Raw genomic sequence first — 115,343 nt, forward strand, 5'->3', positions numbered from 1 at the left:
TCCAATGTTGATTATTCCGCGGAAAACTTGCGGTGACAATTCTTCTTTCGCTTTTTCGCATAACTCTAATATGTTTGTTGCATTTTGTAAGAAGCTTTTCCCTTCGTTCGTTAGTTGAATCCCTCGCCCCAAACGTTCGAATAACTTGACTTGCAATTCTTCCTCAAGCTGGCGAATTTGCCCTGTTATATTGGATTGAGCATAACCTAATTTTAAACCGGCTTTTGTAAAGTTTAATGTTTGGGCGGCAGCACAAAAAATCTGTAGTTGGCGTAATTCCACGGAGATACCTCCTGAGTCATCATTATAAATGATTAATGTCATATAAAATAATCATTTCTAGTAAGAATAATAAAATGATACACTATCAGTAAATGAAAGTCTATAGAGATTTTTAAGGAGTGGTTGGATCTATTCCTTCTAAGCCATCAGGAGCAATTTTAATAAAAGTATGGAGGAAAAAGCATGGCAGAGATTTGCACAGCCAAAGAGGCTGTGTCGCGTATTCGAGATGGAATGTCAATAATGGTTGGCGGTTTTTTGAATGTTGGCACACCAGAGGGACTTGTGCAAGCGTTAGTCGAAAAAGGTGTTATTAAATTGACTTTAATTTCAAATGATACAGGATTTGTTGGTAAAGGAATTGGAAGGCTACAGGACAATCGCCAGCTAGCCAGGGTGTATACATCTTATGTAGGTGGACATCCCGATTATAGTCAATGCATGGAATCGAGCAATGTGGAAGTTGTTTTGACACCCCAAGGGACACTTGCCGAACAAATTCGAGCTGCTGGGGCTGGTCTGGGAGGATTTCTAACTCCTACAGGAGTAGGGACAGTAGCAGCACAAGGTAAAGAAGAAATTATCATTGGTGATAAGGCTTATCTTATGGAATACCCATTATTTGCGGATGTTGCTTTAATAAAAGCGTATCAAGCAGATACAAGCGGGAATTTGGTGTATCGCCGTTGTGCTAAAAATTTTAATCCACTTATGGCGACTGCTGCAAAAATTGTCATCGCGGAAGTGGAGGAGATTCTTCCTGTAGGGAAAATTGATCCTGACTATGTGATGACACCAGGAATTTTTGTAGACTTTTTGGTCAAGGAGGGGAGGTAGCATGACGGAAAAAGAAAGACGTGTTCGAATAGCCAGACGAGTAGCGAAAGAGTTTGCCAATGGTGATGTAGTGAATCTGGGTATCGGGTTACCAACCCTGGTTGCCAACTATTTACCGGAAGATGTTTCAATTGTTTTGCATTCGGAAAATGGTTTTTTGGGTATTGGGTTAGAACCCGAGGAGGGAATGGAAGATAAAGACATTATTAATGCTGGAGGAAAACCAGCAAGTATTTTACCTAATGGCAGTTGTTTTGATAGTGCCATGTCTTTTGCTATTATTCGCGGGGGACATGTGGATACCACTGTATTAGGCGCGTTAGAAGTAGATGAGCAGGGGAATTTAGCAAATTGGATGGTGCCGGGGAAAAAGGTCACTGGAATGGGGGGGGCCATGGATTTAGTAGTAGGTGCAAAAAAAGTGATTATTGCCATGGAACATAGGAATAAAGATGGTTCACCAAAGATTGTTAGGGAATGTACGATGCCTCTTACGGCAAAGGCACAAGTCGATTTGATTGTAACAGATATGGCCGTTATTGCTGTCCGTGCAGACGGACTCTACCTTCGTGAAATAGCAGAAGACACAACTTTAGAAGACGTGATTTCGTCTACGGCAGCGAGATTGATTTTACCGAACAGTAGGATTCTTACTTACTAATAACTAGATTAAGGGCCGTGAGGCAAATGGACTGGCTATTCGTGTATTGGTGGGCTAGGGTGTGGCAACGAGTGAAATAGAATGAAATAGTAAATGAATAAAAGAGAAGGGTGAAGAGTAAGATGAGTCATGTATTTTATCGTAATGTAAATAAAACTTATCTAGAGGTGGACCGTGGAGAAGGGATCTATTTGTATGACAAAGAGGGCAAGAAGTATATTGATGCTTGCTCAGGTGCGGCTGTATCCAACTTAGGTCACGCTCATCCAGGGATTATCGATGCCCTGGTAAAACAGGCTCAGAAAGTGGCTTTTAGTCATTTATCCCGCTGGACATCTACGCCTATACAGGAATTGGCGAACTTGATCGCAGATTTAGCACCTGGTTCCTTGAGTAAGTTATATTTGGTATCTGGTGGTTCGGAAGCGACAGAATCAGCACTAAAGATGGCACGACAGTATTATATGGAGCGAGATGGCAAAACAGGGAAATATCGCATTATTTCTCGTTGGAAGAGTTTTCATGGCAATACCATTGGATCCTTGTCTATGACGGGTGATAAAAGGCGTGGAAAATATACACCACTACTCTTAAATTTTCCTCATATTGCGCCAGCGTATTGCTATCGTTGCCCTTTTGGTAAATGCCAAGAGACTTGTAATGTGGATTGTGCTCTTGATTTGGAACAGACGCTTAAAATGGAAGGAGCGGATCATGTTGCTGCCTTTATTGCAGAATCTGTAGGTGGTGCAGCCTGTGGTGCTATTGTTCCCCATAAGGATTATTTTAAAATCATTCGAGAAATTTGCGATCATTATGATATTTTGTTTATTGCTGATGAAGTAATGGCTGGTTTTGGACGGACGGGCTCTATGTTTAGTATTGAAGATTGGGGAGTTGTACCAGATATGATTTGTGCCGCGAAGGGTATGAGTGCCGGATATTCACCCTTAGGTGCTGTCATTGCAAAAGAAGAAATTTACAATGCTTTTAAGCAAGGTTCAGGCGTATTTGTTCATGGACATACCTATGGTGGAAATCCTTTATCGGCAGCGGTTGCGTTAGCAGTAGTTCAAACTTTGGTAGAAGATAAACTGGTAGATAACTCCCGTATTGTTGGAGAATATTTACTGTCACAATTAAAGGAAAAATTATTGCCATTCTCTTATGTGGGAGATGTGCGGGGTAAGGGATTGATGCTTGGTGTGGAAATTGTAAGGGATAAAGCAACGAAAGAACCTTTCCCCGTTAAAATGGGTATGGCAGAAAAACTAACAAATACATTACTGAAGCATGGGGTAATTGTATATCCTGGTAATGGTAATGCCGATGGAGTAAATGGGGATCAGTTCCTTCTTGCGCCACCGCTGATTATCACGAAAGACCAAGCAGACGAATTAATCGAAGGCATGGTGGCTGGATTTATAGAATTTGATGAAAATATTGGAACAATAAAATAGAGGTGAGTAGAATGGAAAAACTGATTATCACAATCGCACCGACGGGGAATGTACCAACGAAGGACATGAATCCTCATGTTCCTCTGACGCCAGAGGAAATTGCTAAGGATATAATTGCTTGTCATGAAAAGGGGGCTGCTGTAGCTCATATTCATGCCCGGGACAAAGATGGAGTTCCAACTTGTGATGTAAAATATTTTGAGAAAACTGTACGGTTGCTTGATGAGGCGGGATGCCCTATTGTAAAACAAATTTCTACTGGCGCAAGGGGGGGGAAATCAGGGGAGGCGAGAGCAGAAGCCCTAGAGTTAAATCCGCTTTCTGCTAGTTTGTCATCCGGGTCATCTAATTTTCCCACAAGCATTAATGCTAATGAGCCAAAGCTTGTAGAATATCTGGCAAAAACCATGCTTGAAAAAAATATTAAACCAGAAATAGAAGTATTCGATGTAGCAATGATTAACAATGCTGTCCGTTTGCAAAAGGAAGGCTTGATCAAAGGACCTTTACTATTTAATTTCGTATTAGGAGTAAAAGGCTCTTTACCAGCAACCCCAAAAAATTTATTTTTCCTCTTTGAAAGTTTACCGCCCAATGCAGTCTGGAGTGTTTCCATCATTGGGCCCCAGCATGTAAATCTATCCGTTATGGCTATGGCATTAGGAGGCCATGTGCGTGTAGGTATTGAAGATAACGTATATTATCGTAAGGGTATTTTAGCAACAAACGTGGCGTTAGTAGCACGAATTGCTAGCATTGCACAAAGTATGGGAAGAGAAATAGCTACGCCACAAGATGTTAAAAAAATATGGGGGATAGAGTAAAATATAATATAAAAAAGGGTCTGAACTTCAAAATGTGAAGATTCAGGCCTTTTTTTTATTATACAAAGGAAAGTTGTACTGCTATGTCCAATAATTTGATTAAGGGGAAGTAATAGAAATAACTTCTATAGAATATGCAGAATATAAGGTTATAAGATACAGGTAAGAGGAGTGATATATTGTTATCTCAAGGAGTAATAGAAAAAGTGCTGAATGCTGCTGGAGAAACGGGCGGGGATTTTGCCGAGATCTTTGTAGAGGACAAAACCAGTAGTTCGTTAACAATGATTGGTGGTATCTTGGAAAAAGCAGTATCAGGGCGTGATTTTGGCGTAGGTATTCGTATCTTTAAAGGTTGTTTTTCAGTTTATGCCTATACAAATGATGCAAGTGAAGCTAACTTAATCAAGGTTGCTCAGAGCGCGGCGCAAGCAATGAATGGGCAACGACAAAATAGCATAATCGATTTACGTAAAAATATCATAAAAAATGTCCATGAGATAAAAGTAATGCCCAATAGTATCAGCAAAAAACTAAAAATTACTTGGATGCGTAGGGCTCATGAAGGAGCAATGGGCTATGATCCAGTGATTACCCAGACGAACATTTCTTTTTCCGATTATGTACAAAATATATTAATTGCCAATACTGAGGGCACTTATGTAGAGGATATTCGCAGCCGAAATCGTTTGGCAATTAGTGCGATGGCAACATCTGCCTCGGAAAAGGAAACGGGGTTTGTAGGACCTGGCTATTTTGGTGGTTTAGAATATATGGAACAGCTCGATATAGAGGCATATGCCCGCGAAGCTGCTCGCAGTGCTAAGACTATAATTAACGCTGGCTTTGCTCCCTCTGGAAAGTTTCCTGTTGTGATTGGTAATGGATTTGGTGGAGTTCTCTTCCATGAAGCATGTGGTCATGGCTTGGAAGCAACCAGTGTTGCTTATAAGACTTCTGTCTTTGCCGACAAATTAGGACAACTGGTTGCATCCCCCCTTGTCACGGCTTATGACGACGGGACGATACCAAATGCCTGGGGTTCTTTACATATCGATGATGAGGGCATGCCTACAAGGCGAAACCTGCTAATTGAAAATGGAGTTTTAAAGGGTTATCTTATTGATAAGCTCGGTAGCCGTAAAATGTCAATGGCGCCAACAGGGTCTGGACGTCGAGAATCGTACCGTTATGCCCCTACATCTAGAATGAATAATACCTATATTGCAGCAGGGGAATCCACTCCAGAAGAGATTATTCAAAGTACCGAGTTTGGGATCTTTGCAAAATCTATGGGGGGCGGTTCCGTCAATACTGCCACTGGTGATTATAATTTTAACGTACGGGAAGGATATATGATTCGGCAAGGGAAAATTGCCGAGCCGATAAAAGGTGCCACATTAATTGGTAATGGGATGAGTACCTTACAAAAAATCGATCGAGTTGGTAATAACCTAAAACATGAAATTGGCATGTGCGGGGCAAGTAGTGGCACCGTTCCTGTCACAGTAGGCCAACCAATGGTAAGGGTATCGGAGCTAACTGTAGGTGGAAGAAAGGAGGAATAACCGTTGGATATACATAACTTTCAAAAAACATTATTTGAAAAAGGACAGAAAAGTGGCTTTAATGATATGGAGATTTTTTACTCTGCTAAGAAATCCACCACAGTAAAGGTCTTAGAACAAGAGATTAAAGATTATGTGATAACAGAACAAGGTGGTATTTCTTTTCGCGGAATCTATCAAAGCAAGATGGGATATTCCTACACAGAGAAGCTGGATGAAAAATCTGTTGCTTTTTTAATTGAAGAAGCAATAAATAATGCAGGGATCATGGAAAATGATGATCAAGAAGAATTGTTTGCAGGTGCTGATTTTTATGAGAAGCTCAATCAATATTCAGAATCGGTTGCCAACGTTACGCCCCAAGAACTTATTGGGATCGCTTTTGACATGGAAAAGGCAGCATTAACAGCACATTCATTAGTAAAAAAGGTGATACAATGCGCTACAGCAAAAACAGAGGGTGAAACTCTGATTGCCAATACCAAAGGGCTGCATTGTCAATCAAAATATACCCATCTCTCTGCAGGCATTTATCTTATGGCAAGTGATGGACAGCAAACGGCAACTGGTGGGGAATATGACTTTACATGGAGTGATGTCACCAAAATAAATGGTAAAGAAATTGCAGAGAAGGCTGCCCAAGAAGCCGTCGCCAAATTAGGAGCAGATTCTATCACGACAGGAAATTATCCAATTATTTTTCGTTATGATACGGCCACCCAATTGCTGGACTCTTTTATTGGAAATTTTTCTGGTGAAGCAGTAGAAAAGGGGTTTTCACGATTGCAAGGTAAGTTAGGGAAAAAAGTCGCTGGTGATAATATCACAATCCTTGATGATCCTTTACAAGAAGATGTACCTGGTGCAGCAAGTTTTGATGCTGAAGGGTATCCAACAAAAAGACTTGAATTGATTAAAGCAGGTACACTACGAAGTTTTTTGCATAATCGAAAAACAGGAAAAAAGGCGGGAGTTGAGTCTACTGGACATGCAGCAAAAGATGGGTATAGTGGTGTGGTATCGGTAGGACCTCATAATGTATATTTGCAGCCAGGAGAGGCATCCTTTGCTGATCTCATTGAAAAAACAGACAATGGTATTCTCATAGTAGAACTGCAAGGCACGAATGCAGGCATTAATGCTATTTCGGGTGATTTTTCCCTCTCCGCAATTGGCTTTATTATTGAAAACGGCAAATTAGGCCGTCCGATTAATCAGATAACCGTGTCAGGTAATTTCTATGAACTATTAAACAATATAGAAGACATTGCAGATGATTTACAGATTAAAAGTACCGTATCATCTCCATCTATTAAAGTGAAGTCATTAACAGTAGCAGGAAAGTAAAAAAATAAGAATCACTATTTCTCGTAAGATAGATAGTGATTCTTATTTTTTAGCTAAATCTAAGAAGAGACTTTTTCAGTTGCTATTTCAGTAACGGGTTTCTTACCGCTCCAGCGCTGTCCTAGCACATGAACTGCCAGGCCAAGCATAACGAGTAGTGCACCTACACTTTGCATAGCAGAAAGGGATTCACCCAAAAACAGTGCAGAACTACTCATCCCTACTAATGGCACTAAGAGGGCTAGGGGGGAGACAAGAGCTGCCGGATAACGTGATAATAACTTACCCCAGAAACCATAGCCGACTAACGTTGCAAGAAAAGCTAGGTATACCAGTGAACCAATTGTAGTTAGGGTAGGAGATCGGAAGGCGATTAACCAAGCGTCATATCCTTCTAAAAACCACGAAAGTAGCGCTAAGGGTATAATAGCTACGGCACCAGCCCAGACAACCAAGGACAACATAGAAAAAGGTGGAACTCCTTGGGTAGCACGACGCATTATGACATTACCAGTCCCCCAACAGGCAGCCGCCGCCAAGGTCAAACCAAAGCCAGCAAGAGTCATAGTGCCTCCTTGCTGCAGGCCAATAACAGCCATACCACAAGCGGAAAGTATAAGGCCGACTAAGTGATTCCATTGCCACCTTTCACCAATCCAGGTAACCGCTACAAATAAAGTAAAGAAGGCTTGAGATTGTAATACTAAGGAAGCTAATCCAGCGGGCATACCGACCTTCATACCTAAAAAGAGAAAAGCAAACTGTCCTACATTAATCGATAGACCTAAAGCGATGAGCCAAGACCAAGATACAGGTGGTTTTGGCAGGAAAAAAATAGCGGGAATGCAGGCTAAAAGGAATCGTAAAGCGCCCAGTAAAAAAGGAGGTGTTTCCTGCAAGCCTAATTTGATAGCAATGAAATTAAGACCCCAAACAGTAATGACAATCAAGCCAATCATTAAATCTCGTCTTTGCATGAAATACTCCTTCGGTGAAAGATTCTTATTTCTTAACATCAAATTGATGAAAATGTTTTCCAATTGATATTTATATAATATAGCATACCTTTATGAGAAGTGGAATACTGCAGGGAATATATACAGTGTGAGAAATCTTCTGTGCTTATTCCCTAATGCAGTAAAAAAATGCTTGCTTATAAGAAGAAATTGACAATCAACAGTAAGGAGAAGGTATTGCATTGAGAAGAGTAGAAAAACAACAGTAAAAAATTGGAATATATGGAGGGTGAAAAGAATGAGTAAAATTATGATTTCCCCAAGCCGTTATGTCCAGGGAGCTGGAGCCATTCATGAAATTGGGAAACATGTAAAAGTTTTTGGCTCAAAAGCATTACTAATCGGTGGAAAGACTGGTATGGGAACAGTTAAGGTTGCTGTTGAAAGTAGCTTTTCCAGTAGTGAAGTTGGTTTAGTAATAGAACAATTTTGTGGAGAGTGCTCAAAGCGAGAAATTGACCGAATCGTATCGATTGTAAAAGAACAAAACATCAATGTGATTGTAGGTATCGGCGGAGGCAAAGCATTGGATACGGCTAAGGCAGTTGCATATTATGCAAAGCTACCAGTTGTTATTGTTCCGACGATTGCGGCGACGGATGCGCCTTGTAGTGCTTTATCTGTAATTTATACTCCTGACGGTATTTTTGAATCTTATCTTGTATTACCTAAAAATCCAGATATTGTATTAGTTGATACAGCCATTATCGCAAAGGCTCCAGTTCGTCTGCTTGTCTCAGGAATGGGAGATGCATTGGCGACTTGGTTTGAAGCGGATGCCTGTGCCAAAGCCTTTGCGGGAAATTTGCCAGGAGGTTCTTCCACTTCGGCAGCGTTGTGTCTTGCTCGATTATGTTATGACATTCTGATTCAATATGGACTACAGGCTAAGTTAGCTGTAGAAAATGGAGTCGTAACGGAAGCGGTAGAGAAGGTTGTGGAAGCCAATACTCTTCTTAGTGGCATAGGATTTGAAAGTTCAGGATTAGCTGCTGCGCACTCGGTACATAATGGCTTTACAGTGCTAGAAGAAACTCATTCTTATTACCATGGAGAAAAGGTAGCCTTTGGAACAGTGGTACAGATGGTCATGGAAAATCGTTCTCGCGCTGAGTTGGAAGAAGTAATTCATTTCTGTGTGGAACTAGGTTTACCTGTTACTTTGGCCGATCTTGGTATAAAAGTGGTTCGCGAAGAAGACATTATGAGAGTAGCGGAAGCTACTTGTGCTGTAGGGGAAACGATCCACAATCAACCTTTCCCCGTTACGCCGGAGGGCGTTAAAGCTGCTGTTTTGGCTGCCAATGCATTGGGCACATTGCTTGGTGGTAAATAGCAACATAACTGGGTAATTCTTATATAAATGTGACTAAGATGCTAGCTGAGTTTAACTCTACTAGCATCTTAGTCACATTTATTTTATTAACTACATAAATTTTAACGCCTTATTGTGAGCACAATAGCCAGAGGAAATGTATTATGATACAATCCTTATTATGATCTTTACAGGAATATAGGAAAAATGGAATCTGTATTGTATTAATTTTCTATCATGGAGGCCAAGATGAACGACCAAGAAAGGCAAGAAGAAATTCTAAGATTAGAGGAAACCCTCGAAGAAATAAAAAAACAACTTGCGTTAAGCGAGGACAATTGTATAGTGAAACAGTCTGAGCTAAAGGAGACGCTAGAAAACTATTGGGAGAAATGCGGCAGTGATGAAGCGCAGTTGGTTGAAACAGCAAATCGTCAAAGGGCAATCTCTTCCTTGACTCACAGTACTCCTCGTACACTAAGAAAAATGTTGCACTCTCCTTATTTTGGACGTATTGATTTTATTGAAGAAGATGGAAGTGCTACGCCCCAGGAAGAGCAAGTATATGTTGGTATCTCTACTCTAATGAATGAGGAAACTGGTGAATTTCTTATTTATGATTGGCGTGCCCCCGTATCCAGTATGTTTTATGATTTCGGATTAGGTAAGGCTTCCTATGAATGTTCCGAGGGGACTATAGAAGGGAAAATAACCTTAAAACGTCAATATAAAATAACCAACGGTTCTATGCAATATATGTTTAATTCTGATTTAAAAATAGATGATGAAGTTTTACAAGAAATACTGGGTAAAAGTGTTGATGATAAGATGCATACCATCATCAATAGCATTCAGCGTGAACAAAATCAAATCATCCGTGATGCAAACCATCGAGCACTTTTCGTGGAAGGCCCGGCAGGTAGTGGGAAAACTTCTGTAGCCTTACATCGTATTGCTTTCTTGCTCTATCGTGATCGGAATATTCTCAATGAAAAAAATGTCTTAATCCTTTCTCCCAACCACTTATTTAGCGATTATATTTCAAATGTGTTACCGGAAATGGGAGAAGAAAATGTACTGCGCAAGACCTTTTATGACTGTGCCTTAGAATCCATAGCTCAGCTACCTATAAAACTTGAAACTCGCACTTTTCATTTAGAAACCGTATTATCAAATGGGAGCGGCCCAGAACAAGCGTTGCGTGCAGAAAATATCCGTTTTAAATCGTCACGTAATTTTGAACGGATATTGCAGGAGTATATAGAATGGATGCAGTCCAACCTAGTGAATGATTATCCAGCTATTGAGTTCGGCGGGCAAACCATCTTTGCCAAGGAAGAGTGGAAACACTATTACTTGGGAAATCTTGCGAGTATGCCAGTAATTATTCGACTAGAAAAGATAAAACAAGTCATCGAAGACAGAATGCGCCCATTTTTCAAGAAAGTCCGCAAGGAAAAAGAAGCGCAGATCATAGCAAAGGCAGAAGAAGTTGATGAAAATACAATCAAAGCCCTTGCAAGAATAGCTGCTAGGGAAGAATTTAATTCATTTTATGAGAAACTTAATAGATTGACAAAAATAATCCCTTTATCTGAGTATCGGCGGCTATTTAAAGGCAACTGGCTCTTCGCTCGGTCCGAATCCAAGGCTGATTTTCCTAGGGAATGGCAAGCTATTCAAAAACAAACCCTTACTTATATCAACAATGGTATTCTTCCTTACGAAGATATTCCTGGGTTTATATACTTTCAAGGCGCATTGCAAGGTTTTCCTGTAAATCGAGATATAAAGCATTTGATCATCGATGAGGCACAAGATTATACTAGGCAGCAATTCAAAATATTAGTGATTCTCTTTCCTAACTCTACATGGACAGTGGTTGGAGATCCTGCTCAATCTGTGCATCCATTCTTAAATACGGCCAGTTTTAAAGATATGAGCGAAATCATTGGTACGGACAAATCCATTGCCTTTCGGCTGACTCGCAGTTATCGTTCTACGAAAGAGATTCAAGCTTTTTGTCAGGCCATCCTCTCTGATCCAGTAACTGTAGAAGCCATCAATCGTTCAGGAAAATTACCCTCTATCACTCAGATTGAGAAACTTCATGAATTGGTTCCGAATCTAGTTCATACGATAGACAATATACAAAAGGAAGGTTTGCGTTCTATCGCGATTATTTGTAAGAACACCTACCAATCTAGAAAAATCTTTTCTGATCTTAAGGAACAGGTGGATCTTACTCTTGTTATTGACGAAGATGATGCTTTCCATCAAGGAATCGTTGTCATTCCTTCTTATTTGGCCAAAGGGTTAGAATTTGACGCGGTATTGGTTATTAATGTTGATGCTATTAACTACAGTCATAAGGAAGAACGTAATATTCTATATACAATTTGTACACGAACACTCCATCATCTAAGCCTATTTTACTTAGGTAAGCCTTCTCCATTCCTCAGCGAAATGGATGAGAATCTATATGAAATTTTACCAAGTCATAAATAAGAAAAGACTTGGCTTGTGCCAAGTCCTCGGATGCAGGCGGAAGCCTTAGTCGTTCTTACTTGGAATCAAGAAAGTGTTATACTTTCTGATTCCGTAAAAAAGGGGAATCAAATCCCCTTTTTAGAAGTATTGCGAAATTTTCAATTTATGCGATAATTATATAATAACAAAAGGAGGGCTGATTTTGGGTATCTTTTCAAGTTTGTTTTCAAAGAATACAGAAAGCAGTTCAAATGTTCGTAAATGGGTAGCAAGAGAATTAGAGACGATTGATAGGGCGAATCCCGATATTTATGCATTATTTGTAGGACTTATACATAATAGTATTCAGTGTGGTAAACATAATAATCAAAAAGAGGACAAGCAATTACACCAAGTGGCAATACAGTATTTAGGAGATGCAACTATTTTTGAAATTGCTTGTTATACCTACTATCGGGTAGAGGATTGGTTAGCCCAAAACCAACCAAACTATAAGCCTGAGGAAGTGGCTTTACCCATCAAAAACTGGATAGTAGAAAAATTTTATACGACGTTTTATTTAGAGGAAGATTGGGTTCGTCACTTGTTAGAGGAACAGTTAACACGATATAAGGATATCGCAGGTACTGAAAAAAACATTGAAAAATTGCATCTTGAGCTAGAGAAGCGTATTCTAGCGACAAGAGGAGATAAATTTAATAAAGATAATTCTCCTAAAAACCCAGCGAGTGTAGCTATTGACTCTCAGTATATTAAAATCAGCTTGGCGAATTATGAAGAAAATTACATACCAGTAACAATAGAGAGTATAGCGGACTATTGTAAGAAAAACACTAATGAACAATTGATTCAACAACAGAATCAAGCAAAAAAACTTGGAGAAGACCAAGGAGACAAAGATTACTTATATGGCATGGCATTATTGGCGCAGGAAGATTGGGTAAGAGCATGCAAAGCCTTTACAAAAGTATTACTTACGAATCCTAATCACTATGATGCGTTAGTGCAGCGAGGCTTGTTATTCGTTATACAGTACCAACATGTAGATGCGCTGCGTGATTTTACGCGGGCGATTGAGATAAATCCAAATGAGCCTGCCGCCTACCTTCATCGTGGAAAATGCTATCATCGGAACCTTCGGCTAAAAGATAAGTCTTTGGCGGATTATTCCCAAGCAATTACTTTAGCACCCAAGGATGCAAAAGGATATTTTGGACGTGGTGAACTATATGACGACGTAGTATTACAGGACGAAAGACAAGCTGTAACTGATAATGATCAGGAAAAACTTGCTTATGTTTCTGAGGAGTTTTTGGCAGCGATTCATGATTATAGTAAAGTCATTACTTTGGAACCTGAACATGATAGTGCATATGCCAAAAGAGCATTACTTTATGCTAGAAAGGCTCGTGTGAGTAAAAACATTGAGTTTATTGAAAATGCAATCAACGATTTTGAAAGGGCCATAAGTTTGAATTGGGAGCATGGATATTTATATAAGCAGCAAGATGAAATGAAAGAATTATTAGAAGAGCATGCCAGTTATGGCGTATAAGCTTGTCTGCATTGATGTGGATGGGACACTTCTAAATAGTAAGCATAAAATTACAGAAAGAACAAAAGAAGTTATACTAAAAGCGCATAAATTAGGTGTCCATATCGTGATAAGTACGGGGCGAATGTATACTGACGCTGAATATTATTCTAATTTAATTGGTGTAAAATCTCCAGTTATTGCATCAAATGGAGCCTTTATAAAAGAAAAAGATAATGATGTAGTGATTTACAAAGATGTTCTCGGTGAAAGTTTATCGCTAGACTTGCTGGAAATCTTTCGTAAGCATCACATAACGCCTTATTATTGTACGCCACATAGGTTTTATTATGGAAACTTTATGTTTAAGCTTTTTTATTTAGCAACTCAAATATTAGGTACACGCAGTAACAAGCTAGATGTGCAGTATGTTTATTCTTGGGAGCAGTGGAAAAGGATATTGCATGATGAAAAAGAGAACATTGTAAAAAGTGAGATTATATATAAAGATCCAACTTCAATTTATGAACTACGGAATGAGCTAAAGAAAATAGACGAGCTGGAAATTATGGATTCTTCCAAATATAACATTGAGATTACCCGTAAAGGCGTTTCCAAAGGAAAAGCTGTTGAGAGACTCGCTTTACTGTATGGTGTAAAGCGTGAAGAGATAATGACAATAGGCGATAGTCAAAATGATGTATCAATGATCGAATATGCAGGCCTTGGCATTGCGATGGGGAATGCCGAGGACGCAGTAAAGCAAAAAGCCGATTACGTCACGGATTCAAATGACAATGAAGGAGTAGCCAATGCAATAAATAAGTTCATTATAGAGAACTAACTTTAAAGCATAGGCACATTGAAATACAAGTAGAGCTAGGAACATGTTTCCTAGCTCTACTTGTATTTCAATACTTTATTACTATTAATAAACCGAGAAATCATTGTAATAATCGAGGAGGTTAGATTTCAATAAGCTCGTAGGATTTTGTACCAATTCCAATTTTTTCAGCATGATCAACGCAGCTCATCCAATTTGTCTCAGGATGAGTTGCCACGAAGTGATCCTGCTCGTCTTTGGAGGCTTGTTTTTTAACCTGCTCTGCTAGATAGCTTCCAGAAATAATAGGAGCTTGGTTGGCCATATCAGCACAAGCTACATCAAGTGCAACTGGGTCGAAGGAGGCAAACATACCAATGTCAGGAATAATTGGCAGATCATTTTCTGCATGACAATCACAGAAGGGGGCTACATCGATGACTAAGCTAATATGGAAATGGGGTCTATCTTTTAATACAGCCAAAGAATATTCGGCAATTTTCTTGTTGAGGACATCGTTTGATTCATCCCAGGCAGCGCCAATTGCATTAAAATGACAAGTACCGATACATCTGCCACAGCCAACACATTTAGCATAGTCAATCTTAGCCTTTTTATCGGTTATGGTTATGGCGCTGTGAGCACAAATTTTGGCACAGGCCCCACAGCCAACGCAGGCTTTATTTATACGCGGTTTACCATCGCTATGCATTTCCATTTTTCCTGCTCTTGATCCGCAGCCCATTCCAATGTTTTTGAGTGCACCGCCGAAGCCGGTAAGCTCATGACCTTTAAAGTGTGTCAGGCTGATTATAATATCCGCGTCCATAATGGCCTGCCCAATCTTGGCCTCTTTCACATATTCGCCACCTGGCACGGGAACATAAGCCTCATCAGTTCCTTTTAAACCATCGCCAATAATAATTTGACAGCCTGTAGTAAAAGGATTATAGCCGTTTTCATAGGCAGCATCCATATGCTCAAGAGCATCTTTGCGTCTACCTACATAGAGAGTATTGCAATCGGTAAGGAATACTTTTCCGCCCAAACTTTTTACTATATCGGCAATCACTTTTGAATAATTAGGTCTAAGGTAAGCAAGATTGCCTGGCTCACCAAAATGTATTTTAATTGCAGTATATTTACCCGTAAAGTCAATTTGTTCGATTCCAGCTTTTCTAACCAGTTTTTCTAATTTTTGCAGTAAATTCATATTGGCTGTTGCCCGCAGATTGGTAAAATAAACTTTCGATTTTTCCATAATAGCCTCCTCTTATTTTAGCGGCACAATAAGTGCAAAATTTATTTTCCTATTCCTAAATTTTAACTATTATTTACATTCTTTACAATCAAATTTTTTTATAGGCAAATACATTATACACCTTAGAGTAAATAGTTAGTCAAGATTACGGGAAGTTTGTACCTATTTTACCAAAATAGAACTTTTATTTTTGAATTTTGGGCAAACATGATATAATATAATTTATTATGAAATTTCCTGATCAATATTAAGTTTGGATGGTGAAATTGTGAAGATTACATGTAAAGATGTAGCAAATGTCGCGTTATTGTCGCGATTGGAATTTTCCGAAAGTGAACTTGAAACATTTACTGGACAAATGGACGCTATTTTGGAATATGCTGACGTTTTAAATAAGTTGAATGTTGATAATGTACAACCTACGGCTCACGTATTGCCTTTAAAAAATGTGATGCGGGCAGATGAAGCAAAACCCTCATTACCTAGGGAATTAGCCTTGTCGAATGCTCCTGAGCAAGAAGATGGTTATTTTAAAGTACCTAAGGTTATGGAAGGATAAGAGGAGGATAAGCATGGAGTTATTTAAACATACAGCTGGTGAATTACATACGAAACTAGTAACCAAAGAAATCTCAGCTGTAGAATTGACAAAAGCTGTACTAGGCCGGATTGATGCTGTGGAAAAAGATGTTCAGGCTTTTATTACCCAAACTCGTGAGAACGCCTTAGCCCAGGCTCAGGCAGTTGATGATAAAATTGGTCGTGGTGAGAAAATTTCTGTGTTAGCTGGTATTCCCGGCGCACTGAAAGATAATATTTGCACAAAAGGTACAAAAACCACCTGTGCCTCTAAAATTTTAGCGACATTTGTACCTCCCTATAATGCAACAGTTACCGAAAAACTAGCAGCAGAGGATGCTGTGGTTGTCGGTAAAGCCAATATGGATGAATTTGCCATGGGCGGGTCTACAGAAAACTCAGGTTTTTTTCCTACCCATAATCCTTGGGATTTAAGTACTGTACCGGGCGGATCAAGTGGTGGATCGGCAGCGGCTGTTGCTGCAGGACAAGCCGTTTGGGCGTTAGGTTCTGATACGGGGGGATCCATTCGTCAGCCAGCTGCATATTGTGGCGTAGTTGGTCTTAAACCTACTTATGGTCGCGTGTCCCGTTATGGTTTGGTTGCCTATGCTTCCTCTCTTGATCAAATTGGACCGATTACTCGTGATGTTACTGATAGCGCTCATGTAATGAACGTGATTGCTGGTTATGATGCAAAAGATTCTACTTCTATTAATGCAGGAGTGCCCGACTATACGAAATCCTTAGTGAACAATATTAAGGGGTTAAAAATCGGCCTGCCAAAAGAATATTTTGTCTCAGGAATGGATGCGGAAGTAGAAAGAGCGATTAATAAAGCCATTGAACAATTAGTTGCCTTAGGGGCGGAATACAAAGAGATTTCAATGCCGCATACAGAATATGCGTTATCAGCCTACTATATGATTGCTCCAGCAGAAGCTAGTTCTAACTTAGCTCGTTATGACGGCGTAAGTTTTGGACATCGAGTAGAAGGTAATGATATTGTTGAAATGTATAAGAAAACTCGTAGTGAGGCTTTTGGTGCAGAAGTAAAACGCCGCATCATGCTGGGTACCTACGCCTTAAGTTCCGGCTATTATGATGCCTATTATTTAAAAGCATTGAAAGTTCGTACCTTAGTAAAACAGGACTTTGATAAGGCCTTTGAACAGGTCGATGTTTTAATTACCCCAACAGCGCCAACAACGGCCTTTAAATTAGGCGAAAAGGCAAATGACCCTCTAGCTATGTATTTGCAGGATGTTTGCACCATTCCTGTTAACCTGTCAGGAGTACCGGCGATTTCAATCCCTTGTGGCTTTGCTGGCGGCATGCCTATTGGTATGCAGATTATTGGTAAACCACTTGGTGAAGAAACATTACTCCGTGCGGCTTATACTTTTGAACAAAATAACGACTACCACAAGGGCTTTGCAACCCTAGGGGAGGTTAAATAGATGGATTATGAAGTAGTAATCGGTTTAGAAATTCATACAGAGTTAAAGACAAATTCAAAAATTTTCTGCGGGTGTAGTACAAAATTTGGTTCTGACCAAAATACCAATGTTTGTCCAGTATGTTTAGGATTACCTGGGGTATTGCCAGTTATTAACGAAAAAGTAGTAGAATTTGCCATTCGAGCAGGCTTGGCATTGAACTGTGAAATTTTACCTTTCAGTAAGTTCGATCGTAAAAACTACTATTATCCTGACTTGCCGAAAAACTTCCAGACTTCACAGTATGATTTACCCATTGCAGTAAATGGCCATTTGGATATTGAAGTCAATGGAGAAACCAAACGTATTGGCATTACCCGTATTCATATGGAAGAAGATGCTGGAAAGTTAGTACATTCTGGTGCTACTATTAATACTTCTGACTATGCTTTGGTAGATTATAATCGTACAGGTGTACCTTTACTTGAGATTGTTTCGGAACCGGATCTTCGTTCTGCGGAAGAGGCCAAAGCCTATTTAGAAAAGGTAAAGGCTATATTAGAATACTTAGATGTGTCTGATTGCAAAATGGAAGAAGGCAGTTTACGCTGTGATGCTAATATATCACTTCGTCCAAGAGGACAAACCACTCTTGGCACCAAGGCGGAAATCAAGAATCTAAATTCTTTCCGATCGGTGCAACGGGGCTTAGAATATGAAATTGCTCGTCAAGAAGATCTTCTTGATGATGGTGGAAAAGTGATTCAAGAGACACGTACTTGGGATGAGAACAAGGGAATGACAGCTTCTATGCGAAGTAAAGAACAAGCTCATGATTATCGTTACTTGCCAGAGCCAGATCTAGTACCTATCGTAGTAGATCCTGCAAGAGTGGAAGAAATTCGCACAAATCTACCTGAATTGCCAGATGCGCGCAAGCAACGTCTCATGGATGCCTATGGTTTATCAGAGTATGATGCCAACGTTATTACCGCGAGTAAGTCTATGGCTGATTATTTTGATCAAAGCGTACAGGCTAATGGAGATGCAAAAACAGTAGCCAATTGGTTGATGGGTGAAGTATCAAAACATCTAAATAATGAAGGCATTAGCATTTTAGAATGTCCTGTTTCCCCAGAACAATTGACAGAATTACTGGCTTTAATCGAGAAAGGCACTATTTCTAATAAAATAGCAAAAGCTGTATTTGAAGAAATGTGGGCCAGTCGTAAAGCTCCAGAAGTTATTGTCAAGGAAAAAGGTTTGGTACAGATTTCAGATACTAGCGAAATTGTTGCCATCGTTGATGGTGTAATTGCTGCGAATCCTCAGTCTGTAGCCGACTTTAAAGCAGGTAAGGATAAAGCCATCGGGTTCTTAGTCGGACAAATTATGAAACAAACTAAAGGTCGAGCTAATCCAGATATGGTAAATAGCTTATTACGGGAAAGATTATAAAATAAGAGAGAAAGTAGCTTTCGTGTCAACAAGACATGGAAGCTATTTTTTGTTTAAAAATTTCCAAGGATGAAAGATAAGTTGGACGTGCATAATGGTATTAATATGTCTTGTCTATAAAAGAGGTAAAAATATGATATATGATAAAGTTCCTTGGAATCTTAAGGCAGTTTTGTCAATTCATATATTACGATTGTTAGTAGGTTTGCTATTAGTAAGAGTACTTTACCCTCTAATTTTTGTGGTTACGCCTTTTGTAGTGGAAATAACAGACCGGGTAGTAGTATTAATACTAGTTTATTTGACGGTACGCAGTTGTAATGGGAATTTCCGTAGTTTAGGATTTTCATTGGAAAATATTACAGCAAATGTAGTACAAGGTCTATTGGTTGGTTTTTTATTGTTAGGAGTAAGTGTTTTTAGTGAGAAACTATATACAACTGTTCTTTTTGTAACACCTAGTCCGCATCCATTACTGGTACAAGTAGAAAACGCTGCTTCCTGGCGAGATTTAGCGATACCGTTATTCCTAGCGGGTGTTTTGGCGCCTTTAACGGAAGAAATACTGTATCGATTATTTACCTTTTTACCTATGAAAGAACGTTGGGGTTTTTGGGGTGGAGCCATAGCTAGTTCCTTAATATTTGCGCTCATGCACTTTAATCTCTATTGGCTGGGTGAAATGATTGTTGTGGGAGTCGGTTTATCATTTGTTTATTACTGGACAGGATCACTGATTAGCGCAATCATTGCTCATTCTGTAATTAATACATCAAAAATTTTACTGTTGTTTTGGGGTATATCATTTATATAAAAGGGAGATGAAAGGTATGCCGAAGTGTCAATTTTGTGGTAATATGAAAAGTTTTGGTGCAAGTAAGATCCCGCCGTCAGCTACCTGTGCCAATGGCCCGATTTCAGGAATTATAGGAGAATTTAATCAAGAAAAGGAACTGATATTTATGCATAGTTCAGGTGCTACAAAAGCCATTATCAATGCAGTAAGTCAGAATCCGCAAGAATTTTTTGACGTGTGTGTTCGCTGCGGAGAAACTTCTATAGCTTGGGATGATTATGCATAATCGCCGATAGAAGAACTTGGTAAAGGTAAAAGGGGTTTTAACCAAACAAGTCGAAGTGATAACTATTAAAATGTGAAAAAGGGGAGCGGTACGATGACCAAATATCCTGAACTGCCAGTAGATAAGCTCCGTTTTACCTGTGATGAAACTTTATTTAATTTTGAAACTACAGCCAGTATATCTCCTCTTGATGTAATGATTGGTCAAAAACGTGCAGTTAAGGCTGTTGAATTTGGTTTGTTTGCTAAAAACCAAGGATACAATATATTTATCTCTGGATTGGTGGGCACTGGAAAAATCACTTATGCGAAATCGGCTGTGGCTAAAGTTGCTCAAGAACAACAGACTCCAGGTGATTGGTGCTATGTAAATAATTTTAAGAACAGTAGCCAACCAATTGCCTTATTATTGCCACCAGGTTTGGGACATGTCTTTTGTAAGGATATAGAAGGTCTAATTGAAGATATTAAAACAGAAGTAGGAAAAGTTTTTAGTAGTGATGATTATGAAAGTGCAAAAAATGAAACAATCAAATCATTTCAAGAAAGACGTACTGTTATCATCGATTCCTTTAATCAAAAAGCTAGTGAATACGGTATCTTGCCTCAGTGGTCAACGACAGGTTTTGTTGGCATGCCAATGAAGGATGGCAAAACCCTTTCCCCTGAAGAATTTCAGTCGCTAGAAAAAGAGGAAAGAGAAGCTACAGAAAAAAAACTACTCTCTGTTCATGAAAAAGCTATGGAAGTAATTCGGCGTATGCAAGACTTAGAACGGGAAATGCGCGAGGAAATCCGCAAACTGGATGGAAAAGTAGGTCTGTATGCTGCTGGTAACATGATTGATGAAGTTCGGCAAAAATACCAAGAACATAGTGCAGTTGTCGAATATTTAGAAGCGATCAAAGCCGATGTTGTAAAAAATATTAGTGATTTTAAAGCCAATACGGGAGAAGATGACCAAAGCAATCCTTTTGCTTTTCTCAAAAAGAATACCCAAGATTCTATTAAGGATAAATATAAGGTCAATTTATTAGTGGATAATCGAGAGCTTACAGGTGCTCCTGTTATTGTAGAATCAAATCCAACCTATTATAACTTAGTAGGCCGAGTGGAGTACGAAACTCGTATGGGGATGGTAAGTACTGATTATACAATGATCAAAGCGGGGGCACTGCATAAAGCCAATGGTGGCTATCTTATTTTGAATGCCCGAGATGTGTTAACCAACATGGGGGCATGGGAAGCTTTAAAGCGGATTATAAAAACGCAAAAGTTATATGTAGAAAATCTTAGCGAACAATATGGTATGGTAGCTATGGCTACTCTTAAACCACAAGCTGTACCTATCGATGTAAAAGTAATTTTGATTGGTAATCCATACTTGTACTATCTAATGTATAACTATGATGAAGATTTTGGTAAACTATTTAAAATTCACGCTGATTTTGATACGCAAATGGATAGCAACGAAGATAATGTTCAAAAAATGGCAGGTTTTATCAGCTCAGCCATTGAAACAAAAGAGTTAAAACATTTTGACCGCTCTGCCGTGGCTAGAATGGTAGAGTATTCATGTCGCTTGGCTGGAAGTCAAAAAAAATTAACGACTCGCTTTAGTGAAGTCGTCAAAATTTTATGTGAAGCTGATATTTGGGCTACTATGGATAAGAGTGATATTGTATCAGGGAAACATGTGAAACAAGCCATCGAAGAAAAAAGATATCGGTCAAATAAATATGAAGAACACTTGCAGGAAATGATTGCTGATGGTAAACTCATGATTGACACAAAAGACAGAAAGGTTGGTCAAGTGAACGGTTTGGCTGTTATGTCTGTTGGAGAGTATATGTTTGGTAAACCTTCGCGGATCACCGCCAATACCTATATGGGTAAAGGTGGTATTGTGAATATCGAGCGGGAAACCAAAATGAGCGGTACAAGCCATAGCAAAGGTGTATTAATTTTAAGTGGTTATATCGGGCAAAAATATGCTCAGGAGTATCCTTTAGCTCTTACAGCAAGCTTAACATTTGAACAATTGTATGGCGGCGTAGATGGGGATAGTGCTTCTAGTACTGAATTATATGCGCTACTATCAAGCTTATCGGGTGTTCCTATAAAGCAATCGATTGCGATTACTGGATCTGTGAATCAAAAAGGGGAAGTGCAGCCTATTGGCGGCGTTACAGAAAAAATCGAAGGATTTTTTAGTGTATGTAAGATTAAAGGCTTAACTGGTGAACAAGGTGTTATGATTCCTCATCAGAATGTGGATGAATTGGCTTTAAATGATGAAGTAATTGAAGCGGTAAGTCAAGGAAAGTTTCATATCTATGCGGTCAAGACAATTGATCAAGGGATAGAAATTTTGACAGACGTACCAGCAGGTGAGATCCAAGAGGACAGCACCTATCCTTCTGGTAGTATACATTACTTAGTCAACCAGCAATTGAAAGAATATACTGATCGCCTTATTAAATTAAGTAAAGCGGCGGAAGAAAGCAAAGCTCAATAATCCCTGCTATAAATAGAAGGGTGCCTTAGTTGGCACCCTTTGTTTCTATGATGAAGGGCATCTGTTTTGTAAAGTTATAAGTAGAAAGGTGATAATAAGTGGAAAAACAAATACAACCTGTAACAAGAAATAATACATATACATTTGATATTGTTAGTTTAGGCCATAGTGGTGAAGGTGTAGGAAAATATGAAGGTTTTACTGTCTTTGTACCCTATGGTTTACCAGGCGAAACAGTAGAAGTTGTAATTACAGAAGTGAAAAAGAGCTATGCCAAAGGTAAATTAAAAAGGGTAGTAAAAGCGGCAACCATGCGGTGTCAACCTAAATGCCCTATTTATTATCAATGTGGCGGTTGCCAATTACAGCATGTTGATTATAAAGAACAGCTTGCTTTAAAACGACAAACTGTAGTAGATGCTGTTACTCGTATTGGGAAACTGGCAGAGGTGGTAATTCATCCTACCATCGGTGCAGAAGATTCTTGGTATTATCGTAATAAGATGCAATTTCCTATTGGTACGGTTCAGGGGAAAATTGCCGTAGGCTGTTTTGCTCAAGGAACTCATAATATTATTAATACAGAGCATTGCTTTATTCAGCATGAGGCTAATAATCTTGTTGCCCAGACTGTGCAGCAAATCATAACAGAACTAGGAATTAGTACGTATGATGAGCGTACAGGGCGCGGAATTATGCGTCATGTATTAGGGCGGGTGGGAACAGCTACTGATGAAGTAATGGTAGTGTTGGTAACGGCAACCTATGAATTGCCGCACCAAGAGAAGATTATCGCAGCATTACGCCAAAGAATCCCTAATCTAGTAAGCATTGTACAAAATATAAACACCAATCGGACGAATGTGATTCTAGGTAATCGTACAAAAACATTATGGGGAGAAAATTCGATAACGGATAGACTCGGCGAATTCATTTTTCACATTTCACCTCGATCCTTCTTCCAGGTCAACACGAAGCAAGCAGAAGTGTTATATAATAAAGCCGTAGAATATGCTGGATTGTCTGGACATGAAACGGTTATTGATGCATATTGTGGCACTGGTACCATCACCTTATTTTTAGCGAAACATGCGAAAAAAGTGTATGGTATTGAAATCGTGGAACCAGCGATTCGTGATGCACGTCATAATGCAGAGATCAATCAGGTAGATAATGTAGAATTTATTACAGGGGATATGGTTGACGTAATGCCACAAATGTCTAAGGACGGGATTCGTCCTCATACCATTGTTGTCGATCCACCACGGGCGGGTTGTGATAAGAATGTATTAGAAACCTTCGCATCTGTGAATCCTGAGCGTATCGTCTATGTATCTTGTAATCCTTCCTCCCTAGCAAGGGACTTGGCTATCCTAGAAGAATACGGGTATAAAACAAAAGAAATTCAGCCAGTTGATATGTTTTCGCATACTTATCATGTGGAGTCAGTTGCATTGATAGAGCGGGAGTAGGCTGATTTCAAAGGGGGCGTGGGGTTATGGGTAATTTCATAGATGTGTTTTATGTTCGCTTAGATTTCGATCTAGGCGATATTTTTTTAGGGGGTGTCGTACTGTTACACGAAAATATATAAATACACGAAATTAGGGGGATATTTGCAAAAAAAGTATCGTGAATTTGGGGAAAACGACACCCCTGTGAATAGTAGCATGGAATGCCGTGTCGGAATATTATGTAATAACTCAATAGAATTAATTGGAGAGGCTTGCAAAAGGGGAAACGAAGGTTATTGACTTTATTGCTTCCAAGGGAACCAGCGTCAGCTTTACTCGCAAAATAGAGTCGCTTGTTGACCAGGACATTCGCGTCAACTCAGTAGCTCTAGGGGCGGCGTGGACTCCCTTGACGGTGAGCACATATCTTCCGAGGCGGCCGTTTTCAGGACGGCTACTCCTCTGGAGCGGTGCCCTGTTAATCTTTCGAAATTGCTCCTGCGTTTGTGTACCTGGCATCCGATGAATCGGTTTTTGTGACTGGTCAGGTGATGCACGCAAAGGGGGGCCTAATCCGTTACTGTTACTTCAAATCGCATCTTCAGAGGCGATTCATGACGGATACTATTGCGTATAAAACTATGCGAGGAAAGGAGACTCCTCATGAGCTATACAACTAGAAATGGTCAACCTCAGGGAATAACCTATTATTTCACCAATAAAATTCGGGAAGCAATGATTGCCGAAATTATCGCTATCAATGGTTATGCCGAGCATATCGCCAATTCAAATATGGAAGAAATCAATGCCGCGTGGAAAAGTATCATGGGAGATGAAAAAAAACACTATGGTATGTTTCTTACGCTGCTTCGCGCGTATGACCCTAATCAATATGAGAAATATCAGGAAGACAAATGCTTGAAATATGGGCCTAAAACCCCTATGCAGACATATAAACCCAGCTATGATACACAGATTATCCTCAATAATTTAAGACAAGACATAAAGGGCGAACTGGAAGCCGTCATTCTCTATGAACAAGAATTTGCAGACATTCCTTGTGACGATATCCGCCGTGTATTCTATACGATAGCGACTGAAGAAAAGGGCCATCTCGAACATTTAACCCAACTGCTATTAAAATATGATACAGATAAATATGGGTCTCTGGATTAGATATAATGCACGCTTTAAATACCGGATGCCTTTTCATTAGGAATGAAGATTTGATAGTGATAGATGTGTTGGCGGACAAAGTTTAGTCTAAAGGTCTAGGAAATTGGTTCTGATGCGAAATTTTTACAAAGTCAAAGATGCTTCCTTTCACAGAAGATCAAGCTACGATAACCATGATCTTATTTAGAAAAGCAGAAAGACGGCTGATTTCAAAGGGTTCGTGGGTTTAAGGTAATTTTATATATGTACTTTATATTCGCCTAGAACTTATATTTAGGCGATTTTTTTTAGGGAGTGTTGTACAGTTACACGAAAATAAACTTTTATACGAAAATAGAAGGAGTTTGGCATAAAAGTATTGGAGGATAGGGTAAACGACACCTTGTAAAATTTGAAAGTTTGTGTATACAATTCACATCTGATTGATCGCCGGTTTTAAGGCAATCCATTACATGTCACTGGTGCCATGTTTCCCAAGGTTACGTTGTGTAAATTGGTGCTATATACCACCTTGAATAATAAGCATGTCTACATATGATGGCTCTAGGTAGGATATACTAAGGGGAAAATTAGGATGTGATAATAATGGAAATATTATCCCCTATAAACTCAGCAGAAGGAACCCCGGGCTTGATTTTAGCTAAATTACAGCCGGAGAATATGGAGACGCCATTAAGCGTATTGAATACTTGGGTTGTGCCTAACGAACTATTTTATATCCGTAATCACTTTTCATATCCAAGCATAGATTTATCAACTTGGTTTTTAACCTTAGGTGGTCAAGTGAATCATCAACTAACTTTAAACTATGAACAGTTGAAAAAGATGCCTCAAGTTTCTAAGCATATTACTTTTGAGTGTGCTGGAAACAAACGTTCTTTTTTGCAACCTCCAGTTTCAGGAGAGCAATATGGTATAGGGGCCGTTGGCAACGCCAAATGGACTGGAGTTCCTTTAAGCTATCTCTTGGATCAGGCTGGAATAAACGAGGGAGTAAAGGATCTTGTCTTTACTGGAGCTGATTCCGGTCAGCGGCCGGACATGTCAGGAGATTTTAATTACCAGAGGAGTCTGCCATTTAAGAAAGACTTACTATCCGAGTGCATTCTAGCATTGCAGATGAATGATCAGCCACTTCCCTTTAAACACGGCGCACCAGTCCGACTGGTCGTACCGGGATGGTATGCTATGGCAAATGTTAAATGGCTGACCAGTATTTCGGCATCTCTCGAACTTTTTAAAGGGCCATTCCAGGCAGTTGATTATGTTTATCTTGAACGGGAAGATGATTATCAAAATGCCTCTCCTGTCACAGAGATGAAAGTTAACTCTGTAATCACATGGCCATCAAAGGGCGAAGTCCTAAAACCAGGAGTCTACAATATCAAAGGATTGGCCTGGACCGGAAAAGGGAGAATCACGAAAGTAAGTGTGAGTACTGACGATGGAACAAATTGGGCAGATGCGATGCTAACAAGCCCTGAACATCAACAGTATACATGGACTTTTTGGGAATATACTTGGACGGTAAACTCCCCGGGTCATTATTCGATCATGGCTAAAGCGGAAGATTCTGAAGGGAATCAGCAACCTAGAATTTCTCCCTGGAATGCAAAAGGCTATGGAAACAATATGATGCATCAAGTGCCTGTGTCTATTCCTGGTACTCCAGTACTTCACTAGTGTAATAATTGATTCCGTGCGAAAATTGTACAAAGTCAAAGAGAACCTATCTTCACTAGAATATTAAGCTGAAATACCCATAATTTTATGTAAGACCTCAACCTCAGAGAGGGCAGATTGAATTTCTTCAACCTGCCCCTTTCTAATCATATCTATGGCTTCAATTCCGCAAATTGTTTTCACGGTAGTTTTAAAGCTGCCAAACCCTCAAAATGAAACTGAAAATAGGGGTGTCGAAATTATAAACTATCCGTGTAATGGTATCAACTCCCCATCACAACACATGTTGAGTCAGTTGCGTTGATAGAGCGGAAATAGGCTGATTTCAAAGGAATTTTTAATATGTGTGTTTTATGTTTGCCTAGACTTCGGTTTAGGCATTTTTCTTTAGGGGTGTCGCGGAAGGTAGGAAATTCGTATAAAAGTACGTACAAATTCTCTCTATCTTCCTCCCCAATATATATGTTGCAGCAAAAAAAACTGCAACGTTAAAAAACGTTACAGACCTTAGTATCAGTTATAAACTTATGAAGATACACGAAGACGAGTTTTGCATAATCCCTTCGCTTTTGAAAAGTCTATTTTTAAGCTAAATTTTTATTGTAAAGACCGCCGCGTAATTTGTAGACAATAGGTTCAAATGCGACTCCGCGTTCAAAAGCATCTTCTATGTCATTGCTGACAATCATTGCATCCCGTACAAAATGTGCTGCACTTTCTACGCTTTCTTTTAGAGTGTAACCACTGACAACACCAGCTGTAAGTACGCTGGTGAAAAGATCCCCTGTACCATGCATGTGGTATGGGAGTAGATCAACTGCTACTTCAAAGTAGGAATGATCTTCGCTCATTGCGCAGTTATACAAGGAGTTTCCTCGAACGACACCTGTTAATACCACCTTTTTAGCGCCCATTTCAATGATTTCAGCGCAGAGTTTGCGAGAGGTGTCACTATCAACTTCTCCGTCTACATAATCCCTGCCTGTAAGGATATAAGCTTCAGTAAGGTTTGGAGTAACGATATCAGCAATTGAAGCAAGATCCCGCATCGTATTGCACATTGCTGGTGTATAAGTTTTAATAATTACGCCATTATCGCCCATTACAGGGTCGACTATTTTTAATGAGCAGTTGAAATCCAGCATAAAGTTTTTAACGATTTGGATTTGCTCTGCCGAACCCAAGAATCCACTATAAGCACAATCAGTCTTAAAACCAATTTCTTTCCAGTGATTTACAATTTCATCCATTTGCGGAGTAAAGTCAAAGAATTTGAACCCAGGCAAAAGAGTATTCGTAGATAACACTGCAGTGGGAAGAGGGCAAACCTCGATTCCAGCCGCCGATATTACTGGAATGGCCACTGTAAGTGAGCATTTACCATACCCGGACATATCGTGGATTGCCACAACTCTTGCAAGTTTTTGTTTCATATTAAAATCATCCTCCAGTATTTTTTTTTATTACGTTTAGATAGCGAGAAAGAGATCATTATGTAACTTAGGGGTTTCAAAAATCGCAATTATATTATACAATAAATTTGGTGCTTTTGAAATATACAGAAAGCGTAATTTTAGTAGGTACAGTTTAAAGAGGTTATCTAAAAATGGTAGATTGTGATTTCGAATCAAAATTGTCATTACAGTGATTGGTATTGACTAGAGTAGGCATTATTGCCACTGTGAGTCAAGTGTTGGCAGATTGTAATATCAATAATCCATTAACCATACCACTACCGTGGGTATCAACCTGTAGGATTGCAGCTCTGGAGATTGCATCAAATATGCACCAAGATTTATGCTAAAATAGCAAAAAAAATTAGAAGTTAGAAAAGGTAGGAGAACTAGTATGAAACAACAATCTTTCAATCAAACTAAACAACTGGTCTATGCAGCATTGGGCATTGCCCTCGTTTTTGTTTGCACCGTATTTGTAAATATTCGTCTTCCCATTGCCTCCAATGGCGGTTTAGTTCATTTGGGGAATGTGCCCCTTTTTATTATCGCCATTCTTTATGGACGCCGGTTTGGCGCTTTGGCGGGAGGAATCGGCATGGCTCTTTTTGATGTGGTGGGCGGCTGGTTTTTATGGGCTCCCTTTACGCTGGTCATTGTCGGTCTCATGGGGTATACGATCGGCGCTATCTGCGAAAAGCACCGGACCCTGCCGGCTTATGTCCTGGCCTTGGCGGCGGCTTGTCTCATTAAGGTGGTTGGTTATTATGGCGCCGAAGGAATTATTTACGGCAATTGGCTGGCACCGATGGCATCGATTCCCGGTAATCTTGTTCAGATCGGCGTGGCGGCAGTTATCGTGTTGCCTGTTTTGGCCAAGTTGAGAAAGAATGTGCCTGTTTCTTCATGGGCAAGAGGCCACAAATAAAAAAGATTATGCCCCCGGGTATGGTTATGCTGATACCATCCGATTTGTTTGGAAGGGAAACACCTTCTTAAGCATTTCCCTCGGCACAGCCTGTTATATGATTTTAATTCGCACGATTAAACAGAACTATCTGGTGGTACACATCTGTCTTAGCTAGAAGACTAAGACACTAGTGATGATAGCTCAACAGCCATATAGTGTATGATTGGCTAATGAATAATTAGTGCAAATAATAAAGATCGTTCTGGGATAACCTGTGGGAGAGATCTCTTACAGGTTATTTTATTGGCAAAACAGTGTATCGAGTTGAAAATTCTAGGGGAAATTGTGGCGGATTTGCAGAGTTGTGGATCAGTGAGTGGAACTTCTGTCCAAGTAGTTAACCAAACTTCGCCGTTACATATATCACCCTATATAATTCTGCAAAGTTATGCATAATATGCAAAACCCGTGCCTTGTAAGGTTTGTAGAGCGTAAAATTAAACAATCAAATAGTAAGGGATGTGAGTCAACATGAAAAAATTTGAACAAATTAACAAGCACATGAACGCTAATAAAACTGAACCTATTAATAAAAAATCAACAATTGATTTTCTGCCAGTAAGTAAATTTCTCCACCACATAGGGAAAAGTTATGATGATGAGGTTATTGTAAAATTCTTTGCCAGTAATAATATCACTCTTAAAGATTTTTATAGAGTTGGCGCCTGCGATGAAGTTTGCGTTTGCGGTAAGAATGATCGGTTAGTTTGGCGTAATGATTTTATGTATTACGACATCTTAAATAAATGCCTTATAAATGTTGAAGATGATGAAGAGTTAGAAGATTCTCCAGAATTAGAACAGATTGATTTTGCTGTATATGTTTGCCCAGAGTGTGGGGCATGGTCAACTTTAATTTCTTGAAATCCCTTATTTTATAATTCTTAACAGGAGAAGCATGAGGGACTATGCAACAGGCTTATATTCTGGAAACTTAAGTTAATCGGGTGAGTAAAATAAACGGTACTGCAGATACTTATAAGTAATTGCAGTACCGTTTATTTGTTTTGGGAGGATTAGGATTTATGCCGAAGGCTTTGACATTATTGCAAAAACAGATAGCTCGTACCTTTTTTCGCAACTCTTTTAACCGTGATGTGGTAATACTCCTGATAGTCAGCATTGCTATTGGGGGTGCGATGGCCGGAGCATTGGCCATGACGGCGAATACCTACTTTTCGGAAACCATAACTTCACTAGTGGGTGAATATGGGGAATTTGATTTACTGATTAATGTACGAGAGGAAGTAAAAGAAGACGGACGGGCGCAGATTGAAAATGTTATAAATCAAGTGTTTCCCGGTGCCAGTCTAAAAGAAGGCCCAACATTAACGGGGCTGACAAGTTTTTTAGTTGGCATACCTATCGAATACAAAACAAAGCAGACCTATGAGACGGTTGATCAAATATTTGGCAGTGTTCCAGGTCGGTCAGGCATCAGCATTATGACTGAACCACGGATAACATTAAAAGCGGTACCCGATGGAGCCAAAGATTTAGTCATTGATCAGGTGATGCAAATCAATGGAGTGCTGTTTGCTTTTCGAGACGGGGGATCAGTTACGGTCCTGGTACAATCATTGGAAAAAGCTTCAACGGTGAATGCTGACATAGAACGCCTTTTAGGTCAATATCAATTAATCGATATAGCCTTTCCTGTTGGCAGTGAACCCGAAAATCCGATTCGCTTAGGCGAACAGCTTGCTGATGCGCTTCGGGCCGATAAGGCGGTTGGTTTTGCCGAAAGCGTATCTGCTGATACCAAGCGCAATGACATGACTTATTTTGTCAGCACTATGATTGAACTCAGAAGGTTTTTAACCGCCTACGCAACAAAAACTATCATTCGCTTGGCTGCAGGTGCGACCTTGCGTCCAGGTGATGTAATTGCATTTCAAGGAGCATCACCCAATATTTTTGCCACGGGAACAGCTGTTGACCCGGCTAATGTTTTGGTAAAAGTAACGGCTATAAAGGGCGATGGTACAGCCGAAGGCATGGTCATTCAGGGCGATGCAAAGCAGTTACATGAAGGCCAGGGTTTTTTAGTTAGCAGCTCTACTATTGCCTTACCTATTGGAACCGCAACTTTTAATAATCCCCGGAGTGAACTTGGCAATGCGTTAGGAGAGACATCCAAGCTAGTCACTCAAATACCTGGATTTGCTCAAGATGCACAGAGCATGATCGGAATCGCCAATAAATCTCTTGATAACTATAACATCAGTTTGGGAGCCGTTGAACAGACGATAACCAGTTTAGGTAATGCCGGAGCTACTCTCCAAGCAGCTACTAGCGGGTTAGCTGGTTTGGACACGAGTGCGATACAACTGCAGCTAGGCAACTCGGCCCAGGCGATGGGTAGCCTTGTGAATACGTTGCAAGTGATTCGTCTGATAAATTCCGATGTTGCGTCATCTATTAATGAAATGACTGCTATGCAGCAAAATCTCACTAATCTTCAAACACGGCTGCGTACGCTGGACAGTGTCGCAGCTGACGCTCGGCGTGCTCGGGCTGCCATCGACAGTATCATGGACAACGGTAGCAGTACAATTGCCAGCTTACGCAATTTTGATACAGAAGGGGCGCGTCAGACCCTCAATACAACTGGGGGACGTCTTGGGCAATTACAACAATTTAATACACCGCTGGTGGCGGCACAGTTGCAGTACCTTGAGGCTGCCGTGCCAAATTTAAGCGATGAAGAGATTAGCCGGTCTGTCAAGCTTATGGATCAGTTCATTGCCGGACAGGTTATACCCAGCCAGCATCTGCAAATTCTGACAAAAAGCAATGTTGCCACGGAGCTGGCAACGCCTACGGTCCATAAAGTAGTCGGGCATACAAACGTATCACTGTATACATCAGCCCTGGGAGTCATAGAACCAGATCCCCGTGCCGAAGTAATGATGATTTTGACCCAGGTAAAAGCTGTCTTAGCTGGATTAGTCTCGCTGATTGCAACCGTTGCGTTCTTAACCTTAGATCACACTGCTGTCATGACCGTAGTTAGGAGACAGCGTACTGTTATTCGAAAGCCGCCAGCCAAAGGCTGGAGAAGGCTATTGGGAGGGATTGAAAATGTCTTCACCGCTCCCGAATGCCTATACGGTATGGGGATTGGCGCATTGCTTCTTACTGTTATGTTTGCTTTATCAGGTGGCGGTATTCCGTATGTGCCATGGATAGGAGTACCTATTTTGGGAGCTGCCTTGGGTTTATTCATAGGAAATAATGCAGAAAAAATTAACCCTGTTGCGAGTGAAGAGATTAGTGCTGGCGAAGCGTTGGGATTATCATTTGATGAGATTATGCGTGAGATTGTAATTCCTAATGCCCGTCCGGGCTTGCTACAGAAGCTAAACCGACGAAAAATGAAATTTAAATAAGCGGGTGCTATCATGCTTGTCATTCAAGAATTACATAAACGATTTGGTAATTTAAAAGCGATAGATGGTTTAAACTTGTCAGTTAATATCGGAGAAATTCTTGTCCTGATGGGGCCGTCGGGTTGCGGCAAGTCCACGACAATTCGAACGGTTAATCGTCTAATTGAACCCGATCAAGGCACGATTCTGTTTCATGATACAAATATCCTTACGCTGGAACCTGATGAGCTGCAAAAAATTCGCAAGCGTATAGGATTTGTTTTTCAGCATTTTAATTTGATTGGTCGATTAACTACTTTGGAAAATGTAATGTTTGGCTTAGTAATGAGTGGAATGGATCGTGATACTGCGCAAGGTAAGGCGACCGATGCGCTAACTAAGGTTGGAATGGAAGGGCATTTACATCATAAACCAACCCAATTGTCTGGCGGTCAACAGCAGCGTGTGGGCATTGCCAGAGCATTGGCTTATGAGCCGGAGTTGATGATGTGGGATGAACCAACAGCATCCCTGGATCCCATCTTGGTGCGAGAGGTATTGGTCGTCATGGAAGAGCTGGCACGGTATCGAGCCAGCACTATGATAGTCGTAACTCATGAGCTATCTTTTGCTTTGCGGGTTGCGGATAGAATTGTGCTCATGGATAAGGGGAAATTCGTAGAAGAAGGGAAGCCTTCACAGGTATTTGTTAATCCAACTTCGGACATCGGACAGAAATATAAGGAACTAATTGAATATCAGATGAATACGAGTGCCCAGAGTCTTTCAGGTAAAAGTAAAGCGCACCAGTAATTTGCATTTATAAAGAGAAAATTTTAAGTATGTAAAGGACGATATGATATGTGTAAGAAAATGATTTTAGCAGGTGAATCATCAGGGATAAAGGAGCAAAGATTATCCTTAAAGTCGCAGGAAAAAACTTGGGGAAGTAAGTTGGTGAAGTTAATCGTCGGGCTGACCTTCATGGTGCCATTGTGCTTACTGTTGAATTCAATCGACTTTTTATGATTATATCTTAATTTAGGATAACGTTTATGAATAAGAAAGGTGATAGCATGGGGATATATGTTCGGTTATTCTGTTACATAAAGCCATATAGTTTGACAATAGTAGTTGCCCTAGTTTGCACGATTTTAGCCTCAGCGGTTAATCTCTATTTACCAAAAATTATCGGAGATGTTATTGATAATGTCTTGGCGACAAAAGACACTGATATGCTTAACTTAATTGCAATCAGTGTTATTGTCTTAATTGTACTCCAAGGTATCTTTATGTATGGCCAAACATACCTTATGGCTTACTCTAGCCAAAAGATCGTTATAGATATTCGCAGGGCTTTGTATCAACACCTACAAAGATTATCGATGTTATTTTTTGAAAAACGTCCGATAGGCACAATTATGAGTTACATTACTAATGACGTAGCTGCGCTACAAACAACTTTAGTTAATAATGTAATTGATTTCGTTAGTCACTCAGTAACATTGATTGGGTCTATCATATTGTTAATCTATATTAACTGGAAACTTTCTTTGTTAATGTTTATTAGCTTCCCGCTTATCTTATATACGTTAAATGTGTCCGGCCATAGAATGCGAGTAAAGAGTCGGACTTTACAGGAACGCACTGCCGACATTTCTGCATTCCTTCAGGAAAATATCTTAGCGATTAGGGTTATTAAGTCATTTTCCCGAGAGAACTATGAATTAGAGCAATTTGATAAGGAAAATAACCGTAATTTTCAAGCGCAAATGAAGATTGTTCAAGTGATGGCTACTATTACACCTATTATTAACATACTCTCAACCATTGGAATTACAGCTATCATTTGGTTCGGCGGACGCGAAGTGATAAACGGCAATTTAACTTCTGGTTCCCTTATATCCTTTCTCGTATATGTGATTAACCTACCCACTCCTGTCAAACGCCTAAGCAATGTATATGCAGATATCCAACGTGCATTAGCAGCGGTGCAACGAATATTTGAAGTGATTGATATCGAGCCGGAAGTTAAAGATGTAAGGGGTGCTAAGGAGTTACCATCTGTAGACGGATACTTAACCTTCACCAATGTTTCATTTGAGTATGAAGAAGGTAAGCCGGTTTTAGCTAACGTCTCGTTCAAAGCTAGACCGGGAGAGCTAATTGCTTTAGTGGGACCTAGCGGTGCAGGCAAAACAACGGTAGTAAATCTGATCCCTAGGTTTTATGACCCTATAGACGGTTCAATTAGTATTGATAACATCAATATCAATACAGTTACATTACAGTCCCTTCGTGAGCAAATTGGTATTGTACCGCAGGAAACGATCTTGTTTAATGGAACAATTTATCAAAATATTTTATACGGAAATTTGGAGGCTTCAAAGGAAGATGTTATTGTTGCGGCAAAGGTAGCAAATGCTCACAACTTTATTATGGAAATGCCTAATGAATATGAAACTCCGATTGGGGAACGAGGAACACAACTATCTGGTGGGCAACGACAGCGTATTGCGATAGCCAGGGCGGTTTTAAAGAACCCACGCATACTTATTCTTGATGAAGCTACTTCAGCTTTGGATACTGAAAGTGAGCTGTTAGTTCAGCAAGCACTTGATAGACTTATGAATGGACGAACATCTTTTGTTATTGCTCATCGGTTATCTACTGTGCAACGTGCCAATCTGATAATTGTCATGGAGAAAGGCAAGATTGTTGAGCAAGGGGATCATGACACACTAATCAAAGCAGGTGGATTATACAGCAGATTATACCGTATTCAATTCAATACCTAAAAGAAATTTGCGAAAGTATAACACCTAAACAAACGCGAACCCCTCTAAAAGGGGGTCGAACCATTACACGAAACTTCTATCTCGTGTTTTAGTTTCGTCTGTCTATCAAAACACATGTGGAGTGCGTGACGTTGATTACTAGGAAAGTATTCGCTACGTGATATCTTTCACCATAGTAAGCAAATAGGCATGCTCTAAGCATACCTATCCGATATTACTCCGTCCACTATTTATTCATCGTCGTTTTCTTGTTTGTCTAACGGCTTAAACGCTGGATGCATCAAGGTACTTCCCAAAGGACTAGGCTTTTCTTCGCGAGCTGCATTTTGAACCTGTATGACCAAATGAAAAGCTGCGCGAGAGAGGGTTGCCGTCAGATACGAAGTGATAAAACCATTTAAGTAGGTCCATTTCATTAATTGTATGATGTCTAGTACAGAAAGTATTTGTACAACGATCACGGAGAGGAAGAATGTTCCTACAGCATTCCAGATGAAGAACTGTCGCCAGTTAGGACTATATTGTTGTACAAGCATGTAGGTGAGTGGTACTAAAGTCCAGTCCCGAAGGAAAACACTCGTTAAGAATGGTGCTAGTCGAACCTTGTAATACCATAGTCCTGCTATCGTTCCGTAAAGGTCAACAAGGCTCGTCATAACAGTGACTAGAGAACCGTAAAATAATAGATAAGCCAGCCGTGTTTTATCCGTAAGCCGATACCAAACAATATAAGCTATTATGATGGTTGCTACAACGCCCCAATACTTCGGGGTGGTTATGTCAGTTTTCCATTGGGCGAGTAATACATTCCACATGTCCGCCCTTATCTGATAAAGCATGTAGTCTACATTCATGACCTAACCTCCATATTACATATTATGATGATTAGTTTAATCAAATTTAATTAATAAATTCAATTGAAAATTTTTGTGGAAAATCTGATATGTTTTTAAGTGTACATGTTAAGTGTGTGGCGTTGATAGAGCGGAAGTAGGCTGATGTAGCTGGGCTCGTGGGTTTATAGAAAAAAATATGTATGTTTATGTTCGCTCAGACTTAGGTTTGAGCGTTTTTTTCTGTTGGGGGCGACGACGCCCTTACAGTTTTAAGGCTAAGACGTTAGCTATGTGCAGGGTATTATCAATACAGTTTGTAAGAGCGGATTAAAAATCGGGGAACTATGGGAGATACAGTGTCATATTGCCCATAAATTTATTAGGAATGTGCAAATTTACTAAATTGCGGAGGTGAAATGTTGAGCAATGCCGAATAATAATGTCAAATAATATTAAAATTTGGGGAATCGGTAAATTTACAGGAGGTATCCCTTTATGTTGAATCAAAATGTTTTGGCGCTGGGAAAGAAGCGCTCGACAATTCGTGAAATCTTTGAATTCGGTAACCAGCGTGCAAAGATTGTTGGTCGGGAAAATGTCTTTGATTTTTCGATTGGCAATCCCAATGTGCCTGCACCAGATTCAGTGCAGCAGGCAATTTGTGACATAATTAATACCCAGAGCCCAGCAGCTGTTCATGGCTATACTTCGGCGCAGGGTACCGAAGACAGTCGTACAGCAATTGCGGAGTCCTTAAATGCACGTTTTGGAACCGATTATTCGGCAAAGAATCTGTATCTCACTGTTGGTGCCGCCGCATCTATTTCGATATGCTTTAAAGCACTAACAGCTTCGCCAGAGGACGAGTTCATTGTTTTTGCCCCCTATTTTCCAGAGTATCAGGTGTTTATCGAGCACGGATCTGGTGCAAAGTGTGTATTGATCCCAGCGCAGGTACAGGACTTTCAGATTAACTTCGAAGAATTCGAGAGAAAGTTAAGTCCTCATACGAAGGGGGTTGTGATTAATTCACCTAACAATCCATCCGGCGTAGTTTATTCGGATGAAACCATCTGCCGACTGTCTGCACTTCTCAACACAAAGGCAGAGGAATATGGTCATCCGATTTATCTAATTTCTGATGAACCTTACCGTGAAATTATTTATGATGGAATAGAGGTTCCCTTTATTGCACCGAAGTACAAGAATACATTGGTTTGTTATTCTTATTCTAAGTCTTTATCTCTTCCCGGTGAACGCATTGGTTATGTTCTGGTGCCCAACACGGTAGAAAATTTTGAAGACGTATATGCTGCTGTGTGCGGTGCAGGACGAGTGCTGGGCTATGTCTGTGCACCAGCGCTGTTTCAGCAGGTTATTGCTCGTTGTGCAGCGGATACGGCCGATCTTTCTGTTTACGAAGAAAATCGTAAACTTTTGTTTGAAGGTTTGACTTCTATGGGTTACAACTGTATAAAACCGGAAGGTGCATTCTATCTGTTCCCGCAGACGCTAGAAGCGAATGATTATGCATTCTGTGAACGCGCCAAAAAGTATGATCTATTGCTCGTGCCAGGTGCGGATTTCGGCGCTCCAGGACATATGCGAATTTCATACTGTGTGCAAACCGAAACTGTCCAGCGAGCTCTGCCTTTGTTTGAAAAATTAGCAAAAGAGTATGGACTATGAAGCAGATCAAAACAATTGCGCTAATCAGTCTGGGCGCAATGGGATCTGATGCTAAATTTTATATGTATGCTTTATGTTCGCTTAGAATTACATTGAACTGCACCCCAAATATTAGACCGACAAATCTAATATTTGGAGGTGCATTTTTTATATATCCAAATACTCCTTAGAAACGAAACTTGATGCAATACAGTTTGTCCTTGAGAAAGGTAACTCACAAAAAAAGCCGCGAGACATTTTGAAATAGCTCAGGGTCATATGCAAATGTGGATTGCTGCCTATTTATATCCTGGATTAGAAGGAAGTAGTGATAAAAATGGGACTTACACTGGTGATTTTAAGGTATCTGTAATAGAATATATGCATAAAAGAGGTTTGTCCGCCCGAGCCAATATATGTGTTATTTTTATTGGCAGGGAAAATGATTCATATGGCGGAAGGGATAAAGTGAGGCACTAATGAGGATAATAAAAGACATTAATATAGTTAATAACGAGGTGATGTAAATGAAGAAATATATCTTGGGTTTTACGCTTATTTGCGTCATAGCTACTATATGTTTTTTATCTGTGTCGAAATCGGTGCATATAGGTTATGGTACTGATGTGGGGCATATCATGCATGTGGTCACAACGGATATGAAGCATGAGCACACAATTTCATGGAAGACGTCAAATTTTGGTGAGCCAGGAAATTTGGAGATACGACCTAAGCAGTCGAAAAATATCACGAAGGTCAACGCAGAGGCAGTGGAGCTACCTACGTATAATGGGGGCAAACACTTTGGACTTTATACGGCGCATGTTACCAATCTTATGGCTGGAACTGATTATGAATATCGTATTTCCGTTGGTAAACGGCAATCTGCGTGGATGGAATTCAAGACGGAGCCGGAGTCAACATCATTTAAGGCACTTATTTTTGGTGATTCACAGTCATTAGATTATAAAGATTGGGCGAAAACAGCTCAGACAGCATGGGAAAACAATGCGGATGCGGCGTTTTTTGTTAATATGGGTGATCTCGTTGATAATGGTCAGGACGAATGGCAGTGGAATGCCTGGTTTGATGGAGGAGCGAAGCTTCTAGCAACAATACCTGTAGTTCCGGTCATGGGAAATCACGAGGCATATAGTCTCGATTGGAAGATGGCCAAACCCGATTACTATCTTTCGTTTTTCGCGCTGCCACCGAATGGTCCCGCAGGCCTGGAACGATATGCTTATTCCTATGATTATGGCGACGTACATTTTATCGTACTCAATACACAGTTAAATGAGTTAAATGAATGGTATCCTAATTTATTAGAGCAACAACAAAGCTGGCTCGCAAAAGACCTTTCCCAAACGCAGAAGAAGTGGAAGGTAGTTCTTATGCATCGTGGTGTCTGGACACAGCCCTTCAATGGGCCCCTTGATGTGATTGGTAAAACCTTTGTGCCAGTGTTTGATAAATATCATGTTGATCTCGTATTTACTGGGCATGTGCATTCCTACGCACGCACCAAGGCTCTGAGAAACGGCAAACCAGACCCTGCCGGGACTATCTATATTACGACAGGACGCAGCGGCGACAAGGTATGGGATAAGTCCCCACAAAAACCGATGGATGAGAGTTATTATAACCCACTGGATATGCCTAATTACCTTGTATTTGAAGCCTCGAATGATGCTTTAAAAGTCACTGCTTTTAAGCAAAACGGTGATCTTATTGATCAAACAGAAATAAAAAGATAGCGATAGGTTATTACTAGAAACAGGAGTTATTTAAACGCTTAGACGGGCAGCTTACAGCTTACGAAGATAAAGAACGGATAATGACAAAGCCCCCATTTGTAGGAATTTCGCATGAAACTACAAATGGGGGCTTTGCCATATTTTAAATTAATTTATTCTAGCTTGGCATGACCCTACTGCTGCTTATTGCTAGAGTTACCGTGAAAGTATTTGACATATGAATCTTGGACCCAATGTATCAGTGCTTTTTCAGAATCATTTTGATTTTTCCCGCTATACATGTCTGTTGTTATTTGGTGATCTTTTGACCAATAATAAATTGTTTCTCCCACACAACCAATTGCATACCCTTGATCTTCGGGAATAGTAATTATATTTCTGCCTGAAAACTCCGGCGGCGCAGGAATTCCTAATATCCCTAAAAGTGTCGGTGCGAAATCAATCTGACTAGTAAATGTTGCACTACTAAAATTATCAAAAGGCTGCAAATTTTTGCTAACAAAGATGAGCGGGATGGGAGCTGGGCTTAAACGCAAATCGTCTTGCCCAAGGCGCTTATAATTATCGTTTTGACTTGGATGAGGATTATGATCACTCGTAATAACAATAAGAGTCTTATCGTCCATCAAATTTCGCTCTTCAAGATCATGGAAAAATTTTTTCAAAGTAATATTTTCCCAATAGATTCCTTTAAGATAAACATTTTTATCTTGCTCCGTGATATTTGCTGGAATATCCCTTTCGGAAAGCCCGCAATATGGAAATGGTTGATGGGAATCGATCGTCTTAGTCGCTATAAAAATTTTATTATTTCGGTTTTGTTCCAATATCTTAATGGTTTCTTCATACATTACGTCATTATGGAATCCCCAGCCACTGCTTCCCGTATACCCCTGTCTTTCTAAATCTTCTTTTGCTCTGTAAGTATGCATCCCAAAACGTTTTTTATATGCACGGAATTCATCATTATAGTATTGGCTAGTTGCCTCCAAAAACACTGTATCATAACCGTTGCTTTCGAGAGCTTTGAATAACGTGACATTGTTTTCGAAAGATTGGTCGTCGGAATAGATCGACTGGGAAAGAAACATAGAGTTAAGCCCTTGAGTAGTAGGTTTATTGGAAGTGTAATAATGATCCGAGTGAGGATACTGAGCTACTAAACCGTCTAAGAATTGGGTTGTTTCAGTTGGAATTCGCGGATTATAGTGATGCAAGTAATCTCGATGAAAGGATTCAGCGACAATTACAATTACTTTTTCATATGGAAAAGCTTTTTGAGTGGAAGCAGATTTTTCGTTAACATCAATTCCTAATTCACTCAATAGTTCAGTTTCCTGTTTAGAAAATGCCACACGGTAAAGCTGATTGGAGGCGGTTACATGTCTATCGTCATTTCGCAAAAATTCCCGCATTAAGTTGACAGTAACTGACTCGGTAAGCAAATAGCGGGATAAGTTTCTGGATGTTTCTATTTCTGCTTCCTCATCAAAACCTTCTTCCTTCAATGCTTTTGGATATACGTGGGCTGTGGCGAAATTAACAAGATTAGCTAAAATACACATTGTTATAATAAGGATACCAGCATTTTTTGTGTGCAAATTATGCATCATATTCGGTGCGCGAAATAATAACATAAGAAAGAAAAAGCTTATCAGTATACCAAGTATAACCATTTTATCTGTAGTATATAATACACCTGTTATTGAATAATTGTTTAAATTATCAAATAATACCTTTTCAATATGCGTTGATGTAACAAAAAAGTATATGGTGTCACTATAAAAGATCAAAATGGTAAAAAAATACGATAAAAAGTATACGGTTTTGGATAGTATATTATTCCGTTTAGTATATAGGTAGCCAGCTAATAGTACGAAAATAACATTGTTAATCACACCTGTAAGAACTGACATGATAGTTATTATACTAAAGTTTAAATTTAATGAATTAATAATAATCATCGAGATGCCTAACCAAAGAATTGCTAAAATTATTATTGGGCCGTAAGCTTTTGTAACTAGTTTAACCCGGGTAATATGTTTTCGGAAAAACATAAATATACTTGCCAGTAATAAATCGCGCAAAAGAGCATTGCATACATCAATAGTGAATATCCCTATCGGAATTTCCGGTTCTCCGCTGTAGAATCGAAACGCAAAATAAACCTCTATACAAAAAATAATGGCTATTCCGGTAATTTTATTTTTATGACGGAGAAATGTTTCTTTGAAAATTGCCTTTTTAATTGTAAAACTCCCCTTTAAAATGTCTCTGAGATACAGTTTTGACTAGTTATCATTTAATTGTATATTCAATATATTTCTACAAATACCTCTACACAATTTCAACACTACAGCAATATTATTCTTTCGTGAAACGGTATCAACCAGCTGACATGTTGAGTTTGTGGCATTGATAGTAAAGAAGTAGGCTGGTTCTAAAAGATTTGCTTTCTAACTTTTTAGCTAATTCTTTTAATAAAGAAAAAAGAGGTTTATCTTGATAAGAAAGATAAACCTCAGTTTTATTATTTTTTTTTCTCAGCAGAATCTCTAACAGCGGTTTCAATCTGATTAATAATTTCTTCTGTACTAGGTTCCGAATCAAAATAACCATAATACTCAGCTTTCTTCATGGGAATTTCTCCGACAACTCTATTTTTATCTGGTATGCCGGGAGTTGCTTTCAAATCTCTGTTCTCAGCCATTATAACATCTCCTTTGTAATATAGGATGCCAAAAGTAAATGAAAAAGTTGCATACCACCTGCTATTAGGGGGGCATTTTTTTATATAAGCTAACAACCTTGAGTATCTACATGGGAAAGTGATAGAGGCTTGATATCTTCGCAGTAAAGTCCAATTGAACACAGTGGATAAACCAAGATCGGAAAAAAATAGTTAAATGGAAGGAATTTACAAATAGGTGGCGAAAATATTCTCAATGGATTAAAAAGGGGGCTTGCATTTTATGAGGTTTTTTCCTAAATCGATAGCGGTCATCTGTGTGTTATCCTTGCTGATTACATTAATGGCTCCGTTAAATGGTATAGTTCAGGCAGCATCGGCTCGGCCGGATAAGAGTAGTGTTGGCATGGTCGTGTCTACCCAAAAAATTGCCAACGATATAGGTATGCAGGTGTTAAAAGACGGTGGCAACGCCATTGATGCGGCTGTGGCGGTAGGCTATGCATTGGCAGTTGTCCATCCGGTAGCTGGTAATATCGGCGGGGGTGGATTTGCTGTCATCCACACGGCGGCAGGGGACAATGTTACTTTGGATTTCCGGGAGGTTGCTCCAGGAAATGCAACCCGAGATATGTATCTTGATAAGGATGGGAATGTCATTCCCAACGCCAGTGTAGAAGGGTATCTAGCAGCTGGGGTTCCCGGAACGGTTGCTGGCTTAAGTGCTATGTTGAATCGTTATGGCAGCAAAAGTTTAGCTACGTTGATTCAGCCGGCTATCAATTATGCGGAAAGTGGGTTTAACGTTACTGCCCGTCAGGCGGAAACCTTTAATGAGTATGCTCCTCGACTTAAAAAATTCGCTTCCTCCAAGCAATACTTTTTAAAATCCGACGGGTCTAACTATAAAGAAGGGGAAGTCTTAATACAAAAGGATTTGGCAAAAACCCTGCGGTTGATTGCCCAGAAGGGACCTGATGCTTTCTATAAAGGTGAGATTGCTGAACTTATTGCAAAAGATATGGCAGCCAACAGCGGTATTATCACGAAAGAAGATTTAGCTAAGTACAAACCAATATGGCGGGAGCCGGTAAAAGGAACCTATCGTGGATATGATATTATATCAATGAGTCCTCCCAGTTCCGGTGGTACCCACATCGTACAAATTTTAAATGTATTGGAAGGCTTTGATTTAAAATCCATGGGTTATGGATCCTCCCCGGCTGTTCATGTTTTGGCGGAGGCTATGCGCTATGCTTACGCCGACCGTTCCGAGTTCATGGGTGATCCTGACTTCACTAAGATTCCGCTAAAAGGTTTGATATCTAAAGACTATGCGGCAGAAATCCGCAGTAAAATTGACATGAATAAGGCGACTCCTAGTGCAGACGTGAAGCCCGGGCAGCCAGCAATGCATGAAGGGATCAACACCACCCATTATTCCATTGTGGACAAATGGGGCAACGCTGTATCTATTACCTATACGATTAATGATTACTACGGTTGTGGCGCAGCAGTGAAAGGTGCAGGATTCCTGTTAAATAATGAAATGGATGATTTTTCGATTAAACCAGGTGTTGCAAATATTTACGGGTTGGTAGGCGGCGATGCCAACGCCATTGAGCCCTATAAGCGTCCACTGAGCTCGATGTCGCCAACCATTATTCTGAAGGACGGCAAGTTGTTTATGGTCGTCGGCAGCCCAGGTGGTTCCCGGATCATCACTACGGTACAGCAGGTCATTTCCAATGTCATTGATTATGACATGAACATTCGTGAGGCGGTAGATGCTCCTCGGGTACATATGCAGTGGCAGCCAGATGAACTACGGATTGAAAAGAACGGTTTGGTAAAAGATGTTGTTGATAAGTTGACCGTTATGGGCTACAAGGTGGTTACTAGAGGTAATATGGGTGATGTCAACGCCATCCTGATTGACCCATCCAGTGGTATTATGTATGGTTCCGGTGACCCACGCAATGAATTCTAGTTCTAAATACAAGAGCAAAACCTCGGAGGTTAGCCTTACCCTTTACCTTTCGATCATCTATATAACTTAATTTAATAAATATGTTTTATTTTCGTCTAGACTTTGGTCTAGACGATTTTTTTACGGAATCAGAAAGTATAACACTTTCTTGATTCCAAGTAAGAACGACTAAGGCTTCTGCCTGCGTCCGAGGACTTGGCACAAGCCAAGTCTTTTCTTATGTGGGGCCCACACAGTTAGAAAAAACAGCACCCTTTTTTGCAATGCCATTTCTTCAGAGATCTTAGTCAACCACTTGAAATTTCATTAGTAAAGTAAGAGTATGATAAAGGTGTGATAAGACAAATTAATATTTAATAAAGTGATATATATAGCACAACACATAGATAGGATAGGAGGAATTTAAATGAAGGATATTATAGTTATTGGCGGTGGATGGGCTGGATGTGCAGCCGCCATCAGTGCAAAAAAGGCTGGAGCAACAGTAACTTTATTAGAAAGAACAGACTTATTATTAGGGCTAGGGAATGTTGGTGGACTGACAAGAAACAATGGAAGATACACAGCTGCAGAAGAATCCATTTTATTAGGTGGAAGGGAATTATTTGAAATTACAGATCGCCTTTCACGGCATAAAAACGTTGATTTTCCAGGGCATAAGCATGCAAGCATATATGATGTAAATTTTATTGAAAGTGCTGTAAGAAGAAAATTACAAGAAATGGAGATTGATATTTTATTTTATACCACAGCTAAAAATGTTGAAAAAGAAAATCAAAAGATAAAGTCTCTTATATTAGATGATGGAAACAAAATTACTGGGGACTGCTTTATAGAAACCACCGGGTCTACTGGTCCAATGAACAATTGTCATAAATATGGAAACGGTTGCGCAATGTGTATATTAAGATGTCCTACCTTTGGTGGCAGGGTGAGTATTACAGAAAAATGCGGAATTAAGGATGTGATGGGAAAACGAAATGACGGAACATATGGGTCTTTTAGTGGTTCTGTAAAAATAAATAAAGAGACATTAAGTAAAGAACTTCAGGAAAGATTGAATAGAGAAGGGGTTGTGATCATACCGCTATCTTCTGAAGAAAAGAATTTAGAAAAGCTAAATATAAAAATATGCCAACATTATGCGTTAGATGCCTTTTCGGAGAACATAATTTTACTTGATACTGGGCATGCAAAATTAATGGCACCTTTTTATCCTATTGAGAAACTGAGAAAAATCAAAGGATTTGAGGATGCTAAATTTGAAGATCCGTATTCTGGAGGGGTAGCGAATTCCATAAGACATCTGTCTATCGCACCAAGAGAAAATACAATGAAGGTAAAGGAAATCGAAAATCTTTTTGTAGCAGGAGAAAAAAGTGGATTTCATATCGGACACACAGAAGCTATTGTTACTGGATATTTAGCAGGTCATAATAGTGTAAGAAAAGCATTGGAAATGCCTCTAATAGAATTGCCAAATAGTTTAGCTATAGGAGACTTTATATCCTTTTCTAATCAAAAAATGTATGAAAAAGACGGAGATAAGTTGAAGTTTACTTTTGCAGGATCGGTTTATTTTGAGAGAATGAAAGCAGCAAATTTGTATTCAATAGATCATAAGAAACTACGCAGTAGGGTAGAAAAAACTGGATTTCTCAATATGTATGATAAAAAATTGTGCTAGCGGCATAATAAGTAATAGATTGACTTGAGGGCAAATGTCTTATACTTACAACGTATTATAGGTGTGTTTGATGTTCGCCTAGACTTCGGTTTAGGCGGATTTTGCCTCAGAACGGTTCTATTACTATATTGTCCTAATATTTCTCTTTTAAAAGGTTGACATAACAAGTATAAAGTGATATTATATGTTTCCGGCCTTAAGCGGGCAATGGCGATTGATGGTAATTGATTATATATAATTCTGCACCATTACCAATTATAGTTATTGTGCGGGTGTAGCTCAATGGTAGAGCACTAGCCTTCCAAGCTAGCTACGAGGGTTCGATTCCCTTCACCCGCTCCATAGTATGCACCAGAGTGATGTACAGAGTAGCACAATCTATGGATGCTGTCTCAACTCAATTTGACGCCGGACACAAAAAACATATACCATAAATTACTTGTTGAAATAGTAGTCGATTGATGATATAGTTTTAAGTCCCGTAATGATTGGGTCATAGATCAGCTGGGAAATCGCCAGCCTGCACGTACAGATTCTTCTTGTATTCCTATATATTTAGTGACGATAGCTGTGAGGATCCACCTGTTGCCTTATCGAACACAGTAGTTAAGCTCACACACGCCGAAGGTACTTGGTTGGAAGCGACCTGGGAGATTAGGTAGTTGCTAATTTTGATGATTCCTCGATAGCTCAGTTGGTAGAGCAATCGGCTGTTAACCGATCGGTCGTAGGTTCGAGTCCTACTCGAGGAGCCAAATATCGCGGGATGGAGCAGTTGGTAGCTCGTCGGGCTCATAACCCGAAGGTCGTAGGTTCAAGTCCTGCTCCCGCAACCAATAATAGTTTGCCAAAAGAAACAATCTAGCTTGATGCTTATATTCAAAATACGGTGGCTATGGTGAAGTGGTTAACACGGCGGATTGTGGTTCCGTTATTCGAGGGTTCGAGACCCTCTAGTCACCCCAAATTATTATCAAATAGGGGCGTAGCCAAGTTGGTAAGGCAACGGACTTTGACTCCGTCACGCGTTGGTTCGAGTCCAGCCGCCCCTGCCAGCATGGAGCGGTACTCAAGTGGCTGAAGAGGACGGTTTGCTAAATCGTTAGAGGTCGTAAGGCCTGCGTGGGTTCAAATCCCACCCGCTCCGCCATTTTTTTTTGATCTAGAAGAGTTTCGCAAAATCTAGTCATCTTTAGAAACGGGAAATTGCGGTACTGCTTTTATGCAGTATTGAGGAAAGTCCAGACTGCCACGACCTGTGATGGTCGTAATGTTCGTGCCCATCGCAAGATGGGGCAGAGCTAAACTCTGACGACGACGAAATCGACTCACGTAGCCGAAAGTAGTTATAAAGTGCACAGAAATGAGTAGGTTGGCGACAACCTAGTGAAAAAAGGTAAACTCCACGAGGCAGAAACCCAAATTTGGTAGGGGAGCTTCCTTAAGGGAAATGAACCAAAAGGAAGAACGCTATTATAGTGTTAGATAGATAATTTCCTAAAACAGAAACTGGCTTACGGTTTCTAAAGAAGACTGTTTTGATATATGACTCCGTAGCTCAGCTGGATAGAGTATTTGACTACGAATCAAAGGGTCGCAGGTTCGAATCCTGCCGGGGTCACCATTATTTGCCGCGATAGCTCAGTCGGTAGAGCAGAGGACTGAAAATCCTCGTGTCGACAGTTCGATTCTGTCTTGCGGCACCATGCTGGTGTAGCTCAATTGGTAGAGCAGCTGACTTGTAATCAGCAGGTTGGGGGTTCAAGTCCTCTCGCCAGCTCCATAAAAATACGGAGGGATTCCCGAGTGGCTAAAGGGAGCAGACTGTAAATCTGCCGTCATTGACTTCGGTGGTTCGAATCCACCTCCCTCCACCATGCTTTTTTATGATCTACTAGCTCAGTTGGTAGAGCACCTGACTTTTAATCAGGGTGTCCCGCGTTCGAGTCGCGGGTGGATCACCATCGGCCCGTTGGTCAAGCGGTCAAGACACCGCCCTTTCACGGCGATAACGGGGGTTCGATTCCCCCACGGGTCACCAAAATATGGGCGATTAGCTCAGCTGGGAGAGCGCCTGCCTTACAAGCAGGATGTCGGCAGTTCGATCCTGTCATCGCCCACCATTTAGATCTTACAATTTTACGGCCCAGTAGTTTAGCGGTTAGAATGCCGCCCTGTCACGGCGGAGGTCGTCGGTTCAAATCCGATCTAGGTCGCCATGCGCGGAAATAGCTCAGCGGTAGAGCATCGCCTTGCCAAGGCGAGGGTCGCGAGTTCGAATCTCGTTTTCCGCTCCATTTTATATTAAAAAAACCTCAAAATTGTATTGACATAGCAAGACAAAAATGGTATAATATAAAAGTCGTCTGGAATGAGAGGCGATGTGTTCCTTGAAAACTAAACAATGTAAGTAAGGTTAAAATAAGCCAGATGTGCGGTACTCGTTTGAGTACAAAACAAAGTTAGTCCACTTAGGTGAGATTAACAAAACTAGTTTTTTAAAGAGCCATCAAGGTTCTCTAATATAATTTATTGGAGAGTTTGATCCTGGCTCAGGACGAACGCTGGCGGCGTGCCTAACACATGCAAGTCGAACGGTCTGGTATTCAACACTGAATTTTTAGCAGTGTAGCAAGCGTCAAGCGCGAAAGAAGAGAGCGCTTCACGCATTTACAAAGTGCTAACACAAAAGCGAAAGATTGAGTGTTGAATATCAGATAGTGGCGAACGGGTGAGTAACGCGTAGACAACCTACCTTCTAGATGGGGACAACACTGCGAAAGTGGTGCTAATACCGAATGTTGTATTTTAGATGCATATTTAAGATACTAAAGGTGGCCTCTATTTATAAGCTACCACTAGAAGATGGGTCTGCGTCTGATTAGCTAGTTGGTGAGGTAATGGCTCACCAAGGCGACGATCAGTAGCCGGTCTGAGAGGATGAACGGCCACACTGGGACTGAGACACGGCCCAGACTCCTACGGGAGGCAGCAGTGGGGAATCTTCCGCAATGGACGAAAGTCTGACGGAGCAACGCCGCGTGAGTGAAGAAGGTTTTCGGATCGTAAAACTCTGTTTTCAGGGACGAATGTGCGATATGTGAATAATGTGTTGTAATGACGGTACCTGACAAGAAAGCCACGGCTAACTACGTGCCAGCAGCCGCGGTAATACGTAGGTGGCAAGCGTTGTCCGGAATTATTGGGCGTAAAGCGCGCGCAGGTGGGATAATAAGTCTGATGTTAAAGTTCGGGGCTCAACCCCGTGAAGCATTTGGATACTGTTATTCTTGAGTGCAGGAGAGGAAAGTGGAATTCCTAGTGTAGCGGTGAAATGCGTAGATATTAGGAGGAACACCAGTGGCGAAGGCGACTTTCTGGACTGTGTCTGACACTGAGGCGCGAAAGCCAGGGTAGTGAACGGGATTAGATACCCCGGTAATCCTGGCCGTAAACGATGGGTACTAGGTGTTGGGGGTATCGACCCCTCCAGTGCCGGAGTTAACGCAATAAGTACCCCGCCTGGGGAGTACGGCCGCAAGGTTGAAACTCAAAGGAATTGACGGGGGCCCGCACAAGCGGTGGAGTATGTGGTTTAATTCGACGCAACGCGAAGAACCTTACCAAGGCTTGACATCGTCTGATGATCCTAGAGATAGGAAGTTCTCCTTCGGGAGACAGATAGACAGGTGGTGCATGGCTGTCGTCAGCTCGTGTCGTGAGATGTTGGGTTAAGTCCCGCAACGAGCGCAACCCTTATCCTATGTTGCCAGCACGTAATGGTGGGAACTCATGGGAGACTGCCGTGGATAACACGGAGGAAGGTGGGGATGACGTCAAGTCATCATGCCCCTTATGTCTTGGGCTACACACGTACTACAATGGGCTTTAATAGAGGGTAGCGAAGCCGCGAGGTGAAGCCAAACCCAAAAACAAGCTCTCAGTTCGGATTGCAGGCTGCAACTCGCCTGCATGAAGTCGGAATCGCTAGTAATCGCAGATCAGCATGCTGCGGTGAATACGTTCCCGGGCCTTGTACACACCGCCCGTCACACCACGAAAGTTGAGAGCACCCGAAGCCGGTGAGGTAACCAGCAATGGAACCAGCCGTCGAAGGTGAGATCAGTGATTGGGGTGAAGTCGTAACAAGGTAGCCGTATCGGAAGGTGCGGCTGGATCACCTCCTTTCTATGGAGATTTGAATCATTGAAATATATGGTTCTAATCCAAGGTCGACACATCTGGCATTATATACTAGACGGAGCTTATGTGCTTGCTGTAGTATTACAACCTACTTACATTGCTTAGTTTTGAGGGAATACTAAAACATACCTGTTGAATAGAGTAAACAGGCGTGATAGTATATATCCTCTTTGTATGTTAATATGGGGAATTAGCTCAGCTGGGAGAGCACCTGCCTTGCACGCAGGGGGTCAACGGTTCGATCCCGTTATTCTCCACCATTTATGTTCTTTGAAAACTGCACAGAAGAAAGCAAAGTAATAATTCTAATAGCAATATTAGGGTGATTACCGAGCATGTTAGGATTTTTTTGAAACATGTATATTCATCATTGAATATACCACCAACCAAAGGTTGGCAAGAAATAGTTAGAAGCGACAACGCAGATGACTGTTTATTGACAGCCGACTGTTAGTGAGACATAAGTCAAGCTAATAAGGGCATACGGTGGATGCCTTGGCGCCAAGAGCCGATGAAGGACGGGGTAAGCTCCGATAAGCTAGGGGGAATCGCAAGCAGGTTTTGATCCCTAGATTTCCGAATGGGGAAACCCAACAGTGGTAATGCACTGTTACCCATACCTTTGAGTATGAGGAGGGCACCTGGGGAACTGAAACATCTAAGTACCCAGAGGAAAAGTAATCAAGTGAGATTCCCTAAGTAGCGGCGAGCGAACGGGGAAGAGCCCAAACCGAGTCAGTTTACTGATTCGGGGTTGAGGACCGGCATAATTCGAGTCAGGCTTAGTCGAACTACCTGGAAAGGTAGACCATAGGGGGTAACAGTCCCGTAGACGAAAAGCAGAGCAAGATGGCCGAGTTCCAGAGTACCACGAGACACGTGAAACCTTGTGGGAAGCAGGGGGGACCACCCTCCAAGGCAAAATACTCCTTGGCGACCGATAGCGTATAGTACCGTGAGGGAAAGGTGAAAAGCACCCCGGGAGGGGAGTGAAAAAGAACCTGAAACCGTATGTCTACAAGCAGTTGAAGACCCTTATGTGGTCAACAGCGTGCCTATTGAAGAATGAACCGGCGAGTTACAGTAACTAGCGAGGTTAAGCAGAAGATGTGGAGCCGCAGCGAAAGCGAGTCTTAATAGGGCGAATAGTTAGTTGTTGTAGACCCGAAACCGCAGTGATCTATCCATGGCCAGGTTGAAGCGCAGGTAAAATTGCGTGGAGGACCGAACTCGTGAACGTTGAAAAGTTTTGAGATGAGTTGTGGATAGGGGTGAAATGCCAATCGAACGCGGAGATAGCTGGTTCTCCCCGAAATAGCTTTAGGGCTAGCCTCAAGAAATAAGTACAGACGGTAGAGCTCTGATTGGGCTAGGGGCCTTATAGGTTACCGAACTCTGTCAAACTGCGAATGGCTGTACTCGGACCTTGGGAGTCAGACTGCGAGTGATAAGACCCGTAGTCAAGAGGGAAACAGCCCAGACCATCAGCTAAGGTCCCAAATGCCGTACTAAGTGGCAAAGGATGTGGAACTTCAGAAACAACCAGGATGTTGGCTTAGAAGCAGCCACCATTTAAAGAGTGCGTAATAGCTCACTGGTCGAGAGGTTTTGCGCCGAAGATGTCCGGGGCTAAAGTACGGAACCGAAGCTATGGATTTGTACCTTTGGTACAAGTGGTAGGGGAGCGTTCTATACGCTTTGAAGCAGTACCGTAAGGAGCTGTGGAGTATATAGAAGTGAGAATGCCGGTATGAGTAGCGAAAAGACAAGTGAGAATCTTGTCCACCGAAAGCCTAAGGTTTCCTGAGCAACGCTCGTCGTCTCAGGGTAAGTCGGGGCCTAAGCCGAGGCGTAAATGCGTAGGCGATGGACAACTGGCAAACATTCCAGTACCACCCACATCCGTTTGAGTGATGGAGTGACACAGAAGGGTAAGTAATCGCATGAATGGAAGAAATGCGTCTAAGCTTGTAGGGTGTTTAGTAGGCAAATCCGCTAAACGAATAGCCTGAGGAGTGACGGGGAGTTGCTAGCGATAGCGATGAACTTACTGATCCCACACTGTCAAGAAAAGCTTCTAGCGAGGCTGTGGGTGCCCGTACCGCAAACCGACACAGGTAGGCGGGGAGAGAATCCTAAGGTGCGCGGGAAAACCCTCGTTAAGGAACTCGGCAAAATGTCCCCGTAACTTCGGGAGAAGGGGAGCCCTTTTAGGTGATTACCCTCGCGGTATGAGCTAAAGAGGGTCGCAGAAAAGAGGCCCAAGCGACTGTTTACCACAAACACAGGTGCCTGCTAAAGCGAAAGCTGACGTATAGGTGCTGACACCTGCCCGGTGCTGGAAGGTTAAGGGGAGTGCTTAGAAGCAATTCGAAGGTGTGAACTGAAGCCCCAGTAAACGGCGGCCGTAACTATAACGGTCCTAAGGTAGCGAAATTCCTTGTCGGGTAAGTTCCGACCCGCACGAAAGGTGTAACGACTTGGGCACTGTCTCAACGAGGGACCCGGTGAAATTGAAATACCTGTGAAGATGCAGGTTACCCGCGACTGGACAGAAAGACCCCATGGAGCTTTACTGTAGCCTGACATTGAATTTTGGTAAATGATGTACAGGATAGGTGGGAGACTGCGAGATATGTACGCTAGTATGTATGGAGTCATTGTTGGGATACCACCCTTTATTTACTGGAATTCTAACTTTAATAGTAACGACATTAAGGACAGTGTCAGGTGGGCAGTTTGACTGGGGCGGTCGCCTCCGAAAATGTAACGGAGGCGCTCAAAGGTTCCCTCAGCGCGGCCAGAAATCGCGCGAAGAGTGCAAAGGCAGAAGGGAGCTTGACTGCGAGACGTACAGGTCGAGCAGGGACGAAAGTCGGACTTAGTGATCCGGTGGTACCGCGTGGAAGGGCCATCGCTCAACGGATAAAAGCTACCCTGGGGATAACAGGCTAATCTCTCCCAAGAGTCCATATCGACGGGGAGGTTTGGCACCTCGATGTCGGCTCATCACATCCTGGGGCTGTAGTAGGTCCCAAGGGTTGGGCTGTTCGCCCATTAAAGTGGTACGTGAGCTGGGTTCAGAACGTCGTGAGACAGTTCGGTCCCTATCCATCGCGGGCGCAAGAGACTTGAAGGGAACTGCTCCTAGTACGAGAGGACCGGAGTGGACGAACCAATGGTGTACCAGTTATCCCGCCAGGGGTACAGCTGGGTAGCTACGTTCGGAAAGGATAAACGCTGAAAGCATCTAAGCGTGAAACCAGCCTTAAGATGAGGTCTCTCATAGCGTAAGCTAGTAAGTCCCCTTGTAGATGACAAGGTTGATAGGCCAGGTGTGTAAGTCCAGCAATGGATTCAGCTGACTGGTACTAATAGGACGAGGGCTTGACTTAATTTAGTTAGTAGCGCAGCTACTAACGACTAACATGTAGTCTTTCTTCTGTGAAGTTTTGAAGGAATATCCTTCAATGGTAGACTGAATAGAATGCCACAGTTGCTAGGCGCAACGAGGACACGAAGCGAGTCGTACTGGAAGTACGTCGAAGTGAGTGCCCGCAGGAGCAACAACGCAAATGGGGTATTATAGGCAGTCGGATAATCCAGTGACGATAGCTAAGGGGCACCACCTGTTCCCATACCGAACACAGTAGTTAAGCCCTTATACGTCGAAAGTACTTGGTTGGAAACGGCCTGGGAGGATAGATAGTTGCTGGTTATATTCCTGGATAGCTCAGTTGGTAGAGCAATCGGCTGTTAACCGATCGGTCGTAGGTTCGAGTCCTACTTCAGGAGCCATTTTCATAAAACACCATTCACTTTTGTGAATGGTGTTTTTATTTATAGTTATGTAGAAGCTTTTAATTAGGTAATTACTTCATTTAATAGTCAAAAATTAGAATTCGGTGACGATAGCTAAGGTGTTTACCTATTCTGCATAATAGGTGAACCACTTATACTTCTAAAAAGGATAATGCAAAAGGTTTTGAACTATTTTATAACAAATGGACAAAATAGAGATGTACCCAAAATGTCATAAACAATGTAAGTGGAGGAATGCATTTTGAAAGAATTTATATTTGTCTCGGATTTTGACGGAACCATGAGTGCAAAAGATTTTTATCATATTATTATGGACAAATATCTTGGGGAATGGGGCAGAGAACTTTACGCAAGCTGGAAGCGGAATGAGATGATGGATGTCGAATTTCTCACAACAGTATTTAAATCTATAAATCGAACAGAAGAGGAAATCTATGAAGATATCTTGAGCATAAAGCTGGATAAATCTATTGCTGCATTTATTGAATATATTAAAATTTCTGGTGGCGATTTTCTTGTTCTGAGTGCAGGAACCCAATATTATATAAAACGGTTACTTGATTTTGAAGGGGTGCATGGGGTAGAAATTATCGCAAATGACGGTAAATATGAAAACAAGGGTATTACATTAATTCCTCCGGATAAACAACACCCTTTTTATTCACAACGGTATGGTATAGATAAAGCCAAGGTAGTACAGAGTCTAAAACAAAAGTATAAAAAAGTCTATTATGCTGGTGATGGGGGACCAGATGTAAGTGCTGCACTACTAGCTGATATTGCTTTTGCAAAAGGAACATTAATTACGCTACTACAGACTGAGGCAGCAAAATATGTGCCCTTTGAATACTTTTTCCAAGTCGAAGAATATTTGAAATCGAAGGGATAATATAATAAAGGCTCTTAAGAATAGTTCCCTTAGTTAAAGAAAAAGATCCTGGGTTAGAACACCAGGATCTTTTTCTTTAACTGCTTGCCTAAGCGGAAAAATGAAGAACTCTATAGATTTCCATTAATGAAGTGGGGAGGCGATTCTGAAGGAATTTGTATAAAATTATGGAAGTATTAAGAAATATGCATATTAAGTCTATAATAATTACTAATGCATAATGAAATTTATTTTTACGGGTTAGATAAATAGAAATATTTCTATTAGTTCTAGGAGGGAAAAGTTATGACTACTAACGCTATTAAAATAGCCGCTATCGGTGACTCCATAATCTACGGTTATCCTTATGAGCCAGCATCGTCTTGGTTCAATCTTGCTGCCGAGCGACTTAATATTGATTATATTAACCGGGGCATAAATGGTGATACTACTGATGGTATGCTAAGCCGTTTTGACAGTGATATTCTACGGTATAAACCTTCTCATATCATTATTATGGGCGGTACAAATGATGCGTATGGTGGAATTGCAGTCAATCAAGTCATTAATAATATTCAGGCTATGGTGCAGCTCGCCTTTGAAAATGCTATTTTTCCATTTATTGGTCTACCAATACCTTGCAATGAATTAGCAGAAGAGAAGTTACTAGGGCAGTATCGTGAAGCAATGCGACAATTTGCAAGAGCAAATAATATCGAAATCATTGATTTTCATAAATCTATAGTCGATGACAGTGGTTTAAGTATTAAGGCAGGATTTCATTGCGACGGTATACATCCCAATAATGCTGGTTATGAAGTTATGGCAGGTGTCGCTACTAAAATTTTTATTAAAGTATTAATTGATACTAGAGTTCATACCTATTATTGGAACGAAGACATCAGTTGTATCATCACTACCTTGAAGATTCTATCTGAAATATTTAATTATAAGCTTCATCCCCAAGTTATCCAGGCTGCCTATGCCCTTAATGCAGGTCGAATGGGTTCGCAGTGCGGCTTGGTAGAAGGGGTATTGCTGTTTATTGGGGTTTATGGACATGAAAAAGGGATTGCTTCTCAAAATATTGCTATGTTATGCCATAAGTTTTCCAGTGGATTTCAAAATAAATTCGGTAGTGTGCTATGCAAAGAATTAAGGATACAGGGTTTTAAACCTGACAATCCGCCTCATATTTGTGAAAGTCTAACAAAGAGCGCCGTTGCTTTTTCGGCAGAATTTATATCTAAGGAAATTTTGTTGAGCCTATGAAAGGTAAACATAAGACGGTAAGCAATTCACATACAAAATTTATGGAAATATGTAACCGCTAATCTGCCTACCTTTAATTTGGTTCGGCAGATTTTTTATCATCAAATACTCTATTGATATTAATAAACATTAAGTTTAGAAAGCATAATATAACTAGATTATAAATAATAGGAGGTTGGAAATGGAGGAGCAAACTAAAGATCTAGAAGCGAAAGACAAAGCAGGTTTTCAATGCTTGGAAGATCCTAGCATTGACTTAAATACTTTGGAAGAAAAGGAACGGCTTAGTGTTGCGATGTCAAGTTACTATATATTATACCGTTAAGAATAGCAAAACCGTCTACCTTATTGGTAGACGGTTTAGTTATATTGTGATTAATTAACACTACTAATTTTATTAAGCAATATGTCTACTTGTTGATTTTTAAATGCTCTATTTCTTGATCGTCTAAAATGTGAAAATTTATTTCTCCTTAATCATTCTGACACAAGATAAGCAGGGACAAAGATGATGTTTGAAGAAGAAACGGTAATAGTATCTTTCGGCGGATTAAGGTGGAGCCATTAAAAAATGATACAACTAGTACAATTGAAATACATATTAGCATGATGTTAGGTTTCATCTACTAAAAACGAAGGGGAGAAAATAATGAACGACAGAATCTATTCTGCGTATGGTAGCAATATGAATCTCAAGCAAATGAAGAAACGCTGTCCAAATGCAAAGGTAATTGGTAAAGGAGAACTTCTAGGCTACAAACTTACCTTTCGAGGAAGAAACTTTGGGGTAGCTAATGTTGAAGAAAGCAAAGATGGTAGAGTACCCATTGTATTATGGCAAATTACAGAAGAGTGTGAAAGGGCGCTAGATCGGTATGAAGGTTTTCCCCAACTTTATGACAAAGTAGTAGTAAGAGTTAGCACTTCAACTGGTGAACAAGAAGCCATGATTTACATTATGACGGAACAATATGAGAGTATGCCTTCAATACCTAAGGAACATTATTTTGAGATAATAAGGCAAGGATACAAGGACAATAACATTGACATAATGCCATTATTTGTGGCTATGAATAATACTCAAGATGAACTAAAAAACAGTAAAGTATTAGATGATTTTATTAGGTAATTTAGTTGCAAACGATAAAATAAGTAGAGTGGGTGAGATAATGAATCATAAATTAGTAATTATAATGCTCTTTTTGTTAACAGTATGCTTTACTAGTACGGCATTAGCAATGGAAGGTGATGACAATCCGATCGATAAAGCCTTTGCTACAGATATAAATGGGGCGGTAAATACGGTTGAGATGAATTATGTAGCAGGAAAGTATATGCAGGCATGGAAAGCGGAGATGGACAATGTAGCTGCTGCCATTAAGAAAGAATATAGTTATGACGAGGACAAAGCTGGCATTGACAATTATACAACAGCTTATGAGAAAGTTGCCGATGCTGCAGGTCAAGTGGAATGGTTAAATTGGTCAAATTTGAATGAGAACCCTAAGTACAGAAGTTTTGGTACAGGAGCAGCAAGCGCAAGTTTATTTGCAAAAGCCCAAATTTATAAGCAGGCAACGTTTAATTTGCTTAACACTTATCAAGGTCGGTCGGGGAGTGAGCCGGAAAAGTGTAGCTATACCTTTACTTATTCTGGCAAAGGTGCTGAATTAACAAGGTTAAGAGAAAATCAATAAGGAAAATAAGAATTAAAGCCGGGGAGTGGTGCTATGGATAGGTCAATTAGAAAAAAAATTCTTGAGTTGGCAGAAGAAGAGTATCAAAAATTCTCAGCTGCACTGCTACCTAATATAGACAATGTTTTAGGTGTTCGTTTGCCCCTGCTCCGGAAGCTTGCCAAAGAAATAGCGAAGGGCGATTGGCAGAAGTTTATGGCAATGGCAGAATTAGAATACTTTGAGGAAGTAATGCTTAAAGGCATGGTACTTGGCTATGTGAAAGGGGATATTGAAGAGATACTTTCTTATGTTGCCGATTTTGTCCCCCTAATTGATAATTGGTCAGTATGTGATAGCTTCTGCATAGGGTTGAAATTCACACAGGATAACAAGGAGCGTGTATGGCAATTTCTACAGTCTTACCTGAATTCAACACAAGAATATGAAATACGATTTGGTGTTGTAATGCTAATTAATTTTTACATTGAAGATAGATATATAAAGGAAGTGCTAATACGTTTAGACAATGTCAAGCTCAAAGGGTATTATGCGAAAATGGCAGTTGCTTGGGCGGTTTCCATTTGTTTTGTAAAACTACCAAAGCCAACCATGGAATACCTTTATGGTAATACCCTAGATGATTTTACTTACAATAAGGCACTTCAAAAGATCACGGAATCTTATCGTGTAGATAAAGAAACTAAGGATTTAATCCGCAGTATGAAGCGCAGTAAAAGCTAAGGGGAAAGGATGTACCCATTATAGTTTTCGAAAGAAAACAAATATTAGATGGGTTAAGTCAGATCGTCTAAACTAAATGTTTAGACGATCTTTAATAAAAGATATTGACTATAGTAATGAGGTTGTGATAGTATAAGGAAGTTGCCGATGACGGTGACGAAAAATGTACAAGAATGTTGACGGAATCTGAAAGATGTGTTAATATTCTGATAACGAATAAATGGTAATGTGTTCCTTGAAAACTAAACAATGTAAGTAAGGTTAAAATAAGCCAGATGTGCGGTACTCGTTTGAGTACAAAACAAAGTTAGTCCACTTCGGTGAGATTAACAAAACTAGTTTTTTAAAGAGCCATCAAGGTTCTTTGATATAAAGTTTACATGTATGATGCAAAGCTTAATGGGTAAGGATGTTCGACTGCTAACGCATCGAACAAAGCGACCACATCAAAGCTGAAGCATTGTGTGTCTGCTTTTATTGGAGAGTTTGATCCTGGCTCAGGACGAACGCTGGCGGCGTGCCTAACACATGCAAGTCGAACGGTCTGGTATTCAACACTGAATTTTTAGCAGTGTAGCAAGCGTCAAGCGCGAAAGAAGTGAGCGCTTCACGCATTTACAAAGTGCTAACACAAAAGCGAAAGATTGAGTGTTGAATATCAGATAGTGGCGAACGGGTGAGTAACGCGTAGACAACCTACCTTCTAGATGGGGACAACACTGCGAAAGTGGTGCTAATACCGAATGTTGTATGTGAAACGCCTGTTTCACATACTAAAGGTGGCCTCTATTTATAAGCTACCACTAGAAGATGGGTCTGCGTCTGATTAGCTAGTTGGTGAGGTAATGGCTCACCAAGGCGACGATCAGTAGCCGGTCTGAGAGGATGAACGGCCACACTGGGACTGAGACACGGCCCAGACTCCTACGGGAGGCAGCAGTGGGGAATCTTCCGCAATGGACGAAAGTCTGACGGAGCAACGCCGCGTGAGTGAAGAAGGTTTTCGGATCGTAAAACTCTGTTTTCAGGGACGAATGTGCGATATGTGAATAATGTGTTGTAATGACGGTACCTGACAAGAAAGCCACGGCTAACTACGTGCCAGCAGCCGCGGTAATACGTAGGTGGCAAGCGTTGTCCGGAATTATTGGGCGTAAAGCGCGCGCAGGTGGGATAATAAGTCTGATGTTAAAGTTCGGGGCTCAACCCCGTGAAGCATTTGGATACTGTTATTCTTGAGTGCAGGAGAGGAAAGTGGAATTCCTAGTGTAGCGGTGAAATGCGTAGATATTAGGAGGAACACCAGTGGCGAAGGCGACTTTCTGGACTGTGTCTGACACTGAGGCGCGAAAGCCAGGGTAGTGAACGGGATTAGATACCCCGGTAATCCTGGCCGTAAACGATGGGTACTAGGTGTTGGGGGTATCGACCCCTCCAGTGCCGGAGTTAACGCAATAAGTACCCCGCCTGGGGAGTACGGCCGCAAGGTTGAAACTCAAAGGAATTGACGGGGGCCCGCACAAGCGGTGGAGTATGTGGTTTAATTCGACGCAACGCGAAGAACCTTACCAAGGCTTGACATCGTCTGATGCTCCTAGAGATAGGAAGTTCTCCTTCGGGAGACAGATAGACAGGTGGTGCATGGCTGTCGTCAGCTCGTGTCGTGAGATGTTGGGTTAAGTCCCGCAACGAGCGCAACCCTTATCCTATGTTGCCAGCACGTAATGGTGGGAACTCATGGGAGACTGCCGTGGATAACACGGAGGAAGGTGGGGATGACGTCAAGTCATCATGCCCCTTATGTCTTGGGCTACACACGTACTACAATGGGCTTTAATAGAGGGTAGCGAAGCCGCGAGGTGAAGCCAAACCCAAAAACAAGCTCTCAGTTCGGATTGCAGGCTGCAACTCGCCTGCATGAAGTCGGAATCGCTAGTAATCGCAGATCAGCATGCTGCGGTGAATACGTTCCCGGGCCTTGTACACACCGCCCGTCACACCACGAAAGTTGAGAGCACCCGAAGCCGGTGAGGTAACCAGCAATGGAACCAGCCGTCGAAGGTGAGATCAGTGATTGGGGTGAAGTCGTAACAAGGTAGCCGTATCGGAAGGTGCGGCTGGATCACCTCCTTTCTATGGAGATTTGAATCATTGAAATATATGGTTCTAATCCAAGGTCGACACATCTGGTTGTTCATCTACTTACATTGCTTAGTTTTGAGGGAATACCAAAACATACCTGTTGAATTCATTCAAGGGGTATGATAATATAGTAGATCCTCCATTAGTATCTAGTTGGCTTTGCCAGCGGGAGAATAATGAAGTTAACAATTCCGATTGTTAACTAAGCGACCATAGGTCATAAAACCGAAGGTTTGCTTATATGTTCTTTGAAAACTGCACAGAAGAAAGCAAAGTAATAATTCTAATAGCAATATTAGGGTGATTACCGAGCATGTTAGGATTTTTTTAATGTGTATTTCGGCGTTAAAACCGAATATACCACCAACTAAAGGTTGGCAAGAAATAGTTAGATGCTAGGAGCGACGAGGACATGAAATGAGTCGTACTGTTGTACGTCGAATGGAATGCCCGCAGGAGCGACAACGCAGATGACTGTTTATTGACAATCGACTTAGCAGGACGTAAGTCAAGCTAATAAGGGCATACGGTGGATGCCTTGGCGCCAAGAGCCGATGAAGGACGGGGTAAGCTCCGATAAGCTAGGGGGAATCGCAAGCAGGTTTTGATCCCTAGATTTCCGAATGGGGAAACCCAACAGTGGTAATGCACTGTTACCCATACCTGAGAGTATGAGGAGGGCACCTGGGGAACTGAAACATCTAAGTACCCAGAGGAAAAGTAATCAAGTGAGATTCCCTAAGTAGCGGCGAGCGAACGGGGAAGAGCCCAAACCGAGTCAGTTTACTGATTCGGGGTTGAGGACCGGCATAATTCGAGTCAGGCTTAGTCGAACTACCTGGAAAGGTAGACCATAGGGGGTAACAGTCCCGTAGACGAAAAGCAGAGCAAGATGGCCGAGTTCCAGAGTACCACGAGACACGTGAAACCTTGTGGGAAGCAGGGGGGACCACCCTCCAAGGCAAAATACTCCTTGGCGACCGATAGCGTATAGTACCGTGAGGGAAAGGTGAAAAGCACCCCGGGAGGGGAGTGAAAAAGAACCTGAAACCGTATGTCTACAAGCAGTTGAAGACCCTTATGTGGTCAACAGCGTGCCTATTGAAGAATGAACCGGCGAGTTACAGTAACTAGCGAGGTTAAGCAGAAGATGTGGAGCCGCAGCGAAAGCGAGTCTTAATAGGGCGAATAGTTAGTTGTTGTAGACCCGAAACCGCAGTGATCTATCCATGGCCAGGTTGAAGCGCAGGTAAAATTGCGTGGAGGACCGAACTCGTGAACGTTGAAAAGTTTTGAGATGAGTTGTGGATAGGGGTGAAATGCCAATCGAACGCGGAGATAGCTGGTTCTCCCCGAAATAGCTTTAGGGCTAGCCTCAAGAAATAAGTACAGACGGTAGAGCTCTGATTGGGCTAGGGGCCTTATAGGTTACCGAACTCTGTCAAACTGCGAATGGCTGTACTCGGACCTTGGGAGTCAGACTGCGAGTGATAAGACCCGTAGTCAAGAGGGAAACAGCCCAGACCATCAGCTAAGGTCCCAAATGCCGTACTAAGTGGCAAAGGATGTGGAACTTCAGAAACAACCAGGATGTTGGCTTAGAAGCAGCCACCATTTAAAGAGTGCGTAATAGCTCACTGGTCGAGAGGTTTTGCGCCGAAGATGTCCGGGGCTAAAGTACGGAACCGAAGCTATGGATTTGTACCTTTGGTACAAGTGGTAGGGGAGCGTTCTATACGCTTTGAAGCAGTACCGTAAGGAGCTGTGGAGTATATAGAAGTGAGAATGCCGGTATGAGTAGCGAAAAGACAAGTGAGAATCTTGTCCACCGAAAGCCTAAGGTTTCCTGAGCAACGCTCGTCGTCTCAGGGTAAGTCGGGGCCTAAGCCGAGGCGTAAATGCGTAGGCGATGGACAACTGGCAAACATTCCAGTACCACCCACATCCGTTTGAGTGATGGAGTGACACAGAAGGGTAAGTAATCGCATGAATGGAAGAAATGCGTCTAAGCTTGTAGGGTGTTTAGTAGGCAAATCCGCTAAACGAATAGCCTGAGGAGTGACGGGGAGTTGCTAGCGATAGCGATGAACTTACTGATCCCACACTGTCAAGAAAAGCTTCTAGCGAGGCTGTGGGTGCCCGTACCGCAAACCGACACAGGTAGGCGGGGAGAGAATCCTAAGGTGCGCGGGAAAACCCTCGTTAAGGAACTCGGCAAAATGTCCCCGTAACTTCGGGAGAAGGGGAGCCCTTTTAGGTGATTACCCTCGCGGTATGAGCTAAAGAGGGTCGCAGAAAAGAGGCCCAAGCGACTGTTTACCACAAACACAGGTGCCTGCTAAAGCGAAAGCTGACGTATAGGTGCTGACACCTGCCCGGTGCTGGAAGGTTAAGGGGAGTGCTTAGAAGCAATTCGAAGGTGTGAACTGAAGCCCCAGTAAACGGCGGCCGTAACTATAACGGTCCTAAGGTAGCGAAATTCCTTGTCGGGTAAGTTCCGACCCGCACGAAAGGTGTAACGACTTGGGCACTGTCTCAACGAGGGACCCGGTGAAATTGAAATACCTGTGAAGATGCAGGTTACCCGCGACTGGACAGAAAGACCCCATGGAGCTTTACTGTAGCCTGACATTGAATTTTGGTAAATGATGTACAGGATAGGTGGGAGACTGCGAGATATGTACGCTAGTATGTATGGAGTCATTGTTGGGATACCACCCTTTATTTACTGGAATTCTAACTTTAATAGTAACGACATTAAGGACAGTGTCAGGTGGGCAGTTTGACTGGGGCGGTCGCCTCCGAAAATGTAACGGAGGCGCTCAAAGGTTCCCTCAGCGCGGCCAGAAATCGCGCGAAGAGTGCAAAGGCAGAAGGGAGCTTGACTGCGAGACGTACAGGTCGAGCAGGGACGAAAGTCGGACTTAGTGATCCGGTGGTACCGCGTGGAAGGGCCATCGCTCAACGGATAAAAGCTACCCTGGGGATAACAGGCTAATCTCTCCCAAGAGTCCATATCGACGGGGAGGTTTGGCACCTCGATGTCGGCTCATCACATCCTGGGGCTGTAGTAGGTCCCAAGGGTTGGGCTGTTCGCCCATTAAAGTGGTACGTGAGCTGGGTTCAGAACGTCGTGAGACAGTTCGGTCCCTATCCATCGCGGGCGCAAGAGACTTGAAGGGAACTGCTCCTAGTACGAGAGGACCGGAGTGGACGAACCAATGGTGTACCAGTTATCCCGCCAGGGGTACAGCTGGGTAGCTACGTTCGGAAAGGATAAACGCTGAAAGCATCTAAGCGTGAAACCAGCCTTAAGATGAGGTCTCTCATAGCGTAAGCTAGTAAGTCCCCTTGTAGATGACAAGGTTGATAGGCCAGGTGTGTAAGTCCAGCAATGGATTCAGCTGACTGGTACTAATAGGACGAGGGCTTGACTTAAACAAGAGAGCCCAAGAAGACGAGCTGTAAAGCGAAGTCTGATTGGTGCGAAACGTTTACTGACCTGTGAAGCGTGAGCGGAACTAGGAAGTATCAAATATGTATCTTTACTTTTCAAGTAGCGGATACGTACCTAACATGAATAGTCTTTCTTCTGTGAAGTTTTGAGGGAGCATACTCTACGAGATGTTTACCTCTTTAAATCCGGTGACGATAGCTAAGGGGTTCCACCTGTTCCCATACCGAACACAGTAGTTAAGCCCTTATACGCCGAAAGTACTTGGTTGGAAACGGCCTGGGAGGATAGGTAGTTGCCGGTTAGATAAGCCATCTGTATTAACAGATGGCTTATTTAGTTTATTAATAATCAATTAAATAATTGGATTTTCGGAAGAATTATCTTGTCAAAAAAACGTAAAAGTATTTGTCAATTTAATCTAGGGGGAGAAATATTATAGAAACTTTAAAAATAAACTATCATAAGATCTTTGATTATCGTTGGACAATAGTTATGCTCATGTTGTTTGGCTCAATCATAAATTATTTGGACCGGGTGAATTTAAGTATTGCTAATACAACAATTGGAAAAGAATTTGGCCTCGATCCAGTACAAATGGGATTGCTATTATCTGCTTTTATGTGGCCTTATGCATTAGCAAATCTGCCAGCTGGTTGGATTGTTGATAAATATGGTGCAAAAAAGATATTTATGTGGGGGATTATTGTTTGGTCTCTGGCTACCATCGCTGGAGGATTTGTTCAAGGATTTATGTCAATGTATATTACAAGAATGATACTAGGAATTGCCGAGGCTCCATTTTTTATCATTGGGGGCCAAGTCACACAACAGTATTTTTCTCACGAAGAAAGAGGAATGGCTTCTTCTGTTATTAATTTGGGCCCGAAGATTGCCAACGGGTTTGCACCCCCCTTATTAACTTTTCTTTTAATTTGGATGGGTTGGAGAGGTATGTTTATTACTTTAGGTGTCACTGGATTTGCCATTTCATTTTTATGGATGAAATATTATAGAGAAGAGTATAAGGTAGAGCAGGTTGCTCAATTAAAAAAAGGGAAAGTTAATTTTTGGGCATTATTTAATCATCCAACATCATGGTGGTTTAATATAGGTAATATTGGAAGTTCTTATGTATTTTGGTTATACTTTACATGGCTACCCACCTATTTAACAACCCAACGAGGTATGAGCTTAACACAAGCCGGTTGGGCAGCAGCCATTCCCTTTATCGCAGGTGTTATTGCAGTACCAATTGGTGGCTGGATGTCCGATTATTTAATAAAAAGAGGTATGAATGTAATTCGTGCACGATTGGTTCCAACAGTGGGAGGTTGCATATTAGCAGCAGTGGCAGTAATTCCAGTAAATTATATCGAGGATACCACATGGGCAATGGTTTTAATAACAATTAGTTTATTTGCTGGCGCGTTACGGGTAGGTGTCTTGTGGGCTTTAGTGGGTGACTTAACTCCTCCTGAGGCAGTGGGAACTTTTGGTGGTATTCAAAATTTCGCCAGCTTTATTGGTGCAACATTAGCACCAATTGGAACAGGATATATAGTAAAAGCGACTAATTCTTTCGATTATGTTTTTGTTGTTAGTGGGGTACTCTGTCTTATTGGCGCAATCAGTTATGCTCTAATTAGTAGAAAAATTACTAGCGAGGATTTGTTGCCAAACTAAATTCCTTATTGAATACAATTAAGTTTTGTTTAAAGTAAATTCCCCCAAGATACTAGCGTCTTGGGGGAACTTATTTTCTAACAATATTTTATTTTTTACCAATGGCCATGATGAAAAAATCAGTATGGTATTCTGTATTAAAATTCTTTTCAAAAAGTTGTACTGCTTTCAGCTGTTCTTCCGTTAAATTTGCAAAATCTATATGGTTGTGACCCATAGTAACAATCTCCTTTTTAGATAGTATTTTATGTTGTTACTATGTTTTCCGAATTATATGATTGCTATTCCTATAAGAAAAAAGAAAGAAATTAGGCTATATGGGGGCACAGAAAATACTAGGAAGGAACACTAAAAAAAGCTGAGACTATCGTCTCAGCTTTTTAAGAATTATAGTTTATTGCTACAATTTAATACGTTTTTCATTTTATGTTTAACCATATTTTTGATGGCTTCACGAGCAGGTTTTAAGTATTGACGAGGATCAAAATCGCCAGGATGATTAATAAAATACTCACGAATAGAGGCTGTCATTGCCAATCTCAAATCCGTATCAATATTAATTTTACATACACCAAATTTACCAGCGCGTAATAGCATATCTTCAGGCACACCTTGAGCACCAGGAATGTGTCCGCCAAATTGATTACATTTTTCTACAAACTCAGGTAGCACAGTAGATGCACCGTGTAATACTAGTGGATATCCAGGTAGTAAGTTAGAAATCTTTTCTAATCGTGCATAGTCAAGGCTGGGTTCGCCTTTGAACTTATAAGCACCATGGCTAGTGCCAATCGCAATAGCCAGTGAGTCACAGCCAGTTCGTTGAACGAACTCTGCTGCTTGGTCTGGATCGGTATATGTAGCATCTTTAGCATCAACCTTAACGGCATCTTCCACGCCGGCAAGTTTTCCGAGTTCTGCTTCGACAACAACACCATGAGCATGAGCATATTCTACTACCTTTTTGGTTAAGGCAATGTTTTCTTCAAAACTATGCTTTGAACCGTCTATCATGACAGAAGTAAAACCTCCATCAATACAAGACTTACATATTTCAAAGTCATCACCATGGTCAAGGTGCAAGGCAATCGGCAAGCCAGTGTCTTCCACTGCTGCTTCTACTAACTTTGTAAGATATATATGCTTAGCATACTTACGCGCCCCTGCGGATACTTGTAAGATAAGTGGAGACTGTTCTTCTTTGGCAGCATCAACAATACCTTGAATGATTTCCATGTTATTAACATTGAACGCTCCAACGGCATACTGACCTTCATAAGCTTTTTTAAACATTTCTTTTGTTGTAACTAATGACAAGATAGCCCCTCCTAAATAGTTTAATTGTTATGTTATTAATGATACCATATTTTAGCAGGCTTGTGTATAAGAAAACATGGTAAAAAATCATAATAAATTTGTTTTTTATATTTTTTTTAGAATATTCTATATTTTATTAGTTGAAAGGACATTAATTACGCTTATAATGTCAGTCGGTAGTGGACTAGAAACTTCAATCGTTTTCCCTGAAATAGGATGGGTAAAAGATAAACTAGAAGCATGGAGGGCTTGGCGGTTAATTAAATCTCTAGAACCTCCGTAAAGATCATCTCCTAAGATTGGGTGACCGATATGCGATAAATGTACTCTGATCTGATGAGTACGTCCAGTTAAAAGTGTTAATTCAATTAAACTGGCATTCATTAAATCTTTAAGCACTTTATAGCAGGTAGTAGCCTGTTGTCCCTCGCTGGAAACTATACGTTGAATGATACTATTAGGGTGTCTTGCAATTGGTGCGTCTATTGTGCCTATTGCAGGTTGTAATGCACCTGTTATCAGTGCTACGTATTGTCTGTTAATGTTTTTCACTCCGTTAACTGAAAGTAGGTGCTGAATATGAGGCAATTTTGCAATTACTAGCAGACCTGAAGTATTACGATCTAAGCGGTGGACCGGATGAAATTTAAAAGGTAGATTTTTTTGTTGAAAGTAATACATAACCGCATTTCCAATGGTTTCTAAACGTTCGGAGGTAGTTGGATGTACTAACATACCTGGTGGTTTGTCTATAATGAGTAAGGTATCATCTTCATAAACTATATGAAGCGGTATTTTTGTTGGTATGATATCACACGGCTGCAGCCAATTTAAGGTAATGGTATCACCGGGTGCAATAAAATTTGTTATAGGAATCTCCTTTCCATTTACAAGTATGGCTCCTGAAAATTTAATCTTCCGCCAGACGGTAAGAGAAAGGCCAACATGGGATCGTAAAAAGTCTTTAATTGGCATAGGATTGACTGTTTCTGGTACTACGAGATCTAGCATAGGTACTCCTTTTAGGTATAGAATAATAGCTAATATAGTATTTGCATTAACATAAAGTTTTATCTATTCGATTTCGCCATGTGTGGTATTAATTCCTTTTAATAATAAAAACACAAAGACAGTATGCTGCTAGCATACCAAGGAACACAAATAAATGATCTGATTTATTTGTGTTCTTTGTGTCTTTGTGTTTTTTAGAAGGGTAGCAATTTTAAAATTACATCAATTTTTGAGCGACTGTAATTAGGTGGGCAATGTGTTCTCGTTCCATTGTTAAGGATTCTTGGAGATAGTCACTCATAGGACTTCCACGTAAACCAAAGATATGTTCCATTCGATGATGTCGCCGTAACAGAGCTAGCAAGAGATAGATTAAAAATACGCGATGCAAACCGATCTGCCGTTCACCTACATTGTCTTGTGCTTCACCTATCAGCATAGTATATTTCTTCATTGATGTACTCATATCTTCGTCATGCATGGAGATGAGGTGAATAACATCCAGGTAGGCATCCCAGTGATTTATGGATATATCATCAAGACTATCACGTGTAGTATCGCTAGCATGCTCGGCTGCCTCCAAGGTAGTGTACATTAGATCTAGTTGTTCGATGGCTTCATTATGGAGCATTCGTATATGCTCTAAATCCATTGACATGGGCTTTCTTGTCTGGGATCTTTTCAAAAGAGTAACCTCCTTATAAGAACGAATTTTCAACATTGTATGCTATGAATGAGGAAACGGTGAAGGTTTTACTACTTTTTTTGTATTAACAATGTGATTTTGGACCAATGAAACGGATCATGTTAATAGGTACCATCATGGAGAGTGGTCTCTTACGCATGCAGACGTTTACAATAATGAAGTCACAACCTACATAGCAAAGTGTACCGCAGAAAGATTCCTGGTGACATATGCGGGCATCTACAGAGAATATTACATCATCACCTAACATGCACATGAGTCGATCTTGGAAGGAATTTTCAAGACTGGGGTAGGGGTATGCTTTAGGAGCCATACATTCCTGGGGCATCATTTTTTTGTCCATGTAGTCACAGCATGGTTCCATTTCTTCATGATACCAATGTGGATATTTGCCATCCATATTTGATAGCCTCCTTTATTGATAGTTTCTTATAGTATCTGATACATCATATGAAGAACAGAAACATAATGATACTGTCAGTAAACTTTTTTTAAAAAGATTAATATAGTTTTTTAAAAAGTATGCAGGAAAAAGCTATTTAGTTACGAATTTATAATCGTTAAGTGTTTATTATGAGGTGATTATCATGGAAATAATGAAAAACAGCAATATTATTATATATGGTTTTTTGGTATGGTTATTTATTGCTCCTAGGAGAAATAGTTCACGATATGGTGAATTTTTTTTGGCCTATATGGCAGCTCTACTTTTTTGTTTAGTTGGTAGCTCAGAGATGATTATGGTGAAGCCGGTAGCATTTTTCTTTACTATCGGTGGCGTCTTTGCATTTTTTTACGTAGTAGTGCGCAAAACTATTTATATAGCAATTAAAAAATAAATAAGATATGGGGGTCATTTTATGGCTAAAGATTGTTCTTTTGATGTGGTTTCAGAGGTTGATATGCAGGAAGTTGATAATGCAGTAAATCAAACAACAAAAGAGATTCAACAAAGGTTTGATTTCCGTGGTAGTAAAGCAGCAGTTACTTTAGATGGCATAGAAATTAAGGTAGTTGCTGATGATGATTATAAACTGAAAAATGTGGTAGATATTTTACAAGCAAAAGTGATTAAACGAGGAATTTCGTTAAAAAATTTAGATTATGGAAAAGTTGAGTCTGGATTTAGTGGTACAGCACGCCAGATTATTAAAATAAAAAAGGGAATCGATAAAGATAATGCTAAAGATGTAATTTCTTCCATTAAAAATAGTAAACTAAAAGTGCAAGCGCAACTTATGGACGATCAAGTACGGGTATCAGGTAAGAACAAAGATGATTTACAAAATGCTATTGCTCATTTAAAACAAGGTGATTTTAAAATTGACTTACAGTTTGTAAACTTTCGTTCATAAAAAGAAAAAACTTCCGCAAAAACGGAAGTTTTTTCTTTATGAATTTTATTTACATTTTATCATTTGTTAAACCTAGTAGATCTAAAGCTTTAAGGCTTAGGCTAAGGAGGATAGAAACTATAGTGGCTAAGGCCATGCCTTTCATGGTTACCGTACCGATAGTAATACTAGCGCCACTGATACCAAGAATTAATACAACGGAAGTCAGAATCAGATTACGGGCACGGCTATAATCTACTTTAGATTCTACTAAAATTCGTATGCCGGAAGCGGCAATAACACCAAATAACAATAGGGAAACGCCACCCATGACAGGTACGGGAATACTTTGAATGGCTGCAGCTAATTTACCTATGAAAGAGAGGATGATGGCTAATATAGCAGCACCGCCGATTACTTGTACGCTATAAACTTTAGTAATTGCCATTACACCAATATTTTCACCATAGGTAGTGTTAGGAGTGGATCCGAAAAATCCTGAAATTATAGTAGAAAGGCCATTGCCGAGTAAAGAACGGTGTAGCCCAGGAGTCTTTGTCAAATCACGACCGACAATATTTCCAGTTACGACGAGATGCCCAATGTGTTCGGCGATTACGACGAGGGCAGCGGGTAAAATAATAGCAATCGCGCTAAAATTAAACTCAGGAGTATAAAAAGTAGGAACGGCAAACCATGGAGCAGATGCTACATTACTTAAATCTACTAATCCAAGTAAAAACGCTACTAAATAGCCAGTGAGCACACCAATCAGGATGGGGATGATCGCCAAAAATCCGCGAAACATGACAGAACCCAATATTGTAATTGCTAGGGTAAAGAGGGAAACGATAATAGTATTCATGTCTAAGGTCTTGGCAGTCAGGCCTGCCATATCAGCGGCAACTGGTGCTAATTCTAAACCAATTACAGCAACAATAGCACCCATAGCTGCTGGGGGGAAGACGGTATCTATCCATTTTGTACCGATTGCGCCAATTAAAAGAGATACTAGGGAGAAGACAACTCCGGCTACGATAAAACCTCCTAGTGCAGCACTATAGCCATATTGAGGTAAAACAATAAAAACAGGCGAAAGAAATGCGAAGCTAGAGCCTAAATAAGCAGGAATTTTGCCCTTACAGATAAAAAGATATAAAAGAGTACCAATGCCATTAAATAATAAAATTGTCGCGGGGTTAACCTTAAACAAAATTGGAACAAGTACAGTAGCCCCGAACATGGCAAATAAGTGTTGTAGGCTGAGGGGAAATAATTGTAAAATTGGTAATTTGTCTTCAACTTGAATGATACGTGTATTCATAGATTGCCTCCTTAATTACTACCTTGGCACACAATAAAAAAACTCTTACCAGAGTAAGAGTTTAAAGGTCATAATAGATAAAGCTGTTTTTGCAGCTACATCATTGTGTACCTTATTAGCCTCTCTGGACTAACTTAAAGGTTATTTTATTAAAATGTAACATAAATTATACTATTTGTCCATTATTTTTATAAAAAACTGGGCAGATATCAAGTATTAGTTTAAAATGTATGGTAGGTAAAGAATCAATTAAAGATATTCGTAAAAAACGTCGATATAGTGGATGTAATTGAAAGGTGGAAATAGATAGAGATGGCTAATAAAAAAAATTATCAGGCAGAGAGGCAAATGCCTGGTGGGAGACAGGATAAGGGCAAAGTCTATGTTGATGAGTTATATTTTCGTCATGTAGATCAAATGGAACGTTGGCGACAAGAATATGAACGTTGCCAAGCTGTGGAAAGCACATTGGCTCTAGTCAGTACATTGCGTTATGAAGAAGTAGATTATGCATCTCAGCTACTGCGGGTGCCTTGGAAAGAGAGGAGTGTGCCAGATTTTTCTCATTTGTTAGAGAAGGCGCGAGTCGAAGAAGAGGGTAAATATTTTGCACCTATTATAGTACGTAGTTCTTTATTGCTGATTTTATTATTGATACTTATTTTTAGCAGTAATGCCATAGTATTATGGGTATCCGGTACCGGTGTAGTTACTTTGCTTGTGTTACTAGGTATTTTAATACAGAAACGTCATAGTAGGATTGAAAAAGTCATCAAGCAAAAACAAATTGAAATTGATGCTAAGGTAGAATATGAACAAAACTTAATCAAAGAAGAAAAAGAGAAGCATGAAAATGCTGAAGAAGAGCGTATTCAAGGGATTGAACGTTTGCTAGCAGGGGAGCTAGCAGCCATTTATGCAAAAATTGATCAAGCATTGACAACTCGCCCCTTTCCCTTTCACGTAAGTGCGGATATTTCTTTATATTTAAACATACCCTCTGTGAAGATCTGGTTGCCACCAAAATCGATCATACCTACTCAAGTGTGTGCTTTGCAAGCATCAGGTCGACCTAGCTTTGAAGAAAAAGAAACACGAACAATTAATAAACAGTATTTTGAATTGTGTGCATCTATTTCTATGAGAGTGATGTCGGTTATTTATGCCCATATCCCTGCCTTTCGAACTGGATATGTATATGGAATGTCAAAAGAGGGCAAAAATATAGAATGTTTATTTGCTAGTAAGTTGGATCGATCAACAGTAGAAGCTGCCTGTAATTCTTCTAATGGTCTAGCAGCGATGCAAATATGTAAGGCAACGTTTAATTGTGATACAACCCTTGAGTTACTACCAATAGAAGTTACGGCCCCAGAAGAATGGGGCGATGTAGAACCTCAATTAGTACATAATCTACATGTGAATTTATTTCAATAGGGAATTAGAAAAAGTAGGAGAATTATTTAGTTGATTAGAATTATTCGAAAAGAATAAAAATTAAAAAGGGATTTTTGGTTTATTAGCAAATATAAATAAAGAAGTAACAATTTGCTAAATATATAAGGAGGGTTTTTAATTATGAAAATTTCTGATGTCATTCAAAGTGCTGATTGGAAGACTGAAAAACATTCCCCGGTAATTGAGGCTCCTGAAAAAGTGAAAGCAGGAGAAAGCTTTGCCATCGATTTGTCTGTGGGTAAGGAAATTGCTCATCCTAACACAACGGAGCATCATATTCGTTGGATTAAGCTATATTTTAAACCTGATAATAGTAAATTCGTATATGAGGTTTCTACATTTGAGTTTAATGTTCATGGTGAGTCTGTAGAAGGTGCGAATAAAGGACCTATCTATACAGAACCTGCTGCCAAGGCTACTATAAAAATTAACAGTTCAGGTACGCTAATCGCTACTTCTTACTGTAATATTCATGGTCTGTGGGAAAGCTCTCAAGCAATCACTGTAGAATAATAAAAGATTTTGCTGTTCCACTTAGCTGGAACAGTTTTTTTTGCCTAAATGAAAAGAATAACATCTCTTGCTATTAGCAAATACTCCTTTATGAATATTTATTTTTGGTCAATTTGGCATTCACAGGTAAGATAAGAGGATCGGTTGTCATGTTCGTTACTGGAGTTTGTAGGATCAGAGGGCTCTAATTGTTGGGAAGAGGGGGTATGGAAATTACTAAAAGGGGGCATAGTATGCAACTCATACGCAGGTGTTATGGGATGAGTTGCATGATGTGCAGTGCGGCAGGGTTTTATTTTTTCTGGTGTGCATAGTACAGTCAGGCTAGGCTCAGAACAGTGGGAACTGGAATTAATACATGATTTGCTAAGCCTGAGTACACAAACATTTATTACGATTAATTTATTAATGCATCTGCTATTGGTAAGTTGAAACTCTTGGTGTTTGATTGACGCCTTTAATTGACAATCCATCCCTGATTTTGCGTGACAATGTTTAATAATGGATATAAATGGAGTTTCAAAAGAGATGAAATGGACTGTTTGTGTGGAACTAAAATTTGATGATACAAATTCTATGCAAATATTTACATGACCAGAAAAACTAATTTGTTTGTCTAGGATGATGGTTTTTTGAATAATCGGAGTAGAAGTTACACGGAGTATAAAATCAATATCTGGCGTGTGTTTTGGAAGGGTCAACGTTCCATTTACTGCAAATTGTGTGCCTTTTTTGCATGCCATAGGATATATTCCTCCTTGGAAATCAGACGTTTGGATGATAGTATTTAGGATAATTGAAATCTACCTATTAAATAAAAATCTAGGGGTTACGTTATCATATAATTTTAGGTGCAATTTTGTTACAAAATTATTATTACTATAAAGCACAGTAATATTAATTTTGTATAAAAAAGAGGCTGAATTTACCAACCTCTCTTTGGGGCTTGATTTATAAGATTTTAAACCTTTGGATACCTATGGGGAGAGGCTGGTTAAAAGCTATTTTCAGATTCTATAAAAGGAATGTGGGTTGAGCGATTATCGATCATCTTAGCAGCTGATAGTATGATTCCTTGCAATGAAATTGTGTTGGCACGCTGGACAAGTAGAATGGTAAATCTGGTCGTCATTTTGACAATGTTTCTGATTATAAGAATTATGCTCCATTTCATTACAGCTGCAAGTTTCATTGCATTCATGTTGATTTTGACAATTATTATAGTCATGTGTACGGTGTTGTTTATGATTACAAAAATCATGAGATATTTCATTGCAGTTACAAACCTTTTTGCATTCATGTTGGTGGTGATGGATATTATGGTTGTTATGTGGGCAGTGTTTATTTTCATTTTTAAAGATTGGGCATGCAAAAATTATGATAGACACTAATAAAAATTGATGTTTTAGACATTGCACAGAAACGTCTTCTACTATAGTACATATTTTTGTAATTTCACCATCAAAATCTTTTAACATTATAAATAAGCAAAAAGGAATATCAAAACAAGCGGTTTGAATACAATTGCATTCTTCTTCAATGGAAGAAATAACTTTTATATGCTTGATACCTTGAACTACTGCTTTTTTTCCCAGCGGGGTATGAATTATTTTAAATGAGCAGATGCTTACAGTTACAATCACCTTGAGAATTTCTTTGATTTCGTGTTCGCAAGATAAAAATAGCTTATCTGTTTGGCAGATTTGTGTGCAAGGGTGATGTGGAGGACAGGCTGGAAATTCAGATTGAGGTGTAATACCTAGAATTTCAATACTAGTATTCATTGAGATTTCTCCTTTATTTAAGTATAGGTATAGGGATAGTGGTCTTTACTATTATTTTATGTGATTTAATACGTTGTGTTCTTATTTATCATAAAAGTTATCAGTTATATAAAGAAGACTAAGATTCAGGGATTTAGTCGCTCGCAGCCTCTCACTTGTCGAAGATGGGATTCTTAGAGCGGTTTAGCCATTGGATCAAATCACCAAATCATATCAATTGCTTTATCCAAAAATTTCAATGTATCGTATCGATTCATTATAGGCAATCTATAAACAGAATCCATAAATAAATTTAAATGGAGGGTGTTGCGTAATGTCAAGAAGTAAAAAACCTGTAAGCCCTGGGGCGCAAAAGGCTCTCGACCAGTTGAAAGAAGAAACAGCAGCTGAAATTGGACTCAAGGATTATAAGAACACTTATAAAGGCGCATTGACTTCAGCAGACAATGGCCGTGTAGGTGGGCAAATGGTACGCAAAATGATTCAAGCCCAAGAAGAAAGCTTCCGGTAAATAAGAAATGATGAAAAAATATAAGCAGGTTAAAAGCCTGCTTATATTTTTATATGTCTTTTAAAATATTGCAGGATTTTTGTATACTCATAGTAAAATTAATAATATGATAATAAAGTGATAGAATCATAAGGAGTGGCGAATTTGAATACAGTAATGATAAAGAACCTTGGAAATCATGTAGGACAAGAAGTAACCATACAAGGGTGGTTATATAATCAACGTGGCTCAGGAAAAATTAAATTTTTGATTATGCGTGATGGTAGTGGGCTTTTGCAGTGTGTTATCGTTAAACAAGATATAGGAGAAGAAATCTTTGCAAAGGTAAAAGGTCTAACGCAAGAAACTTCTATGAAAGTTACAGGAATCGTAAATGTAGAACCGCGGGCAACTGGCGGATTTGAAATGCAAGTTACAGGTTTTGAAATTGTAAATGTTGCTGAGGAATATCCTATCACTCATAAAGAACACGGAGTGGATTTCTTATTAGAACGTCGTCATTTATGGATCCGTACCCCACGTCAAATGGCAATTCTTCGGGTACGCTCAGAAATTGAACATGCTTTTAGAGAATTCTTTTATCAGAATGATTTTGTTTTAGCAGATGCGCCAATTATTACACCGTCAGCATGTGAAGGTACTTCTACCTTATTTGGGCTAGATTATCATGGTGAAAAGGCATATTTATCACAAAGTGGGCAATTGTACAGCGAAGCAAATGCAATGGCACTGGGAAAAATATATTGTTTTGGACCAACCTTTCGTGCAGAAAAATCGAAAACTCGTCGTCATTTAATGGAGTTTTGGATGGTTGAGGCTGAAATGGCTTATTTTGATATGGATGCTAATATAAAATTGCAAGAAGAAATGCTGCACTATGTAATTCAAAGGGTGATTACTAGATGTGCAAATGAACTAAAAATATTGGAACGTGACGTAGAAAAACTAAAGAACATAACATTACCTTTCCCGCGCATTAGTTACACAGAGGCGGTAGAAATCCTAAAGGAAGCAGGAGAAGATTTTTCTTGGGGAGAAGATTTTGGGGCACCTCATGAGACTATTATTTCAAATCATTTTGGATCGCCTGTTTTCGTACATCGTTATCCAACAAAGATAAAAGCTTTTTATATGAAGCCCGATCCTGAAGATTCTACTGTTGTGCTTGGAGCCGATTTATTAGCTCCTGAAGGGTATGGTGAGATTATCGGTGGTGGGCAACGTATAGATGATCTAGAGCTCCTAAAAGAGCGTATTGAGGAACATAACTTACCTTTAGAGGCATTTGAATGGTATTTAGACTTAAGAAAGTATGGATCCGTACCCCATTCAGGGTTTGGCCTAGGTTTAGAGCGTACAGTAGCTTGGCTATGTGGTCTTGAGCACATTCGTGAAACGATACCCTTCCCTCGCCTGTTACATAAAATGTATCCTTAAGGTTACTAATTCAATTTTTAGAGTTAGTGATCAAGATTCTTTTCTATAGATAATTTTGTGATTACAGTTTTCACCTGATGGAGCTAAAAAGAGGTTATTAATGACTAATTCATTTAGTATATTTATGAATAAACAGTTTCAAAACATTGCAATTTCTCACTTTAACACAACCCTTAGTATGTGTTTACTGGTTCCCATATTACCAGTTTTTTTGAAAAATAGCGGAATAAGCGAGACACAGATTGGTATTATTATGGGGGCGACGGCAATGAGCGCCCTTATAATACGACCTTGGATAGGTTTCCAAGTTGATAATAAAGGGAGTCGGCCAATCATACTATTTGGCCAAATCTTACTGATTGTTTCAACGGTTGGCTATTGGTGGGCCACAAGCTTTTTAGCCTTTGTGATGTTACGATTACTATACGGCATTGGGCAGGCCTTTTACGGTACTGGGGCGGTTACCTTTGCCAGCAGCATAGGAACAGGAGAAACTAATTCTAATTCGATTGCTATGTATACGTTAACCACCATGCTTGGTCTTGGTCTTAGTATGAGTATAGCTCAGGTAGCTTTTGATCATTTCGGATTTAATGCATTGGTTGGAATTAGTGTTGTCTTGATTGTAATCGCTTTCAGTGTGATGAAGTGGCGTTCTCATCCAATTAGGCTAGCAACGAAGAATGTTACCCGGACTCCATTTATAGATGTGCTCAAATCCAATATCGTGTTTGCGTCAACCCTTTGTCAGTTTGCGGCAAGTTTTTCTTTCAGTGCCATTCTTACCTTTATCCCACTTGCTGCTATCGATAAAGGCGTAAACTTTTATTCTCTGTTCTTCATTGCTTTTGCCATTAGTGTGGTCTTTTCACGTGTTTTTGTTCAAAAAATAAACCATATGTTAGGTTTAGTTAATGCCATTGTGTATTCTAGTATTACCATGCTGTTTAGCATATTACTGTTGCTCATTACCATTTCTCCCGTAATACTTATTATCTCTGGAATCTTTTTTGGCCTAGGATTTGGTATTGTTTATCCTACACTAGTCTTACTCTTAGTAGAACGAATCAATCAAACAAATCGAGGGACAGCTCTAGGTATTATGATTGCGGCCGGTGACATAGGTAACGCTCTTTCAGCGGCAATATTAGGTGGCGTAGCCGAACATCTAGGGTATTTCGTTTTATTTTCAATGACAGCATTGTTATTAGCATTTTGTACATATTACTTTCAGGTCATACTAGCTAGAAGTGATGAGTAGAAGGTTTGATAATAAAGAACTTTGTATACATTGTATAGTTAGCAGGAAATTATCTTTATTATGACCAAATAGTACAGGTAGACCTAAACTTATTAACAGGTAGTTTATTACTCACGTTAATAAACAATCTCGGAGGGGGAAAAGAAATGACTACTAGTATTGCAGCGTCTCATGCAAAAGGGAAATGTGCTACAGACAAAATTTTCGGAGCAAATGCTGCAGCTTCTAAGGCAGCTGCTCTTTATGGTAGAGACAAAGTCGTAAATGCTACCATTGGTGCTTTTATGGATGAACAGGAAGCTTTAGCCTGTATACCAACAGTGGGGAAAGTATTTAAAGAATTACCAATTAACCAAATAGTACCTTATGCTCCTATTGCTGGTTTACCAGATTATTTAGATGCTATGATAGAGTTGATGTTTGCTGATAATAAACCTGATGCTTATATTGAGGCTGTAGCCACTGCTGGTGGGACAGGTGCAATTCATCATACAATTTGGAATTATTCGGAGAGTGGGGATACGGTTTTAACATCTGATTGGTATTGGGGACCTTATAAGATACTATGCCAGGATTCCTTGCGAAAATTAGATACGTATACTTTATTTGATGAGCAGCAAAATTTTAATATTAAAGCTTTTACGAATAAGGTAAAAGAATTACTAACAAAACAAGATAATCTGATTATTATCATTAATACGCCTGCTCACAATCCAACAGGTTTTAGTCTAAGTGATAGTGATTGGGATAAGGTATTAGATCTCTTTAAAGAGTGTGCCAAAGATGCAAAGAAAAACATCATTCCCTTAATTGATATCGCTTATATCGATTATGCAGGTGAAAAAAACCAATGTCGTACTTTCTTGAAAAAACTAGGAGGCTTACCAGCTAACGTATTACCTATTCTAGCATCTAGTATGTCAAAAGGTTTTACTATGTATGGACAACGTACAGGTGCCATGATTGGGATTTCTTCTAATAAAGATGTAATAACAGAATTCGCAAGTGTCAATCAATTTACAAGTAGAGCAACCTGGTCTAACATCAATTATAGTGCTATGAAGCTAATGTCAGTGATTTACCAAGATAAAAAATTACTGTCTCAAGTAGAAAATGAGCGCAGTCAATACTATGCTTTGATTCGTAAGCGTGCTGATATTTTTATGCAGGAAGCTAAGGAAGCCAATTTACATATGCTTCCTTATATAGCAGGTTTCTTTATTACCGTTCCAGCAGAAAATCCTGAAGCAGTTTGTGAAAAACTTCATGAGGACAATATATTTGCTGTACCTTTAGCGAAAGGTATCCGGATTGCAGTTTGTGCTGTGTCATCCACTAAGATTACAGGCATGGCTGCCAAAATAGCAAAAGCAATCCTACATGTTTCAAAATAGTTGATGGAATACATTATTATCCATTCGTAGCTTGTAATGTAGTTGGTTATACTACAAGAAACAAGAAAAAAGGGGGAGATGAACTTGGGTCGTCAGCATGAAAATTGGATTGATGATACTGTTTTAGAGTTTCCTCGAACTATGTTTTGGATGATACATGTAATTGGAACTGTGATAATTTTTATTTTGGGTATGAGATTTGCTTTTAACAGAGCACCAGTTCCTATGGTAGCTTACCGTTTATTACGTAGGCTAATGCATTAAGTAAAAAACCAAAGAAGGGTGAAACCAGTTCACCCTTCTTTGGTATGTTGACCATGTCTCTATATATTGAAAGACATGGTCAACATAAAGTCTAAATTGTTTGAAAAATCCAACATAATGTTAACTATGCTATATGTGATTGTTTTATTTAGCTATTGATGATATAGTATTTTTGGGCTATTCAATAGCTGCATTTTGTATACTGAATTTTTCTAATTCTGAAAATGGGGGATAGGACATGTTTGGCTTAAAACCAAAAGAAGACGAATTTTTTAAATTATTTGTAGAAAGTAGTGTGGTATTACGAGAAGGGGCTTATGTACTGCAAAGTGTTATGAATGATTACACACAGCTGGACGTAAAAATGCAACAAATTTCTGATCTAGAGCATAAAGCGGATGATATTAATGATACAATCATTGATAAATTAAATCAGACCTTTATTACGCCACTTGATCGCGAGGATATTTATTCCTTAGCAACGATGTTAGATGACGTAGTGGATTTTCTACAAGGCACAATGCAACGTATGGTGTTGTATAAGGCTGGTAAGCCGCCGGAAGGTTCTGTTCAATTGATTAAAGTCTTAGTGGACTGTACAGAAGAAATGGTATCAGTATTTAATTTGCTAAAGAATATTAAAGGTAACCAAGAAAAAATACTCAGTCACACACATAAGATAGCTGATTTAGAGACGCAAGGGGATAATATTTACCGTCGCGAAGTTGCCTTATTATTTGAAACCTGTTCCGATCCAATTGAAGTTATCAAATGGAAGGAAATATTGGAACATATGGAGGACGCCCTTGATCACTGTGAAGATATTGCAGACTTATTGCGGGGCGTAGTTATGAAATATGCCTGATACATTAATTATTTTTGTTGTCTTATTAGCATTAGCCTTTGATTATATCAATGGATTTCATGACACTGCTAACGCGATAGCAACTTCCGTATCAACCAGAGCATTGACACCACGATTTGCAGTGTGGATGGCGGCTGGATTGAACTTTCTTGGTGCTATGTATAGTACTGGTGTTGCGAAAACAATTGGTGGAGACTTAGTTAAGTCGGCCCAGATGGTGAACCAATATATTATTATTGCTGCAATTATAGGTGCAATTTTTTGGAACTTAATAACTTGGTGGAAAGGGATTCCTAGTAGTTCGTCTCATGCCCTAGTAGGTGGAGTCATTGGTGCTGTTTTAGTATCCACAGGCTATGAGGCACTCAAAATAGAAGGCATTCTAAAAATTGTTGCTGCTTTAATCTGTTCGCCTCTTATTGCAATGGCAACTGGTTTTGCTGTAATGACGGTACTGCTCTGGATATTTGGCAGAAGAGCTCCTTCACGCATTAATCCTAAATTTAAGAAGGCACAGATTTTAACAGCCGCTATGATGGCTTTTTCCCACGGATCCAATGATGCCCAAAAGGCTATGGGGATTATTACGCTAACGTTGGTTAGTACAGGTTATTTAACAACCTTAGAAGTTCCTATATGGGTTAAATTGGCAGCTGCTACTGCCATGGGGTTAGGTACAGCGGCAGGTGGCTGGCGTATTATTCGTACAATGGGGAGTAAAATATTTAAATTAGAGCCTATTAGTGGTTTTGCGTCAGATTTAAATTCATCGCTGATTATATTTGGCGCAACATTATTGCATTTACCTGTAAGTACTACTCATGTAGTTTCAGGATCTATTATGGGTGTAGGAACTTCTAAACGTATTAGTGCAGTTCGCTGGGGGGTAGCGCAGCAGATGCTGATGGCTTGGGTATTGACCATTCCTTGTACAGCAGTGGTAAGTGCTTTAGCTTACAAAGTGATATCCTTCTTTATTTAAAAACATGTTAAAAATAAAATACATAAACGAGAATGGGCAAATAAGCGTTTCTGCTTGTTTGCCTATTTTTAATGCAAAAAGTAGTAATAGGTATAACTATAAGCCGAATAGTTATTATTAATCATTATTTCTTTATGAAATGCAAGTTATTGTGATAAAATGTATTATAAGCCAATAATAGTTAAATGTAGATCAATAACATATTAGCTATTCATGTATTATTATGATTGATAAAGTGTTGCTCACTGCACTAGTTGTTAAATATAATATACGGGAGGTCGTTTGATGGAAAAAAAACATATAATCCTTTCTTTAAAAAATGGTGAACTGCATCAGTACGATAAAGGAATAACCTTATTAGAAATAAGCAAAAATATGCAAAAACAGTTTGCTACACCGATTATTGCTGCAAAAGTTAATAATGAAATCAGAGATTTACAATTTAGTGTAATAAATGATTGCCATGTAGAATTTTTAGATTTACATACAGAAGTTGGGAGTAAAGTGTACCAGCGTAGCTTGACCTTTGTAATGATTGCTGCTGTTAACGAACTATTTCCCAAAGGGGAAGTAACAGTAGAGCATTCTTTAAGTAAAGGATTATACTGTGAATTGCATATTGGTGAAAAGATTACAAGCGATCATCTTATAGCTCTAGAAACACGTATGCGAAGGATTGTGGCAGAAGATAGACCGTTTACTATGAAGAGTCTGCCGATTGCAGAAGCAGTTGAATTATTTAAGGCGAATGGCCAAATTGAAAAAGTGAAGCATTTAGAACAATTAAAAAGAGAGAGAGTCAGAATTTACTATTGTGGTGAGGCATATGATTTTTTTTATGGCACAATGGCACCAAGTACAGGTTATTTAAAGGTCTTTGAATTAAGACAGCATGCTTCTGGTTTTATTTTACGCTTCCCTGAAAAAGAGACACCTAATGTTTTGCCTGAATTTGTAGTTCAAAATAAACTATCAGAGATTTTTTTAGAAGCAGAACGTTGGGGTGCAATTTTGCAATGTGGCTATGTAGCTACTTTGAACGAATATGTCCAAAATGGTAAAATTAATGATATTATGAGAGTTGCGGAAGCGCTGCATGAGAAAAAGATAGCTCAAATTGCAGATTTCGTATCCCAGCACAAAGAGGTGCGAGTTATTTTAATAGCTGGACCATCTTCCTCAGGTAAGACTACCTTTGCCCAACGCTTAACGGTTCAGTTAAAGGTCAATGCTATGCGCCCAGTAGCGCTTTCTTTAGATGATTACTTTGTTGATCGGGATAAGACTCCAAAAGATGAGAATGGAGCCTACGATTTTGAGTCGATTGAGGCCATTGATTTAGAATTGTTTAATGAACATTTATCCAAAATTTTAGCTGGCGAGGTTGTTAGTATACCTTGTTTTAATTTCTTAACTGGCCAAAGGGAATATCGTGGAAAGACCATCCAAATTGATAGAAATCAACCTCTTATCATTGAGGGAATTCATGGGTTAAATGAAAGGCTAACAACCGCTGTACCTAGGGAACACAAAGTGAAAATTTATATAAGTGCGTTAACCCAATTATCCATTGATAATCATAATCGTATTCCTACAACGGATACACGATTGATTCGTCGAATTGTAAGAGATAGTCAGTTTAGATCCCACGATGCCCTTACTACTTTAAATATGTGGCAGTCTGTGAGACGGGGAGAAGAAAGGAATATCTTTCCCTTTCAAGAGGATGCTGACATCATGTTTAATTCCGCTTTGATTTATGAGTTAAGTGTTTTGAAGAAATATGCAGAACCCTTATTGCATAAAATTACTAAGGAACACGCAGCTTATTCTGAAGCTACGCGATTATTGAGATTTCTTTCCTATTTCCAGAGTATTGATGACAATGAAATTCCTTTTAACTCTATATTACGTGAGTTTACAGGAATGTCCTGTTTCCATGAGCATAAGTGAAAGTAGCATCTTAACTGCTTACCTATTTAAAAAAAGCCCTAACCTTTTCAGGTTAGGGCTTTTTCAATAGCTAAATTAACGATTCTTTTCGAAGAATTTTAAAGCTACTTCAGGGAATAATGCATAAGATAGAACATCTTCAACAGATGCATTTGGATATCCCTTTTCAGCAAGCTGTTTTGTCAAAAGTTCCATTTGTGGTTTAATATCATCAGCAGGGCGATAGTCAATAATAGGTTCGCTACCAATGATTTTTTCACGAACTTCTTCGGAAACAGGCATAGGAGTTTTACCATATTTACCACGTGCCAAATCTTTAACTTCACGAGGTACCATTTTATAGCGCTCACCCAACATTACATTGAAGGTTGCCATGGAACCAACGATCTGACTGGTAGGAGTAACCAATGGAGGATAGCCAAGCTCTGCACGAACCCGTGGCATTTCTTCCAAAAGTTCTTGGTATTTGTGTTCAATGCCTTGTTCTTTAAGCTGATTGAACAAGTTAGAAAGCATACCGCCAGGGATTTGGAAGTCAAGAACATTAGCATCAACATCGAAGGATGTTTTAAGACCAAAGTCTTCACCCAAGCTTTTCTTAACCTTACCAAAATGAATAGCTACATCTTTCAATGCGCTGCGTTTAAGACCAGTGTCATACTCAGTACCTTCTAACGCTGCTATCATAGATTCAGTACAAGGTTGTGAAGTTCCAAGAGCAAATGGGGATAATGCACAGTCAACGACATCTACGCCAGCTTCAATGGCTTTCAAATAAGTCATTGAACCCATACCACTCGTATAGTGAGTATGAAGTTGGATAGGTACGCCTATCTTAGAATCCGCTTTCATAGCTTTTACTAAGTCATAAGCAACATATGGTCTAAGTAGACCAGACATATCTTTAATGCAAATGGAATCAGCACCACGTTCTACTAATTCGCGAGCTAATTTAATATAGCTATCTACAGTGTGGTAAGGGCTAATTGTATATACACATACACCTTGTACATGGGCGCCAGATTCTTTTGCAGCTTTCATAGCTACTTCAAGATTGCGCACATCATTTAATGCATCAAATACACGGATAACGCCAATACCGTTCTCTACCATTTTCTTAACAAATGTAGTAACAACATCGTCAGCATAGTGGTTGTAACCTAGAATGTTTTGGCCTCTAAGTAACATAGAGATAGGAGTTTTTTTCAAGTGTGATTTTAAAATACGTAGACGCTCCCACGGATCTTCACCTAAGAAACGTAGGCAACTATCAAAAGTAGCGCCACCCCAAGCTTCCAACGCAAAGTACCCCATGTTATCAAGTTGTTCCAATGCTGGTAGCATATCGGTGAGACGCATGCGAGTAGCAGCAAGTGATTGGTGACCATCGCGTAATACTGTTTCCATAATTTGTACAGGTTTTCTAGACATATGTATCCCCCTTTTTTTTTGTGTGTGATCTTAGTAAAAGTTCCAATTATAAAGAATATAATTGAGAGTTGATGTATTAGAAATTTACTATAGATCCACTTAGTTAAATATGTAACAAGTTCGGACAACTATAATTGTACCGTATTTCACATGCTTTTGCTAGTAATTTATTTTAAATTTATTATTAATTTTTTTAGTATATTGTATTCAAAAGGGAATATTCAGTAAAAAGGCGTGTTTTATACTAATTTTCGTGCTAATAATTCTGCCATGGGACTTTTTCCTGCCAAAGAAGGTGCATCATTTTCATGGCCAAGGCGCGCCAAAATAGCATATACTTGAGGATTCTCTACAGGTGTAGTAGCAATAGCATTTTCACCATATTCTTTTACCTGTTTTTGACCTTCTTCAGGAGGAATTAACCTACCTGGGCCACCGACACAACCGCCTTTACATGCCATACCTTCAATAAAATTAGCATTACGCTGTCCGTTATTAAACTCTTCTAATAATTTCTGGCAATCTGGAATTCCATCTACTTTAAGAGAGATAAGCTTTTGTGATTTGTGGGGTACTAATTTTTCTAAAGTAGTTGCTACTGCAGCACTTACACCACCAGTATAGGCATAAACTCGTCCCCCCCAAGATGCCATTGCCTTTTCATTATCTTCTTGCGACCCAGGATTAATTTCTGTAGCTTCAAATATAGTCGACAGTTCCTGGAACGTAAGTACGTAATCAATCGCACCTTTTAAGTCAGGTAATAGGGCTTCTGACTTTTTTGCGACACAGGGGCCGATAAATACTACCTTGGCATCAGGTTCAAATTGTTTGATAACACGGGCTGAGGCCACCATTGGTGAAACAGATGGGGAAATATGCTCTCTTAAATTAGGAAATTTGTTTTCAATTAGTTTAATCCATACAGGGCAGCAACAACTGGTAAACATAAAATCTTGGTCTGTCTTGACATGCTCATCAAATTCAAAGGCTTCTTTCATAGTAATTAAATCTGCATATAATGCAGTTTCTACAACATCGGTAAAGCCCAAAGACAAAAGGGCAGAACGTAATTTTCCTGGGGTAACATCTGGACCAAACTGTCCTACGAAGGCTGGAGCAATGGACGCATATACAGCAGTGTTACGTTGCTTTAATAATTTAATGAGAGGTATAAATTGAGATTTTTCTGCGAGCGCGCCAAAAGAGCAGGCATGAATGCAATGACCTTCACCTAGGCATTTTTCTTGATTAATTGAGATATTATCAAGCTCATCACGAGTGATGGCACCTAATGGACAAGCTTTTTCACAACTCCGATTATCCTTTGGACATGCTTTACACGCATCTGGGTTGGCCACCACAATAGGTTCGCTTCCCATACCCATAAGAGCTTCTTCATCATAGTCATTAAGAACAGAGTCATCATTATGGGGATGTAGTCCCATTGCAATTCGAATCTGATTTGCCACGTGGCGACGTGTTGTTTTATCTTTAAACTCTTCTGATACCATATTGCAAATTTCTTCTCGCCGTTCAAATAGATTACCTTCCCAGGCTGCTTTTGCGACGTGATAAAGGATACGTGGTTTAATATTTAGCATAAAAAAACCTCCTAAATGATATCTTATCTATAATATAAACTATTTATGTGCTATTTCCTATTGCAGTTAAAGAAAAAATTTGATACTCTATTGTTCTGTCAGAAAGCTTTAAACTAAGGAGAATGTGTGTGATAGAAGGACAAAATAATCTTAAGAAAAATTTAGGGCTAGTCGCAACAATTGCTCTAGTTATTGGTATGGTTATCGGATCAGGAATTTTTATGAAGCCTGGAAAGGTAATTTTGGCAGCTGGTGATTCTACAATGGCCCTTATCGCTTGGGTATTGGGTGGTGTAATTACCTTGGCTGCTGGTTTAACAGTCTCTGAATTAGGTGCCCAAATTCCTAAAACAGGGGGACTGTATACGTATTTGAATGAAGTATATGGAAAAGTGTGGTCCTATCTATATGGCTGGATGCAAACGATAATATACGGCCCAGCTACAATTGGAGCTCTTGGATTGTACTTTGCCTCTCTAATATTGCCTTTCTTCGGCATTGATGAAGGCGCAAGGTTACCTATTGGAATAGGTGTCGTATTTTTCATGACGGGTCTAAATTGTTTAGGTACAAAATACGGTGGTTTTATTCAGACCGTAGCTACTATTGGAAAACTGATTCCCATTGCGCTTATTGTAGTATTTGGGCTCTGGAAAGGGAATGGACAAATATTCGGTATGACTAGCGGGGTTAGCCCTTCAATTGGTATGGGAGCAGCAGTTTTGGCTACATTATGGGCGTACGATGGTTGGATTGGAGTAAGTTTCGTAGCAGGAGAAATGAAGGATCCAGGAAAACAATTACCAAAGGCTATTATTGTTGGATTGGGAATTGTTATAATAGCGTATATTACAATCAATATGGCCATTATGCACGTGTTACCAGCAGCAGAAATTGCTTCCTTAGGAAAGTTAGCGGCGAGTACTACAGCAGGATTATTATTTGGTGAAATGGGTGGTAAATTAATTAGTATCGGCATTTTGGTATCTATTTTTGGTGCTTTGAACGGATACATTTTGACAAATGGTCGCGTTCCTTATGCGATGGCATTAGAAGGGCAGCTACCTGGTTCTGCTATATTCTCTAAAGTTCCTAATTCAGTTGGCACACCCGTAAATGCCATGTTACTAGAAGCTGTCTTGGCAACCATTTTGATGATATTTTGGGATCCTGATAGTTTGACGGATATTGCGATGTTTGCAATGTGGACTTTTTACGTATCTGCATTTGTTGCTGTTTTTATATTACGTAAACGTCACCCGAATACTGTCCGGTCTTATAGTGTACCAGGTTATCCTTTCGTACCGATGATTGCAATAGTAGGTGCATTCTATATCATCTTTAATATGTTTATAGATAAGCCAATGGATGCTATGGTAGCAATCGGTATTACCTTAATAGGTTTGCCTATATATTGGGTAATAAAATAAAAAATCAGTAGTAAGGCTTGCGCTTTACTGCTGATTTTTTTTAGGTATCTTGATAAAGCCTTATTATTAGTTGATTAACTAATAATAAGGTTGGCGATTACTCGATTGCGACCTTGGTTTTTTGCTTGATAAAGTGCTTTATCCGCTATTTCTATAATTTTTTCCATAGAAGGAAGGGTCGGTGTGATTGCAGGATCATAGGTAGCAATCCCCAAACTAGCTGTAATTTTTCCCGTGTTGGTGTCAAGATTATTAGGAAATTCTTCACCTTCAATGATATTACGTAGTTTCTCCCCAATAAACTTGGCCTCACTGCTATTACATTCTGGTAAAATAATGCTAAATTCTTCACCACCATAGCGAGCTGGCAAATCAATAGTGCGTACATTATTTTGGAGTATTCTTCCGATTTGGCTTAATAATTTATCACCAGTAACATGGCCATAAGAGTCATTATAAACTTTAAATTTATCAAGATCCAGCATAATTAAGCTTAGTGGAAATTTTAGGGATGCAGCCCGTTTTAACTCAATCGTTAAAAACATATCAAAATTACGGCGGTTGGCTAAACCTGTTAAGCTATCAGAGAGGGCCATAGACTTAATATGATTATACAAATGGGCCTTTTCTAAACCAAGTGCAATCTGTTGTGACATTAAAAAGGCGAAGGAAATACGGTTTAGACGTTCTGGAGCGACAAAATGTTGCCAACCGAGGAGTATCAATCCCATTAGATTTTTCTCCACAGCAATTGGCATGACCATCATATAGCGAGACGCATTTTGATCGTATAACTCGGCAAAAGGAGCAAAGGCATTGGCGGTTGTAATACATGGTTTGAGGGTTAGAATTAAAGATGCTAAGGTGGGATATAAGTTTAAATCAAATGTTGGAAGTTTATAATTGAAATTTATAGAAGAAATCGTAGTAAAGGTTTCTTTGTTAGGACTAATTAGTAGCCCAATGGCTACATCCGAATTAAGTGCTTTCATAACATGGGAAGTACATTGTTCGATGATCGTATTTGTGTCAATTGTTGTTGATGTTGTATGGGTAATCTCCGAAAGAAATTTTTCTTCTTCAAGATGGAGTTTGGTTTTTTCAAAAAGCATTGCGCTGGCAATGGCCGTTCCTGCATAACGGCCAAGGGCTGTTAAAAATCTTATATCACTTTCATCAAAAGCACTAATTTCCGAAGAGTAAGCTTCAATAACGCCAATGACTTGGTTGTCGTGGATTAAAGGCGCACAAATTAAAGACTGGATGCTAGAAAAAATGAGTTGTGGCTTTTCTATATTAGGATGTTGTGATAAATCATTTATAGAAAGTGCGACGTTTTGCGCAATAACTTGCCCTCGCAAACAGTGATTTAAGGGGATAACAGTTGGAGGAGTATTAATCCCATAAGTGGCAACGACTTGAAGATGAGTTTGATTCGTGGATATTAAGCCAATTAAACTTTGTCTGGAATGCATTAAATCAGTGATCATATCAGCGATCGCGTCAAGAGTATCCTTTACATTTAGTTGTGAAGATATAATCGTTCCTATTTTAGATAATGTATCTTCTAATAAATTGCGTTGCTGTTCTGATTTTTTATATAATTGTGCATTGTTGACAGCGAGTTGCTCTAGTTGTTCTTTTAATTTGAGTAATTGCTCATAGGGATATTTGATTACAAAATTAAACACGGCTTGCAGGATAAAATAATAGGCAAAACATTTACATAGATGGGCTAAAAAATTTTCTTGAACTGGACCACCGGTAAGATAAAGCAGATTTACAAGAATGCTAAAAAACAAACCTTTTTGGATGTAACTGCGGGTAAGATATTTTTTGTAATTGCGAAGTAAGATAATCAGGGTAAGAAGGTGAATGCTCAGGGTTACATATAGAGTAGCGATAACTAAGGGATGGGAATCATTTGTAATGTAAATAATGGAAGGTAATACATCAAAATTAGTAAGATTATAACTGAAATTAGTAAGTAATCCAATAAGCAGACCGATTAATAGCAGTGTTGCAGTATAGAGCAACATGATATCAGTAAATTTAGGCGTTTTTAGCGTAAGACTCATGCCGTATAATAGGGCAGAGGCCCAGATTATACCGGAAATCATCCAATAAATAATCCAATTGTTTTCGGTGGGATTATTTGAAGAATAGGAAATGAGATGCAATAAATCGAGAATGCTGGTACATAATATAAAGAAGCTTACAATTTTACCTTTAATATAGTTATGGCTGTCAGCACTTTTTCGAACCCCATGCCAGGCAATAAATGAAATAATAACTCCGACTACAATTGTGAAAATTTCTAATAGACTGTTTACTGTGACCAGCATTGTTGTCACCTCTTACGTAAAGTGATTTTAGTCTATCATATGCTAATGTATTAGAAATGTTTACACTCTGCTGCTAGGAAGGAAAGCGTCGTATAAATTCACAATAGATGGGTGAGGTACTAAATGGATAAACTTTGTCCTATTTGTAATGGATTGCAAGAGCTGAGAACGCAGTGCCCCAACTGCAATAGGCTGTTAGTAGATGGAGGAAAGCTTCAAAACTATGTAGGCCCTTATAGCCCTTACATGGAAAGTCATATTGGGGAACAATGTGTACATTTATTGTATTGTAAAGAATGTGGCTACGATGTTCGCATCGCGTTTGATTTATTAATTATATAAGTTAACTTTCGGCTGTGAAAACTATTTTAGATGGATAAAAATCTAGTAAGGGTAAGATACTAATAAGGAACATAAATTCATAGATACAAATCCTTCATACACTAACTGTCTGAACAAAGGTAAATATAAAAAAGGAGTGAAGCATGAATGACAAATCCTGTAGTAAAGTGTACTGTTGATCAGTGTACCCATTATATGCCAGGTGATCAATGTATGGCGGCTAAGATTAGTATTTATAATGAAGAAACAGGTACTTCAGACACATCAAAGGACACCCAATGTAAATCCTTTCATCATCGTAAGACAATGGGCGACATGTTAGGAGCATTTCATAATGCGAATATTGGTGGTTCCCTATCAGCAGCTTTTATTGAAGGCACTCAAATAACTCCTGTAGTTGAATGCTTTGTTAACAATTGTAATCATTGGAACGACAATAATGTATGTACTGCTACCAATATAGACGTGTTTGGTGAGAATGCTGGCAAAACAGATGATACAGATTGTAAAACTTTTGAAAAGAAAAAATAATCATAAGAAAAGACTTGGCTTGCGCCAAGTCCTCGGACGCAGGCAGAAGCCTTAGTCGTTCTTACTTGGAATCAAGAAAGTGTTATACTTCTGATTCCGTAAAAAATACCGAAGGCTGCAATTAGCCTTCGGTATTTTTACGGAATGATTAATGTTTATGATGGCAACCGCAACCAGGATGATGAGCATGGTGATCAGCCTGCTGTTTTTGTGCATCAAATTGAACTTTTACTTGATTTTTAATTGTATCAATGTATAGACGTCGTAATTTAGTTTGCTCCACGACCTCCTCTTCTGTTAGTTGCCCTGCCTTTTTTTTTCTTCCTAACTCGTTAATTCTGGCGATAATTTCAGGTGTTATCATATTAATACAGACCTCGCTTTTTATTTATGTTATTATTTGGGTAAGATGTTCTAACGTTTTACAAAAAGTTTATAATTATATTTACCGTTTGTAAAGTAGTTACAATAAAAAGTAAAGGATGGGGTATAGATATATGTATGATTTAATTATTATTGGTGGCGGACCAGCAGGACTAACGGCAGCTGTATATGCAGCACGTAAAAAGATGGATACCCTATTATTAACAAAAGAATTTGGCGGACAGCTTATGTGGACAAAAGAAATTGAAAATTATATGGGATATCAATTTATTAGCGGCCCTGAGCTGATGAGTAAATTTGAAGAGCAGGTAAAACGCTTTTCCGTATTAACAAAATACGAAGAAGTAAATAGTCTAAAAGTGAGAGATGATGGCACCTTCTTAATTAAGACAGAGGAGGGCGAATACGAAGGTAAAACGGTCATTGCGGCAATGGGTAAGCGTCCAAGAAGATTAGAGGTACCTGGGGAAATTGAGTTCACTGGTCGAGGCGTTAGTTATTGCGCTACTTGTGATGGGCCTTTGTTTGCTGATAAGGTAGTAGCTGTTGTAGGAGGCGGTAATTCTGCTGTCCAGGCAGCCTTAGAACTTAGTGGTATAGCTCCCACTGTATATTTAATAGTTCGGAATAATACTTATAATGCGGATCCAATACTTCTAGATAAGATGAAAGCAGCTAAGAATATAGTTGAAATGAAAGGTTATATTTCAACGGGGATTTTTGGTGATGAATTAGTTGAAAAAATCTCAATTAGCGAAATTGCCTCAGGAAAAACTCAAGATTTGGCCGTAGAAGGTGTCTTCGTAGAGGTCGGCTTAGAACCTAACTCTGAATTTCTAGAAGATATAGTAGCAATGAATCAAGAAGGGGAACTGGTTGTCGATTGTCGTTCTAAAACCAATATTCCTGGATTATATGCAGCAGGAGATGTAACAAATGGTCCCGATAAACAAATTGTAATTGCAGCTGGAGATGGCGCTAAGTCGGCTCTTATGGCTTATGATTATTTGCTACATAGAAAATAAGGTGAAATAGAAATATTACAAATAAAGAAATTCTATGGGCATATTTGTAATGTGCTCTATAGAATTTTTTATAATCATGTGCAAGGTTTAAATTGTCGGAAAATATAAATATTAGGATAGGGTATTGGCTTTTACAGTAAATGACGTATAATATAATAATATCTTAAGGTTACAAATGTACTTGTAAAGTAGACGAAAATTAAAAAAATACAAAAATGTACATGGAGTGTGGGAATATGAAAGCAGTAATTACAATTGTAGGACAAGATCGGGTTGGTATTGTAGCTATGGTCAGCGAAATTTTAGCAACAAACAGTGTAAATATTTTGAACATCAACCAAAATATTTTAGAAGGTTTTTTTAACATGGTAATGATTGTTGATATGGGAAGTAGTAAGATTAGTTTAAAGGAGCTGCAGCAGGTTCTTAAAGGAAAAGGGCAAGAACTTGGACTGGATATTAAATTGCAACACGAAGATATTTTCCAAATTATGCACCGAATATAACAGTAAGGGGGAACGTTGATGTTAACAATTCAGGAAATATTAGAAACGAACCGGATGATAGAACAAAACAATTTTGATGTTCGCACGATTACATTAGGAATTAGCTTACGGGATTGTTGTCATCCTGATATAAAAGTATTTTGCCAGAATGTGTATGAAAAAATTACTCGTGCCGGAGAGCATTTAGTACGTACGGGCGAGGATATTGAAGCTGAATATGGAATTCCCATTATCAATAAACGTATATCTGTAACACCGATTGCAATCGTTGCCGAGAGCTGTCATACAGACAGTTACGTTCCAGTAGCCCATGCTTTGGACGCTGCGGCAAAAACTGTTGGTGTTAATTTTATTGGTGGTTTTTCTGCCTTAGTCGAAAAGGGTTATACAAAAGGGGATCGAATACTCATTCAATCCATTCCAGAAGCCTTAGCTCAAACAGAGCGGGTATGTTCTTCCATCAATTTAGCCTCGACCAAGGCTGGTATTAACATGGATTGTGTCCGTGAAATGGGACAAATTATTAAGCGTACAGCGGAACTTACTAGTGATCGTGATGCTTTAGGCTGTGCAAAGCTAGTAGTATTCGCTAATGTTCCGGAAGATAATCCTTTTATGGCTGGTGCTTTTCATGGTGTTGGTGAAGCAGAAAAGGTAATTAGTGTAGGGGTTAGTGGTCCTGGTGTGGTAAAAAGGGCCTTAGAAGAAGTAAGAGGAAAAGATTTTAGTGCTGTTGCTGAAACAATTAAGAAGACAGCCTTTAAAATTACTCGAGTAGGGCAACTCGTAGCACAAGAGGCTTCTAGGCGTATGGGGGTTCCTTTTGGTATTATTGATTTATCTTTGGCTCCTACACCAGCAGTCGGAGATAGTGTAGCTCACATCTTGGAAGAAATGGGTTTAGAAAGCTGTGGCGCTCCTGGAACTACTGCAGCCTTAGCTATATTAAATGATGCAGTCAAAAAGGGCGGGCTAATGGCGTCTTCCCATGTTGGCGGACTAAGTGGGGCTTTCATTCCTGTCAGTGAAGATGCAGGCATGATTGCTGCTGTAGAACGTGGCAGTTTGACATTGGAAAAATTAGAAGCCATGACTTGTGTCTGTTCTGTAGGACTCGATATGATTGCAGTATCTGGAGATACTTCAGCAGCTACTATTTCTGGTATTATTGCTGATGAAGCTGCTATTGGCATGATTAATAATAAAACCACGGCAGTACGTATTATTCCTGTACCTGGGAAAAAAGTTGGTGACAGTGTAGAATTTGGCGGTCTTTTAGGATATAGCCCAATCATACCTGTTAATACATTTAAATCAGATGACTTTATTGCCCGTGGTGGTAGAATTCCTGCACCAATCCGCAGTTTGACAAATTAGTAATATTGCTTTACATTAAAGGATAACCCTTTCTAATGATAGAAAGGGTTTCTTTTCTACTTAAAAAAGTTTAATTTGGAGGATTTATGCGTATTACAAAAGCCATCAAACAACAGATGTTGTCTATATTAGAAGAGTGTTACCAGGGGACATCTACGGCACTACATTATTCTTCTCCATTTGAATTACTGATTGCTGTAGTGTTATCCGCTCAGTGCACTGATGAACGGGTAAATATCATTACGGCCCGTTTGTTTCCAGAGTATAATACGCCAGCAAAAATAAGAGATATGGGCAAAGATAAATTAGAAGAGTATATTAGAGATTGTGGTTTATTTCATAGTAAAGCGCGGAATATCTTAGCTACTTGTGAAATTCTATGTCAAAAATATAATGAAGAAGTGCCACAAACCTTTGATGAATTAATTACACTTCCGGGTGTTGGCAGAAAAACAGCTAATGTAGTTTTGAGTCAGTTATTTAATATTCCGGCCATTGCTGTAGACACTCATGTATTTCGTGTATCCAATCGCTTAGGGTTAGCAAAAGGGGAAACACCGATTGCCGTTGAAGAAGGTTTAATGAAAGCAATTCCTAAAAACCAATGGAGTGATGCCCATCATTGGCTCATATGGCATGGACGAAAAGTATGTAAAGCGCGCAAACCTGCTTGTGGTACCTGTCCATTAGTTGCGATTTGTCCGAGCAAATGTATTTAAAGACTGCAAGGGATCCTATAGAAAGTTGTGATTTTCTGTAGGAGTGATATAATATGAAAGTAATTTAATCGGCAGGGGGAATAAAATCATGTCTAAAAAGATCGTAAGTATCCTACTTATTTTATTTGTACAAGTATTTCTAATTGCAGGATGTTCCGGTAATACCGGAAATTCAAGCAGTCAGCCAGTACCTGAGAGTACACCAAAACAAACAACTACAAAGAAGAATAGTATAGCAAAATTTGAAACTTCAAAGGGTAATTTTACAGTCGAATTATTTGAAGATAAAGCACCTGTTACTACGAAAAACTTTATTGATCTAGTAAACAAAAAATTCTATGATGGTTTGATTTTTCATCGGGTCATTGACGGTTTTATGATTCAAGGTGGCGATCCTAAAGGTACTGGTACTGGCGGACCGGGCTATACCATAAAAGATGAGTTTCACCCTGATCTAAAACATAATAGCGCGGGGATTCTTTCTATGGCTAATGCAGGACCGAACACCGGTGGTTCCCAGTTCTTTATTACCTTAGCACCTACACCCTGGTTGGATAACAAGCATGCTGTATTTGGCAAAGTGATTACAGGGTTAGATGTTGTGCAGGGAATTGGTAAAGTGAAAACAGGTTCCATGGATAAGCCTGTGGAAGATGTTGTAATCAAGAAAATTACCATTGAACAGCCATAAAAAATGCCTTATACCTACATTGTCCAGTGCGCTGATGATACCTTGTATACTGGTTGGACTGTTGATTTAGAAAAACGAATGATTGCCCACAATAAGGGTATTGGCGCAAAATATACCAGTAGTCGTATTCCAGTTGTACTTGTATACTGGGAACAGCAGGAGAGTCAAAGTACAGCACAGAAAAGGGAAGCGAGTATAAAAAAACTTACCCGTAGTCAGAAGCTGACGTTAATTCGAGAGTTTACCAATGAAGTAACATAACGTAGAAGATAAAAACGCAAAGTAAGCTTGCAGGCAAACTTACTTTGCGTTTTTTGATTCAAGGAAGTTAATGAACGATTTTTTTTGACACAATGCGTTTTACAAGCTACAATAATAAAGAAAAATTTAAGCAATGCAGGTGAATAGATGTGAGTGTATTAACAGTAGAAAATGTAACACATGGCTTTGGTGGCAGACAAATTTTAGAAAATGCATCCTTTCGTCTCTTAAAGGGAGAGCATGTAGGATTAATTGGGGCAAACGGTGAAGGTAAATCTACCTTCTTAAATATTATTACGGGACAGTTAATGCCTGATGAAGGTAAGGTAGAATGGTCGAACCGAGTAACAGTAGGTTATTTAGATCAGCATACAGTACTACAAAAAGGAAAAAGCATTCGAGAAGCTCTTCGTGAGGCTTTTCAAGGTATGTTTGATCTAGAAGCTGAAATGCTGGGGATTTATGATAAAATGGGAGACGCATCACCGGCAGAATTAGATAAGATGATGGAAGATGTAGGCGAGATTCAAACTATTTTAGAGTCTAACGGATTTTACATGATTGATGCAAAAATTCTAGAAGTCGCTAATGGTTTAGGGTTAGCTGATATCGGCCTTGACCGAGATGTAGCTGATTTAAGTGGTGGCCAAAGAACAAAAGTATTATTAACAAAGCTATTATTACAAAATCCAACGATTTTATTATTAGATGAGCCAACTAACTATCTAGATGTGGAACATATTGAATGGTTGAAACGTTATTTGAAAGAGTATGAAAATAGCTTTATTTTAGTTTCCCATGATATTCCTTTCTTGAATGAAGTTGTTAATGTTATTTATCATGTAGAGAATACGATTTTGACCAGATATACTGGAGATTACGAGCAATTCCAACAACTTTACAATATTCGCAAAGGTCAGGAATCAAAAGCTTATGAAAGGCAGCAGCAGGAGATTGATCGCCTAGAGGATTTTATTTCTCGCAATAAGGCGCGTATTTCCACAACTGGCCGAGCAAAAAGCCGACAAAAACAGCTTGATAAAATGGAAGTACTAGAAAAGCCAAAAGAAAAACCAAAAGCAACCTTTCAATTTAAGGAAGCTAGAACACCTAGCCGTATGATTGTAGAAGCAAAGGATCTGGTATTGGGTTATGATGAACCATTAACTAGGCCTGTTACCTTTCAGCTAGAGCGGGGACAAAAAGTTGCAATTCGTGGTGTCAATGGGTTAGGTAAAACCACATTATTAAAAACCATACTAGGAAAAATTCAGCCTGTAGCCGGTAAAGTAGAACTTGGTGACTTTTTGTATCCTAGTTATTTTGAACAAGAATCCAATCGTAATAATAACAATACAGCGATGGAAGAAGTATGGGAAGAATACCCGGGATTAAGTCATTTTGAAGTGCGTCAAGCCTTGGCACGCTGCGGCCTTACTAATGATCATATTACGAGTCAAATGATGGTACTAAGCGGTGGTGAAAATGCAAAAGTACGTTTATGCAAGTTAATGTTAACCGAAGCAAATTGGCTTGTAATGGATGAACCTACCAATCATTTAGATGTGGATGCCAAAGCAGAGTTAAAGAAAGCGCTAACAGAGTTTAAAGGGACAGTACTGTTAGTATCCCATGAACCAGAGTTCTATGAAGATTGGGTAACACATATTTGGAATGTTGAAGATTGGACAACTAAAGTCGTTTAACTTGTCAAAAAAGGCTCTTCCTTAAAGGAGAGCCTTTTTCTTATGCTGCAATAACAAATTAAATAAAACAACTGGATAATTTAGGAATATTGCAGGATTTTAGGTAAATATAGCGAAATAACGGACTAAAGGATAGAAAGATGGAGGAAAGTAATATGGTTAGCAGATTCAAAATATTGGTTGCAGGAATTTTATTTTGTACAATTCCAGTGTTAGTATATGCGGCCCAAGCTCCATTTAGAGAAGGGGATCAAGGGGCGGAAATTGCATCCATACAGATAAAATTAGCAGAGAAAGGCTATCCGATTACCAAAGCCGATGGAAAATTTACGGCAGAAACCACAAAGGCTGTTATTGGATTTCAAAAGAAAGAAAAGCTTAAAGCAGATGGAATTATTGAAGAAAAGACCTATTTTACTTTAATGGGCAAAAACATAAAGAGGAACAACGAAAGTGCCAACGAAAAAGCAAAGCAAATTACAGATACTGCCTTAGGGTTTGTTGGAAAACCCTATAAATTTGGTGGTAGTACACCCAGTGGTTTTGATTGCTCAGGATTTGTTCAATATGTATTTGCTAAAAAAAATATTACACTGCCACGTACTGCCGATACCCAATTTAAGATAGGAAAAATAGTACCCAAGAACAAGTTAGGGCAGGGAGACTTGGTTTTTTTTAGTACCTATGAACCTGGTGCCTCTCATTGTGGCATTTATTTAGGGCAAGGTAAATTTATTCATGCATCGAGTCATGGTGTCATGGTCAGTCAATTAGAGGAGACTTATTGGAAGACTAGATACATAGGCGCAAGACAAGTAATTTAGCTAAAAAAGTAGCACTTAAAAATAAAGATGTCTTTTAATGCTTGACACTTGTGTAAAGTTTTGTTATATTATCATTAAATCAATAACGAAGTGTAAATACGATGAATAGGATAAGTAAGTTAGTGGCATTTTACAGAGAGCCAGGGGGCGGTGTGACCTGGTAAATGTGCTGATTGAAATACACCTAGGAGTAGCAGGTTGAAAAGGTAAAAGTAGACCGTGCCGGAATGCCACCGTTATTATAGGCTAGAGTATCAGGTAATTATGCCTCGTACTTGAAATGATGAATTAGCTTGCAATGCAAGCAGGGTGGTAGAGCGAGTGATAACATCTCGTCCCTGTATAGGGATGAGGTGTTTTTTATTTTATCTAAAATTAAGGGGGATATAGAATATGATTATAGTAATGGGACCAGAAGCAACAAAAGGCCAAGTCAATGTGGTAATGGATAAATTAATTGCCTTAGGTTTAAAAGTACATTTATCAGAAGGGGCAACTCGTACAATTATCGGTATTATTGGTAACAAACAGTTAATTGCAGATTTACCGATTGAAGCGATGGATGGTGTTGAAAAAACAGTTTCAGTAACTGCGGATTACAAACTAGTTAGCCGTGAATTTAAGCAGGAAGATACAATTGTAGATGTTGCAGGTGTGAAAATTGGCGGAAATTACTTGGCTGTTATGGCTGGACCTTGTGCTGTGGAAAGTCGGGAACAATTATTGGAATCTGCCTTTATCGTAAAAAAGGCAGGGGCTCAGTTTTTGCGTGGGGGAGCTTACAAACCTCGTACTTCTCCCTATGCATTTCAAGGATTAGAAGTGAAGGGATTGGAAATGTTAGCGGAAGCAAGAGAAAAAACAGGGCTCAAGATAGTTACAGAAGTAGTCGATGTAGAATCCGTTCCCGTAGTGAGTGCTTATGCAGATATGCTGCAGATTGGTTCTCGTAATATGCAAAACTTTCAACTATTGAAGACAGTAGGAAAAACGAATAAGCCAGTACTTTTAAAACGTGGCTTATCAGCTACGATTAATGAATGGTTAAATGCTGCCGAGTATATCATGAGTGAAGGTAATTATAACGTAGTGCTGTGTGAACGTGGAATTCGGACTTACGAAGAATACACAAGGAATACATTAGATTTAAGTGCAGTGGCCGCAGTGAAGAATATTAGTCATTTACCAATTATTGTAGATCCTAGCCATGGTACAGGTCGCTGGAAGTTAGTGCGTCCTATGGCACGGGCTGGCATTGCTGCTGGTGCAGATGGTTTGATGATTGAAGTGCATCCAAATCCAGCAGAAGCGCTATCAGATGGTAAGCAATCTTTAACCCCTGAAAATTTTGAACATACGATGCAAGAAGTGGCTACTATTGCACGTGTGATGGGGAAAGTAATGTCATGAAGTCCATGTGTATCACAATTATAGGATTAGGATTAATTGGTGGTTCACTCGGATTGGCATTGAAGAAACGCTGTGGGCAGGACGTGGTTGTAACAGGGATTGATTACGATCTAGTTACTTTGCAGCAAGCGATAGAACGTGGTGCGGTAGATTATAGTACTAACGACGTAAGAAAAGGCGTAGAGCAGGCAGATGTGATCTTTTTATGCACTCCTGTTCTGCAAATGCTGCCAATTATAGAAGAGATACTGCCTTATCTTAAAATAGGTTGCATTATCACAGATGTAGGCAGTACAAAAGGCTTTTTAGCAGAAAAGATACTCGATATTATACCGGAAGGTATTGACTATGTCAGTGGACACCCTATGACGGGGATAGAGCAAAGTGGTATTATGGCAGCAGATCAGGAATTGTTTAAAGATAAATGGTATATTGTGATCCCAGAGGCATCCACTTGTTCTAAGGCTGTACAGACTATTAGTCAGGTTGTTACCTGGACAGGAGCAAGAATTACAACAATGGGCTTGATTGACCATGATCAGTGTGCAGCCATTATAAGTCATGTTCCCCATGTGGCTGCAGCCGCACTTGTTAATCTACTAGGCCAGTATCCAAATTTGGAGGAAAGTTTTAAACTTGTGGGAGGAGGCTTTCGTGATACGACAAGGATAGCCTCCTCTAACGCAGATATGTGGGCAGATATTTGCCTTACGAATGCCCAGCCTATAACAGATAGTTTATTAAAGATGAAAGAGTTGCTTGATGAGATGATAGAAGCGGTGGAAAAGAGTGATAGACCGGCTATTCATCATTTTTTCAACAGAGCAAAAGTACGACGCGATGCACTAATAACAAAAACAGACTCCCAAACCATTTCTTAATGTGGCTTGGGAGCCTGCTTTCTATTGGGTTACCTTTGACCAGTTGGCGTTAATAATTTCTGCCATAAGTTTTTTCCCTTCAATGTCCAAATGCAATCCATCTGTAGCATAGTGAAGAGGTAAAGCATGAGTTTCATCGGCAAAATAGGGTGCAAGATCAATATAATACCGCTGCTGGCGGACAAAAGCATTGACAGTGGCAAATTCCTTTTGCCAATTTGAAACTGTATCTTCATCAAATGCTTGTGCAATAGCTGTAGGATTAATAGGGGGGAGGGTTAGGAATATTGGACGAATGCCATGGAGTAAACATTTGTCGCGAATGGCCGTAAGGTCTTTAATTACCTGACTAGCTGGTATCCCACCACGCAAGCTATTAGAGCCTCCCATGATAATAAGGTATTTAGGATGGAAGGGGAGAACATCATCATCGAATCGGTTTGCCATAGCCTCTGAAGTATCTCCACTTTTCCCTAAGTTGGCAGTGGGGAAAGACAAATAGGTTTGAAAGCTATATTCTAGATCCGCTGGTGAATAAGATATGGCACCACCACCATGGGTTATGCTATCACCGAAAGTGGCTGCATATTTACCAATATCACGAGTAACAACGAACGATTCAGCATCAGAATATACACCGATGGCCTTTCCATTATCGTCAAGGCCCCGAACTCGCCAGAAGTAAGTGCCAGGAGTAAGTAAGGGCATCTCGTCGTAGCAATCTGTTCCCATCTTAATAATTTGGTTTCTGATACGATGGCGGGAAGGCTCCACACCATTAGGATTCTCTGGTTGAGCTGTAGTTAGCTCAACTTCATAATTAGTTGCCCCGGCAATGGGAATCCAGGAATAGACAGGATAAAGGGGCATGGGCATATTAGCAGCCTTATAGCCCGTATTGGAGATTGGTTTTAGTACTTGAGGTAGTGAATGGTCAATGAAAATTTCTGTTGCGTCGGAAAATACGCCAATTGGATTTCCCGAGAAATCTAGGGCACGAACTCGCCAATACAAATGATTACTAGGATATGTGGAAAGGTTTATACTATAACCATTAGTAAATACTTCACGAGTTGAAAATACTTGATACTCTGATGGAAGTATACCATTCGGATTCTCTGGTTGAGTGCTTATAAATTCAATTTCATAATAAACCGATCCTGGGAGGATTGTCCATAATAACATAGGAATATTGGGAGCTGGGGCATGAATGGGGTAATGTATCAAAGCTGCAGGCTTTTCGGTCTCCTTATGGAATTTTGTATCTATGATAGGAATGGCTTCTGAATAGTAACCTAGAGGATGATGAAAGAGGCTATGAGCAGATACTCTAAGGTAAGTACTTTCAGGAAAATTTTGATCGACTATTATTGAATTGTCAAAGGTACGATATTTGATAACACGATGATAAGGAATCATGGAGGATTCGTCAGGATTTTTTTCAGGAATATGATTTAGGACTTCAACTTCGTAGTATGCGAAGTAAGGTATTTTCGACCAGGTTATTGTATATTTATCTTCTATGCGATTTATATTTAAAGAAGGCTTATAATTACCAAATCCCACTTTTTCATTGCTTTCAACAAAATATAGGATACTTATTACTATTACTAATAAAATTAACAGTCGTCTCATGATTAACACCTACTTGCTTAACTTGTATAAGAGTTCTTACAAATTTTTTTTACTCTTTGCTTCATGTTACCATACATTGGGCCGTATTACTATTAGGATTCGTTAATGTTAGTTATATTATGTCAACTTTAGCAGAATTTATGGATAAAATCAATAAAAAAGCTACTAGTTACTACCAAAAGGCGGCAACCAGTAGTTTTTTTGCGGAATCAGAAAGTATAACACTTTCTTGATTCCAAGTAAGAACGACTAAGGCTTCTGCCTGCGTCCGAGGACTTGGCACAAGCCAAGTCTTTTCTTAATTCGTGACATATTTCTTAAAAGTACAAATCCCGGGAACCTTCTTCAATTTCTTTAAGACGTTTGATAGTTTCAGTACGTATACTTTCCTGTGGTATCGAGGCAAGGTTCTTTGTAATCATAGTTTCTCCTACTTTTTTCAGAGAATCATCTGCGTAATCAATGAGATACTCTTTAAAAGTTAATAAAGCATTTGGTAAACAAACATTTTGTATTTCACCGCTTTTAGCCAGACTCATAAATCTGTCTCCAGTACGACCTTGACGGTAGCAAGCAGTACAGTAGCTAGGGATAAAGTTTTTTTCACATAACATACGGATAATCTCGTCGGGTGACCGATCATCACCTGTTTTAAATTGCATAGCTTCCTTTATAGTATCTGAATGGTCTTGACTTTGCTGGTAACCGCCCACGCCTGTACAGGAACCCGCACTGATTTGAGAAACTCCATAAGTAAGCAGGGTGTCTCTGAGTTTTGGATGTTCTCTAGTAGACAAAATAATACCAGTATAAGGTACTGCTAAACGCATAACTGCAATTATTTTTTTGAAACTTTCATCATCGACCAAATGCGGGAAATTTTCTAGGCTAATGCCATCAGCTGGTCTTAGACGAGGTACTGAAATGGTATGAGGACCTACGCCGAATGTTCGCTCCAGATGCTCAGCATGTAAGAACATGGATACTGTGTCATATTTATAGTCATATAGTCCATAGAGAACGCCAATTCCCACATCGTCAATACCTGCTTGCATAGCTCGATCCATTGCTGTAGTATGCCAATTATAATCTTTTTTTGGACCGCTGTGGTGTAGTGCTTCATAAGTAGGGCGGTGGTATGTTTCCTGAAACAGGATATACGTGCCTATGTCAGCATTTTTTAATTTTCGGTATTCGTCAATAGTAGTGGCAGCAACATTAATATTAACACGTCGAATGCTGCCGTTTTCATTTGTTACGCTATAAATTTCTTTAATTGTATCGACAACATAGTCAATGGAACAATTTAGATTATCTTCACCAGCTTCAACAACAAGACGTTTGTGGCCTAAAGATTGAATGATAGCTACTTCTTGTCTAACTTCTTCCAGTGATAAGTGTCGTCGTATTTGCTCTTGATTGCCGCTGCGATAACCACAGTAAGAACAGTCGTTAATACAATGGCTAGAGATGTAAAGCGGTGCAAACAGTACAATTCGTGTACCGTAGATAGCTTGTTTAATATCAGCGGCCACCGCATAGATTGATTCTAACAGATCTGTATCGGTGACTTCTAAAAGAATCGCTACCTCAGCAGCCGATAAGCCTTGATATTGCTCAGCTTTAATAATAATGTTAGTTACAAGCTCCTTATCCTGTGCCTTGCTTTTCGCTTCCTGGAGAAGTTGAAGAATTAGAGTATCGTTAATAAACGCATCAGATGTTCGTTCGTTAGTTGAAATCAATTAGGTGGCCCCCTTAACGTAATTGGTTTACACGAAGAAGCCTTCGTGTTTATTTAACAAGATAGGAAGACCTCCATTTGTCGATGACAAAAGAGAACTTCCTATCTTATTCATCGTGTTTATCCAGTAATACATTTTTTTATCTGTATACATTATATAGTAAAAGTTAATAAGAATATATAGTTTTAAAGAAAAGTTATTGTTTTTATTATGCACAAATGGACGTTGACAGCATATAATGCTATGAGAATTATAGGAGGTGTATTAGGAATGCTTAATGATGAGGAAAGAAAACATAAGGGAGATTATGAAGATAAATATATGGCAGATGGAAAAGGGAAAAATCTAGATATGGTTCATGTACATATGTTTACGACAGAAGTAGATGTTGCTGATGAGCATCAGCATGTACTTTTGGGCGTGAGTGGACCTGCTAGGATGGAGGGAAGGTCTCATGTGCATCAAATTTGCACAAGAACATCCTTTTCATGCGGTCATTGGCATTGGGTGGATATTATGACGGACTGCGCAGTTGCCATGCCTAACGGCACTCATACCCATTATTTTGCAGGACGAACCAGTATGAATGATGATCATTGTCATCATTTTGCAGATGTAACGACGTTAGGGCCTGATAGATGCTTAGAAGAAGATGATGATGAGGATGAAGATTGTATATTTCCTCCTAAGGACTGCAAATATAAATATAAACGTCCTGAGGATGAAGAGTTTAATTAAGAAAAAGGGCATCTACCAACTGATTGGTAGATGCCCTTTTTTGTAATCTGAAAGGACTATTTTTTGTTTAAAAATATTCTTTATGATAAGTTATAATAAATACCGCATATTACCATACTAAGTATGGAGGTGTTGTATGTTATTAAGTTGGATGATGATGAAACTTATGGATCCCTCAATTGATGAGGCAACGAGAAAAATGCTGACAGAGGATTACCCGGATAATCCTTTTCTGATGGTGACTGTAGCTGAAAAGTTATCACCTCGTGCTATGATGGAAGCTGCTATGCGTGCAGAGGCTGGTAAGGAATTAACCCGTCCCCTTGGTAGTCCCATTGTGTTATCTCCATGGGATAAAATCTTACTAAATCCTAGACAATTATTTGAACTACCACCCCCTGATTACAAGAATATTGATATGAAGACTATAATAGGTCCTAGGGCAAAAAAACCTCTAAAATTAGACATACCTATAATGATTACAGGTATGTCCTATGGCGGATCCTTAAGTCTACCGATAAAAGTAGCCTTGGCGAAAGGTTCGGCACTGGCGGGCACATCTACTAATACTGGTGAATCAGCTGTTACGGGGGAAGAACGTGGTGCTGCCAAATACCTTGTTGGACAATACCATCGTGGTGGCCAACTAAGTGGTGAAGAACAATTAGGTCAGTTGGATGCAATTGAAATTCAATTAGGACAAGGTGCTTGGGGTGGCGCAGTAAATGAAACAATGAAGGCGGATAAAATTGGTGAACATCTAAGAAAAGCTTGGCATTTAGAAAAAGGAAAAGATGCTACGGTATATGCCCGTATGCCAGGGAAAAATACAACGCAAGAGTATATTACGATGATTAATGAAATGAAAGCCCAATATGATGTTCCTGTAGGAGTGAAAATAGCTGGCACGGATTACATAGAATATGAATTGGCCGTGATAGCAAAAACGCAAGCAGATTATATTGTAGTGGATGGATCAGAGGGCGGGACAGCAGTTGCTAATCCTACATTACAAGATAATGTGGGGTTGCCTACTTTTCATACACTAGTGAGAACAGTAGATTGGCTAATTAAAAATAATTTGCGGGATAAATTTAGTGTTATCGTTGCTGGTGGTTTAACAACCCCTGGTCATTTTTTAAAAGCTCTTGCTTTAGGAGCGGATGCAGTTTATATTGGATCCATTGCTCTTTTGGCGGCACTTCATACACAGATGACAAAGGCCTTGCCTCAGGCTCCTCCTTCCCAGATGCTGTTATACACAGGTAAGCTTACAGATAAACTAAATGTTGATGCAGCAGCCCTACATTTAGCGAAGTTTTTAGACTCTTGTAAAATTGAGATGCAATTAGCAGTGCAGGCAGTTGGCAAGAGTAGCATTAATGAACTAAATCGTAGTGATATGGTAACAGTAGAGAAGGACTTGTCTGAGTTTGCAGCCATTCGATATGCCGGCAGTCACCGGAATGATAAACAGGAAAACAAATGTTGAATATATGAATATAAAGATAAGGGCCTCTTCTATATGGAGAGGTCCTTATCCTTATCCTGTAGCAAGTCAAAGAGTGCGTTTCACCCTATTCTTTTATAAGAGATGATAAAGATGGTATTTTTCTGGTTGTTTTTAAATAGTTTGTTAGTGGCGAAATAAAAAAACTGGTGGTGATGATCAGATGGGGGATCCCCAGATATTAGCAATTGGAACAGCGGTTCCAAACTATACGTTACAGCAGCAGGAAATTAAACAATTTGCCACTAGTATTTTCCGTTCTCATATGGACAATCTTGAGCGTTTGCTTCCCGTATTTGAAAATAGTTGTATTAAAACTAGGTATTTATCTCAGCCTTTAGAGTGGTATAGTACTCCTCATACCTTCGCAGAAGCAAATCAGGTATACGAAAAGGTGGCATTGGATCTTTCAGAAGAAGCGGCTTTACAAGCTATGACGAAGGCTAATATTCAACCTATGGATATTGGTATGGTCTTATTTGTCTCATCAACGGGTATTGCAACTCCAACCTTAGATGCAAAGCTGATTCAGCGGTTAGGATTATCACCTCACACCGGAAGATTGCCTATTTGGGGACTTGGTTGCGGTGGAGGTGTAGCTGGTTTGGCACGTGCTGGCGAATTGGCTTATCATTTTACTGGAAAAGCAGTGTTATTGGTAGCTGTTGAACTTTGCAGTCTTACTTTCCAAAGAAATGATTATTCGAAAGCCAATGTAGTTGGTACGAGTCTCTTTGGGGACGGGGCAGCAGCAGTCTTACTATCTATGGGTGAAGGCAGTGGTCCAGTTGTCCTAGGTAACTACAGTACCTTATTTTCTAATTCGGAAGACATCATGGGATGGGAACTGGTTGATTCAGGGCTAAAAGTACGATTTTCTCGAGATATTCCTAGTATCGTTCGTCGTCATTTACCAGGACTGGTAAAAAACGCCTGCGATAAATGGGAGATTGATCAATCGGCAATTCACCATTATATTGTACATCCCGGTGGTGTAAAAGTTTTGGATGCATATCAGGAAAGCCTGAAGATAAAAAAAGATCAATTATTATATGCATATGAGATATTAAGGGATTATGGTAATATGTCTAGTGTATCCGTACTATTTGTTTTAGAGCGGTTTATGGCAAAGACTCCCCAAGTTGGGAATTATGGGATATTGCTAGCACTAGGTCCAGGATTTAGTGCAGAACAGGTCGTGTTTAAATGGTAGGGCAATGTGTTTTTCTTATGGTTATATTATTACTTATCCAGCGTACGGTAGAACTTTATATTGCAAAAAAAAATCGTAAGTGGGCATTAGAATCTGGTGCGCAAGAATTTGGAAAAGAACATTATCCTTGGTTTTTTATTTTGCATGGGGGATGGCTAATTGGCTGGGTATTAGAAGTTAGTTTATACGGGCGCAATCTAAGTGAATTATGGTTTTTATGGCTTAGTTTATTTATTATTGCCCAAGGAATAAGGTACTGGTGTATAGTAAGTCTTGGACGCTTTTGGAATACTCGCATCCTTGTAATTCCTGGAAGACCACTTGTTTCAAAAGGTCCCTATAAATTTATAAAACATCCTAACTATGTGGCTGTAGCTATTGAATTAATTGCCGTGCCCCTTTTGTTTGATGCAGTCATAACCGCGGGTACTGCTACAGTATTCAACGGGTGGTTACTCTTAAATGTTCGTATACCTGCGGAAGAGCGAGCTTTACAATAAAGAAATCCCTGGCAACATGGCCAGGGATTTCTTTATTGTAAAGCTCTTGAACGTTCTTCAGTAAAAAAGGTAGAACAACGAAAGAAATGCCTAAAATAAGAACAAATATATACAAGTGAGAGCTAAAGATGGGGTTGGAATAAAACAAAAGGCAATAATTGTATATTTGGAGAGGGATTATGTACATAATAGTAGAGTTAAGGGATTTTTAGGAGGTTGAAAAATGGAAGTTTTTTTAGGTATTGATGTAGGCTCCGTTAGCACTAATATTGTAACAATTGATCAAGCAGGGGAACTAAAAGACTCTTTATATATCCGTACACAAGGTAGACCAATTGATGCAGTGCAAAAAGGACTTGAAACGATTTATAAGCGTAATACGAATATAATTGTAAAAGGGGTAGGAGCTACTGGCAGCGGTCGACAAATGACGGGAATTATAGTTGGTGCGGATTGTGTTAAGAATGAAATAACAGCACATGCTGTAGCAGCTTTACATAGCATACCTGATGTACAAACGGTAATAGAGATTGGTGGTCAGGATTCGAAAATAATCATTATACGAAATGGTATAGTAACGGACTTTGCCATGAATACAGTTTGTGCAGCCGGTACAGGATCTTTTTTAGATCAGCAGGCTGCAAGGTTAAATCTGCCTATTGAGGAATTTGGTGCTCGAGCGTTTGAATCAACGTCACCTGTTCGAGTTGCTGGTCGCTGTGCAGTATTTGCCGAATCTGATATGATCCACAAACAGCAAACGGGTCATCAAATTTCAGATATTTTAAGTGGTTTATGTCATGCTTTGGTAAGGAACTATTTGAATAATGTAGGAAAAGGGAAGCCTATTCAAGGGCCCATTTTATTTCAAGGAGGGGTAGCTGCTAATAAAGGAATGAAGAGAGCCTTTGAAGAGGCCCTTGGTTGTGAGGTAATTATACCACCTTATTATAATGTAATGGGGGCTCTAGGAGCTGCGGTGCTAGCAAAAGAGAAAGTAAAGGGTCAGAATGATACTGCCTTTCGTGGATTTGATATTATCGATTACCAATATACGCCTCGCAGTTTCGAATGCGACGGCTGCCCTAATTCATGTGAAATAGTTGAACTAAAAATAAATAATAAAACTGCTGCCTTCTGGGGAGATAAATGTGGTAAATGGAATAACTAATAAGGGGGTAATAAATCGCTCCCCCCTTATGGTCATTGATTATTACTCTGCTTGATTGTTTAATTGGTTTTGGGCTGCGACACTAAGACGACTGTTAAGCTGGCTGATATGCTGATCCATATCCTGAGACATTTGTGTAAACAGTTGTTTTGCTGTTTGGTCATCAGTGGATTGAGCAAATGAGGCATAGGTTCCTTTTGCAGATTCAGCGGCAGCAACTGCTTTTTGCAAATCTTTTTGTACGGTCATGACAAATCCTCCTTTTTTTACCGAAATAAACTTACATTTAATAGTATTGTACAGTTTCCATACATTTATAGTTGGCAATAAATGCAAATTTTAAAATAAGAACATTTTCTCATGAGTGATAGTATTTACGTTTGGTATGTTAGGAGAATACTAAGTGGATATAAAATAACGTAATGGAGTGATTATTTTTGTCAATATGTATAGGGGTGCCACGAGGTCTACTTTACTACTACTACGGAGATCTGTGGGGTAACTTTTTTGATAAGCTAGGTGCTGAGATGATAGTTTCTAAAGAGACATCAAAAGCAACTTTAAATTGTGGTAGTATGCTTGATGGGGTATGTTTGCCAGTAAAAGCTTACTTTGGTCATGTTGTTGAAATTCATCAAAAAGTTGATTACTTATTTATGCCACGTATTGTTAGCGTAGCCAAAGGACAATATACTTGTCCAGAGTTAATCGGATTGACTGATATGGTACGAAGTAATTTAACTAATTTGCCGCCACTTATCGATGAGAATATTAGCCTATTGAAAAATAAAAGGCAATTGTATCAGTCCATTATTAGGGTAGGTGAAAAATTTGGTAAGGGTACTTTAGCCAGTCTATATGCTTGGAATACTGCCTATAAAGAATTTTGCCATAAGGCAAACCGTGTTTCTAAGAGGTATCAAGTAACTGCAGAGCAGGGGAAAAGAATAGGGATCATTGGTCACCCCTATATACTGTATGATTCGTTAATCAGCATGAATGTTCTAGAAAAATTACAAAAATTAGGTGTCGACGTATTGACTCCAGATAAGGTAGATCTTCCTTGCGCTAATAAAGCCAGCAGTTTTTTAGAAAAAAAACTTTTCTGGTCTTATTGTCAGCATTTAGTAGGAGCAGCAGAGGTAATGCTTACTCAAGAAAAAACTATAGATGGTATGATTGTAATCACCTCTTTTGCCTGCGGGCCGGACTCCTTAATGGTGGAAATTATTAAACAGCAGGCTCAGGCAGCAGGAATTCCTTGTATGTTATTGACGGTAGATGAGCATACAGGGGAAAATGCTTTTGTCACTAGACTAGAAGCTTTTGTCGATATGCTTACATGGAGGTCTTAGAATGGTAATCACCTTTCCACAAATGGGAACGATGCACGTTACTTTAGCAAGTTTGTTTAAAAGTCTTGGTGTTGATGTCTTACCGCCACCATCAATTACAAGAAAGACCTTAGACTTGGGCGTAAAGCATTCGCCTGAAACAGTCTGCATCCCCTTCAAAATAACGCTAGGCAGTTTTATTGAAGCTTTGGAACAGGGGGCAGATACTATCGTTACATGTGGCGGAGTAGGGCCATGTCGATTAGGGTACTATGGAATACTGCAAAAACAAATTTTAACTGACTTAGGTTATCAATTTGAAATGATAATTATCGAACCTAATATTTTCTCGGTTATGAAATCACTGGGCAAAATAGCCCCTAAATTAAGTTTGCGTGAAATTTATCAAGCGTTTTGTTTAGCGGGTGCGAAAATGAACGCACTAGATGATATTGAACATGTTGTTAATAAGGTGCGCCCAAAGGAAAAGCTCAGAGGACAGGTTGATTCTATTTGGCAGCAAGCTCAAGATTACATTGATACGGAGTGTAGTATTGATGAACTGGCATCATATAGCCTGACAGTAAACGAAAAACTTCAGGCTATTGAAACGAAATCGGAAGGTAGATCTCTGACAATTGGCATAGTAGGAGAGATTTTCCTTGTGTTGGAGCCCTTTATCAACCAGGATATAATAAGGAAATTGGGTTATATGGGAATTGAAGTTTATAAAACCATGTCACTTACTGATTATGTACGGATACATTTATTAAAAAAGAAAAAATATTTTAAATCATACGAGAATATGTTGAGTTTAGCCAAGCCCTATCTTGGACATTATGTGGGCGGGCATGGGATAAAAAGCATTGGTTCTACAATACAACATGCTCAAAATAACTTCGATGGAATCATTCATCTATTTCCTTTTACCTGCATGCCCGAGATTGTTGCTAAAAATATTTTGCCACAGGTAAGTAGAGAGTTTAATATTCCCGTGTTGTCTTTAGCCTTTGATGAACAATCTGGTGAAGAGGGAGTGAATACAAGGATAGAAGCTTTTATCGATTTGCTAACTTATCGTCAAAACAAAAAGAATGTCGAAATTTAATAAACGTCTATTAATATAAGCAGGAAAAATGGGATGCCGTGTTGTAAGTCTTATGGATAGTGTATTTGACCAGTGCTTCTTGAGGGATACAGAAATTTATGTAGTAAAGTAGTTATTTTACAATAGGCAATAATCAAAAGGATGGGTGAGTGTATGGGGTACAATATCCTAATTGTGGACGACGTCCTATTTAACCGGACAATTCTGAGGGAAGCCTTAAAAGGCATGGAAGAAGTGACGTTTACAGATGCTGAAAACGGGATGCAGGCATTGGATATAATTGCAGGGCAGGAAATTAGTTTAATTATTCTTGACTTGATGATGCCGTTAAAAGATGGATTTGAAGTATTGCATGACATGAAGCAGGAAAAGGATTTTAAAGATATTCCCGTCATTGTATATTCGGCTATTGATGATATTGACAGTATCAGTAAAGCCCTTACACTTGGAGCTTATGATTACTTTACCAAGCCTTTAAAACCAAAAGAAATGAATGTGATTTTACCTATGAAGGTTAAAAATGCACTAATCAGCTATGACCAACAAAAAACAATCCGAACGTTAAACGAAAAAATGAAACTAGAACTGTTAATGGCTAATTTGTTTCAACAGTCAATGCTCAAGGAAAAACAGGACATGTCTAGTGCAACCATGTATGGTAAATATATTCCATCCCAAGAAATTGGTGGTGATTTTTATGAATCTTTTCAAATTGGCGAAGATACATGGTTCATCATGGCAGATGTTTCAGGATATGGTGTTTCGGCAGCGATGTTGTCCTCGATGCTAAAAGTTGAGTTTCATCATTGTGCCCAATTTATTCAATCTCCCGAGAAGGTGCTTAAATGGATGAATCAAACCTTTTATAAAATTACCCAAAGCAATTATTCACTAACTGCGTTTGTTGGTAAGATTCATGAGAACACTTTATTCTATTCCAATGCAGGACAGCCTTATCCTATGGTGTTTCGTGTTAAAGATAAAACAGTGCAAATTTTGCGAGAAAGTAATTTCCCTTTGGGTATGGAAGATAATGAAGCCTATAACTTACATAATATTGAGTTGGAATCAGATGATATCATTATGACCTATACGGATGGATTGCTTGAAGATCGATCTTTTAAAGATAGTTTGGGAGTATACGATGATTTGGCAAATAATTTTATAACCTATCAGCAAATTATAAAAGAAAACCCTAGTGATTTTTTTGATATCATTTTTAAACTTTTTGGTAATGTTCAAAATGAAGAAGTTAACCATGATATGGCGATTATGTTGATTTGTATGAAATAATATAGTATATTTATTGCAGTTTACAATGCCTAAAGTTTTGATTGTTACAGTTAGTATCAAAACTTTAGGTTATTTGTTGTGAAAAAAGGAGAAAGTGTTGATGAATCCATATTTATTAGCGATTGTTGCATATGCATGTGTTTTGGTTGCCGTAGGGTTTATTGCAACAAAAAAAGTAAAAGGCGTTTCTGATTTTTTCGTTGCAGGAAGAAAATTAGGGCCTGCACTGCTCTTTACAACCCTGATTGCTCCCAATATTGGTGCTGGGTCTACTGTTGGTGTGGCTGGAGTAGGTTACAAATTTGGGATTTCTGCGTGGTGGTGGATTGCTTCTTCTGCAGTAGGGTCCGTGATACTAGCATTTGCTGTTGGGCCAGCTATCTGGCAAGTGGCAAAAAAGTATAACTTATATACATTAGGGGATTATCTTGATCATCGTTATAATCGAAATTTCCGTGGACTGATATCTCTTATGATGGCCCTTGGAACAGTTGCTATTTTTGCAGGGCAGCTAATGGGAATTGCTTGGATTTTAACGGCTGTTGCGGGGACCAGTAAGACTGTGGGCATTTTGGTTGGTGCGATTGTGGTTGTTCTGTACTTTGGTGCAGGAGGTCTTTTAGCTGCAACTGTTGTAAATAGTATCCAAATTATTGTAAAGTTTATTGGCTTTTTCTTGGCAGTACCCTTTGCTTTGCATTATGTAGGTGGTTGGGATGGTCTTACTACTTTAGTTTCCCAAAACTTTGCTGATCAGAGTCAGGCAGATGCGTATATGAGTTTTGATGGTATGGGGATTTCGATGATAATAGGTTACTTTTTGATGTTGACTCCCTCTTTTTTTATTTCCCCAGGGCTAATTGGTAAGGTTTATGGGGCTCGGGATAGAGCTACAGTAAGGCTAGGTACGGCTCTTAATGCATTGGTACAGTTTGGTTTCGCCATAGTTCCCGTAATATTAGGAATGTGCGCTTTTGCTGCATTTCCTAACCTATCAGAAAGGGAATTGGCAATGCCTATTGTGATGAAAGAGTTTATGCCATTTTGGGCCTCTGCGTTTGCCTTAGCAGCTATTTTTTCAGCGGAAGTAAGTGCGGCAGATGCGGTTTTGTATATGATTACTACGTCTTTTACAAAGGACTTATATAAAACCTTCATTAAGCCTGACATCTCAGATGAAAAATTATTAAAGATGAGCCGCATTGTAACAGCAGTAGCTGGAGTACTTGGTATTGGTATTGCCCTGCTTTTGCCGAATATCATTACAGCATTATCTATATTTTATTCATTAATGTCAGTGTCGCTGACAGCACCTTTATTGTTTGGCTTGTTTTCTCGCAGGCCTTCTACTACAGCAGCTTTTTTATGTGCTATTACAGGTGTATTGACTACGGTAGTATTACAGTTTGGCAATGGAGGAAAGGGAATAGGAATATTGAATGCCCAATCTACGGGAATTGCTTTGACAATTATCATCATGGTATTTATGATGTATATATATCCAGAAAAGAAGGAAAAGCAGACTATATAAAAAAACGATATAGTCAAAAATATATTCTAAGGTAGGGATGGGTATGGCGAAGGTTACTAGAAAAATTGTTAAAATTAGTGATGAGTTATGT

Annotated in this window: 91 protein-coding genes, 17 tRNA genes, 7 rRNA genes, 1 other RNA gene and 1 other annotated feature (2 of these 117 cut by a window edge); of the genes, 94 read left to right on the forward strand and 22 right to left on the reverse strand. The window is 39.5% G+C overall.

What is annotated here, in order from left to right; all coding sequences use genetic code 11:
• A protein-coding gene (locus UFO1_RS07155) for a LysR family transcriptional regulator (protein WP_038669666.1) crosses the window boundary here: on the reverse strand, positions 1 to 282 show its beginning. It extends 609 nt beyond the left edge of the window; the window shows 282 of its 891 coding nt (coding positions 1-282); its start codon is at positions 280 to 282; its stop codon lies off the left edge, out of view.
• Positions 283 to 465: 183 nt separating this feature from the next.
• Here UFO1_RS07155 and UFO1_RS07160 point away from each other — a divergent pair, with 183 nt between their 5' ends.
• The 6 genes from UFO1_RS07160 to UFO1_RS07185 all read left to right on the forward strand — a co-directional run bounded on the left by UFO1_RS07160 (position 466) and on the right by UFO1_RS07185 (position 6,979).
• Entirely contained in the window at positions 466 to 1,119 is a 654-nt protein-coding gene (locus UFO1_RS07160) for a CoA transferase subunit A (RefSeq protein WP_038669668.1), read from the forward strand.
• 1 nt (position 1,120) lies between these two features.
• Positions 1,121 to 1,780, forward strand: coding sequence for a 3-oxoacid CoA-transferase subunit B (locus tag UFO1_RS07165; protein ID WP_038669670.1), 660 nt, complete (start codon positions 1,121 to 1,123; stop codon positions 1,778 to 1,780).
• Positions 1,781 to 1,902: 122 nt separating this feature from the next.
• The gene (locus UFO1_RS07170; protein WP_038669671.1) at positions 1,903 to 3,240 is read left to right on the forward strand and encodes an aspartate aminotransferase family protein; all 1,338 of its coding nucleotides are present in this window, start codon (positions 1,903 to 1,905) and stop codon (positions 3,238 to 3,240) included.
• Positions 3,241 to 3,251: 11 nt separating this feature from the next.
• Positions 3,252 to 4,064: a 3-keto-5-aminohexanoate cleavage protein gene (locus tag UFO1_RS07175; RefSeq protein WP_038669673.1), complete on the forward strand. Its 813-nt coding sequence runs from the start codon at positions 3,252 to 3,254 to the stop codon at positions 4,062 to 4,064.
• A 179-nt stretch (positions 4,065 to 4,243) separates the two neighbouring features.
• Positions 4,244 to 5,632: a TldD/PmbA family protein gene (locus UFO1_RS07180; RefSeq protein ID WP_038669676.1), complete on the forward strand. Its 1,389-nt coding sequence runs from the start codon at positions 4,244 to 4,246 to the stop codon at positions 5,630 to 5,632.
• A 3-nt stretch (positions 5,633 to 5,635) separates the two neighbouring features.
• Positions 5,636 to 6,979, forward strand: a complete 1,344-nt coding sequence (locus tag UFO1_RS07185) for a TldD/PmbA family protein (RefSeq protein WP_038669678.1) — start codon at positions 5,636 to 5,638, stop codon at positions 6,977 to 6,979.
• Positions 6,980 to 7,038: 59 nt separating this feature from the next.
• On the opposite strand, the gene UFO1_RS07190 is transcribed toward UFO1_RS07185, so the two are convergent.
• Positions 7,039 to 7,956: an EamA family transporter gene (locus UFO1_RS07190; RefSeq protein WP_038669681.1), complete on the reverse strand. Its 918-nt coding sequence runs from the start codon at positions 7,954 to 7,956 to the stop codon at positions 7,039 to 7,041.
• Positions 7,957 to 8,233: 277 nt separating this feature from the next.
• Between UFO1_RS07190 and UFO1_RS07195 the strand changes: the two genes are divergently transcribed.
• The 4 genes from UFO1_RS07195 (at position 8,234) to UFO1_RS07210 (ending at position 14,178) form a co-directional block, all read left to right on the forward strand.
• Entirely contained in the window at positions 8,234 to 9,331 is a 1,098-nt protein-coding gene (locus tag UFO1_RS07195) for a glycerol dehydrogenase (RefSeq protein WP_038669683.1), read from the forward strand.
• A 228-nt stretch (positions 9,332 to 9,559) separates the two neighbouring features.
• A complete protein-coding gene (gene helD, locus UFO1_RS07200; RefSeq protein WP_038669685.1) occupies positions 9,560 to 11,818 on the forward strand; it encodes an RNA polymerase recycling motor HelD in 2,259 nt (752 codons plus the stop codon).
• Positions 11,819 to 12,002: 184 nt separating this feature from the next.
• Positions 12,003 to 13,355: a tetratricopeptide repeat protein gene (locus UFO1_RS07205; RefSeq protein WP_038669687.1), complete on the forward strand. Its 1,353-nt coding sequence runs from the start codon at positions 12,003 to 12,005 to the stop codon at positions 13,353 to 13,355.
• Entirely contained in the window at positions 13,345 to 14,178 is an 834-nt protein-coding gene (locus UFO1_RS07210) for a Cof-type HAD-IIB family hydrolase (protein ID WP_038669689.1), read from the forward strand. The genes UFO1_RS07205 and UFO1_RS07210 overlap by 11 nt, the downstream gene beginning before the upstream one ends.
• A 121-nt stretch (positions 14,179 to 14,299) precedes the next feature.
• Here UFO1_RS07210 and UFO1_RS07215 read toward each other — a convergent pair whose 3' ends face one another.
• Positions 14,300 to 15,418, reverse strand: a complete 1,119-nt coding sequence (locus tag UFO1_RS07215) for a DUF362 domain-containing protein (RefSeq protein ID WP_038669691.1) — start codon at positions 15,416 to 15,418, stop codon at positions 14,300 to 14,302.
• A gap of 268 nt (positions 15,419 to 15,686) precedes the next feature.
• Between UFO1_RS07215 and gatC the strand changes: the two genes are divergently transcribed.
• The 9 genes from gatC (at position 15,687) to UFO1_RS07260 (ending at position 26,806) form a co-directional block, all read left to right on the forward strand.
• Positions 15,687 to 15,977, forward strand: a complete 291-nt coding sequence (gene gatC / locus UFO1_RS07220; RefSeq protein ID WP_038669693.1) for an Asp-tRNA(Asn)/Glu-tRNA(Gln) amidotransferase subunit GatC — start codon at positions 15,687 to 15,689, stop codon at positions 15,975 to 15,977.
• Positions 15,978 to 15,990: 13 nt separating this feature from the next.
• Positions 15,991 to 17,457, forward strand: coding sequence for an Asp-tRNA(Asn)/Glu-tRNA(Gln) amidotransferase subunit GatA (gene gatA, locus UFO1_RS07225; RefSeq protein ID WP_038669694.1), 1,467 nt, complete (start codon positions 15,991 to 15,993; stop codon positions 17,455 to 17,457).
• Positions 17,458 to 18,894 (forward strand): Asp-tRNA(Asn)/Glu-tRNA(Gln) amidotransferase subunit GatB, encoded by a 1,437-nt coding sequence (gatB, locus tag UFO1_RS07230; protein ID WP_038669696.1) that lies wholly within the window; start codon positions 17,458 to 17,460, stop codon positions 18,892 to 18,894.
• Between the two features lie 133 nt (positions 18,895 to 19,027).
• Complete coding sequence (locus UFO1_RS07235; protein WP_038669698.1) at positions 19,028 to 19,708, forward strand: CPBP family intramembrane glutamic endopeptidase; 681 nt, start codon at positions 19,028 to 19,030, stop codon at positions 19,706 to 19,708.
• Between the two features lie 16 nt (positions 19,709 to 19,724).
• Positions 19,725 to 19,976: a hypothetical protein gene (locus tag UFO1_RS07240; protein WP_038669700.1), complete on the forward strand. Its 252-nt coding sequence runs from the start codon at positions 19,725 to 19,727 to the stop codon at positions 19,974 to 19,976.
• A 93-nt stretch (positions 19,977 to 20,069) separates the two neighbouring features.
• On the forward strand, positions 20,070 to 22,493 hold the full coding sequence (locus UFO1_RS07245) for a Lon protease family protein (protein ID WP_038669702.1): 2,424 nt from the start codon (positions 20,070 to 20,072) through the stop codon (positions 22,491 to 22,493).
• A gap of 98 nt (positions 22,494 to 22,591) precedes the next feature.
• A complete protein-coding gene (gene rlmD / locus UFO1_RS07250) occupies positions 22,592 to 23,965 on the forward strand; it encodes a 23S rRNA (uracil(1939)-C(5))-methyltransferase RlmD (protein ID WP_038669704.1) in 1,374 nt (457 codons plus the stop codon).
• Between the two features lie 645 nt (positions 23,966 to 24,610).
• The gene (locus UFO1_RS07255; protein WP_038669706.1) at positions 24,611 to 25,123 is read left to right on the forward strand and encodes a ferritin family protein; all 513 of its coding nucleotides are present in this window, start codon (positions 24,611 to 24,613) and stop codon (positions 25,121 to 25,123) included.
• A 585-nt stretch (positions 25,124 to 25,708) separates the two neighbouring features.
• A complete protein-coding gene (locus UFO1_RS07260; protein WP_038669708.1) occupies positions 25,709 to 26,806 on the forward strand; it encodes a sulfite oxidase in 1,098 nt (365 codons plus the stop codon).
• Between the two features lie 584 nt (positions 26,807 to 27,390).
• Here UFO1_RS07260 and UFO1_RS07265 read toward each other — a convergent pair.
• The gene (locus UFO1_RS07265) at positions 27,391 to 28,239 is read right to left on the reverse strand and encodes a pyridoxamine kinase (protein ID WP_038669710.1); all 849 of its coding nucleotides are present in this window, start codon (positions 28,237 to 28,239) and stop codon (positions 27,391 to 27,393) included.
• 415 nt (positions 28,240 to 28,654) lie between these two features.
• Between UFO1_RS07265 and UFO1_RS07270 the strand changes: the two genes are divergently transcribed.
• The 5 genes from UFO1_RS07270 (at position 28,655) to UFO1_RS07290 (ending at position 35,399) form a co-directional block, all read left to right on the forward strand.
• Positions 28,655 to 29,188, forward strand: coding sequence for an ECF transporter S component (locus UFO1_RS07270; protein WP_038669712.1), 534 nt, complete (start codon positions 28,655 to 28,657; stop codon positions 29,186 to 29,188).
• Between the two features lie 513 nt (positions 29,189 to 29,701).
• On the forward strand, positions 29,702 to 30,094 hold the full coding sequence (locus UFO1_RS07275; protein ID WP_038669713.1) for a hypothetical protein: 393 nt from the start codon (positions 29,702 to 29,704) through the stop codon (positions 30,092 to 30,094).
• A 161-nt stretch (positions 30,095 to 30,255) separates the two neighbouring features.
• Positions 30,256 to 32,622: a hypothetical protein gene (locus UFO1_RS07280; RefSeq protein ID WP_051788855.1), complete on the forward strand. Its 2,367-nt coding sequence runs from the start codon at positions 30,256 to 30,258 to the stop codon at positions 32,620 to 32,622.
• A gap of 12 nt (positions 32,623 to 32,634) precedes the next feature.
• Complete coding sequence (locus UFO1_RS07285; protein WP_038669715.1) at positions 32,635 to 33,414, forward strand: amino acid ABC transporter ATP-binding protein; 780 nt, start codon at positions 32,635 to 32,637, stop codon at positions 33,412 to 33,414.
• A 263-nt stretch (positions 33,415 to 33,677) separates the two neighbouring features.
• Complete coding sequence (locus tag UFO1_RS07290) at positions 33,678 to 35,399, forward strand: ABC transporter ATP-binding protein (protein ID WP_038674991.1); 1,722 nt, start codon at positions 33,678 to 33,680, stop codon at positions 35,397 to 35,399.
• A 230-nt stretch (positions 35,400 to 35,629) separates the two neighbouring features.
• Here UFO1_RS07290 and UFO1_RS07295 read toward each other — a convergent pair whose 3' ends face one another.
• Positions 35,630 to 36,253: a CBO0543 family protein gene (locus UFO1_RS07295; RefSeq protein WP_038669717.1), complete on the reverse strand. Its 624-nt coding sequence runs from the start codon at positions 36,251 to 36,253 to the stop codon at positions 35,630 to 35,632.
• A 477-nt stretch (positions 36,254 to 36,730) separates the two neighbouring features.
• Here UFO1_RS07295 and UFO1_RS07300 point away from each other — a divergent pair, with 477 nt between their 5' ends.
• Together UFO1_RS07300 and UFO1_RS07310 are read left to right on the forward strand one after the other, a co-directional pair.
• Entirely contained in the window at positions 36,731 to 37,924 is a 1,194-nt protein-coding gene (locus tag UFO1_RS07300) for a pyridoxal phosphate-dependent aminotransferase (RefSeq protein ID WP_038669719.1), read from the forward strand.
• Between the two features lie 506 nt (positions 37,925 to 38,430).
• On the forward strand, positions 38,431 to 39,660 hold the full coding sequence (locus tag UFO1_RS07310; protein WP_038669723.1) for a metallophosphoesterase family protein: 1,230 nt from the start codon (positions 38,431 to 38,433) through the stop codon (positions 39,658 to 39,660).
• Positions 39,661 to 39,833: 173 nt separating this feature from the next.
• Here UFO1_RS07310 and UFO1_RS07315 read toward each other — a convergent pair whose 3' ends face one another.
• Both UFO1_RS07315 and UFO1_RS07320 read right to left on the reverse strand, forming a co-directional pair.
• Complete coding sequence (locus UFO1_RS07315; protein ID WP_236639353.1) at positions 39,834 to 41,624, reverse strand: LTA synthase family protein; 1,791 nt, start codon at positions 41,622 to 41,624, stop codon at positions 39,834 to 39,836.
• Positions 41,625 to 42,190: 566 nt separating this feature from the next.
• Entirely contained in the window at positions 42,191 to 42,370 is a 180-nt protein-coding gene (locus UFO1_RS07320) for a hypothetical protein (RefSeq protein WP_038669728.1), read from the reverse strand.
• Between the two features lie 262 nt (positions 42,371 to 42,632).
• Between UFO1_RS07320 and ggt the strand changes: the two genes are divergently transcribed.
• The 34 genes from ggt to UFO1_RS07485 all read left to right on the forward strand — a co-directional run bounded on the left by ggt (position 42,633) and on the right by UFO1_RS07485 (position 65,893).
• A complete protein-coding gene (gene ggt, locus UFO1_RS07325; protein ID WP_038669729.1) occupies positions 42,633 to 44,339 on the forward strand; it encodes a gamma-glutamyltransferase in 1,707 nt (568 codons plus the stop codon).
• Between the two features lie 406 nt (positions 44,340 to 44,745).
• The gene (locus UFO1_RS07330) at positions 44,746 to 46,026 is read left to right on the forward strand and encodes an FAD-dependent oxidoreductase (protein WP_038669731.1); all 1,281 of its coding nucleotides are present in this window, start codon (positions 44,746 to 44,748) and stop codon (positions 46,024 to 46,026) included.
• A gap of 268 nt (positions 46,027 to 46,294) precedes the next feature.
• Positions 46,295 to 46,368 (forward strand) — tRNA-Gly (locus tag UFO1_RS07335).
• 212 nt (positions 46,369 to 46,580) lie between these two features.
• Positions 46,581 to 46,697: ribosomal RNA gene (rrf, locus tag UFO1_RS07340) — 5S ribosomal RNA — on the forward strand.
• A gap of 8 nt (positions 46,698 to 46,705) precedes the next feature.
• A tRNA-Asn gene (locus UFO1_RS07345) sits at positions 46,706 to 46,781 on the forward strand.
• Between the two features lie 5 nt (positions 46,782 to 46,786).
• Positions 46,787 to 46,862, forward strand: a tRNA-Met gene (locus tag UFO1_RS07350).
• A 53-nt stretch (positions 46,863 to 46,915) separates the two neighbouring features.
• A tRNA-His gene (locus tag UFO1_RS07355) sits at positions 46,916 to 46,991 on the forward strand.
• Between the two features lie 14 nt (positions 46,992 to 47,005).
• Positions 47,006 to 47,081: transfer RNA gene (locus UFO1_RS07360), tRNA-Gln, on the forward strand.
• Positions 47,082 to 47,085: 4 nt separating this feature from the next.
• Positions 47,086 to 47,176 (forward strand) — tRNA-Ser (locus UFO1_RS07365).
• 44 nt (positions 47,177 to 47,220) lie between these two features.
• Positions 47,221 to 47,548, forward strand: an RNA gene (gene rnpB, locus UFO1_RS24370) — RNase P RNA component class B.
• A gap of 25 nt (positions 47,549 to 47,573) precedes the next feature.
• Positions 47,574 to 47,650: transfer RNA gene (locus UFO1_RS07370), tRNA-Arg, on the forward strand.
• Between the two features lie 6 nt (positions 47,651 to 47,656).
• Positions 47,657 to 47,732, forward strand: a tRNA-Phe gene (locus tag UFO1_RS07375).
• Position 47,733: 1 nt separating this feature from the next.
• A tRNA-Thr gene (locus UFO1_RS07380) sits at positions 47,734 to 47,809 on the forward strand.
• A 9-nt stretch (positions 47,810 to 47,818) separates the two neighbouring features.
• Positions 47,819 to 47,903: transfer RNA gene (locus UFO1_RS07385), tRNA-Tyr, on the forward strand.
• Between the two features lie 11 nt (positions 47,904 to 47,914).
• Positions 47,915 to 47,990: transfer RNA gene (locus UFO1_RS07390), tRNA-Lys, on the forward strand.
• A 2-nt stretch (positions 47,991 to 47,992) separates the two neighbouring features.
• A tRNA-Glu gene (locus tag UFO1_RS07395) sits at positions 47,993 to 48,067 on the forward strand.
• Between the two features lie 6 nt (positions 48,068 to 48,073).
• Positions 48,074 to 48,149: transfer RNA gene (locus tag UFO1_RS07400), tRNA-Val, on the forward strand.
• 20 nt (positions 48,150 to 48,169) lie between these two features.
• Positions 48,170 to 48,245 (forward strand) — tRNA-Asp (locus UFO1_RS07405).
• A gap of 3 nt (positions 48,246 to 48,248) precedes the next feature.
• Positions 48,249 to 48,323: transfer RNA gene (locus UFO1_RS07410), tRNA-Gly, on the forward strand.
• A gap of 232 nt (positions 48,324 to 48,555) precedes the next feature.
• Positions 48,556 to 50,214: ribosomal RNA gene (locus UFO1_RS07415) — 16S ribosomal RNA — on the forward strand.
• A 199-nt stretch (positions 50,215 to 50,413) separates the two neighbouring features.
• Positions 50,414 to 50,489: transfer RNA gene (locus UFO1_RS07420), tRNA-Ala, on the forward strand.
• A gap of 203 nt (positions 50,490 to 50,692) precedes the next feature.
• Positions 50,693 to 53,624: ribosomal RNA gene (locus UFO1_RS07425) — 23S ribosomal RNA — on the forward strand.
• A gap of 206 nt (positions 53,625 to 53,830) precedes the next feature.
• Positions 53,831 to 53,947: ribosomal RNA gene (gene rrf, locus UFO1_RS07430) — 5S ribosomal RNA — on the forward strand.
• The 16S, 23S and 5S rRNA genes sit together here with 17 tRNA genes alongside, the layout of an rRNA operon.
• 4 nt (positions 53,948 to 53,951) lie before the next feature.
• Positions 53,952 to 54,027, forward strand: a tRNA-Asn gene (locus UFO1_RS07435).
• Between the two features lie 265 nt (positions 54,028 to 54,292).
• A complete protein-coding gene (locus UFO1_RS07440; protein WP_038669733.1) occupies positions 54,293 to 54,940 on the forward strand; it encodes an MtnX-like HAD-IB family phosphatase in 648 nt (215 codons plus the stop codon).
• A gap of 285 nt (positions 54,941 to 55,225) precedes the next feature.
• Positions 55,226 to 56,191 (forward strand): C-GCAxxG-C-C family (seleno)protein, encoded by a 966-nt coding sequence (locus UFO1_RS24735; protein WP_084159787.1) that lies wholly within the window; start codon positions 55,226 to 55,228, stop codon positions 56,189 to 56,191.
• 181 nt (positions 56,192 to 56,372) lie between these two features.
• Complete coding sequence (locus UFO1_RS25140) at positions 56,373 to 56,516, forward strand: hypothetical protein (RefSeq protein WP_158442778.1); 144 nt, start codon at positions 56,373 to 56,375, stop codon at positions 56,514 to 56,516.
• 324 nt (positions 56,517 to 56,840) lie between these two features.
• A complete protein-coding gene (locus UFO1_RS07455; RefSeq protein WP_038669735.1) occupies positions 56,841 to 57,320 on the forward strand; it encodes a gamma-glutamylcyclotransferase family protein in 480 nt (159 codons plus the stop codon).
• Between the two features lie 40 nt (positions 57,321 to 57,360).
• Positions 57,361 to 57,888 (forward strand): hypothetical protein, encoded by a 528-nt coding sequence (locus UFO1_RS07460; protein ID WP_144390867.1) that lies wholly within the window; start codon positions 57,361 to 57,363, stop codon positions 57,886 to 57,888.
• 33 nt (positions 57,889 to 57,921) lie between these two features.
• Positions 57,922 to 58,611 carry a DNA alkylation repair protein gene (locus UFO1_RS07465; protein WP_038669739.1) on the forward strand — a complete coding sequence of 230 codons (690 nt, stop codon included), beginning with the start codon at positions 57,922 to 57,924 and terminating at the stop codon, positions 58,609 to 58,611.
• A gap of 474 nt (positions 58,612 to 59,085) precedes the next feature.
• Positions 59,086 to 60,744: ribosomal RNA gene (locus UFO1_RS07470) — 16S ribosomal RNA — on the forward strand.
• A gap of 515 nt (positions 60,745 to 61,259) precedes the next feature.
• Positions 61,260 to 64,191: ribosomal RNA gene (locus UFO1_RS07475) — 23S ribosomal RNA — on the forward strand.
• A gap of 203 nt (positions 64,192 to 64,394) precedes the next feature.
• A 5S ribosomal RNA gene (gene rrf, locus UFO1_RS07480) occupies positions 64,395 to 64,511 on the forward strand.
• Positions 64,512 to 64,702: 191 nt separating this feature from the next.
• Positions 64,703 to 65,893, forward strand: a complete 1,191-nt coding sequence (locus UFO1_RS07485; protein ID WP_051788856.1) for an MFS transporter — start codon at positions 64,703 to 64,705, stop codon at positions 65,891 to 65,893.
• Positions 65,894 to 65,981: 88 nt separating this feature from the next.
• Here the strand turns inward: UFO1_RS07485 and UFO1_RS25940 are convergent, their stop codons facing one another.
• The 5 genes from UFO1_RS25940 to UFO1_RS07505 all read right to left on the reverse strand — a co-directional run bounded on the left by UFO1_RS25940 (position 65,982) and on the right by UFO1_RS07505 (position 69,327).
• A complete protein-coding gene (locus UFO1_RS25940; RefSeq protein ID WP_256380534.1) occupies positions 65,982 to 66,110 on the reverse strand; it encodes a hypothetical protein in 129 nt (42 codons plus the stop codon).
• Positions 66,111 to 66,280: 170 nt separating this feature from the next.
• Positions 66,281 to 67,210 carry a class II fructose-1,6-bisphosphate aldolase gene (gene fba, locus UFO1_RS07490; RefSeq protein ID WP_038669743.1) on the reverse strand — a complete coding sequence of 310 codons (930 nt, stop codon included), beginning with the start codon at positions 67,208 to 67,210 and terminating at the stop codon, positions 66,281 to 66,283.
• A 126-nt stretch (positions 67,211 to 67,336) separates the two neighbouring features.
• Positions 67,337 to 68,221 (reverse strand): RluA family pseudouridine synthase, encoded by an 885-nt coding sequence (locus UFO1_RS07495; protein WP_038669745.1) that lies wholly within the window; start codon positions 68,219 to 68,221, stop codon positions 67,337 to 67,339.
• A gap of 217 nt (positions 68,222 to 68,438) precedes the next feature.
• Positions 68,439 to 68,906 (reverse strand): hypothetical protein, encoded by a 468-nt coding sequence (locus UFO1_RS07500; RefSeq protein ID WP_038669746.1) that lies wholly within the window; start codon positions 68,904 to 68,906, stop codon positions 68,439 to 68,441.
• Positions 68,907 to 68,991: 85 nt separating this feature from the next.
• Positions 68,992 to 69,327: a hypothetical protein gene (locus UFO1_RS07505; RefSeq protein ID WP_038669748.1), complete on the reverse strand. Its 336-nt coding sequence runs from the start codon at positions 69,325 to 69,327 to the stop codon at positions 68,992 to 68,994.
• 187 nt (positions 69,328 to 69,514) lie between these two features.
• Between UFO1_RS07505 and UFO1_RS07510 the strand changes: the two genes are divergently transcribed.
• Complete coding sequence (locus tag UFO1_RS07510; protein ID WP_038669750.1) at positions 69,515 to 69,766, forward strand: hypothetical protein; 252 nt, start codon at positions 69,515 to 69,517, stop codon at positions 69,764 to 69,766.
• Positions 69,767 to 69,787: 21 nt separating this feature from the next.
• Entirely contained in the window at positions 69,788 to 70,282 is a 495-nt protein-coding gene (locus tag UFO1_RS07515) for a YajQ family cyclic di-GMP-binding protein (RefSeq protein ID WP_038669752.1), read from the forward strand.
• Positions 70,283 to 70,331: 49 nt separating this feature from the next.
• Here UFO1_RS07515 and uraA read toward each other — a convergent pair whose 3' ends face one another.
• Positions 70,332 to 71,585 carry a uracil permease gene (uraA, locus tag UFO1_RS07520; RefSeq protein ID WP_038669753.1) on the reverse strand — a complete coding sequence of 418 codons (1,254 nt, stop codon included), beginning with the start codon at positions 71,583 to 71,585 and terminating at the stop codon, positions 70,332 to 70,334.
• Between the two features lie 312 nt (positions 71,586 to 71,897).
• Between uraA and UFO1_RS07525 the strand changes: the two genes are divergently transcribed.
• Positions 71,898 to 73,022 (forward strand): hypothetical protein, encoded by a 1,125-nt coding sequence (locus UFO1_RS07525; RefSeq protein ID WP_038669755.1) that lies wholly within the window; start codon positions 71,898 to 71,900, stop codon positions 73,020 to 73,022.
• A gap of 141 nt (positions 73,023 to 73,163) precedes the next feature.
• A complete protein-coding gene (locus tag UFO1_RS07530) occupies positions 73,164 to 73,556 on the forward strand; it encodes a class II SORL domain-containing protein (protein ID WP_038669757.1) in 393 nt (130 codons plus the stop codon).
• Positions 73,557 to 73,654: 98 nt separating this feature from the next.
• Here UFO1_RS07530 and UFO1_RS07535 read toward each other — a convergent pair whose 3' ends face one another.
• Positions 73,655 to 74,299: a DUF3794 domain-containing protein gene (locus tag UFO1_RS07535; RefSeq protein WP_038669760.1), complete on the reverse strand. Its 645-nt coding sequence runs from the start codon at positions 74,297 to 74,299 to the stop codon at positions 73,655 to 73,657.
• A gap of 309 nt (positions 74,300 to 74,608) precedes the next feature.
• A complete protein-coding gene (locus UFO1_RS07540) occupies positions 74,609 to 75,340 on the reverse strand; it encodes a DUF3794 domain-containing protein (RefSeq protein WP_038669762.1) in 732 nt (243 codons plus the stop codon).
• A 313-nt stretch (positions 75,341 to 75,653) separates the two neighbouring features.
• On the opposite strand from UFO1_RS07540, the gene UFO1_RS07545 reads away from it, so the two are divergent.
• The 8 genes from UFO1_RS07545 to UFO1_RS07580 all read left to right on the forward strand — a co-directional run bounded on the left by UFO1_RS07545 (position 75,654) and on the right by UFO1_RS07580 (position 84,007).
• Positions 75,654 to 75,851: an alpha/beta-type small acid-soluble spore protein gene (locus tag UFO1_RS07545; protein WP_038669764.1), complete on the forward strand. Its 198-nt coding sequence runs from the start codon at positions 75,654 to 75,656 to the stop codon at positions 75,849 to 75,851.
• A gap of 135 nt (positions 75,852 to 75,986) precedes the next feature.
• Positions 75,987 to 77,288: an asparagine--tRNA ligase gene (asnS, locus tag UFO1_RS07550; RefSeq protein WP_236639354.1), complete on the forward strand. Its 1,302-nt coding sequence runs from the start codon at positions 75,987 to 75,989 to the stop codon at positions 77,286 to 77,288.
• 100 nt (positions 77,289 to 77,388) lie between these two features.
• On the forward strand, positions 77,389 to 78,549 hold the full coding sequence (locus UFO1_RS07555) for an MFS transporter (RefSeq protein ID WP_038669766.1): 1,161 nt from the start codon (positions 77,389 to 77,391) through the stop codon (positions 78,547 to 78,549).
• A 146-nt stretch (positions 78,550 to 78,695) separates the two neighbouring features.
• Complete coding sequence (locus UFO1_RS07560; protein ID WP_038669768.1) at positions 78,696 to 79,943, forward strand: aminotransferase class I/II-fold pyridoxal phosphate-dependent enzyme; 1,248 nt, start codon at positions 78,696 to 78,698, stop codon at positions 79,941 to 79,943.
• An 84-nt stretch (positions 79,944 to 80,027) separates the two neighbouring features.
• Positions 80,028 to 80,207, forward strand: coding sequence for a hypothetical protein (locus UFO1_RS07565; protein ID WP_038669769.1), 180 nt, complete (start codon positions 80,028 to 80,030; stop codon positions 80,205 to 80,207).
• Positions 80,208 to 80,445: 238 nt separating this feature from the next.
• On the forward strand, positions 80,446 to 81,072 hold the full coding sequence (locus tag UFO1_RS07570) for a DUF47 domain-containing protein (protein WP_038669771.1): 627 nt from the start codon (positions 80,446 to 80,448) through the stop codon (positions 81,070 to 81,072).
• Positions 81,065 to 82,054 carry an inorganic phosphate transporter gene (locus tag UFO1_RS07575; protein WP_038669773.1) on the forward strand — a complete coding sequence of 330 codons (990 nt, stop codon included), beginning with the start codon at positions 81,065 to 81,067 and terminating at the stop codon, positions 82,052 to 82,054. The genes UFO1_RS07570 and UFO1_RS07575 overlap by 8 nt, the downstream gene beginning before the upstream one ends.
• A gap of 285 nt (positions 82,055 to 82,339) precedes the next feature.
• Positions 82,340 to 84,007 carry a nucleoside kinase gene (locus tag UFO1_RS07580; protein ID WP_038669775.1) on the forward strand — a complete coding sequence of 556 codons (1,668 nt, stop codon included), beginning with the start codon at positions 82,340 to 82,342 and terminating at the stop codon, positions 84,005 to 84,007.
• 75 nt (positions 84,008 to 84,082) lie between these two features.
• Here UFO1_RS07580 and UFO1_RS07585 read toward each other — a convergent pair whose 3' ends face one another.
• Positions 84,083 to 85,438 carry a pyruvate carboxylase subunit B gene (locus UFO1_RS07585; protein WP_038669777.1) on the reverse strand — a complete coding sequence of 452 codons (1,356 nt, stop codon included), beginning with the start codon at positions 85,436 to 85,438 and terminating at the stop codon, positions 84,083 to 84,085.
• 239 nt (positions 85,439 to 85,677) lie between these two features.
• Positions 85,678 to 87,042 (reverse strand): [Fe-Fe] hydrogenase large subunit C-terminal domain-containing protein, encoded by a 1,365-nt coding sequence (locus UFO1_RS07590; RefSeq protein ID WP_038669779.1) that lies wholly within the window; start codon positions 87,040 to 87,042, stop codon positions 85,678 to 85,680.
• Between the two features lie 122 nt (positions 87,043 to 87,164).
• Here UFO1_RS07590 and UFO1_RS07595 point away from each other — a divergent pair, with 122 nt between their 5' ends.
• Positions 87,165 to 88,472 carry an APC family permease gene (locus UFO1_RS07595; RefSeq protein WP_173406212.1) on the forward strand — a complete coding sequence of 436 codons (1,308 nt, stop codon included), beginning with the start codon at positions 87,165 to 87,167 and terminating at the stop codon, positions 88,470 to 88,472.
• Between the two features lie 74 nt (positions 88,473 to 88,546).
• Here UFO1_RS07595 and UFO1_RS07600 read toward each other — a convergent pair whose 3' ends face one another.
• Positions 88,547 to 90,817, reverse strand: coding sequence for a diguanylate cyclase (locus UFO1_RS07600; protein ID WP_038669782.1), 2,271 nt, complete (start codon positions 90,815 to 90,817; stop codon positions 88,547 to 88,549).
• A gap of 489 nt (positions 90,818 to 91,306) precedes the next feature.
• Here UFO1_RS07600 and UFO1_RS07610 point away from each other — a divergent pair, with 489 nt between their 5' ends.
• Positions 91,307 to 91,690, forward strand: coding sequence for a DUF1540 domain-containing protein (locus tag UFO1_RS07610; RefSeq protein WP_038669786.1), 384 nt, complete (start codon positions 91,307 to 91,309; stop codon positions 91,688 to 91,690).
• Between the two features lie 148 nt (positions 91,691 to 91,838).
• Here the strand turns inward: UFO1_RS07610 and UFO1_RS07615 are convergent, their stop codons facing one another.
• Positions 91,839 to 92,054: a DUF896 domain-containing protein gene (locus tag UFO1_RS07615; RefSeq protein WP_038669788.1), complete on the reverse strand. Its 216-nt coding sequence runs from the start codon at positions 92,052 to 92,054 to the stop codon at positions 91,839 to 91,841.
• 133 nt (positions 92,055 to 92,187) lie between these two features.
• On the opposite strand from UFO1_RS07615, the gene UFO1_RS07620 reads away from it, so the two are divergent.
• From UFO1_RS07620 to UFO1_RS07665, 10 genes are all read left to right on the forward strand, one after another.
• The gene (locus tag UFO1_RS07620; protein ID WP_038669790.1) at positions 92,188 to 93,099 is read left to right on the forward strand and encodes an NAD(P)/FAD-dependent oxidoreductase; all 912 of its coding nucleotides are present in this window, start codon (positions 92,188 to 92,190) and stop codon (positions 93,097 to 93,099) included.
• 236 nt (positions 93,100 to 93,335) lie between these two features.
• Positions 93,336 to 93,605, forward strand: coding sequence for an ACT domain-containing protein (locus UFO1_RS07625; RefSeq protein WP_038669792.1), 270 nt, complete (start codon positions 93,336 to 93,338; stop codon positions 93,603 to 93,605).
• Between the two features lie 18 nt (positions 93,606 to 93,623).
• Entirely contained in the window at positions 93,624 to 94,982 is a 1,359-nt protein-coding gene (locus tag UFO1_RS07630) for a PFL family protein (protein ID WP_038669794.1), read from the forward strand.
• An 86-nt stretch (positions 94,983 to 95,068) separates the two neighbouring features.
• The gene (gene nth / locus UFO1_RS07635) at positions 95,069 to 95,701 is read left to right on the forward strand and encodes an endonuclease III (protein ID WP_038669796.1); all 633 of its coding nucleotides are present in this window, start codon (positions 95,069 to 95,071) and stop codon (positions 95,699 to 95,701) included.
• Positions 95,702 to 95,789: 88 nt separating this feature from the next.
• Entirely contained in the window at positions 95,790 to 96,392 is a 603-nt protein-coding gene (locus UFO1_RS07640; RefSeq protein ID WP_038669798.1) for a peptidylprolyl isomerase, read from the forward strand.
• A 3-nt stretch (positions 96,393 to 96,395) separates the two neighbouring features.
• Entirely contained in the window at positions 96,396 to 96,653 is a 258-nt protein-coding gene (locus tag UFO1_RS07645) for a GIY-YIG nuclease family protein (RefSeq protein WP_038669800.1), read from the forward strand.
• A gap of 149 nt (positions 96,654 to 96,802) precedes the next feature.
• Complete coding sequence (locus tag UFO1_RS07650) at positions 96,803 to 98,359, forward strand: ABC-F family ATP-binding cassette domain-containing protein (protein WP_038669802.1); 1,557 nt, start codon at positions 96,803 to 96,805, stop codon at positions 98,357 to 98,359.
• 155 nt (positions 98,360 to 98,514) lie between these two features.
• Positions 98,515 to 99,183 (forward strand): C40 family peptidase, encoded by a 669-nt coding sequence (locus tag UFO1_RS07655; protein WP_038669804.1) that lies wholly within the window; start codon positions 98,515 to 98,517, stop codon positions 99,181 to 99,183.
• 92 nt (positions 99,184 to 99,275) lie between these two features.
• Positions 99,276 to 99,526, forward strand: a binding site (T-box leader).
• Between the two features lie 50 nt (positions 99,527 to 99,576).
• Entirely contained in the window at positions 99,577 to 100,593 is a 1,017-nt protein-coding gene (gene aroF, locus UFO1_RS07660; protein ID WP_038669806.1) for a 3-deoxy-7-phosphoheptulonate synthase, read from the forward strand.
• On the forward strand, positions 100,590 to 101,474 hold the full coding sequence (locus tag UFO1_RS07665; RefSeq protein WP_038669808.1) for a prephenate dehydrogenase/arogenate dehydrogenase family protein: 885 nt from the start codon (positions 100,590 to 100,592) through the stop codon (positions 101,472 to 101,474). The genes aroF and UFO1_RS07665 overlap by 4 nt, the downstream gene beginning before the upstream one ends.
• A gap of 21 nt (positions 101,475 to 101,495) precedes the next feature.
• Here UFO1_RS07665 and UFO1_RS07670 read toward each other — a convergent pair whose 3' ends face one another.
• Entirely contained in the window at positions 101,496 to 103,109 is a 1,614-nt protein-coding gene (locus tag UFO1_RS07670) for a GDSL-type esterase/lipase family protein (RefSeq protein ID WP_038669810.1), read from the reverse strand.
• 317 nt (positions 103,110 to 103,426) lie between these two features.
• Positions 103,427 to 104,854 (reverse strand): [FeFe] hydrogenase H-cluster radical SAM maturase HydG, encoded by a 1,428-nt coding sequence (gene hydG, locus UFO1_RS07675; RefSeq protein ID WP_038669812.1) that lies wholly within the window; start codon positions 104,852 to 104,854, stop codon positions 103,427 to 103,429.
• Positions 104,855 to 105,124: 270 nt separating this feature from the next.
• On the opposite strand from hydG, the gene UFO1_RS07680 reads away from it, so the two are divergent.
• The 5 genes from UFO1_RS07680 (at position 105,125) to UFO1_RS07700 (ending at position 109,986) form a co-directional block, all read left to right on the forward strand.
• Positions 105,125 to 105,592: a YmaF family protein gene (locus UFO1_RS07680; protein ID WP_038669814.1), complete on the forward strand. Its 468-nt coding sequence runs from the start codon at positions 105,125 to 105,127 to the stop codon at positions 105,590 to 105,592.
• A 136-nt stretch (positions 105,593 to 105,728) separates the two neighbouring features.
• Entirely contained in the window at positions 105,729 to 107,084 is a 1,356-nt protein-coding gene (locus tag UFO1_RS07685; protein ID WP_038669816.1) for an FMN-binding glutamate synthase family protein, read from the forward strand.
• 181 nt (positions 107,085 to 107,265) lie between these two features.
• Complete coding sequence (locus UFO1_RS07690; RefSeq protein WP_038669818.1) at positions 107,266 to 108,315, forward strand: type III polyketide synthase; 1,050 nt, start codon at positions 107,266 to 107,268, stop codon at positions 108,313 to 108,315.
• A 17-nt stretch (positions 108,316 to 108,332) separates the two neighbouring features.
• Entirely contained in the window at positions 108,333 to 108,815 is a 483-nt protein-coding gene (locus UFO1_RS07695) for an isoprenylcysteine carboxyl methyltransferase family protein (RefSeq protein WP_236639355.1), read from the forward strand.
• Between the two features lie 223 nt (positions 108,816 to 109,038).
• Entirely contained in the window at positions 109,039 to 109,986 is a 948-nt protein-coding gene (locus tag UFO1_RS07700; protein WP_038669822.1) for an acyl-CoA dehydratase activase, read from the forward strand.
• A 42-nt stretch (positions 109,987 to 110,028) separates the two neighbouring features.
• On the opposite strand, the gene UFO1_RS07705 is transcribed toward UFO1_RS07700, so the two are convergent.
• Positions 110,029 to 110,235 carry a DUF1657 domain-containing protein gene (locus UFO1_RS07705; RefSeq protein WP_038669824.1) on the reverse strand — a complete coding sequence of 69 codons (207 nt, stop codon included), beginning with the start codon at positions 110,233 to 110,235 and terminating at the stop codon, positions 110,029 to 110,031.
• Positions 110,236 to 110,423: 188 nt separating this feature from the next.
• Between UFO1_RS07705 and UFO1_RS07710 the strand changes: the two genes are divergently transcribed.
• The 5 genes from UFO1_RS07710 to UFO1_RS07730 all read left to right on the forward strand — a co-directional run.
• On the forward strand, positions 110,424 to 111,341 hold the full coding sequence (locus UFO1_RS07710; RefSeq protein ID WP_038669826.1) for an acyl-CoA dehydratase activase-related protein: 918 nt from the start codon (positions 110,424 to 110,426) through the stop codon (positions 111,339 to 111,341).
• Between the two features lies 1 nt (position 111,342).
• Positions 111,343 to 112,428 carry an acyl-CoA dehydratase activase-related protein gene (locus tag UFO1_RS07715; RefSeq protein ID WP_038669828.1) on the forward strand — a complete coding sequence of 362 codons (1,086 nt, stop codon included), beginning with the start codon at positions 111,343 to 111,345 and terminating at the stop codon, positions 112,426 to 112,428.
• A gap of 153 nt (positions 112,429 to 112,581) precedes the next feature.
• Complete coding sequence (locus tag UFO1_RS07720) at positions 112,582 to 113,721, forward strand: PP2C family protein-serine/threonine phosphatase (protein WP_038669830.1); 1,140 nt, start codon at positions 112,582 to 112,584, stop codon at positions 113,719 to 113,721.
• 100 nt (positions 113,722 to 113,821) lie between these two features.
• Positions 113,822 to 115,252: a sodium:solute symporter family protein gene (locus tag UFO1_RS07725; RefSeq protein WP_038669833.1), complete on the forward strand. Its 1,431-nt coding sequence runs from the start codon at positions 113,822 to 113,824 to the stop codon at positions 115,250 to 115,252.
• Between the two features lie 43 nt (positions 115,253 to 115,295).
• Positions 115,296 to 115,343 carry the beginning of an ATP-binding protein gene (locus tag UFO1_RS07730; protein ID WP_038669835.1) on the forward strand. The gene runs 345 nt beyond the window's last position, so only the first 48 of its 393 coding nucleotides appear in the window; its start codon is at positions 115,296 to 115,298; the stop codon falls past the right edge of the window.

The organism is Pelosinus sp. UFO1, assembly GCF_000725345.1.
In the GTDB taxonomy this organism is placed as follows: Bacteria; Bacillota; Negativicutes; order DSM-13327; family DSM-13327; genus Pelosinus.

Excerpts from the sequence above, each read along its gene's own strand:
- UFO1_RS07160 (WP_038669668.1), top strand. The coding sequence starts at position 466 with ATGGCAGAGATTTGCACAGCCAAAGAGGCTGTGTCGCGTATTCGAGAT.
- UFO1_RS07165 (WP_038669670.1), top strand. The coding sequence starts at position 1,121 with ATGACGGAAAAAGAAAGACGTGTTCGAATAGCCAGACGAGTAGCGAAA.
- UFO1_RS07170 (WP_038669671.1), top strand. The coding sequence starts at position 1,903 with ATGAGTCATGTATTTTATCGTAATGTAAATAAAACTTATCTAGAGGTG.
- UFO1_RS07175 (WP_038669673.1), top strand. The coding sequence starts at position 3,252 with ATGGAAAAACTGATTATCACAATCGCACCGACGGGGAATGTACCAACG.
- UFO1_RS07190 (WP_038669681.1), bottom strand. The coding sequence starts at position 7,956 with ATGCAAAGACGAGATTTAATGATTGGCTTGATTGTCATTACTGTTTGG.
- UFO1_RS07195 (WP_038669683.1), top strand. The coding sequence starts at position 8,234 with ATGAGTAAAATTATGATTTCCCCAAGCCGTTATGTCCAGGGAGCTGGA.
- helD (WP_038669685.1), top strand. The coding sequence starts at position 9,560 with ATGAACGACCAAGAAAGGCAAGAAGAAATTCTAAGATTAGAGGAAACC.
- UFO1_RS07210 (WP_038669689.1), top strand. The coding sequence starts at position 13,345 with ATGGCGTATAAGCTTGTCTGCATTGATGTGGATGGGACACTTCTAAAT.
- UFO1_RS07215 (WP_038669691.1), bottom strand. The coding sequence starts at position 15,418 with ATGGAAAAATCGAAAGTTTATTTTACCAATCTGCGGGCAACAGCCAAT.
- gatA (WP_038669694.1), top strand. The coding sequence starts at position 15,991 with ATGGAGTTATTTAAACATACAGCTGGTGAATTACATACGAAACTAGTA.
- gatB (WP_038669696.1), top strand. The coding sequence starts at position 17,458 with ATGGATTATGAAGTAGTAATCGGTTTAGAAATTCATACAGAGTTAAAG.
- UFO1_RS07235 (WP_038669698.1), top strand. The coding sequence starts at position 19,028 with ATGATATATGATAAAGTTCCTTGGAATCTTAAGGCAGTTTTGTCAATT.
- UFO1_RS07240 (WP_038669700.1), top strand. The coding sequence starts at position 19,725 with ATGCCGAAGTGTCAATTTTGTGGTAATATGAAAAGTTTTGGTGCAAGT.
- UFO1_RS07245 (WP_038669702.1), top strand. The coding sequence starts at position 20,070 with ATGACCAAATATCCTGAACTGCCAGTAGATAAGCTCCGTTTTACCTGT.
- UFO1_RS07255 (WP_038669706.1), top strand. The coding sequence starts at position 24,611 with ATGAGCTATACAACTAGAAATGGTCAACCTCAGGGAATAACCTATTAT.
- UFO1_RS07260 (WP_038669708.1), top strand. The coding sequence starts at position 25,709 with ATGGAAATATTATCCCCTATAAACTCAGCAGAAGGAACCCCGGGCTTG.
- UFO1_RS07265 (WP_038669710.1), bottom strand. The coding sequence starts at position 28,239 with ATGAAACAAAAACTTGCAAGAGTTGTGGCAATCCACGATATGTCCGGG.
- UFO1_RS07270 (WP_038669712.1), top strand. The coding sequence starts at position 28,655 with ATGAAACAACAATCTTTCAATCAAACTAAACAACTGGTCTATGCAGCA.
- UFO1_RS07275 (WP_038669713.1), top strand. The coding sequence starts at position 29,702 with ATGAAAAAATTTGAACAAATTAACAAGCACATGAACGCTAATAAAACT.
- UFO1_RS07280 (WP_051788855.1), top strand. The coding sequence starts at position 30,256 with ATGCCGAAGGCTTTGACATTATTGCAAAAACAGATAGCTCGTACCTTT.
- UFO1_RS07285 (WP_038669715.1), top strand. The coding sequence starts at position 32,635 with ATGCTTGTCATTCAAGAATTACATAAACGATTTGGTAATTTAAAAGCG.
- UFO1_RS07290 (WP_038674991.1), top strand. The coding sequence starts at position 33,678 with ATGGGGATATATGTTCGGTTATTCTGTTACATAAAGCCATATAGTTTG.
- UFO1_RS07295 (WP_038669717.1), bottom strand. The coding sequence starts at position 36,253 with ATGAATGTAGACTACATGCTTTATCAGATAAGGGCGGACATGTGGAAT.
- UFO1_RS07300 (WP_038669719.1), top strand. The coding sequence starts at position 36,731 with ATGTTGAATCAAAATGTTTTGGCGCTGGGAAAGAAGCGCTCGACAATT.
- UFO1_RS07310 (WP_038669723.1), top strand. The coding sequence starts at position 38,431 with ATGAAGAAATATATCTTGGGTTTTACGCTTATTTGCGTCATAGCTACT.
- UFO1_RS07315 (WP_236639353.1), bottom strand. The coding sequence starts at position 41,624 with ATGATTATTATTAATTCATTAAATTTAAACTTTAGTATAATAACTATC.
- UFO1_RS07320 (WP_038669728.1), bottom strand. The coding sequence starts at position 42,370 with ATGGCTGAGAACAGAGATTTGAAAGCAACTCCCGGCATACCAGATAAA.
- ggt (WP_038669729.1), top strand. The coding sequence starts at position 42,633 with ATGAGGTTTTTTCCTAAATCGATAGCGGTCATCTGTGTGTTATCCTTG.
- UFO1_RS07330 (WP_038669731.1), top strand. The coding sequence starts at position 44,746 with ATGAAGGATATTATAGTTATTGGCGGTGGATGGGCTGGATGTGCAGCC.
- UFO1_RS24735 (WP_084159787.1), top strand. The coding sequence starts at position 55,226 with ATGACTACTAACGCTATTAAAATAGCCGCTATCGGTGACTCCATAATC.
- UFO1_RS25140 (WP_158442778.1), top strand. The coding sequence starts at position 56,373 with ATGGAGGAGCAAACTAAAGATCTAGAAGCGAAAGACAAAGCAGGTTTT.
- UFO1_RS07455 (WP_038669735.1), top strand. The coding sequence starts at position 56,841 with ATGAACGACAGAATCTATTCTGCGTATGGTAGCAATATGAATCTCAAG.
- UFO1_RS07460 (WP_144390867.1), top strand. The coding sequence starts at position 57,361 with ATGAATCATAAATTAGTAATTATAATGCTCTTTTTGTTAACAGTATGC.
- UFO1_RS07465 (WP_038669739.1), top strand. The coding sequence starts at position 57,922 with ATGGATAGGTCAATTAGAAAAAAAATTCTTGAGTTGGCAGAAGAAGAG.
- UFO1_RS07485 (WP_051788856.1), top strand. The coding sequence starts at position 64,703 with ATGCTCATGTTGTTTGGCTCAATCATAAATTATTTGGACCGGGTGAAT.
- UFO1_RS25940 (WP_256380534.1), bottom strand. The coding sequence starts at position 66,110 with ATGGGTCACAACCATATAGATTTTGCAAATTTAACGGAAGAACAGCTG.
- UFO1_RS07495 (WP_038669745.1), bottom strand. The coding sequence starts at position 68,221 with ATGCTAGATCTCGTAGTACCAGAAACAGTCAATCCTATGCCAATTAAA.
- UFO1_RS07505 (WP_038669748.1), bottom strand. The coding sequence starts at position 69,327 with ATGGATGGCAAATATCCACATTGGTATCATGAAGAAATGGAACCATGC.
- UFO1_RS07510 (WP_038669750.1), top strand. The coding sequence starts at position 69,515 with ATGGAAATAATGAAAAACAGCAATATTATTATATATGGTTTTTTGGTA.
- UFO1_RS07515 (WP_038669752.1), top strand. The coding sequence starts at position 69,788 with ATGGCTAAAGATTGTTCTTTTGATGTGGTTTCAGAGGTTGATATGCAG.
- uraA (WP_038669753.1), bottom strand. The coding sequence starts at position 71,585 with ATGAATACACGTATCATTCAAGTTGAAGACAAATTACCAATTTTACAA.
- UFO1_RS07525 (WP_038669755.1), top strand. The coding sequence starts at position 71,898 with ATGGCTAATAAAAAAAATTATCAGGCAGAGAGGCAAATGCCTGGTGGG.
- UFO1_RS07530 (WP_038669757.1), top strand. The coding sequence starts at position 73,164 with ATGAAAATTTCTGATGTCATTCAAAGTGCTGATTGGAAGACTGAAAAA.
- UFO1_RS07535 (WP_038669760.1), bottom strand. The coding sequence starts at position 74,299 with ATGGCATGCAAAAAAGGCACACAATTTGCAGTAAATGGAACGTTGACC.
- UFO1_RS07540 (WP_038669762.1), bottom strand. The coding sequence starts at position 75,340 with ATGAATACTAGTATTGAAATTCTAGGTATTACACCTCAATCTGAATTT.
- UFO1_RS07545 (WP_038669764.1), top strand. The coding sequence starts at position 75,654 with ATGTCAAGAAGTAAAAAACCTGTAAGCCCTGGGGCGCAAAAGGCTCTC.
- UFO1_RS07555 (WP_038669766.1), top strand. The coding sequence starts at position 77,389 with ATGACTAATTCATTTAGTATATTTATGAATAAACAGTTTCAAAACATT.
- UFO1_RS07560 (WP_038669768.1), top strand. The coding sequence starts at position 78,696 with ATGACTACTAGTATTGCAGCGTCTCATGCAAAAGGGAAATGTGCTACA.
- UFO1_RS07570 (WP_038669771.1), top strand. The coding sequence starts at position 80,446 with ATGTTTGGCTTAAAACCAAAAGAAGACGAATTTTTTAAATTATTTGTA.
- UFO1_RS07575 (WP_038669773.1), top strand. The coding sequence starts at position 81,065 with ATGCCTGATACATTAATTATTTTTGTTGTCTTATTAGCATTAGCCTTT.
- UFO1_RS07580 (WP_038669775.1), top strand. The coding sequence starts at position 82,340 with ATGGAAAAAAAACATATAATCCTTTCTTTAAAAAATGGTGAACTGCAT.
- UFO1_RS07585 (WP_038669777.1), bottom strand. The coding sequence starts at position 85,438 with ATGTCTAGAAAACCTGTACAAATTATGGAAACAGTATTACGCGATGGT.
- UFO1_RS07590 (WP_038669779.1), bottom strand. The coding sequence starts at position 87,042 with ATGCTAAATATTAAACCACGTATCCTTTATCACGTCGCAAAAGCAGCC.
- UFO1_RS07595 (WP_173406212.1), top strand. The coding sequence starts at position 87,165 with ATGTGTGTGATAGAAGGACAAAATAATCTTAAGAAAAATTTAGGGCTA.
- UFO1_RS07600 (WP_038669782.1), bottom strand. The coding sequence starts at position 90,817 with ATGCTGGTCACAGTAAACAGTCTATTAGAAATTTTCACAATTGTAGTC.
- UFO1_RS07610 (WP_038669786.1), top strand. The coding sequence starts at position 91,307 with ATGACAAATCCTGTAGTAAAGTGTACTGTTGATCAGTGTACCCATTAT.
- UFO1_RS07615 (WP_038669788.1), bottom strand. The coding sequence starts at position 92,054 with ATGATAACACCTGAAATTATCGCCAGAATTAACGAGTTAGGAAGAAAA.
- UFO1_RS07620 (WP_038669790.1), top strand. The coding sequence starts at position 92,188 with ATGTATGATTTAATTATTATTGGTGGCGGACCAGCAGGACTAACGGCA.
- UFO1_RS07625 (WP_038669792.1), top strand. The coding sequence starts at position 93,336 with ATGAAAGCAGTAATTACAATTGTAGGACAAGATCGGGTTGGTATTGTA.
- UFO1_RS07630 (WP_038669794.1), top strand. The coding sequence starts at position 93,624 with ATGTTAACAATTCAGGAAATATTAGAAACGAACCGGATGATAGAACAA.
- nth (WP_038669796.1), top strand. The coding sequence starts at position 95,069 with ATGCGTATTACAAAAGCCATCAAACAACAGATGTTGTCTATATTAGAA.
- UFO1_RS07640 (WP_038669798.1), top strand. The coding sequence starts at position 95,790 with ATGTCTAAAAAGATCGTAAGTATCCTACTTATTTTATTTGTACAAGTA.
- UFO1_RS07645 (WP_038669800.1), top strand. The coding sequence starts at position 96,396 with ATGCCTTATACCTACATTGTCCAGTGCGCTGATGATACCTTGTATACT.
- UFO1_RS07655 (WP_038669804.1), top strand. The coding sequence starts at position 98,515 with ATGGTTAGCAGATTCAAAATATTGGTTGCAGGAATTTTATTTTGTACA.
- aroF (WP_038669806.1), top strand. The coding sequence starts at position 99,577 with ATGATTATAGTAATGGGACCAGAAGCAACAAAAGGCCAAGTCAATGTG.
- UFO1_RS07665 (WP_038669808.1), top strand. The coding sequence starts at position 100,590 with ATGAAGTCCATGTGTATCACAATTATAGGATTAGGATTAATTGGTGGT.
- UFO1_RS07670 (WP_038669810.1), bottom strand. The coding sequence starts at position 103,109 with ATGAGACGACTGTTAATTTTATTAGTAATAGTAATAAGTATCCTATAT.
- UFO1_RS07680 (WP_038669814.1), top strand. The coding sequence starts at position 105,125 with ATGCTTAATGATGAGGAAAGAAAACATAAGGGAGATTATGAAGATAAA.
- UFO1_RS07685 (WP_038669816.1), top strand. The coding sequence starts at position 105,729 with ATGTTATTAAGTTGGATGATGATGAAACTTATGGATCCCTCAATTGAT.
- UFO1_RS07690 (WP_038669818.1), top strand. The coding sequence starts at position 107,266 with ATGGGGGATCCCCAGATATTAGCAATTGGAACAGCGGTTCCAAACTAT.
- UFO1_RS07695 (WP_236639355.1), top strand. The coding sequence starts at position 108,333 with ATGGTTATATTATTACTTATCCAGCGTACGGTAGAACTTTATATTGCA.
- UFO1_RS07700 (WP_038669822.1), top strand. The coding sequence starts at position 109,039 with ATGGAAGTTTTTTTAGGTATTGATGTAGGCTCCGTTAGCACTAATATT.
- UFO1_RS07705 (WP_038669824.1), bottom strand. The coding sequence starts at position 110,235 with ATGACCGTACAAAAAGATTTGCAAAAAGCAGTTGCTGCCGCTGAATCT.
- UFO1_RS07715 (WP_038669828.1), top strand. The coding sequence starts at position 111,343 with ATGGTAATCACCTTTCCACAAATGGGAACGATGCACGTTACTTTAGCA.
- UFO1_RS07720 (WP_038669830.1), top strand. The coding sequence starts at position 112,582 with ATGGGGTACAATATCCTAATTGTGGACGACGTCCTATTTAACCGGACA.
- UFO1_RS07725 (WP_038669833.1), top strand. The coding sequence starts at position 113,822 with ATGAATCCATATTTATTAGCGATTGTTGCATATGCATGTGTTTTGGTT.